Origin of the sequence: Enterococcus devriesei, from assembly GCF_001885905.1 — a bacterium.
Classification (GTDB): domain Bacteria; phylum Bacillota; class Bacilli; order Lactobacillales; family Enterococcaceae; genus Enterococcus_A; species Enterococcus_A devriesei.
Genome location: NZ_JXKM01000003.1, coordinates 230,687 through 346,029, shown reverse-complemented (window position 1 = coordinate 346,029; position 115,343 = coordinate 230,687). Strand labels below are relative to the sequence as shown.

The window sequence follows — 115,343 nt, the reverse complement described above, 5'->3', positions numbered from 1 at the left end:
CTGAATTAGTTTTTTCAAACATCCGCAAGCAAAAAAAGAGCTCGTCGGTGGGTGGCCGACGAGCAAAGGAGTTAAAAAATGAAAAAGTGTTAGGGTTGTTTGTTGGTATGCTTATATAATAGCAACTAGTTATGAATAATTTGTGAACTATGAATGTTCGAATATTAAAAAAACTGTAAAGAAATTGGGCTTTTCAATTCATGAGGATAAATAAATTATTTTTTATAAAAAAAGAGCTCGTCGGTGGGTGGCCGACGAGCAAAGGAGTTAAAAAATGAAAAAGTGTTAGGGTTGTTTGTTGGTCTGCATATATAGTAACAACTAGTTATGAAAAAAATGTGATGAAAGACTAGCAAATCCGTTAACTTTAAGAAAAATAAAGTCAATAAGTAATATTAGATTAGTTTTTGGTAAATAGAGTCAAACGTATTTTAGAAAAAAACCGTCCGACAAGAGGAAATAAAAACTCTTGTCGGGCGGTTCATTTTTTTATTCATAGACGCGATTTTTCTTATCGTAGATTCTACGTGATTCGATATACAATGGAACTAATTCATTTTTTGTATAAGGAAAATCTAGTTGATACAATGGAATATGTGGTTTTTCCTTTTTCAATAATGAAGAAGAACTAATGATTAAATCATAATCATCCTTCAATGAAACATCGTAAGGCTCGGCATTGATAAAACGTAAATCTTCTAAAAAGCGATACAGGTCGCGAACAAAGATTGCATTATGCTCCAAAGCAATACCGACACTCAAATTTTTTGCATAAGGGAATTGATTAAAGTACGGCAGCAGCAGTCGTTTGAATCCTCTTGTTAGCATCGGATGAACAGAGCTAATGAAGCTGTAAGAAGGATTGTCTTTAGCCATCTGCATAAAGTTTTGGATATTTTGGAACAGGATGTATTCGCCGCGTGTTTGTTTTTCGTTCGGATCCATCACTAATTCAATGATGCTTGGGAAAGGCTGGCGGAAAATAAAGTAGCCAAACGTGATGTTCAAAAGATTTGATACAACGAGCGGATCATCCATTACTTCAGGACGGTCAGGAAATAGTGCCTTTTTAGCGAACAATCGAAACTCCATCACAAAATCATTGACTGGATTTGGCCGCGCATCAAAATCGTGGATGGCTTGTTTCATACTTGGATCGTCGCGAATCGTGTAAAATGGTGAATAGTGAGCAAGGAAATAAATAAAACTGGATTCCCCTTTGACTTGGCGAGTCGTTAGTGGTTCTTCAATGAGCTCTCGCAATGAAGTGAAATCATAATAAGGATTGTCCTTCATTAAAAAGTTGTAACGAGGATCGTATTTAACGAACTTTTTATTTTTGATGCGGATCAAATTGATACAACTAAATAATTTAATTTCTTGCGTACCAAAATAAGTCCGAGCCAGTGGGTAATAATCTTTATAAGTATTCATGACTTGCTCAAGCTGGTGTTGATCCACGACTAGCGGACATTCAATTCCCCGCGTTCCTAACCATAAAAGATCAAACAACGCTAGACGAATCAAACGTTCATCACCAGACATGCCAGCTTCTGTATATGTAAAACGGATATTGAAACGCTTCAGATGTTTTTTTAATTTATCGATTTTGCGAGAAACGGTCGAGCGACTGACAAAATATTTTTCACAAAATTTTTCGATTGTTGGATTTTCTTCATTCATGAAGTATAAAATGAATTGGAACGGGACTGCTTGTTTCAATAGATGGTAGCGATAAATATCGATCGTCGCAGTGAGATTCTCCAAGTTAACCTTACCTGCACGCATCATGATTGTCTCGTGATTCGGACTGATCTCCGCTAGTTCTTGATCGATTTCGTTTAGCTCAATCACGCTTTGTTGATAATTTAGTTCTAAATCTTCTGATAATTGACTGATCGACAAGATTTGTTTTGTAGATTGGTTTAAATATTTAAAAATATTAAAACGTAAGAGGAGCGACGAATCAAACATAAGTTCCTCATATGACATCTGTTTTCCTCCTTTTATTAAATTACTCTATTAATATGAACTTTTTTAACCAGAATACCTCCTATAATTGTACTTTATTTACACAGAACTGTCAGTTATTAACAGACAAAAAGTGAGTAATTTTATATAGTTAAAAACAAATTTCATGCTATTCTAAGAAAGAAGGTGAAAAAATGACAAAATCCCGTTTAGAAGCATTTACAGATGGTGTAGTAGCGATAGTTTTAACCGTTTTGGTGTTGAATATCCAAATACCAGATGCACCCACGCTGGCTTCTTTGAAAGCTATTACGAATATTTTATTTGCTTACGTCGTCAGTTTTATTTTTGTCGCGGTCATTTGGGTGAACCATCATCGGATGATGCAGATGGCGGAAAAAATCAATTATCGAGTGATTTGGGCAAATATTTTTTGGTTATTTTGGCTAACGTTATGTCCGGCTGTGACAAGTTGGGTTGGTCGCGATCCTGGGGAATTTTGGCCTGAAATGTCCTATGTCATTATTTATACGATGTGGAGTTTTTCTTATGGTATATTGTCTGATCAATTAATCAAGGCGAATGATCCGAACAGCCATGTTGCAAAAGTGCTACGAAGAGATCGTCGCAGCAGAGTGTCAATGGTAATTAATTTCGCGGTGATGGCGGGCGTCTTTATTTTTCCACCAATCGGAATATTTGGCCGCTTTTTAGTTTCGGGTATTTGGGTGATTTCTTACCGTACGGCGAATAGGTACTATGAAAAAATCTTTCATCGAAAGAAAGCGTAGCAAAAAGACTCTGACAGAAGCAGTAATTGCTTTTCTGTCAGAGCCTTTTTTTTGTTTATGGTTCAGGATGCAAGACGCGGTGTAGGAATTCTTTGGTCCGAACCTCTTTTGGATTAACAAAGATATCCTCAGGTGTGCCTTGTTCAGCGATTACACCTTGATCCATGAAGATCACGCGATCGGAAACTTCTTTGGCAAAAGCCATCTCATGAGTGACGATCACCATCGTTAAGCCGCTTTCGGCTAATTTTTTCATGATCTGCAACACATCGCCGACCATTTCTGGATCGAGAGCGGAGGTTGGTTCGTCAAACAGCATCACTTCGGGGTCCATTGATAAGGCCCGAGCGATTGCGACCCGTTGTTTTTGCCCGCCGGAAAGCTGTGCCGGTTTCGCGTCAACGAAACGATCCATGCCAACTTTTTCCAAGTTCTCCAATGCGACTTTTTTCGCTTCCTCTTCTTTCCGGCCTAAGACGGTTACTTGGCCGCTCATACAGTTTTGCAAAACGTTCATATTGTTGAACAAGTTGAAGGATTGAAAAACCATTCCTAAGTGAGTACGGTATTTTGGCAAATTATATCCCGGCGCCAAAACATTTTCACCTTGATACAAAATTTTACCATCTGTTGGTGTTTCTAATAAATTGATGCAGCGGAGAAAGGTTGATTTACCAGAACCAGAGGCGCCGATAATGGTCACGACTTCTCCTTTGTTGACGTTCATACTGATATCTTTTAAGACGAGGTTGTCGCCGAAACTTTTTTTCAAATGCTCGATTGCAATGATATTACTCATAATGATCCTCCTTATTCGATTCAAATGTACTTATTTTTCCGAAGATCAGAAAAATAAGCTCGCTTCTCATGCTTTATATCATGGGATTAACTTGCTAAAGCAAGAGGTAACACCGGCATCCTTCATCAATCTCTGGTTTTCAGAGTTCCTGTTTGAGAAGGTGCTGTTCATTTATTTGTCTTCGCCAACGGCTACATCAACGTCATCTAAACGAACATAAGCGGATGGGCCGTCCATTTTTTTCTCGACTAAGCGTAAGATCCGCGTTGCGGTGAAGGTCAAGACAAAGTAAATCACACAAATAATGAAGTAAGTTTGGAAGAACATGTAGTTCGTTCCGGCTGCGGATTTCCCTTGGAAGAACAGTTCAGAAACTGAAATGATACTTAATACCGAGGTATCTTTGATATTGATGACTAGTTCATTCCCAGTTGCTGGCAAAATATTCCGTAGGACTTGCGGCAAGACGACCTTGCGCATTGTTTGTCCATGAGTCATTCCGATTGCATGAGCGGCTTCGAATTGTCCTTGGTCGACGGCGAAAATCCCACCACGAACGATTTCAGACATATAAGCTCCAGTATTAATCGAAACAATGAAGAGTGCCGCGGCTGTTCGATTCAAATCAATTCCGAAGGCCATCGCGATCCCGTAATAGATTACCGCAGATTGAACGATCATTGGTGTACCCCGGAAAATTTCGATGTAAGCATTTAACAACCAGCCAAACACTTTTTGTAGGCCGCGTTTTGCGCCGTTGTCTGATTCAGGCAAGGTACGGAAGACTCCGACGAGTAAACCAATCAAAGTTCCGACCGTGGTTCCGACGATCGCCAGCAGTAAAGTCACGCCGGTTCCGCGTAAGAACATCGAACCATTTTGTTTTAGGATACGAACAAATACATTTTCTTTTTTACCTGAGCTGCTAGTCGTTTCATCTGATGCGGGTTGGTCTTTAATAGCTTTGTCCATGATTTGTACTCGCTCGTCTTGCGAGATGCCTGCTAAGGTTTGATTGACTTGCGCCATATCAGGATCACCCTTACGCATTCCGACGGAAACTTGCACATCTTCAGGATTGGTTTGGAATCCATTGGCTTTGTCGAATTCCACCATTTTTAAATCAGGATTGACGCTTTCAGCAGTGACCCCTTCAGGTCGCTCACTGACATAACCATCGATGGTTCCGGATTCTAAAGCGACCCGCATCGCTGGGAAATTATCCATGGCTTCCTGTTTTTTAACGCCAGGGATTTGCGGAATCACACCATAGTGAAAGGTGCTTAATTGGGCGGTGATTTTCGCGCCAGAGAAATCTTTAATAGAGGTTGCTTTAGCGTATTTTGTATCTTTACGGGTGACGATAACCAGCTGTGATTCGTAATAAGGATCGGAGAAGTCGACTTCCTTGCGACGTTCAGCAGTTGGGGACATACCGGCGATGATGGCATCGATCTTACCTGACTGCAAAGCGGGTAAGAGCCCGTCCCATTCGGTTTTGACAACGACTAATTTGCGATTCATTTTATCCGCGATTTTTTTAGCCATCTGAACATCATAACCGCCAGCATAGGCTTGGTCTCCTTGAATTTGTACTGCACCATTGCGGTCGTCTTTTTGCGTCCAGTTGAAAGGGGCGTAGCCGGCTTCCATGCCGACCCGTAATTCTCCTTCGGGGGTTTTAGCATCCGCGTGAGTGAGTAGCGGCGCTCCTAAAAATGAAATAACTAATGCGATAAAGGCGATAACTGAAAATTTTCTTCTATTCATAACTTTCTCCCTTTCTTGAAATCACGAGATTGGGTAAGGGTGTCTTTGAAAAATCTACGCAAAAAAAAGCCGCCGATTTGTGTATAAGGCCGCTTGCAGATAATAAGAAGATGGTGTTCCCTCTCACAAAAACATAGCGCAACTTAGCATCACTGCTAAGACAGTCCGCAAGTTATTTGCTTGCGTCCCAACATACAAAACTTAGAGAATTTTGTACATTTCGGCGAAACTTCCTAGTCCTATTTCATCGTGTCTCTACACTCCATAGGGTTAATAAGGTTCGCGACCTCTACCTCATTGTACTGAGGCATCTCGTATTCAGTTATTATGTTTCACAGTCTAAAGGGTAGAAATGAAAAAGTCAATGGAAATCATTTGAAACGAACAAAAAAACGTGCGTATTTTTTAATTATTACCACTTTTTTGTCTGATTGGACAAAAAGAATCGAATAAAACCAGTTTTTATCGCGTAAATAGATTGAAGGATTTTTTTATTTTACCCTGCTTTTATACTATACTTAGTCTTGAGGTGACAGAAATGGAGATCACGATTGATCAAGGGGTACAAATGATTCAAGCGGCGCAAAAGATTACATTTTTGACAGGTGCAGGCGTTTCGACGCCATCTGGAGTGCCGGATTATCGCTCGTTACAAGGTGTTTATCAGGGACTTGAGGCGCCGGAATATTTATTGAGTAATGTTTGTTTGGTGAATGAGCCGCAGAAATTTTACGAATTTGTCAAACATCTGTATCATGAAGAGGCGAAGCCAAATGTGATCCATCAGAGGATGGCGAGATTGGAAGCGGAAAAGGAAGTCTGGACCGTTTCTCAAAATATTGATGGGCTGCACGCAGCAGCTGGTAGCCAGCACTTGGTGAACTTTCATGGCTCGCTGTACGACTGCTATTGCCGCAATTGCCAACAGCCAGTTGTTTGGCAAGATTATTTGCAAAGTGATCGCCATAAAGAGTGCGGTGGACAAATTCGACCAAATATCGTTTTGTATGGCGAAGGCTTTGAAGAATCGGTGATCCAACAGGCAATCCATGCCGTGGAAAAAGCCGAACTTATAGTAATCGTCGGGACAAGCTTTCAAGTCCACCCGTTTTGTGATTTAATTTATGAAAAAAGCAGTGAGGCAAACGTATTGGTGATTAATCAAACACCGATCCAATTAGCTGGTCCTTATGATTTCATCCAGACAAATGGGGTCGCGGTGTTTGAAAAATTGTAGCGTTTTACTTAGATAGAGGATCAAAGCTTCATACGAATGAGGAGGAATGTGCGTGGAGTTAACTGAAAAAGAAAAAATGATCGCGGGAAAATTATATTTTGCCGGCGATCCAGAATTATCGGCAGACCGTAGAGATGCCCGCGTAAAATTACGAGCAATCAATCAAGAGGCAGATAAAGATAAGCGGGAGATTTTTGTCAAAGCAGCCTTTGGTGGGACGAAGAAGCATGTCTACATTGAACCGTCGATTTCCTTTGATTATGGTTACAACATTTTTGTGGGAGAAAATTTTTATTGTAACTTCCACAATGTCTTTCTAGATATTTGTCCGATCACAATTGGGGACAATTGTATGTTTGGGCCGAACGTTCAATTATATACAGCTAGTCATCCGATCGAACCGGCGAAACGCAATAGTGGCTTAGAGCTAGGCAAGCCCATCACGATCGGTGACAATGTTTGGATCGGTGGTTCAGCAGTGATCGTTCCCGGCGTGACACTAGGAAATAATGTCGTCGTTGCAGCTGGAGCTGTGGTGACAAAATCATTTCCCGATAATGTCGTCGTTGGTGGCAATCCAGCACAGATCATCAAAACGATCGAGGAAGAATCAGAACAAGATGCACTCCTGCAAGCACGAGAAAAAATTGATCAGATCGATCAAAAGCTCGTGGCTTTGTTGGAAAAACGCATGTCAGCAGTCAGTGAAATTTCTGCTTATAAAGCACAAACGAATAAAGCAGTTTTAGATCCAAGCAGGGAAGATACGGTCTTGGCAAAAGTAGCTGATGCGGTGAAGGATGAAACGTATCGCGAGGCGATCGTTGCAACTTTTAAAGACATTATGAAACAATCACGAACGTATCAAGAAGGGCGGTTGAAGACGGATGATTGAAGGCGAGCAACGTAAAGCCCAAATTTTAGCCGCGTTGCAGCAAGCAGAAAAGCCCATCAGCGCTAGTAGCTTCGCTAAAAAATTTGGCGTTAGCCGACAGATCGTTGTTGGTGATGTTGCCTTGTTGCGGGCTTCCGGCGAAAATATCATCGCAACGGCACGAGGCTATTTATTAGAGCGGGAATCAGAAAAATTAATCAGTAAGATCGCGGTCCAACATGATCGCTCACAGGCAGAAACGGAGTTGCGCACAATCATTGATCAAGGTGGAGAAGTGATCGATGTGATCGTAGAACATCCCTTGTATGGTGAACTAGCCGGTGGGTTGCATTTGACGACCCAAAAGGATGTCGATCGCTTTTTGAATCAAGCGCAAAAAAATCAAGCGGCCTTCCTATCTGAATTAACTGATGGTATTCACTTGCATACGATCGCTTATGATTCTTTGGAAGATTTAGCCAAAATCAAACAAGCTCTTTCAGACAAAGGAATCTTATATGAAGAAAACCGTCACGCATAAACGTGACGGTTTTAAACTAGCTAGCTATGGGAATGATCATTAATCAATGACTAAGACGCCATCTTTTAATTTCAATGGATTCTTTTCATCGATGTGATCGTAGAACATGATGCCGTTGATATGATCGATCTCATGTTGAACGACGATAGCATTATAATTCTTCAAGCGAATCTTATGTTTTTCGCCTTCTGCGTCAAAATAAGAAACCGTGATTCGAGCTGCTCGTACGACGTAGCCAGGAACTTCGCGATCGACTGATAAACAGCCTTCACCTTCACCTAGGCAAGCTTCTTGAACAGAATGGCTCAAAATTTTTGGATTGTACATCACGGTGCTGATGCCGCTCTCTGGTTTTTCCGGATCGATGCTAGGCACATGAACGGCGATGATCCGTTTTGAAATATCTAATTGGGGCGCCGCTAAACCGACACCACCGCGTAAATGTAGTTCTTCTGCTTTCTCGGGATCTTGACTATTTTTAAGAAATTGCAGCATTTCTTTTCCAAGTTCCACGTCTTCAGCAACTGGAGGAATCGGGACTTCTTTGGCGACAGCCCGCAAGGTCGGATGGCCTTCCCGAATAATATCATCCATTGTGATCATTAAAAAATCTCCTCTCAAGACATGATTTCATCACGTAAGTTTAACACAAAAAGTAAATCAGGTAAAAAAACTGTTTTTTCCAAATTCATTCCTTAAAAAAATTGTAATGATTATAAAAGACCCGCTTAAATTGCTATACAGCTTGATTTTTTAGAACAAATCAAGTAAAGTGTTAGAGTGTGCAAAGCACACCACCTATCACTTGGTTGGGCGATTCACCAACGCTTTACTCAGTCATAGGAAAAAATCAGAAAGAGGTGAAAAACATGGCAATCTCAAAAGAACGTAAAAACGAAATCATCAATGATTTTGCACGCCATGAAGGAGATACTGGTTCTCCAGAAGTACAAATCGCTGTATTAACGGAAGACATCAATCAACTGAATGAGCATGCACGTATCCACAAAAAAGACCACCATTCATACCGTGGCCTTATGAAAAAAATTGGACATCGTCGTAACTTGTTAGCTTACTTACGTAATACTGACATCCAACGTTACCGTGAATTAATCCAACGTCTAGGACTACGTCGTTAATTCGTACAACTATGAAAGTGAGGTTCCTAGGAATCTCACTTTTTTTTGACAGTTGCGCTTTTTCCAGCTTGTCTGGTGAAGAAGAAAAACAAGAAAGTTATTATAAACTATTGTTTTAGCAGTATAGCGCAATGTTATGCGTACGAATATCAAACTTATTTTTCGTGGGTTTCGAAAAAGGATTACCGTAAAACGAGTTAGCTACGCTTCAAGATCCTCGCCATTTTAAGTTGAGAATCCGTGGCGAAAATTTATTTATTGTAATTATCTGAGTTCAACTCAGAAAAAATAAAAAACCTTTGATTGGCGTGTTGTTCACTCTACTAACCAAATGGAAGTGGCTAAATAATTCAGCAAAAATGTTCGCTGTTTCCATTTGTTTAGTAGCGTCGCACTGGTCAAAGGGCAAAGGAGAAGTTATGTCAGAAAAACAAGTTTTCAAAACCACTTGGGGCGGACGCCCTCTGCAAGTTGAAATCGGTCAACTTGCCAAACAAGCCAATGGTGCTGTTTTAGTACGTTATGGTGACACTGTTGTATTAAGTGCTGCAGTTGCTTCAAAAGAAGCGAAGGATTTCGACTTTTTCCCATTAACCATCAACTATGAAGAAAAAATGTACGCAGTAGGTAAAATTCCTGGCGGTTTCATTAAGCGTGAAGGTCGTCCAAGTACGGATGCAACGTTGACGGCTCGTTTGATCGACCGTCCAATCCGTCCGATGTTCGCAGATGGCTTCCGTAACGAAGTTCAAGTAACCAACGTGGTTATGAGTGTGGAACAAGATTGCTCGCCATCAATGGCAGCGATGTTTGGTTCTTCATTGGCGTTATCGATCTCTGATATCCCATTCGAAGGCCCGATCGCTGGTGTCGATGTTGGCCGCGTGAATGGGGAATACGTCTTGAACCCAACTGTGGAACAACATGCAGAGTCAGATATCGACTTGACGGTTGCCGGAACCAAACAAGCCATCAACATGGTGGAATCTGGCGCGAAAGAAGTTTCTGAAGAAGATATGTTAGGCGCCTTGCTATTCGGCTTTGACGCAATCAAAGAATTAGTGGCTTTCCAAGAAGAAATCGTTGCCGCTGTCGGCAAAGAAAAAATGGAAATCAAATTGTTGCAAGTTAATCCTGAACTTAAAAAAGAAATCTTCGACGGCTACTATCAAACAATGAAAACAGCTGTAATGACCATGGACAAATTGGCTCGTGAAGACGAGATCGAAAAAGTCAAAGAAACGGTCAAAGAAGTTTACGCAGAAAAATTTGCTAACATCGAGACAGAAGATTTAGTTCAAATTACGAAAGAAGTCAAACAAATCGCGGAAGATCTTGAAAAAGATGTGGTACGTGAATTGATCACGATTGATAAGATTCGTCCTGATGGCCGTAAATTGGATGAAATTCGTCCATTAGCCGCTGAAACGGGCTTATTGCCACGGGTTCACGGTTCAGGTTTATTCACGCGGGGACAAACGCAAGCTTTGTCTGCTTGTACGTTAGCTCCTTTAGGCGAACATCAAATCATTGATGGCCTTGGAACTGTTGAAAGCAAACGATTCATCCATCATTATAATTTCCCACAATTCTCTGTTGGTTCAACTGGACGCGCAGGTTCTCCTGGTCGTCGTGAAATTGGACACGGAGCATTAGGTGAACGTGCTTTGGCACAAATTATTCCAAGTGAAGAAGACTTCCCTTACACAATCCGTTTAGTAGCCGAAGTTTTAGAATCCAACGGTTCATCTTCGCAAGCAAGTATCTGTGCCGGAACTTTGGCATTGATGGACGCTGGTGTGCCAATTAAAGCACCCGTTGCAGGGATCGCAATGGGACTTGTCTCTGATGGCGAAAACTACACGATCTTGACTGATATTCAAGGTTTGGAAGATCACCTTGGCGACATGGACTTTAAAGTTGCCGGAACAAAAGACGGAATCACTGCTTTACAAATGGATATTAAAATTCAAGGGATCACAGAACAAATTCTTTCTGAAGCCCTAACACAAGCCAAACAAGCCCGGATGGAAATCCTTGAAGTCTTGACTGATACAATCGCAGCACCACGCGAAAAATTAAGCCCATACGCTCCGAAGATTGAAATGATTCAAATCGATCCAGATAAGATCAAAACAGTTATCGGTAAAGGCGGCGATACCATCAACGGTATCATCGAAGAAACTGGCGTGAAAATTGACATCGATCAAGACGGCAATGTCAGCATCGCTTCTTCTGATGCAGAGATGATCAAGAAAGCCATCAAGATCATTGAAGAATTAACCAAAGAAGTTAAAGTCGGCGAAGTTTACTTAGGTAAAGTCGTTCGGATCGAAAAATTCGGCGCATTTGTCAACTTGATTAAAGGAAAAGACGCATTAGTTCATATTTCTCAATTAGCGAACGAACGTGTGAATAAAGTTGAAGATGTGGTTAAATTAGGCGACGAAGTACTTGTAAAAGTTACAGAAATCGACCGTCAAGGCCGGGTCAACGCTTCTCGTAAAGCAATGTTAAAAGAAGAAGAAACCAAAAAAGACGAAAAATAATTCGCTCGATGACGTTTTTCTTTGACAAATGGCTCTCTAAACCGGATAATACCTTTAAGTTTTAGGGGAGTAGCAACATAGAGTCCGCTCTATGCTTTTAGATCAACATCAAGTGCTGTGCACTGGTCTATCAGATAATTTGCAAGACCTAAACAATAGTGAAAGCTGTTGTTTAGGTCTTGTTTTTGCGAGTTGAACTTTTGCAGTTTAAAAAAGTATGAGGAAAGTATAGTGATACATCCTTGTTAATGTAACAAGCACTTTAGTTCAATCGTATGCGTGGCAAGGCTAGGTTTATTTTTCCGGTTTTTGGGAAAATGAATTCCTTAAAACGAGCTAGCTGTCAGTTCTGCTTTTCGCAATTATCGGTAGACGTAAGCTTAGCGCTAAAACGACCAACATTTTTTTTTTAGCTTTAGCAATTATTCAACCAATTTTTTGAAGTTATTTTGATTATCGATCAGGAGCGTGTGTAATGGAAAAGAAAAAGAGTCATACAAAGAAATTATCAGCGGCAGGCTTGCTGATCGCGATGGGCGTGGTGTATGGCGACATCGGAACGAGTCCTTTGTATGTAATGAAGGCGATCTTGGAAGAAAACGGTGGAATCAGTACGGTCACCAATGATTTTGTTTTAGGAGCAGTATCGTTAGTTTTTTGGACAGTCATGCTGCTGACGACGGTCAAATATGTGTTGATCGCTTTACGGGCGGACAATCATGGTGAAGGCGGGATTTTCTCGTTGTATACTTTAGTCAGAAAAGGTGGCAAGTATTTGATTGTACCAGCCATGATCGGCGGTGCGGCATTACTTGCTGACGGCGTGTTGACCCCAGCTGTGACAGTAACCACTGCCATTGAAGGTCTGCGCGGCATTCCTGATTTTTATCAAGAGTTTGGTAATAATCAAAACATTATTGTGATCATCACGTTGGTCATCTTGCTCTTTTTGTTTTTGATTCAGCGTTTTGGGACAGATTTTGTCGGTAAGGCTTTCGGACCCATCATGTTCTTGTGGTTCACTTTTTTAGGCTTGATGGGACTGTTGAATATTCCCTATGACTTCAGTGTGATTAAAGCAATCAATCCTTATTATGCCGTGCATTTATTATTCAACCCAGATAATAAGATGGGAATCTTTATTTTAGGCAGTATTTTCCTAGCAACGACCGGTGCCGAGGCTTTGTATTCCGATCTAGGTCATGTCGGCAAAAAAAACATCCATTTCAGCTGGCCCTATGTTTTGATGTGTTTGATGTTGAATTACGCGGGGCAAGCCGCTTGGATCTTACATTCAAAAGGCAACGTATCGGTTGAAAGAATCGAAAATTTGAATCCCTTCTTCCAAATTTTACCCGATGGTTGGATGATCTTCGGTGTGGCGTTTGCGACCGTTGCCGCGGTGATTGCGTCACAGGCGTTGATTTCTGGTTCTTTTACGTTAGTTTCCGAAGCGATCAAATTGAAATTATTACCAAGAATGCGGATCATGTATCCGGGGAAAAGTATCGGTCAAATGTATATCCCGGCAATCAACCTGATCCTATGGGGCGCATGTTCATTGATCGTCTTGACCTTCCGCACGTCTAGCCATATGGAGGCGGCGTATGGTCTGTCGATTACAGTGACGATGCTGATGACGACTTTCTTGTTGTATCATTATTTATTACAAACAGGAACTCCGAGAGTTTTAGCGACGGTGATGTTAGTCTTTTTCGGTACATTAGAAGGCTTCTTCTTTATCTCAAGTATTACTAAATTTTTCCATGGCGGGTTTGTCGCTGTGGCGATGGCGCTGCTGATTCTTGCGGTGATGTATATTTGGCATCGTAGCAATCGGGTGCAGGAGAATGCCAGTCAAGATGTGCGCTTTAAAGACTATTTACCACAGCTGCAAGAACTTCATGATGATGATAAGATTCCTTATTATCAAACCAATGTCGTCTTTTTAGTTCCACGTTTGGAAGGGGACGAGATTCCGCAGCAATTTATTTATTCGATTTTAGACAAACGCTTGAAGCGAGCGAAGGCCTATTGGTTTGTCAATGTGGAAGTAACCGATGAGCCTTATACCGAAGAATACAGTGTGGATATGATGGGAACTGATTTTATCGTGAAGGTGAAATTGTATCTAGGATTCCGAATCGCGCAAGATGTAAATGTTTATTTGCGGCAAATCATCCATGATTTAATGAAAGAAGGTCGTTTGCCAAAACAGCCTCAGCATTATTCATTGACCCCGGGCCGCCAAGTCGGCGATTTCCGTTTCGTAATGATCCAAGAAGAACTTTCAAATATTACGAAACTGGCAAAATGGGATCGGCAAGTGATGCAGGCACGGTTGGCGATTAAACATCATACCGTTTCACCGGAACGCTGGTTCGGCATCGAATACAGTGAAGTAACTTATGAGACGGTACCATTGATCGTCGGCGAAACCCGCAAAACCTGGTTAAAAGAACGCAAATAAGAATCTATCAGGGAGCTGGGACATTCATTTGTCTCAGCTCCTATTCATATATAAAGGGTGTGACAGAAGTAGCTTCTTCGGAAATAAGCCGATCACTTGTGTCCCAACTTCTTTTTGTCAGTTCTTTTTTGCATGAGACTAAAGTTGGAAGAAATGACACACATTATAAGGTACACTAGATTAAAGGAATTAAACTAGATCGTATGTGTGAAGCAACTTTTGTTAAACGAACAAGCTAGGCAAAAAAGGAGGTAACAAGATGGCACTAATTGTTTATGGGACACAATATGGTACGAGTAAACAATACGCGGAGGAATTAGCAGCGATTACGGGTGACCCTGTGATCGATTGCCAGCAATTACCGAAGGAGCTGCCTGAAGCTCATGTGATTTTTGTTGGTTCGGTGTATGTTGGACGGATGACCGGACTGAAAAAAGTCTTGCAGGCTTTAGCTTCAGCGAAAAATGAACTGACGATCGTGACTGTTGGGATGACGGATTCGATTAGTGAAGAACTAGTAGCGGGGATTCATCAGCCGATTGCGGCAAAGGTGGCGGAGAAAAGAATTACCTTGCGAGGTTGCTATCATTTGCAAGGGAAAGTGAATTACGAGGGGTTGGCGCTGAAACATAAACTAGTCATCAAACCGATGGTAGCAGCTTTTAAGAAAAAGCCAGCCAATGAATTGGATGAGCAAGCGAAAATGTTGCTGCAGGCTTTTGATCAAACAAACGCAAATGAGCCAGCAATCGATTTTGCTGCTTTGGCGGAAAGAATGAAATAGCTATAAAAAAAGACGAAATTCCCATTCATTGGGAGTTTCGTCTTTTTGGTTAGTGCTCTAAACCAATTTCTGAAGTTTCGATCATTTGTTGCTGTTGATCTAATTGTTTTAATTGACGCATCGCTTTGAAGTAAGAAGCTAATAAAACAGCGACCGAACCGATCCAAGCTAAGGGTGAAGCAAAAGCTGCACCGGCAAAACCAAAGGAGTGAGTCAAAATAATCGCTGCGAAGGACCGCATAATCAATTCCATCATACCGGCGATCGTTGGGATCTTTGCTTGGCCTAAGCCTTGCAAGGTATAACGTAAAATGAAAAGACCGGCCAAGACCCAGTAAAGCGAGCCGTTGATGTTGAAATATGTTTGTGCTAATTCAAAGACATGTGTCTCACTTGGAGCAACGAACAAAGAAACAAAAGCTCGACCACAGGTAATCACTAACGTTCCGGCTAAAATGCTAAAGGCGCCACTCATTAATAAGCCTTGCTTCACCCCTTGGATGATCCGGCCATATTGTTTGGCACCAAGATTTTGTGCCGTGAAAGTTGCCATAGTGATCCCGAAGGACATCATAGGCAGGACCGCGAATTGATCGATCCGACTTGCAGCAGCTTGGGCAGCAACGACATCCGTTCCTAAGGTATTAAGGGCCGATTGTAAAACAACGGCGCCAATAGCGATGATGGAAGATTGGAAGCCCATAGGTAATGCAGCCTTCAAATGGATTTGGAAATCTTCTTTATCAAAAGAAAAATGTTTGCGGCTGATTTGCAGCAGCGGAATTTTCCGACGAATGAACCAAACACATAATAAACTAGCAAAAACTTGAGCAATGACGGTAGCATAACCAGCACCAGCAACCCCCATATGGAAGTGAATGATAAAAATCAAATCCAAAATGACGTTAACAACAACCGCGGAGGCTAAGAAAACTAGCGGTGTCCGACTATCACCTAACGCGCGTACCATATTAGATAAAAGATTGAAGCTCATGGAAGCGAAGATCCCAGCTAATAGAACAGAGATAAAATCTTGGGCGGGCTTCAACAATTCAGGGGGTGTTTGCATCAAAAGCAACAAGGGACGTAAGAAGATCAAGCTTAGGGTCGTCAGAATAACTGTGACACCTAGACTGATCACAATGGAGGTAGCAAAACTTTTCCGAACACCTTGTGCGTCTTTTGCGCCAAAGCGTTGAGCCGTAATGATGGACAATCCCGAAGTCAGACCTTGAGCAAACCCGATGATCAAGAAGCTGACGCTCCCTGTAGCACCGACAGCGGCCAGAGCATCTTTACCTAATGTCTGACCAACAACAAGCATATCCACCATACTGTAAAATTGCTGAAAAACATTTCCGACAAATAAGGGCAATGTAAACAATAAAATCAATTTCGCTGGATTTCCATGAGTCAATTCTTTCATTATTTTCCTGCTTTCTAAATAAATTTTCTGCTTGATATTACCACAAAATTTTCTGAAAGCAAGGGTCTGGCTCGAAAAAGTAAAAAAAAGAGACAACCCTTAAGAAAAGGTTGTCTTCTGGATTAGCGTTGACGAATCTCACTTGGTAATAAAATGGTTTGGCGACTGCCGTCATCGTATGCATAGACCTCTTGTGGGAATTCATTAGAAAAACCAAACGGCAGATCAATTCCCATTTCAACATCGTTGTCTTCTTGCGAGAATTGCATCGTGACCCGACCATTATTGTTGATTAAATCAAAACTTAACATATTGTCTAATGGGATCAAGCCCTTCAAGTCTAAGTCAATGATATACCAGATACTATCTATCAGCTCGCCTGGCAAGCTGGACACCACACCGACAGAGGCATACCGACTTTTTTTTGAATCAAAAGTTTCAAACATAGATTTTTCCTCCTTTAGTTGGAATCACTTACTTATAGTATAACTTAAAGTAAGCTTGTAGTGACTTATTGTAATTCTTTTTATTAAAAAAGACCACTCATAGTACTTGGAGTCTGAAAAACTAAAAAACTTTCTTAAGACAAAGAGGATTGAGAGAAAATAAAAAAGAGGCGTAGCAAATGATTGCCCGCCTCATTCATTACTTATTCTGCTGCGTCTTCACCAATTACTTCTGGTTCAGCACCTTCAGCTGCAGGTTCTTCTTCAGGAACTTCTTGTGCTTCTTGGATTGATGCGATTTGTTCTTCAGCATCTGTTACGATCGTGTAGTCCGCGTTTTTAGGAAGATCGCCGATTGAAATTGAATCGCCGATTTCTAAACCAGAGATATCTACGTCGATTCCTTCTGGTAATTTTTCTGGTGTTGCAGAAATCGTTACGGTGTAAAGTGTTTGTGTTAAGATACCGCCTGCTTTCACCCCAGCAGCGTCGCCAACTAAGTTTAGTTCTGTTTCAGCTTCTGTTTCTTCAGAAAGGTTAACGGATAATAACTCGATATGTGTTAAATGACGAGTAAAGGTATCCGTTTGGGCATCACGCAATAAGGCGTTGACTTTCTTGCCACCAAGTTCAAAAGCGAATACAGTGTTTGTTCCGTTTTCCCGAAGTAATTTTGAGAATTCACGTTCGTCGATAGCGATCGGTGTGCTTTCCACCTTGTAGCCATTTACGACTGCGGGAACTTTTCCTTCGTGACGCAATTTGTTGCGTAGGGAACGGGGACGTGTTGCTCTTTCTTCTACTTTCAATGATACTGCCATAACCAAATTCCTCCTTAAAATGTGACTGTCTGTGGTTGACTAGACAGGTTTTATTCAAGTGATGGGTTATTCTCAGCACGATGGCTTTACGTAAAAATACGCAAAAGGACAGCTGTTTACGCAGCTGTCCCAAAAAAGTCTAAGTTCAACTTTCTCTACCAGGTCATTACGCTGTGTATGAGAAACCTTTGACACGTAACGTGTCGATTCACTTAATTTTTAATGCAAATCTCTGACTTGCATAATTAAATTCTAGGACTTCTGTCATTAAAAAGCAAGCGGAAGGGGTTCGAAAAAAGTTTTGGGTTTCTTTTAAGCGAGTTGGAATATAGGATTGAGCCTTGTATTCAAGGGATTTGACTACGTATCTTTTAGTTGCGAAAGTTTTAAAAAAATGGTTCTAGCCTTGGCATCGTAAAAGAAAATCAGCCGCAGTTTTACTAATTTTGGAAAAATCATCCCTTTTAGCTGAGATAGCTGGAAAATTTCTGTATAATGAAGCCGATATGTTTGAAGGAGTTTAGCCATGCGTTTAGATAAATTAATCGAAGAACAATTACACACGAGTCGCAAAGAAATGAAACGACTCTTTTTAAGTAGAAAAGTTTTGATTGATGATCAGTTGGAAATGAATCCTCAGCTGAATGTGGATAGTCGGCTGCATAAGATTGAAGTCGCTGGACAACCGCTACAAACCAAGCATGTCTATTATTTGTTGAACAAACCGGCGGGGGTAGTCACTGCCAAAAAAGACGCACGGTTTCAGACAGCCACTGAATTAGTCACGAAACATGAACGGCCGGCTGATTTATATCCGGTGGGTCGACTCGATCGCGATACGACTGGTTTATTATTATTAACAGATAACGGCCAGTTAGGCTATGCTCTTTTACAGCCAGGCTCAAAGGTTGAAAAAACCTATCTTGCCACTGTGAATGAAAAAGTTACGGCTGAGGATGTTGCCGCTTTTGCACAAGGAATCGTTTTTCATGGTGGGATTGTTTGCCAACCCGCCAAGCTAGAGGTTCTGTCTGTAGGGGCGAATGAATCCCGCGTTCGTTTGACCATTCAAGAGGGCAAGTTCCACCAAGTCAAAAAAATGTTCTTAGCCTGTGGCAAAAAAGTCACGGCTTTATCACGCGTAGCAATGGGTCCCTTACGTTTGCCGCCGGAACTTTTGGCGGGGGAGTATCGCGGGTTAACAGAATCAGAATTACAACAATTAAAAAAATATTTTAGATAGAAGGTTTGTTTATGCGTTACGAAACAATTTTATTTGATATTGATGATACCTTATTAGATTTTAAAGCAGCCGAAGAGCAAGCGTTGAGCTGGCTATTCCAAGACATGGATGTGGAACCTTCGCTATCGGTCAAAAATGCTTATAAAAAAATGAACCAAGGTTTTTGGCGAGATCATGAGGCTGGATTACTTTCACGGCAGGATTTGTTAGACAATCGTTTTCGCTTGTTTTTTGAACAATATGATCGAGAAGTCGATGGCCCAAAAACAGAAGCGCGCTATCGTCATTACTTAAATCAAGGGCACCAGCTGATGGAGAACAGTTTGGAGGTCGTTCAGCAATTAAGCCAAAAAGAAGAGCTGTATGTTGTGACCAATGGCGTCTCTGCCACGCAGCATCAACGCCTGGAAAAATCTGGTTTGGCTCCCTATTTCAAAAAGTTTTTTATTTCTGAAGAGATGGGCGTGCATAAACCTATGAAGGAATTTTTCGATCAAGTCTTTGCTGAGATTCCTCAAATCAATAAAGAAAAGACCGTGATCATTGGCGACTCCTTAACGTCGGACATCAAAGGTGGACAGGTGGCAGGGATCGATACGATTTGGATGAATCCCGCGCAAAAAGCGGCGACGATCATTGAACCAACGTATCAGATTAGAGAATTAACCGACCTTTATCAGATTTTAGAAGATTTTTGATATTTTGATAGTAATTTGACCGTGTTTCGCTATAATAGGACTAATGAAAAACGAAAGAGGTTTTATTTACATGAAAAACAAGCCGATCATTATTGGTGTAACGGGCGGATCTGGAAGTGGAAAAACAAGTGTCAGCCGCGCGATTTACAATCGGTTTCCTAATCATTCGATCATGATGCTGGAGCACGATTCTTATTATAAAGACCAAAGCGATATCAGCTTTGAAGAACGTCTAACAACAAATTACGATCATCCTTTTGCTTTTGATACGGATTTGCTGATTGAACACTTAAAAGAATTAACCAATTATCAATCGGTAGAAGTGCCGATCTACGATTACGTAGCCCATACGCGCAGTAGTGAAGTGTATGTTCAAGAACCCAAAGAAGTGATTATTCTAGAAGGAATTTTGATTTTAGAAGATGAACGTCTGCGGGACATGATGGATATTAAAATTTACGTTGATACGGACGATGACATTCGGATCATTCGCCGGATTAAACGGGATATGAACGAACGCGGCCGGACATTAGAATCAGTTATCGAACAATATTTGACCGTTGTCAAACCGATGTACCACCAGTTCATCGAACCAACTAAACGCTACTCAGATATCATCGTGCCAGAAGGCGGCGAAAATCACGTAGCGATTGACTTGATCGCGACCAAAGTTGCCAGTTTTTTAAATCATGAATAAAAGAACGGGTTCGACAGCATTTGTCGGACCTTTCTTTTACACAAAAAGGGTATCTCGGAAATGATTTCCGAGATACCCTTTTGCCAGTTTTGTGAACTAGCTTTTTCGCTTACCGCTCAAAAACTGGGCGAGTTCGCAAAACTTTTATTGTGATGCGGCCGAGAAGACTCGAACTTCCACGGTATTGCTACCACTAGCGCCTGAAGCTAGCGCGTCTGCCAATTCCGCCACGACCGCAAATAAAGTACTTTTCTATTTTAGCACAAAAAAATATTCATGCCAGCTTTTGAATACGATCAAAAAAAATCCCGACTCACAAGCGAGCCGGGAAAAAATTTATATTTTATAAATAGTATTTTTTAGCAACAGTTAAGTCATCGTTCAAGTCATAAACCAATGGTTGACCTGTTGGGATTTCTAAGTCCATGATGTCTTCGTCAGAAATACCTTCAATGTGTTTAGCTAATGCACGTAGTGAGTTACCGTGAGCAGCAACTAAAACCGTTTTGCCGTCTTTCAAAGCAGGAGCGATTTCGTCTTGCCAGAAAGGTAATGCGCGTTCCAAAGTAACTTTCAAGTTTTCGCCACCAGGAATGTCGCGAGGGTCTAACATTGAATAACGACGGTCTTGAGCTGCTGAACCTTCGTCAGTTGCTTCCATCAATGGAGGCAATACGTCGTATGAACGGCGCCAGATGTGAACTTGTTCATCTCCGTATTTTTCAGCGGTTTCTTTTTTGTTCAATCCTTGTAATTTACCGTAGTGACGTTCGTTTAAGCGCCAAGATTTGATCGTTGGTACCCAAAGTTGGTTAGAGTATTCTAAAATGTAGTCACAAGTTTTGATCGCACGAGTTAAAACAGAGGTATAAGCTACATCAAATTCAATTCCTGCTTCTTTGATTTTACGGCCGCCTTCTTTTGCTTCTTCGACACCTTCTGGAGCCAAATCAACGTCTGCCCAGCCAGTAAATTGGTTCAATTTGTTCCATTCACTTAAGCCGTGACGAGAAAAAACTAATTTTGGCATATTATTCTCTCCTTTTGAAATTTCTGAAATTTTCAATTCCTGAATCATTGTACAATTTTTTTAGCGAGATTTCCATTAAATCGCGTGTCTTTTCGATTAATTAGGGAAGATTTACAAATTATCTGACAAAAAAATGTGAAAATACTCGAAAACTATTTTTCGGATTACCGAGTAGGGACTTCCAGTGTTTTTGGTCCTTCCGGTGTACCCACGATCACACGTGAAATCATATCAATAAATAGGCCATGCTCAACAACACCGACACATTTGTCTAATTCGTCTGCTAATGCACGAGGGTCTTCAATCACCTCTAAATGCAAATCAATAATATGATGGTCGCCGTCAGTTAATAAAATTTCTCCGGCATCCGTTTTGCGCCAAGTAGGATTGTAGCCTTTTGCTTCAAACAGGCGGAAAAGGTTATGACTACCGAAAGGCACGACCTCTACTGGTAATGGGAAATCGCCCAGCTTATTGACCATTTTACTTTCGTCTACGATCCAGATACATTCTTTAGAATATGTGGCCACTACTTTTTCAAACAGTAATGCTGCGCCGCCGCCTTTAATCCCTTGAAAATCATCGCTGATTTCGTCGGCACCATCGACGGTTAAGTCTACGGATTCAACTTCGTCGATGGTTTTTAATGGAATGCCCAGCTCTTTGGCTTGTTCTTCAGTTCGAATAGAAGTGACTACTCCTGTGATCTGCAAGTCTTCTTCTTTAACTCGTCGCCCTAGTTCTTTTACGAAATAGTACGCAGTCGAACCAGTTCCCAGCCCCACGATCATACCATCTTTGACATATGTTGCCGCTTCAATACCAACCAATTCTTTCAAATTCATTGAAATATCCCACCTTCTGATAAGTTTACGTTTATTGTAATCGCTGAAAAAGGAAAAAGATAGCCTTTTCAGTAGAAATAACTAAAAAGCGAATCCGCTTTATCGATTTGTCTGAAAGTATTTAGCTGGATAAAGTGAAGGGAATAAAATTTTTCTTATTTGATTAAAAGCAAAAGAGAAGACGGGACAAATCTATTTGTAAGAAAAAAGTCTTTAGAGTTTGTTGACAGCTAAAACTAACCGTGGTATGCTATCAAAGGTGCTTTGTGAACAGGTCTCTCAAATGAGACGTGCTGACTGTGTCGAAGTACGCTTGATAGAGAATGCAGGGATGCATTATTTTTTATCACTGAAAAAGAACCACCAGGATGTGTGGTACTAGACAGTGAATCGAGGAAGGAGGAAACAAGGAATGCCTACAATTAATCAATTAGTACGTAAACCTCGTAAATCAAAGGTGGAAAAATCAAATTCACCAGCATTGAACAAAGGATATAACAGCTTTAAAAAAGCTCAAACAAACGTGAACTCACCACAAAAACGTGGAGTTTGTACACGTGTGGGGACTATGACGCCTAAGAAACCTAACTCAGCGTTACGTAAATATGCTCGTGTTCGTTTGTCAAACTTAATCGAAGTAACAGCTTATATCCCAGGGATCGGTCATAACTTACAAGAACATAGTGTTGTTCTTTTACGTGGTGGTCGTGTAAAAGACTTACCAGGGGTACGTTACCATATCGTTCGTGGTGCACTAGATACTGCCGGTGTTAACGATCGTAAACAAAGCCGTTCTAAATACGGTACTAAAAAACCTAAAGCTTAAATCAAACGAATAGATAAAGACATATTTTCGGAAGGAGGAGTTACGTATGACTCGTAAAGGAATGATTGCAAAACGCGACGTTTTGCCAGATCCTATGTATAACTCTAAGCTAGTAACTCGTTTGATCAACCGTGTAATGGTTGACGGAAAACGTGGTACTGCTACAAATATCGTATACAGCGCTTTTAATACAATCAAAGAATCAACAGGGAATGATCCATTGGAAGTTTTCGAACAAGCAATGGAAAACATCATGCCTGTACTAGAAGTTAAAGCTCGCCGTGTTGGGGGTTCGAACTATCAAGTACCAGTTGAAGTACGTCCAGAACGTCGTACTACTTTAGGCTTACGTTGGGTTGTGAACTACGCTCGTTTACGCGGCGAACACACAATGGAAGAACGTTTAGCAAAAGAATTGATGGATGCTGCAAACAACACTGGAGCTTCTGTTAAAAAACGCGAAGATACACACAAAATGGCGGAAGCCAACCGTGCATTTGCTCATTATCGTTGGTAAGATTTTTTTGCCGGCTTCGATCGGCAAAAAAGACTCAACTGTACTACATTTAATTTAAGAGAGGAGCAAACTAAGAAATGGCAAGAGAATTTTCTCTAGACAATACACGTAATATCGGGATCATGGCCCACGTCGATGCAGGTAAAACGACAGCGACTGAGCGTATCTTGTACTACACTGGTAAAATCCATAAAATTGGTGAAACCCACGAAGGGGCTTCTCAAATGGACTGGATGGAACAAGAACAAGAACGTGGTATCACGATCACTTCTGCTGCGACAACTGCACAATGGAAGGGTCACCGCGTAAACATCATTGATACCCCAGGACACGTGGACTTCACAATCGAAGTTCAACGTTCATTACGTGTACTTGACGGTGCGGTAACTGTTTTGGACTCACAATCAGGTGTAGAACCACAAACAGAAACTGTTTGGCGTCAAGCAACAGAATACCAAGTTCCACGTATCGTATTCTGTAATAAAATGGACAAAATCGGTGCTGACTTCCTTTATTCAGTAAGCACTTTACATGATCGCCTACAAGCGAATGCTCATCCAATCCAATTACCAATTGGTGCTGAAGATGACTTCACTGGGATCATCGACTTAGTTAAAATGAAAGCTGAAATCTACACAAACGACTTAGGAACTGAAATCCAAGAGACTGAAATTCCTGAAGAGTATAAAGAACAAGCTGAAGAATGGCGTGAAAAATTAGTAGAAGCAGTTGCTGATACTGATGAAGACCTAATGATGAAATTCTTGGAAGGTGAAGAAATCACTGAAGAAGAATTAAAAGCAGGTATCCGTAACGCTACTCTATCTGTAGACTTTTACCCAGTTTTATGTGGATCAGCCTTCAAAAATAAAGGTGTTCAATTGATGTTGGATGCAGTCATCGACTATCTTCCAGCGCCAACTGACGTTAAAGCAATCCAAGGTTTCAATCCTAAAACAGACGAAGAAACTGAACGTCCAGCTGATGATTCAGCTCCATTCTCATCACTAGCGTTTAAAGTTATGACTGACCCATTCGTAGGTCGTCTAACATTCTTCCGTGTTTATTCAGGTGTCTTGAACTCTGGTTCATACGTGTTAAATGCTTCTAAAGGCAAACGCGAACGTATCGGACGTATCCTACAAATGCACGCGAACACTCGTAAAGAAATCGAAACGGTTTACTCTGGAGATATCGCAGCAGCTGTTGGTTTGAAAGATACAACAACTGGGGATACACTTTGTGATGAAAAAGCGCCAGTTATCTTAGAATCAATCGAATTCCCTGATCCAGTTATCGAAGTCGCTGTTGAACCTAAATCAAAAGCTGACCAAGATAAAATGGGTGTTGCTTTACAAAAACTTGCTGAAGAAGATCCTTCATTCCGCGTTGAAACAAACGTTGAAACTGGCGAAACTGTTATCGCTGGTATGGGTGAACTTCACTTAGACGTCTTAGTTGACCGTATGCGTCGTGAATTTAAAGTCGATGCTAATGTCGGCGCGCCGCAAGTATCTTATCGTGAAACATTCCGTGCTGCGACAAATGCAGAAGGTAAGTTTGTACGTCAGTCTGGTGGTAAAGGTCAATACGGTCACGTATGGGTCGAATTTACGCCAAACGAAGAAGGTGCTGGCTTCGAATTCGAAAACGCGATTGTCGGTGGTGTGGTTCCTCGTGAATACATCCCAGCAGTTGAAAAAGGATTAGAAGACGCAATGGCTAATGGTGTCTTAGCTGGCTATCCATTAGTTGATATTAAGGCAAAACTTTATGATGGTTCATACCATGATGTCGATTCAAATGAAACGGCCTTCCGTGTGGCTGCGTCTATGGCGCTACGTGCTGCTGCGAAGAAAGCGAAACCTGCAATCCTTGAACCAATGATGAAAGTTACGATTACTGTTCCAGAAGATTACTTAGGTGATGTTATGGGTCACGTAACTGCTCGTCGTGGACGTGTTGAAGGAATGGAAGCACATGGTAACTCACAAATCGTTAACGCTATTGTGCCGTTAGCTGAAATGTTTGGTTATGCAACAACGCTTCGTTCTTCTACTCAAGGACGCGGAACATTCATGATGGTCTTTGACCACTATGAAGATGTACCGAAATCAGTACAAGAAGAAATCATTAAGAAAAACGGCGGAAAAGCTGAATAATTCTTAAAAGGTAATTGAATTTTGATTGAATTTTCACTAAAGCATCTATATTTTTAGTGGGAATTCATGTAAAATTACTTACTGATGATATAGGGTCGTGTCGCTTTTGGCGGCACGGACTTATCAGATAAAAAACTAACTCAATTCAGGAGGAACATTTTAAATGGCTAAAGAAAAATTTGACCGTTCAAAACCCCATGTAAACATTGGTACTATCGGACACGTTGACCATGGTAAAACAACTTTAACTGCTGCAATTACAACTGTACTTGCTAAACAAGGCGGAGCGGAAGCAATGGACTACGCTCAAATCGACGGAGCACCTGAAGAACGCGAACGCGGAATCACTATCAACACTGCTCACGTGGAATACGAAACAGAAAACCGTCACTATGCTCACGTTGACTGCCCAGGACACGCGGACTACGTTAAAAACATGATCACTGGTGCCGCTCAAATGGACGGAGCTATCTTAGTAGTTTCTGCTGCTGATGGCCCTATGCCTCAAACACGTGAACACATCTTGTTATCTCGTAACGTTGGTGTTCCTTACATCGTTGTATTCTTAAACAAAATGGATATGGTTGATGACGAAGAATTACTAGAATTAGTTGAAATGGAAGTTCGTGACTTATTGTCAGAATACGACTTCCCAGGCGACGACACTCCAGTTATCGCTGGTTCAGCTTTGAAAGCCTTAGAAGGCGACGCTTCATACGAAGAAAAAATCTTAGAATTAATGGCTGCTGTTGACGAATACATCCCAACACCAGTTCGTGATACTGACAAACCATTCATGATGCCAGTCGAAGACGTATTCTCAATCACTGGTCGTGGTACTGTTGCAACTGGTCGTGTTGAACGTGGACAAGTTCGCGTCGGCGACGAAGTTGAAATCGTAGGTATTGCTGAAGCAACTGCTAAAACAACTGTAACAGGTGTTGAAATGTTCCGTAAATTGTTAGACTACGCTGAAGCAGGCGACAACATCGGTGCATTATTACGTGGTGTTGCACGTGAAGACATCCAACGTGGACAAGTATTAGCTAAACCAGCTTCAATCACTCCACATACAAAATTCTCTGCAGAAGTTTACGTTTTAACTAAAGAAGAAGGCGGACGTCACACTCCTTTCTTCACTAACTACCGTCCTCAGTTCTACTTCCGTACAACTGACGTAACTGGTGTAGTTGATCTACCAGAAGGTACTGAAATGGTAATGCCTGGTGATAACGTAACTATGGAAGTTGAATTAATCCACCCAATCGCGATCGAAGACGGAACTCGTTTCTCTATTCGTGAAGGCGGACGTACTGTTGGTTCAGGCGTTGTATCTACAATCCAAGCTTAATCAACCTTACAGTTAAATTGTGCTCATACGTAAAGAGTCATCGGCTTGCCGATGGCTCTTTTTTTGACTATCAAGGAAGTATAAATTTTTAAATGAATAAATCGCTTTACAGCAGGTCTAGCCGTGTCCGGCTTCGCGAAAGCCTTTCTCATTTTGCAAATAGAGAAAGGTTTTTAACGGGATGGCTCTGAAGTGGGATTCGTTTATAAATCGCGATTAATTTAGTAGGATAGGGAGAAGGTTTTTAAAGGAGATGAATGAAATGATTCTTATGCCATTGCCTCATTATGGCTTTGATCCGACGGAAGCGGCGGTACCGTGGAAATATTTAGCTGAACGAGGAGTGAAGATCGTTTTTGCTACGCCAGATGGGAAACCTGCGGCAACGGATGAACGATTGATTACCGGTAAAGGTTTCGGACCCTTCAAAAAATTTTTGATGGCAACACCGGAAGCAATCGCGGCATATCGAGAAATGTTTAGGAGCAGTGCTTTTCAGCAACCGATTCAATACGCGTCGATCGCTACGGAAAAGTATACGGCTATTTTATTACCCGGTGGTCATGATAAAGGGATGAAGACGTATTTGGAATCGAGCATTTTACAAACGAAGGTGGCCGAATTTTTTACGAGTCAAAAATTAGTTGGCGCGATTTGTCATGGGACTGTTTTGGCGGCACGGGCAACGGACCCGCAAACGAAGCATTCCGTCCTTTATGAGTATCAAACGACTGCGCTATTGAAGAATCAGGAAATGGAGGCGTATTATTTAACCGCTTTATGGCTGAAGGATTATTACCGAACCTATCCCGTGACGGTAGAAGCTGAAGTGAAATCTGTTTTAAAATCACCGGAGCAATTTCATACGGGCAGTTTTTCAGTGAAAAGAGATTCTGAGACTGATGAATCGCCGGCGTTAGTCGTAGAGGATCGGAATTATCTTTCTGCTCGCTGGCCAGGAGATGCTCATACTTTCGCGAAAAAATTTTTTCAGCGGTTGCAAGAGATGGAATGATTGGCCTCTTTATATAGAAGGAAAATAATTTTGTCTAGCATCATTTTCTGAAAACAATAGGAAAAATCAGATTTTGACTAGAAAATCCTTGCAATCACAGACCTCCTATTATATAATCATAAAGGTGCTGTTTACAGAAGTGTGAAACACACTGGGGGGTTCGTAAAAGAATCCGCCGGCTTTGAAACGAGAGGTTGCGACACGCCCGGACGCTTTGCCACGAACGAGCGTGACGGAGATTTTCGTGGAGCTATGTCTACTTTTAAAATAGGCGAAGGAGGGAACAAGATGGCAAAACAAAAAATTCGTATCCGTTTAAAAGCGTATGAACATGGTATTTTAGATCAATCAGCGGATAAAATCGTGGAAACTGCAAAAAGAACTGGAGCTAGTGTATCTGGTCCAATTCCATTACCAACTGAACGCAGTCTTTACACAGTTATTCGTGCGACTCATAAATACAAAGATTCACGCGAACAATTCGAAATGCGGACTCACAAACGTCTAATCGACATTGTGAACCCAACACCGAAGACAGTCGATGCTTTAATGAAGCTTGACTTACCATCAGGTGTGAATATTGAAATCAAACTATAATAAGAAGATGGAGGTGTAATCATGACCAAAGGAATCTTAGGGAAAAAAGTGGGAATGACACAAATCTTCACTGAATCTGGCGAACTTATTCCAGTTACTGTAATCGAAGCTACTCCAAACGTTGTTTTACAAGTGAAAACAATGGAAAACGATGGTTACGAAGCAGTTCAATTAGGTTACCAAGATATGCGTGAAGTTTTGTCTAACAAACCTGCGAAAGGTCATGTTGCAAAAGCAAACACGGCTCCTAAGCGCTTCATTCGAGAATTCAAAGATGTTGAGCTAGGAGACTATGAAGTAGGTAAAGAAGTGAAAGTTGATACTTTCCAAGCTGGAGACATCATTGATGTTACCGGAACGACTAAAGGTAAAGGATTCCAAGGCGTTATCAAACGTCACGGACAAAGCCGCGGCCCAATGGCTCACGGTTCTCGTTACCACCGTCGTCCTGGATCTATGGGTCCTGTTGCACCAAACCGTGTATTTAAAAATAAAAAATTAGCTGGCCGTATGGGTGGCGATCGCGTAACAATTCAAAACCTTGAAGTTGTTCGTGTTGACGCTGAACGTAACGTTATCTTAGTTAAGGGCAACGTACCAGGCGCTAAAAAATCTTTAATCACTATCAAATCAGCTGTAAAGGCTAAATAATTCGTTATAGGAAAGGAGGAACTAAGGAATGCCAACTGTAGCATTATTCAAACAAGATGGAACTCAAAACGGTGACATCACTTTAAATGAAGAAATCTTCGGAATCGAACCTAATGAAAGTGTTGTATACGATGCAATCGTGATGCAACGTGCTTCATTAAGACAAGGAACACACGCTGTGAAAAATCGTAGCGCAGTTCGTGGCGGTGGCCGCAAACCATGGCGTCAAAAAGGAACTGGACGTGCTCGTCAAGGTTCTATCCGTTCACCACAATGGCGTGGAGGTGGTATCGTCTTCGGACCTACACCACGTTCATACAGCTACAAACTTCCTAAAAAAGTTCGTCGCTTAGCAATCAAATCTGTTTTATCAGAAAAAGTTGCGGAAAATAACTTAGTTGCTGTTGAAGCGTTAAGCTTTGATGCTCCTAAAACAAAAGAATTCAAACAAGTTCTTACTGGCTTGTCAATTGATTCTAAAGTATTGGTTGTATTGGAAACAGAAAACGAAGTTGCAGGCTTAGCTGCTCGTAACTTGTCAAACGTAACTGTAACTACTTCAAACAACGTTACTGTATTAGATGTAGTCGCTAATGATAAAATCTTAGCAACGCAAACTGCTCTTACTCAAATTGAGGAGGTGCTTGCATAATGAACTTACTAGACGTAATCCAACGCCCAGTGATCACTGAAAAATCGATGTTAGACATGGATGAAAAGAAATATACTTTCGAAGTGGACACTCGCGCAAATAAAACTTTAGTTAAACAAGCGGTTGAAGCTGCGTTTGACGTAAAAGTTAAAAACGTAAACATTATGAATGCTAAACCAAAAGCAAAACGTATGGGTAAATACCAAGGCTTCACTAAAAAACGTCGCAAAGCTGTTGTGACTTTAACTGAAGACTCAAAAGAAATCCAGCTTTTCGACGCTGCTGAATAAGCACAAGATTAGCGATTAATACAGGAGGGAAACAGACGTGGCGATTAAGAAGTATAAACCAACCACAAATGGCCGTCGTAATATGACAAGTTCTGATTTCGCTGAAATCACAACTTCAACACCTGAAAAAACGTTGTTAGAGCCATTAAAAAACAATGCCGGTCGTAACAACAACGGTCGCATCACTGTACGTCATCAAGGTGGCGGACATAAACGTCAATACCGTGTTATCGACTTCAAACGTAACAAAGATAACGTGGTTGCTACAGTTAAAACGATCGAATACGATCCAAACCGTTCAGCAAACATTGCATTAGTTCATTATACAGACGGAGTGAAAGCTTATATCTTAGCCCCTAAAGGCTTAGAAGTTGGCATGACAGTCGTATCTGGAACAGATGCAGACATCAAAATCGGAAACACATTACCACTTGAAAACATTCCAGTTGGTACTGTTATCCACAACGTTGAAATGAAACCAGGCAAAGGCGGACAATTAATCCGTTCAGCTGGTACAAGTGCTCAAGTACTTGGTAAAGAAGGAAAATACGTATTAGTACGTTTAAACTCTGGCGAAGTTCGTATGATCTTAGCTACTTGCCGTGCAACTATCGGTTCTGTTGGTAACGAACAACACGAATTGATCAACATCGGTAAAGCTGGTCGTTCTCGTTGGATGCGCAAACGTCCAACTGTACGTGGTAGCGTAATGAACCCTAACGATCACCCACACGGTGGTGGTGAAGGTAAAGCTCCAGTCGGACGTAAAGCTCCGGTATCTCCATGGGGTCAACCTGCATTGGGTTACAAAACACGTAATAAGAAAGCTGCATCAGACAAGCTTATTATTCGTCGTAAGACTAAATAATCAAATTGACTATGTGTCGCATATTTTGAGAGGAGGTACACCATGGGTCGTAGTTTGAAAAAAGGACCTTTCGCTGATGATCATTTGATGAAAAAGATCGAAGCACAACAAGGTGTTGAAAAGAAAAAAGTTATTAAAACTTGGTCTCGTCGTTCAACAATTTTCCCTAACTTTGTAGGATTTACAATTGCTGTTTATGACGGACGCAAACATGTACCAGTTTACATCCAAGAAGACATGGTAGGACATAAATTAGGTGAATTTGCACCATCAAGAACATATCGTGGGCATGCTGCTGACGATAAGAAAACAAGACGTTAATACTGAGGGGAGGATATCAACATGGCAGAACAAATTACATCAGCTAAAGCAATTGCGAAGACAGTTCGCACTTCTCCTCGTAAAGCACGTTTAGTAATCGATCTTATCAGAGGAAAAAGCGTAGCAGAAGCAATTTCAATCTTGAAATTCACACCAAACAAATCTGCAGGAATCATTGAAAAAGTAATGATGTCAGCAGTTGCTAACGCAGAAAACAACTTTGACTTAGATGTTGAAAACTTGGTAGTTTCTGAAGCATTTGTTAACGAAGGACCGACAATGAAACGTTTCCGTCCACGTGCAAAAGGTTCAGCTTCACCAATCAACAAACGTACAAGTCATATTACCGTTGTGGTATCAGAAAAATAAGGAGGGATAATCAGTGGGACAAAAAGTAAATCCTATTGGAATGCGTGTAGGCATCATCCGTGAGTGGGATGCTAAATGGTATGCCGAAAAAGAGTATGCTGAATTTCTACACGAAGATTTGAGAATCCGTAAGTTCATCGCAACTAGACTTGCTGATGCCGCTGTGTCAACTGTTGAAATCGAACGCGCTGCAAACCGCGTAAACATTTCAGTTCACACTGCTAAACCTGGTATGGTTATCGGTAAGGGCGGTTCTGAAGTCGAAAGCCTAAGAAAAGAATTAAATAAATTAACTGGTAAACGAGTTCACATCAACATCGTTGAAATCAAAAAACCAGATCTAGATGCAAAATTAGTCGGCGAAGGTATTGCACGTCAATTAGAAAACCGTGTTGCTTTCCGTCGTGCGCAAAAACAAGCGATCCAACGCACAATGCGTTCAGGCGCTAAAGGAATCAAAACTCAAGTATCTGGTCGTTTGAATGGTGCGGATATCGCTCGTTCAGAAGGATACTCTGAAGGAACAGTTCCTCTTCATACATTGCGTGCCGACATCGACTACGCTTGGGAAGAAGCAAACACAACATACGGAAAACTAGGAGTTAAAGTGTGGATTTACCGTGGAGAAATTCTTCCTACAAAGAAAAACACTGAGAAAGGAGGGAAATAAGCATGTTAGTACCTAAACGTGTAAAACACCGTCGTGAATTCCGTGGAAAAATGCGCGGAGAAGCTAAAGGCGGTAAAGAGATTGCTTTTGGTGAATTCGGCTTACAAGCTGTAGAATCACATTGGATCACCAACCGTCAAATCGAAGCTTCACGTATCGCTATGACTCGTTACATGAAGCGTGGTGGGAAAGTATGGATCAAAATTTTCCCTCATAAATCATATACATCTAAAGCGATCGGCGTACGTATGGGTAAAGGTAAAGGTGCTCCTGAAGGATGGGTTTCACCAGTTAAACGCGGCAAGATCATGTTTGAAATCGCCGGTGTTCCTGAAGAAGTAGCTCGCGAAGCATTACGTCTTGCTTCTCACAAATTACCTATGAAAACGAAGATCGTAAAACGTGAGGAAATGGGTGGTGAATCGAATGAAGGTTAAAGAAATCAGAGAATTAACCACTGCCGAAATGCTAGATCAAGAAAAACAATTAAAAGAAGAATTGTTCAATCTTAGATTCCAATTAGCAACAGGTCAATTAGAAAACACTGCACGTATTAAAGAAGTACGTAAATCGATTGCACGCATTAAAACTGTGTTGCACGAACAAGCTGACAAATAGTGGAAGGAGGCCATTTCCAGTATGACTGAAGAAAGAAATCAACGTAAAGTTTATCAAGGACGCGTGGTATCTGACAAAATGGACAAAACGATCACTGTTGTCGTTGAAACCCAAAAGAATCACCCAATCTACGGTAAACGTATGAAGTATTCTAAAAAATACAAAGCTCACGATGAAAACAATGAAGCAAAAATTGGTGATATCGTGAAAATCATGGAAACTCGTCCATTATCAGCTACCAAACGTTTCCGTCTGGTTGAAATCGTTGAAAAAGCAGTGATTATCTAATCACACGAGATTTTCCTATATAGATGTTTTTTAAATCTGAAAGGAGGATACACAAGTGATCCAAGCAGAAAGCCGTTTAAAAATCGCGGACAACTCAGGCGCCCGTGAAATTTTAACTATTAAAGTTCTTGGCGGATCTGGTCGCAAAACTGCCAATATCGGTGATGTGATTGTTGCTACGGTTAAACAAGCAACGCCAGGTGGTGTTGTCAAAAAAGGTGAAGTTGTCAAAGCCGTTATCGTTCGGACTAAATCAGGCGCTCGCCGTACTGATGGTTCTTACATCAAATTTGATGAAAATGCAGCTGTTATCATTCGTGATGACAAGAGCCCAAGAGGAACACGTATCTTCGGACCTGTCGCTCGTGAACTACGCGAAGGCAATTTCATGAAGATCGTTTCATTGGCACCGGAAGTATTATAATCGAAAGATTCAACCAAAGGAGGTGCGCAACAGTAATGTTCGTTAAAAAAGGCGATAAAGTAAAAGTTATCTCTGGTAAAGACAGAAATAAAGAAGGCGTAGTTTTAGAAGCCCTTCCTAAAAAAGATAAAGTCGTTGTTGAAGGCGTTAATGTCGTTAAAAAACATCAGAAAGCCTCTCAAACTGCCCCTCAAGGCGGTATCGTTGAGGTCGAAGCGCCAATTCACGCTTCAAATGTTATGGTCATCGACCCTTCAAATGGAGAAGCGACACGCGTTGGCTACAAAGTGGTTGACGGTAAGAAAGTCCGCGTTTCTAAAAAAACCGGCGAAACTCTAGATAAATAATTAAACAAGGAAGGAGGATCTTATAGATGAACCGCCTAAAAGAAAAATTTGTAAGTGAAATTACACCATCTTTGATGGAAAAATTTAACTATGATTCAGTTATGGAAGTTCCTAAAGTTGAGAAAATCGTCATCAACATGGGTGTTGGTGATGCGGTATCAAACGCAAAAAACTTAGACAAAGCTGTTGAAGAATTAGCCTTGATCGCTGGTCAAAAACCAATCATCACTAAAGCTAAAAAATCAATCGCTGGTTTCCGTTTACGTGAAGGAATGCCTATCGGTGCGAAAGTAACACTACGCGGAGAAAGAATGTATGAATTCTTAGACAAATTAGTGACTGTGTCACTTCCACGTGTACGTGACTTCCACGGAGTAAGCAAAAAATCCTTTGATGGCCGCGGTAACTTTACTTTAGGTGTCAAAGAACAATTGATCTTCCCTGAAGTAGATTATGATTTAGTTGATAAAGTCCGTGGTATGGATATCGTTGTTGTTACAACTGCGAAAACCGATGAAGAATCACGCGAATTATTAACACAACTTGGAATGCCATTCCAAAAATAATCAAGGAGGCGAAAAAATTGGCTAAAAAATCAATGATTGCTAAAAACAAACGCCCTGCAAAACATTCAACGCAAGAATATACTCGCTGCGAACGTTGCGGACGTCCACATTCAGTTTATCGTAAATTTCATCTTTGCCGTATTTGCTTCCGCGAACTTGCCTACAAAGGTCAAATTCCCGGCGTGAAGAAAGCAAGCTGGTAAAATAAACTCGCATAAAGGAGGTAAACAGTTCAATGGTCATGACAGATCCAATTGCAGATTTTCTAACTCGTATTCGTAATGCCAACATGGTAAAACACGATACAGTTGAAGTACCTGCTTCAAAAATCAAACGTGACATCGCCGAAATCCTTAAACGTGAAGGTTTCGTACGTGATGTTGAATATATCGAAGATGACAAACAAGGCATGATCCGTGTGTTCCTTAAATACGGTAAAAATGACGAACGTGTTATCACGAACTTGAAACGTATTTCTAAACCAGGCTTACGTGCTTACGTCAAAGCTGACGAAGTACCAAAAGTATTAAACGGTTTAGGTATCGCAATCATCTCTACTTCTGAAGGTTTAGTAACTGATAAAGAAGCAAGAGGTAAAAACGTCGGCGGCGAAGTCTTAGCTTACGTTTGGTAATATCAAACAATCCATGAGGAGGTGTCTTTAAGTGAGCCGTATTGGTAATAAATTAGTCGTTTTACCTGCAGGAGTTGAAGTAACTCAAAACGGAAACGATGTAACTGTTAAAGGACCTAAAGGTGAATTAACGCGTACTTTTTCTTCTGATATCAAAATGAGCATTGAAGGAAACGAAGTAACGTTCACTCGTCCAAACGACAGCAAAGAAATGAAAACAATCCACGGAACAACTCGTGCAAACTTCAATAACATGGTTGTTGGTGTTTCGGAAGGATTCCAAAAAGCATTAGAATTAATCGGGGTTGGGTACCGTGCGCAATTACAAGGATCAAAACTTGTATTGAACGTTGGTTACTCTCACCCAGTTGAGATTGTAGCACCAGAAGGCGTTACAATCGAAGTTCCTGCGAATACGCAAGTAATCGTTAAAGGATCAAACAAAGAAGTAGTAGGCGAATTAGCTGCGAAAATCCGCGGAACTCGTCCTCCAGAACCTTATAAAGGCAAAGGTATTCGTTATGTTGGCGAATATGTACGTCGTAAAGAAGGTAAAACTGGTAAATAGTAGGTCAAACCTACTTGCGGCCTAGGCCAGCTTAAACAAAGAGGTGACAATTGTGATTTCAAAACCAGATAAAAATAAGACACGCCAAAAACGCCACATGCGCGTTCGCGGTAAGATCTCTGGTACTGCTGAGTGCCCACGCTTGAACGTTTTTCGTTCTAACAAAAACATCTACGCGCAAGTAATTGATGACGTAGCGGGTGTGACGCTTGCAAGTGCCTCTGCCTTGGATAAAGAAATTTCAGGTGGAACAAAAACTGAACAAGCACAAGCTGTTGGGAAACTAGTAGCAGAACGTGCTTCTGAAAAAGGTATTAAGAAAGTAGTCTTTGACCGTGGTGGATACCTTTACCATGGCCGTGTAGCAGCTTTAGCTGAAGCAGCACGCGAAAATGGACTAGAATTTTAGGAGAAGGAGGAACACCATTCATGGTTTATATCGATCCAAATCATTTGGAATTAGAAGACCGCGTAGTAGCGATCAACCGTGTTACTAAAGTTGTTAAAGGTGGACGTCGTCTACGTTTTGCGGCATTAGTTGTTGTCGGTGACAAAAACGGTCACGTAGGCTTTGGTACTGGTAAAGCACAAGAAGTACCTGAAGCGATTCGTAAAGCAATCGAAGATGCTAAGAAAAACCTAGTCGAAGTACCGATGGTAGGAACAACGCTTCCTCACGAAGTTATTGGTGTATTCGGCGGTGGACGTATCTTGATGAAACCTGCTGTAGAAGGTGCCGGAGTTGCTGCTGGTGGACCAGTTCGTGCCGTCTTGGAATTAGCTGGCGTTGCCGATGTAACTTCTAAATCTTTAGGTTCAAACACACCGATCAACGTTGTTCGCGCAACTGTTGAAGGATTGACTCAATTGAAAAAAGCAGAAGACGTTGCAGCATTACGCGGCATCTCTGTAGAAAACTTAGCTAATTAAGGAGGACGAATGTAATGGCTGAATTAAAAATTACTTTAAAACGCAGTATTATCGGACGTCCTCAAAACCAACGTGACACTGTTAAAGCGTTGGGTCTGAAAAAAATGAACAGCACTGTTGTTAAACCTGCTAATGATGCAATCAAAGGTATGGTTAACACAGTCTCTCATTTAGTGGACGTAGAAGAAGTTTAATCAAATAATGATGATTACAATCTAAGGAGGTGCCCTATATAATGAAACTTCATGAATTACAACCTGCCGAAGGTTCACGTAAAGTTCGCAATCGCGTTGGACGTGGTACTTCATCAGGTAACGGAAAAACATCTGGACGTGGTCAGAAAGGTCAAAAGGCTCGTTCAGGCGGTGGTGTGCGTTTAGGTTTTGAAGGTGGTCAAACGCCTTTATTCCGTCGTTTACCAAAACGCGGATTTACGAATGTGAACCGCAAAGAGTACGCTGTAATCAATTTAGATGTCTTAAATCGTTTTGAAGACGGAACTGAAGTAACTCCTGTTGCTCTAGTTGAAGCTGGAATCGTGAAAAACGAAAAAGCCGGAATCAAAGTTTTAGGAAACGGATCATTAGACAAAAAACTAACCGTTAAAGCAGCGAAATTCTCGAAACATGCTCAAGAAACAATTGAAGCTGCTGGTGGTTCAATCGAGGTGATTTAATGTTCAAACTTTTAAAGGATTCTTTCAAAGTTCAGAACATCCGATCGCGGATTTTGTTCACCGTTTTAATGCTTCTAGTTTTTAGGCTAGGTGCTCAGATCACTGTACCAGGAGTTGACGCACATGGGTTGCAAGGCCTGAGTGAAATGCCATTTTTCAGAATGTTGAATTTGGTCAGTGGCTCAGCTATGCAAAACTTTTCGATCTTCTCGATGGGAGTTTCTCCTTATATCACTGCTTCAATTGTCATTCAATTGTTGCAGATGGATATTGTTCCTAAGTTCGTTGAATGGTCAAAACAAGGGGAAGTTGGACGTAAGAAGTTGAATCAGGCAACACGCTATTTGACTTTAGTCTTGGCTTTTATTCAGTCTGTTAGTATTACAGCTGGATTTGATTATTTTGCACAATTTGGTTTTGTGCCAAATCGCAATGTTCAAACCTTCGTTACGATTGGGTTGATTCTAACAGCAGGTACCATGTTTGTAACTTGGCTGGGAGAACAAATCACTGAAAAAGGAATTGGAAATGGTGTTTCGATGATCATCTTTGCAGGGATTATTTCCCGCTTACCGCAAAGTATCAAAGATATCTTCGATGATTATTTCGTAAATATCGATCCTAGTGATATTTGGAAGTCAGTGATTTTCGTGGTGATTTTATTGATTGCTATTATCTTGATCGTCGTTTTTGTAACGTACTTTCAACAAGCAGAAAGAAAAATCCCTATTCAATATACTAAGCAAGTCGCAGGTGCGCCAACGAGCAGTTATCTACCATTAAAAGTAAATGCTGCCGGTGTTATCCCAGTTATCTTTGCCAGCTCGTTTATTGCTACGCCCAATGCGGTGTTGCAAGCATTAGCCAGCAGATATCAAGCGGAAGGCTGGTACGATGTGTTAACGAAGTTATTCAGTTATAACACAGTTCCAGGTGCTGCGATTTATACTGTTCTGATTGTTGCTTTCACCTTCTTCTATGCTTTTGTTCAGGTTAATCCTGAAAAATTAGCAGAGAACTTACAAAAGCAAGGAAGTTATATTCCTCGCGTAAGACCAGGTAAAGGAACGGAAGAATATGTTTCTGCAATTTTGATGCGTTTAAGTGTGGTAGGTGCTATCTTCTTAGGACTGATCGCCTTGATTCCAATTATCGCGCAAATGGTTTGGAACTTGCCTCAATCAATCGGTTTGGGTGGTACAAGTCTTTTGATCGTAGTCGGTGTCGCATTAGAAACTGCAAAACAACTAGAAGGACTCATGCTGAAACGACGCTATGTCGGCTTCATGGATGGAGAATAGATTCGTGTGTTGAGGGTTTTCCTCAACGCCGGTCTTTACCAGTTTTACTACTTGCTTTGGCAAGTGAGTAAAAAGGTATGCGTATCAAATGAAAAGATGATTTTCATTGTACGTATACAAATATTTAGGAGGGAAAACAATGAACCTGATCTTAATGGGACTGCCTGGAGCAGGCAAAGGAACACAAGCAGAAAGAATCGTTGCAACGTACAATATTCCACATATCAGCACGGGGGATATGTTCCGAGAAGCAATCAAAAACGAGACAACACTCGGATTGAAAGCAAAATCATATATGGATGCAGGGGATTTGGTTCCAGATGAAGTTACGAACGGTATCGTTAAGGAACGTTTAGCTCAACAAGACACTGAAAAAGGTTTCTTGCTGGATGGATTTCCTCGTACTTTAGATCAAGCCAAGGCATTAGCTGAAATGTTAACCGACTTGAACAAAAAGATTGATGCTGTAATTGACATTCAAGTAGCAGAAGACGTGTTAGTTGAACGTTTAGCAGGACGCTTCATGTGCCGCAATTGTGGCGCGACTTATCATAAAATCTTCAACCCTACGAAAGTAGAAGGAACTTGCGATCGCTGTGGCAGTCATGAGTTTTATCAACGTGAAGATGATAAGCCTGAAACAGTTAAAAATCGCTTAGCTGTCAATGTTAAAAACAGCGAACCAATTTTAGCTTATTACGATGAAGAAGGTTTGTTATATCCAGTTAATGGAGATCGTGAAATTGATGCCGTATTTGCGGATGTAGAAAAGATTATCAATAAATAATTTGCCTACCAACTTGAGATGCAGTTTATCTTGCCAAGTTCGATGTTTTATGATAGAATTTGTCAGTCCGACTTCTAGCTATTTTAGGAGTTAGCTTAAGAATTAAGGTGGGAACTGCAGTTTCCGCCATTTTATCGTGTGAAAATGCGAAACAACTACAAGGAGGTACTCTGCGTGGCAAAAGAAGATATGATTGAAATCGAAGGAACAGTCGTCGAAACTTTGCCGAATGCAATGTTTAAAGTCGAATTGGAAAACGGACACGAAGTTCTTGCACACGTATCTGGTAAAATCCGGATGTATTACATTCGAATCTTACCTGGAGATAAGGTTACAGTAGAACTTTCTCCCTATGATTTGAGCCGTGGTCGCATTACCTATCGCTTTAAGTAAGTTGTACTCCGTAAAACTTCAGGAGGTATAATCATGAAAGTAAGACCATCAGTAAAACCAATGTGTGAACATTGTAAAGTTATTCGTCGTAACGGACGAGTTATGGTGATTTGCCCAGCAAACCCAAAACATAAACAACGTCAAGGATAATTGGAGGTGTAATTAAGTATGGCTCGTATTGCAGGAGTAGATATTCCTCGTGATAAACGCGTAGTAATTTCCCTTACTTATATTTTCGGGATTGGTAATACTACAGCGAAACAAATTTTAGCCGATGCAGGTGTTTCTGAAGATGTTCGTGTACGTGACTTAACGAACGAACAAACAGACGCTATCCGTGCTGAAGTTGATAAATTAAAAGTTGAAGGCGATCTTCGTCGTGAAACTAACTTAAACATCAAGCGTTTGATGGAAATCGGTTCTTACCGTGGAATCCGTCATCGTCGTGGCTTGCCAACTCGTGGACAAAACACGAAGAACAACGCTCGTACTCGTAAAGGCCCAGCTCGCGCTATCGCCGGCAAGAAAAAATAATTAGTGAAGGAGGTATAAATCTTCATGGTAGCAAAGAAAGTTAATCGTAAACGTCGTGTGAAGAAGAATATTGAAACAGGTATTGCTCATATTCATTCGACTTTCAATAATACAATCGTCATGATTACTGATGCTAGCGGAAACGCATTGGCATGGTCATCTGCAGGTTCATTAGGCTTCAAAGGTAGTAAAAAATCTACACCTTTCGCTGCTCAAATGGCTGCTGAAACAGCAACAAAAGCTGCAATGGAACATGGATTGAAAAGTGTTGAAGTAACTGTTAAAGGACCTGGTTCTGGTCGTGAAGCAGCGATTCGTTCATTGCAAGCAACTGGTTTAGAAGTAACTGCAATTCGTGACGTGACTCCAGTACCTCATAATGGATGCCGCCCTCCAAAACGCCGTCGTGTTTAATGAGTGCCTCTTTTCTATGAGTTTTACAGGAACGTCATTGAACAAGACACTTTTCGTTTTGAAAGGGGTAAAAGACAAGAATGATTGAATTCGAAAAACCAAGAATCACAAAAATTGATGAAGACAGAGATTATGGCAAGTTCGTTGTTGAACCTTTGGAAAGAGGTTATGGAACTACTTTAGGTAATTCTCTACGTCGTATTCTACTTTCTTCTTTACCAGGCGCAGCCATTACTAATATTCAAATCGATGGGGTGTTACACGAATTCTCAACCATCAAAGGTGTACGTGAAGACGTGGTGCAAATCATCTTGAATATCAAAGGTTTGGCGTTGAAATTATTCGCCGAAGAAGAAAAAACCCTTGAGATCGATATTACTGGACCAGCTACGGTCACTGCCGGCGATATTATCGTTGACAGCGACGTTGAAATCTTGAATAAAGATATGTACATTTGTACTGTTGCTGAAGGTGCGACATTCCATGCTCGCCTAACAGTAAAACCTGGTCGAGGCTATGTTCAAGCAGACGAAAATAAAAAGGAAGATATGCCAATTGGTGTCCTTCCGGTCGATTCTATCTACACACCAGTTCGTAAAGTAAACTACCAAGTTGAAAATACTCGGGTTGGTCGTCGTGATGATTTCGATAAATTAACGATGGAAATTTGGACTGACGGATCGATCATTGCTCAAGAAGCATTGAGTCTTGCAGCGAAAATTTTAACTGAACATTTAGATATTTTTGTTAATCTGACTGATGAAGCTAAAAATGCTGAAATCATGGTAGAAAAAGAAGAGACGCAAAAAGAAAAAATGCTAGAAATGACCATCGAAGAACTAGACTTGTCTGTACGTTCGTATAATTGCTTGAAACGTGCCGGAATTAATACGGTTCAAGAATTAACGAATAAGTCTGAACCAGAAATGATCAAAGTACGTAATTTAGGCCGTAAATCACTTGAAGAAGTGAAAGCTAAATTGCATGATCTTGGCTTAGGACTACGTAAAGACGATTAATATTGTTGACAAAGGAGGGAAACCTACGTGAGTTACCGTAAATTAGGACGCACATCTAGCCAACGTAAAGCAATGTTGCGTGACTTAACAACTGACTTAATTATCAACGAACGTATCGTTACGACTGAAGCTCGTGCGAAAGAAGTTCGTTCAACTGCTGAAAAGATGATTACCTTAGGAAAACGCGGGGATCTTCATGCACGTCGTCAAGCTGCTAGCTTTGTACGTAATGAAATCGCTGATGTTCGCGAAGAAAACGAAGAAATCGTTGTTGAATCTGCATTACAAAAATTATTCAACGACATCGCTCCTCGTTACGCTGAACGTCAAGGAGGATACACTCGTATCTTAAAAACTGAACCTCGTCGCGGCGACAACGCCCCTATGGTTGTTTTAGAACTTGTATAATAATCACTCTTCACTTTATAGATGATTCTTTTAGAGTGTTATGATGTTGGAGATTTTTCTCCGAGTCTAGCTCAGCGCCGCTTCCCAGATTGTCTGGGAAGCCGGCACTCATCATAAAGTGTTTTTTTATACCCAAAATTGCTGTCATGACAGATCGGTATACAAAAGCATTTTATCGAGTATCAAGGATTGATAAAATGAAGCTTTTTTGCTAGGCTTAGAACAGATTTGCAAAGAAGTGGAAAGGTGTAACCATGGAGCCAATTATTGAAATCAATCAAATAGAATTTAGTTATCAAGAAGAAACGAATCCAGCGTTAAAAAATGTCAGCTTTTCCATTGAGCGTGGTGAATGGGTAGCTATCGTGGGTCATAATGGTTCAGGAAAATCGACCTTAGCCAAAGCTATTAATGGGTTGCATCTGCCACAAAAAGGCACGGTGCATGTTGGCGGCAAAGAATTGTCTGAAGAAACTGTCTGGGACATTCGTCGTCAAGTAGGGATGGTTTTTCAGAATCCAGACAATCAATTTGTCGGAGCGACAGTAGAAGATGATGTGGCCTTTGGTTTAGAGAACCAAGGAATCGAGCGAAGCGAAATGCAGCACCGCGTGCAAGATGCCTTAGAAAAAGTCAAAATGCAAGACTTTGCGACCCGTGAGCCTGCCCGTCTATCTGGTGGACAAAAGCAACGGGTAGCGATCGCTGGTGTGGTTGCGTTACGCCCAGATATTATTATTCTAGATGAAGCAACCAGTATGCTTGACCCTGAAGGTCGTGACGATGTCATCGCGACGATTCGTAAAATCAAGGAAGAAAGCGAATTGACGGTCATTTCAATTACTCATGATATTGACGAAGCCGCCAGTGCCAACCGCATTTTAGTCATGCGCGACGGAGAACTGTATCAAGAAGGCACGCCTGACGAGATTTTTTCTGAAGGGCCGAAGCTCGTGGCATTAGGATTGGATTTGCCATTTCCTGAAAAACTGAAAGCGGCGTTAAAAGCGCGTGGGGTTACTGTCCCGCAAAATTATTTAGATGAAGAAGGGATGGTGGATTGGTTATGGACATCCGTTTTGAAAAAGTAAGTTATGTTTATCAACCAAATACGCCCTTTGAACAACGTGCCTTGCATGAGATTGAACTAAATATCAAGGAAGGCTCTTACACCGCTTTAGTCGGGCATACCGGCAGTGGGAAGTCTACCTTGTTGCAACATTTAAATGCGCTATTAAAACCAACGGCTGGCGAGGTCACAATTGGTGACCGTATTATCACACCTACCACTGATAATAAAAACCTAAAGCCCGTTCGAAAAAAAGTTGGGATCGTTTTTCAATTTCCTGAAGCGCAGCTATTTGAAGAAACCGTCGCAAAGGATATTGCTTTTGGTCCGAAAAATTTTGGGATCAGTGAAGAAGATGCCTACGTCCTAGCGAGAGAAAATTTAAAATTAGTTGGGCTTGATGAAGAATATTTGGAACGTTCGCCTTTTGAGCTATCAGGAGGTCAAATGCGACGTGTTGCGATTGCCGGGGTTCTGGCAATGGAACCGGAAGTATTGGTCTTAGATGAGCCGACAGCGGGCCTAGATCCACTTGGTCGTAAAGAGATGATGGAAATGTTCTGGCGTTTGCATCAAGAAAAGAATATGACGATTGTTTTAGTTACTCATTTAATGGATGATGTGGCGAATTTTGCTGATTACGTTTACGTATTGGAAAAAGGTCAAGTAGTCAAACATGGCGAACCAAAAAAGGTATTTGAAGATGTTGCTTGGCTAAAGGAAAAACAATTAGGTGTTCCTCAAGCAACGGCATTTGCTGAAAAAATGCAGGCGCGAGGCGCTGAATTTGATCAACTGCCTTTAACAGAGGGCGAGTTGGCGGATTGGATCCTTCAACAAGGGGGCAACGCCCATGATGAATAAATTGATTTTTGGTCGTTATATTCCCGGTGATTCATTGATTCATCGTTTAGATCCAAGAGCCAAATTGGTTGCTAGTTTTTATTTCATTGGGATTATTTTCTTAGCAAATAATTGGCAAAGCTATTTATTTTTAGCCGTTTTTACACTATTTGCGGTCTTTTTGTCAAAAATTAGTCTAAGCTTCTTTTTACGGGGAGTTCGCCCGCTGATTTGGCTGATCATCTTCACGGTAGCTTTGCAAATGCTGTTTACTCGTGGTGGGACACTGTATTGGTCCTGGGGTGTCTTTAGCCTTTCGTCTTACGGCATCCAAAACGGATTATTTATTTTCTGCCGGTTTGTTTTGATTATTTTTATGTCTACTTTGTTGACGCTGACGACACCGCCATTATCGATGTCTGACGCGATCGAGTCTTTGTTGAATCCCTTGAAACGATTCCATTTACCGGTGCATGAAATCGCCTTGATGTTGTCAATCGCCTTGCGCTTTGTACCGACATTAATGGATGAAACCGAAAAAATCATGAACGCGCAACGAGCCCGGGGAGTAGATTTCAACGATGGCAATTTGATTCAAAAAGTCAAAGCGATCGTGCCTTTATTAATTCCGCTATTTGTCAGCAGTTTCAATCGGGCAGAGGATTTAGCGACAGCGATGGAAGCCCGCGGCTATCGCGGCGGTGAAGGCCGCAGCAAATACCGTAAATTAAAATGGGCTAATCGAGACACGTTTGTCTTAGTCGTTTTTGCAGCGGCGACGATTATTTTAATCTTTTTACGGAGTTAAAGCTTGGAGAAATCCAAGCTTTTTTTGTGAGTTATATTTTGTTCTTTAGCATGATTAACGACATATAAAAAAATTCTATAAAATGAACGAGCAATCAGATGAGCTTACTCTTTTTTTCGATATGCTAGTTAGTTATAAGGTAAATAAATATTGAATAAGCAGTTTAGTAGAATCACATGCTCAGAAAGCGATTATCCTATTTCTTTCGGCTTTGAAAAATTTCTTCTGCTGAAATCATAAGATTATGCGTTGTGAAAATTCTTCTTTCAGTTTAGACTATTATTAAAAGGGAAAGAGGGATCGCATGAAAAAATACTTTGTACTGTTACTTGTTTTACTGGCAGCGTCTGGTTGCGGCAAACAAACAACAACGGATGAAAAAAAGGATCAGTCGATGGTTTCGGATAGTTCTTCCGCTCAGTCTAGTTCTATTTCTAGTTCTAGTAACGTCGCACAAGAGGACACTAAGACGCTTTGGACAAATGAGCAGGCAAATCAATTGGCACTTTTGATGGAACGTTGGGGAGAAACGATGGGACAAAAGTATCAACGCTACAATGAAACCGATTCCTTAAACTTTCAAAATAGTGAGATAACTAAAGCGAATTTAACACAAGAGGGAATCAGCTTGGCTGGCCAGAATAGAGATGTCGCTGTGTTTCCACCGAATGAGAAAATTGGAAAAGTGAATATCGTTGGTATCTATTCAGACGAAAGTCGACTTTACTTATTTACTTTTGACCAAGGAGAACCGAAAGTTTTAGTGACGGATAGTGGAAAAAATGAGCAGGGTAAGTTAGCTTTTACTGAAACGCAAAATCAAGCGTTAAAACAGGGATATCAAGCGGTTGCCAATGGTCAGCCAATTCCTGAGGTTGAAAAAAAGGAAGCTGGTTTCAGTGAGCTGTCTCCGAATTTGCGAGCTATACTGGCTACCGAGATTTTGGATGATCGAATAAGTTTTGATCCATCATTGCAGGGGTTCTTCTTACGCTATTATCAAGAAGGAAATGATCTTTATGTGCAGCTTCATAGTGGTGCCGGTGTAGGACATCCAATCTATCATTTGGTTTATGAAACGAATCAAGTACGGCCGATAGAAGCTTTTGTACGTGTTTCGGCAAATCAATCTGAAAAGCTCGAAGTGCGCTCGCCGGTTTCAAATCAGATCTTATTCGATCGTTATCAAGGAAATAAAGCGGCATATGATAGCGGAGAAACGAAGGTCCAAATTGAACCGGAAATGAAAAATTATTTTAACGAAATTAAACGGATTGTTGAGGAACAAGGAGGGGTAGGCTAGAGCTGACAATAAAGCATTGGTGCATCCGATGAGTGTAGCTTAAAAGCAAAAGAGATTACTAGACAATTTGAGTAAAATACCTATGTTCTTAATTTTTTAAGGAGGATCAGTGTCGGTTATTTAATGAAGCGATTGCCTGCTGGGAACTATAAAAAGTGTTACTAGGAGATGATAAATATCATCCAACTGATCTGTGCGCGTTGGAATCGGCTTGAAAAGCTGTTATAATGACAAGGATTTTTATGGTTGAGGAGCGGGAAAATGGTAAGATATAAAGCAGTCATCGCTTATGATGGCACGCATTTTAATGGTTTTCAGAAGCAGCCGAATGGGCGGACGGTGCAGCAAGAAGTCGAAAAGACCTTGCAAAAAATGAACAATGGCGAACCTGTAACGATTTTCGGCTCAGGTCGAACAGATGCTGGGGTTCATGCGCTGGGGCAGGTGATTCATTTTGATTATCCGCAGGAACGGCCGTTGGAACGGATGCGTTTTGCCTTAGATACTCAGACGCCAGAGGATATCGCGGTGTCTTCAGTGGAAATTGCGGCGGATGATTTTCATGCTCGCTATCATGTAGTGGAGAAGACTTATCATTTTAAGGTTCAGATTGAAAAGCCCCGTAGTCCGTTTCGGCGCTTTTACGCGTCGTATTTTCCTTATCCCCTTGATTTGAATTTGATCAGACAGGCGTTGCCGGATTTATTGGGAACCCACGATTTTACGTCCTTTTGCGCGACGGGCGGCGCAATCGAAGATAAGGTGCGTACGATCTATCAGGCGGATCTAGTGGTAAATGAAGCGGGAACGGAATTGACCTTCATTTTTCGTGGCAATGGCTTCTTATATAAAATGATTCGGATTTTAGTCGGAACGTTATTAAAAATCGGCAATGGTCGAATTCCGGCAGATAGTATTCCGGAAATTCTTGCGGCAAAAGATCGAAATCTGGCAGGTCCGACTGCTCATCCAGAAGGACTGTATTTGGCAGAAGTAAAATATAAATAAAAAAATGAGCTGCGACTTGTCGCAGCTCATTTTTTATTTAATGCCGATAGGTCTTCCGAGGCTTTAGCGTCCGTAAGTAAAGTAGGAACAGTCCAATCGCGACAACGAAGGAGATGGCGCCTGCAATAAAGCCCTTTGGTAAATAGCTGAAGGTGACTTTGTGCTTGCCTTTAGGAACATGAATACTGACAAAAGCATTTTGGAAGGCTTTTGTCTGCACTTTTTTGCCGTCGATTTTGGCGGTCCAGCCTTCATCGTAGGGAATCGTAGTGATCAATGTCCGAGCTTCTTCACTGTCAACCGTTCCTTCGGCGCTGTGCTTGCCAACCGTCATAGCGATACCGTTGTCTTTGATTCTATCGACAGCCAATTTGTAGGCAACAGTATCTAACGCCAAGACTTGTGGATTTTGGAAGCTGATGGATTTGGTACCATAAAAGCTAGCGGTAAAAGTAACCATCGTCGCTTTTTGATAATAACCTAGATCATAATACTGTCCACTGATGCCGATTTGCGCTTGGCGCGTTTGTCCGTTGGCGGTGACTGTCGCGGTAGAGCTCTCTAATTCAGCGAAGTCATAAGGGTAGAGACTTAGATAAGATTGAGTATTAGCAGGAATCTGTACCCGCCATGAAACCTCTTTGGCGACGTTGCTTTGCTTTTCAGTGATCGTCGTGATATTGCCAGCGTTGGTGACATTGGCATTTTTTGTGCCGACTTGATTCATGGGCAAGAATTGGAAATATTGAAACTGTTCTTGTGATAAGCCGTTGAATAATTGGGTTTGGGTCCCTAAATTATCGTTCGGCAAAGCTTGCAGTTTATCAATACTCCGTGGCGCCGTAAAGGCTAAGGGCAACGCATTGTCGTTTTCGAATAGATTATATTCGCCGACGCTGTCGATTTTACTGAAACCGTATTTATTTAAATTTTTCGCCTTGGCGATATTGTATTTGATTCCAGTGAAGGCATCCGCCAGTAAAGTATTGTTTTGGTAACGGATATTCAAACTGGTTCCTCTTGAACGAAAGCCTAGCTGATCCATGTAACCGGAAGAATGGCGATTACGAATGGATGAGAACATGCTGATGCCGCTGTAACCGTAATTAAAGGTATCGTTGGAAGAAACCGGATCAAGATTTTCCATGCGGTAAAAGCTTTGATTGTCCTCTTTTGTTTTATCCACTAGCGCTTTAATGGATGGATAAGGTTCGGTATAAAGGCTGCGAGATGCGTAGTTCCAGTCCTTCAAGATGCCACGAGCCATAAAATCACTATTGATAAAGGCTTCAGAACCCATGATCAGCAATAAAATAACGGTCAAAGTTTTCAACGGAATCTTATTGAAATAATGTCCGGTAAAGAGCAGCGCGTAGACCGCCACAAAACCAACAGACAAATAAAGTGAAATCGGTTTGAGATAATTATAATCTTTGCCCTTCATTCCCCAGAAAATCGCGAATAAGGCAATCAAGATCAGACAAGCGGCCACCAATTGCAATGTGTTTTCGCGGTCTAATTTTTCCCAGCCCCAAGCTGCCAAAGTAATCACTAAGAAGGATAGCAAATAAGCATAGCGGAACAAGAACATGTTTGGTGCGTGCATACCATGCCAAAATAAATTCATTGGTTGGATATAGAAGCTGGCAATCAAAATTGCGGCGATTGCCCCATAAGCCAGTTTATTCTTCCAGGGAATCTTTTTACAGATAAAGAAAAACAAGCATAATGCCAAAGGCAACAAACCGATATAAATAAAAGGAATCGAGCCGTATTTGGTAGTGTCGTAAGAGCCGATCATATTCTTGGCAATAACATCCCACCAAGCAGTTGCTTCGGTCTTAAAGGTTGTGATCTTAGTCAATTCCTCGCCATTCGTCCGCAGATCAAGGATCGACGGCAGAATCATGATCATCGAGGCAAAACCGGCCAATAAGGAAGTAATTCCGTAAGGCAGAATCCTTTTTTTATAAACCTTCCAGTTGGTAAGAAGGCGGGCGATGAAATACAGGACAGAAAAAATACCGATCATAAAGCCCATATAAAAACTCGTTAAAAACAACATTAAATAGGAAACAAACAGTACCGTCGGCTTCTTCAAATCCATTACCCGATTAATACCCCAGATGATCAAGGGCAGATAAACAAAGGCATCTAGCCACATGATGATCTCAGAATGGGCGATGGTAAAGGACATCAAAGCGTAGCTGACGCTTAAAGCGACGCGGGACCAGTTGGGCAATTTGAAACTGCCTTTAGCATAAAACCAAAAGGCTAAACCGGCGGAGCCGATTTTCAACAAAGTCAAAAAATACAAGGCGTCCGGCATCAACTGATTGGGGAAAAAGATCACCAACGGCGTAAAGAAGCCGCCAAGATAATAAGAGACCAAGGACAAATAGTTCAAGCCTAGCGAAGCATTCCAATTATAAAAAAAGCCCTGCTTACCTAAAAGCATGTTACGAAAACTTGCGTGGAAATTCGAAAATTGGGAAAAGGCATCGCTGGCTAAAACACTCCGGCTTGACCCAGGATAGATCCCAATCGTTAAATAAACGATCACCATCAGCAAAACAGGCAGCAAAAAGCTCGCCAGCAAATACCAACGGTTTTCTTTAAGGTAGTTCTTCATATAAAATCACCAAACTTCTTTCAACAGACTATCCAAATTTTACCATAGAAGCGAAGGATTATTGTGAAGGAGCTATGAAACTGAAGCAAATTTTTGTAAAAAGAGAGCTGAAAAAGAACAACAAAAAAAGTGAGCCAGTTATTCTGGCTCACTTTCTATTAGACGATTATGTATATTTTTCTAAAAAATAAAAACCGCTCTATAAGAACGGTTTGATTGGATAGATTAAACTCGTTCAACTTTTCCTGATTTCAAAGCACGAGTTGAAACCCAAACTTTTTTAGGTTTTCCGTCGATTAATACACGAACTTTTTGTAAATTAGGTTTTACAGTACGTTTAGTAGCGTTCAAAGCGTGAGAACGGTTGTTTCCGCTACTTGTTTTACGACCAGTAAAATAGCAAACTTTTGCCATGTGTTGTTTCCTCCTTATACCTTGATTTCGGAGCGCTTCTTTGGCTCATACTAAAATAATTTAGCACATCTTGTCTAAATTAGCAAGTGAATTTTTTTAGAAAGATTGACAAGCGCAGTGTTTGCGGGTAAATTATACTCTGTTAGCGTAAAAAAACTTTGTATTTGAAGTAGTGCTTTAAAAGGCGGGACAAAACCTGCCTAGTATCAGCAAATCGCAATGGAACTTTCTTTTATTTGTCATAGGGCTATGATAAACTGTTATAGTAGAAAAAATGGGCAATTAGGCCTATTTAAGGAGGCTAACAACTATGGCTGTGAAAATTAATACACAGACTGGTATGATCGAAATTTCAAACGACGTCATCGCGACGGTTGTCGGCGGTGCAGTTACTGACGTGTTTGGTATCGTCGGTATGGCTAGTAAAAAACAAATCAAAGATAATATCACAGAAATTTTAAGAAAAGAAAATTATTCACGGGGCGTCGTTGTGCGTCAAGAAGAGAACGGAATCGCGGTTGATGTCTATACGATCATCAGCTACGGCACGAAGATCTCAGAAGTGTCACGAAATGTCCAAGAAAAAGTGAAATACAATTTGGAAACGATGCTTGGGGTCAAAGCCAATTCAGTGAATGTTTATGTTCAAGGTGTACGTGTTCTGCCGGACTAAAGGCAGCGTTCTTAAGGAGGACTAAGTAAGTGAAGGTAACAGAAATCAGCGCGAGTCAATTCCAAGAAATGGTAGAGGCTGGCGCTAAACGTCTGCAAGTCAATGCAGAGTATGTCAATTCATTAAATGTTTTTCCCGTACCGGATGGAGATACAGGGACTAACATGAATTTATCAATGACCAGCGGCGCGACTGCCGTTGTGAATTCTGCTTCAGAAAAAGTCGGCGAGTTAGCCAATGTATTAGCCAAAGGTTTGCTGATGGGTGCACGGGGAAATTCCGGTGTAATTTTATCGCAATTATTCCGCGGCTTTTCGAAGCAAATCTTAGATGTGGATACATTGAATGCCAAAGATTTAGCTGAAGCTCTTGTTCACGGTGTGGAAACTGCTTATAAAGCGGTTATGAAGCCCGTTGAAGGCACCATCTTGACTGTAGCGCGTGAATCTGCCAAAGCGGGTGAACGGAAAGCCAAGCAAACGGACGATGTGATCGAAGTGATGGCCTCGGTTGTGAAATACGGGAAAAAAGCGTTAGACAAGACACCAGAGATGCTGCCAGTCTTAAAAGAAGTTGGTGTCGTAGATAGCGGAGGTCAAGGACTATTGTTCATTTATGAAGGCTTTTTAAGTGCTCTAAATGGTGAATTCCAAGCCGATGATACGTATGAACCTAGTCCAGCTGAAATGGATGAAATGGTGAATGCCGAGCATCATCGCAGTGTACAAGGCCAATTAGCAACAGAAGTTATCAAATTTGGTTACTGTACAGAGATCATGGTGCGTCTTGGCGAAGGCCCAACTGTCGACAGCCAATTTGATTATGATAAATTCCGTAATTACTTAGATGGCATCGGTGATTCTTTATTAGTCGTGAACGATGATGAAATCGTCAAAGTCCATGTCCATACGGAACACCCAGGGGAAGTCATGAATTATGGTCAAAAATTCGGTGCTTTAATCAAAGTCAAAGTTGATAACATGCGTCAACAACATGAAACGATCTTGGAGCATGATGAAGAAGTCGCTGCCTTTGAAGCGACACCAGCGGAACGCAAACCTTATGGGATCATCGCGATCGCTGCCGGTGAAGGTGTCCAAGAATTATTCAAGAGCTTAGGGGCTGATTTTGTTATCAGTGGTGGTCAAACCATGAACCCAAGTACTGAAGACATTCTGAAAGCCATCGAAGAAGTCAATGCCGATCAAGTGATCGTCTTACCAAATAATAAAAATATCTTCATGGCCGCCGATCAAGCAGCAGAAGTTGCCGGTATCCCGGTAGCCGTTGTTCCAAGTAAAACGGTCTCTCAAGGAATGACAGCGATGTTAGCCTTCAACGGCGATCAAAGCTTGGAAGACAATAAAGTTGCAATGACAGAAATGCTTGAATCGGTCGTTAGCGGACAAATTACTAACGCAATTCGTGACACTGCCATCGACGGGGTGGAAATCCACGAAGGTGACTATCTAGGAATGATCGATGGTAAAATCGTTCTTTCTGAAGCGGACAAGTATCAAGCAGCTTTAGATACCTTGAACAAAATGATCAGTGAAGATATCGAGATCATCACGATCATTGTCGGTGAAGAAGGTACACAAGCAGAAGCCGAAAAATTAAGTTCAGCCATTGAAGCAAGCTATCCAGACTTAGAAGTTGAGATCCACGAAGGAAAACAACCCGTCTATCCATACTTGCTTTCAGCAGAATAAATCAAAGCAGTCGGAGGGAGTGAGCCAAGAATATCTGGCTCACTCCCTCAAGTATTTCTTGCTGCAAAAACGTATGTTAGATTAGAAAAATGGTATGCACACGAAGGTCGACTTATTTTTTCGGGTTTTGAAAAAAAGATTTCAAACCTATTGAGTTAGCTGGCAGTTTAACTAAACCAGGAAATAATTTTTAGCATTAAGTTAAGCAGAAGCCGAAGAAACTAGTGGAATGGTATGTCAGCTCGACAATCAACCAAATTTTTCGCTCTTTGAAAAATTTATTCATTAATAGGAGAAAGGAGTGTGAGCCCAATGATTCAAGAGGCGGTCTCGGTCTTGCCGGGTGTAGGTCCAAAGCGAGCCCAAACCTTAGCCGAGTTAGGGATTTTTACGATCGAGGATTTGTTAAGCTATTATCCTTTTCGTTATGAAGATATCCAAGAAAAAAATTTATTAGAGATCAACGATCAAGAAAAGGTGACGCTGAAGGGTGTGATCGTTTCGGCACCCGTCGTTAGTCGCTTTGGCTACAAAAAAAGCCGGCTGCAGTTTCGCATGATGCAGGATCACGCGGTCTTCATGGTCTCCTTTTTTAATCAGCCTTATTTAAAAGATAAAGTAGAAGTCGGAGAAGAATTAGCCGTCTATGGTAAATGGGATGCGAAGCGGAAGTCAATGACAGGTATGAAAATCTTAGGCGGTAAGCAGACGGAAGAATATGCGCCAATCTATCATGTCACTAAAGCGATCCGCCAAAGTACGCTGGTGGATTTGATCAAGGTCGCCTTTGAAAAATTTGGCGAGCAAGTCACAGAAAATCTACCAGCTTACTTGATTGAAAAATATCGCTTGATGCCCCGTAAACAAGCGATGCGGGCGATGCACTTTCCTAAGAGCCCAGCAGAAAGCCAGCAGGCCAAGCGGCGGGTTGTTTTTGAAGAATTTTTCTTGTTTCAAATGCGGATGCAAGGTTTGAAGCAAAGCGAACGCAGTGAGAAAAATGGGATCGCGATTCGTTACGATGTGGAGCGTTTGAAACAATTCACTCAGAAGCTGCCCTTTGAATTAACGGATGCCCAAAAGCGGGTGACGAATGAAATTTGCTATGACCTCCGAAGCAAAAAGCACATGCAGCGTTTACTGCAAGGGGACGTTGGGAGCGGGAAGACCGTCGTTGCGGCGATTGCGTTATATGCAACAATGACCGCAGGCTTTCAAGGTGCACTAATGGTGCCCACCGAAATTTTGGCTCAGCAGCATTTGGAGAGTTTGAATCAATTATTTGATCCGTTAGAAATGACGACGGCGCTATTAACTGGCTCGACGAAAACCAAAGAACGACGAGCGATCTTAGCAGGTTTGCAAAACGGTGAGATCGACGTGGTGATTGGGACGCATGCTCTGATCCAAGACGATGTGCAATTTGCCAAGCTGGGCTTAGTGATCACCGATGAACAGCATCGCTTCGGTGTCAACCAGCGGCGGGTTTTACGAGAAAAAGGCTTGCATCCGGATGTCCTCTTCATGACAGCGACGCCGATCCCCCGGACACTGGCGATTACAGCTTATGGCGAGATGGATGTTTCGATTATTGATCAAATGCCGGCTGGACGGATTCCGGTTAAAACTAGCTGGATCAAGCCGAAGCAATTGGAACATACATTGGATTGGGCAAAACAGGAATTGCAGCTGGGTCATCAGCTTTACGTCATCTGCCCTTTGATTGAAGAATCTGAAGCTTTAGACGTCAAAAATGCGACAGAGATTTATGAACACTTGAGCGAATATTACGCACCCGATTATCAGGTCAGCCTCTTGCACGGGAAAATGAAAAATACCGAGAAAGAGACGATCATGGAAGAATTTAAAGACAATCAAAGTCAAATCCTCGTTTCTACGACGGTGATTGAAGTTGGGGTCAATGTGCCCAACGCGACGGTGATGTTTATTATGGATGCTGATCGTTTTGGTTTAGCTCAGCTTCACCAGTTGCGGGGCCGGGTTGGCCGGGGGTCTGACGCGTCGTATTGTATCCTAGTCGCCAGTCCAAAAAATGACATGGGGAAAGAACGCATGAAAATCATGACTGAGACGAACAATGGTTTTGTCTTAAGTGAAAAAGACTTAGAATTACGTGGGCCAGGGGAAGTGTTCGGCTTCCGCCAATCTGGTTTGCCGCAATTTCTAATTGCTGACTTGGTCAACGATGCCACGGTGTTAGAAGTCGCTCGCGATGAGGCCAATCAAATTTGGCAAATCGAAAATTGGCGGCAGCAGCCAGCCTTTGCTCCCTTAGCTCAGGTACTGAAGCCAACTGAAACCGGTGAAACATACTTTGATTAGTGTGCTATACTGTAAAAAATATTATAGGTTAACAATGATATGAAGAAGGAGAACAATTTCATGAAAATTGCTGTAGATGCAATGGGCGGCGACTTTGCGCCAAAAGCCATTGTCGAAGGCGTGATGCTTGCCCAAAAAAAACACCCAGAAATCGAGTTCCAATTGTATGGAAAAGAAGACGCGATCCGCGAATATCTGACAAACGAAAAAAATATCACAATCATTCATACGGATGAAAAAATCAATAGTGATGATGAACCGGTTAAGGCGATCCGCCGTAAAAAAACCGCTTCGATGGTTTTAGCGGCACAAGCAGTTAAAGAAGGAAAAGCCGATGCGATCTTTTCTGCCGGGAATACCGGTGCGTTGTTAGCGGCGGGCCTATTTGTGGTAGGGCGGATCAAAGGGATTGAACGTCCCGGCTTGATGTCTACTTTACCCGTGTTAAACGGCGACCAAGGCTTCGATATGCTAGATCTAGGTGCCAATGCAGAAAATAAAGCAGAGCATCTTCATCAATACGCGATCTTAGGTTCTTTTTATGCGAAACACGTTCGTGGAATCGCAAAACCACGAGTTGGTCTGTTGAACAATGGAACAGAAGAAACGAAGGGCAGCGAATTGACCAAAGAAGCCTTTAAGCTGTTGCAAGCCGAAGAAAGTATCAATTTTGTCGGTAACGTTGAAGCGCGTGAACTATTAAATGGGGTAGCCGATGTCGTGGTGACGGACGGTTTTACCGGCAATGCGGTGTTAAAAACGATTGAAGGAACCGCGATGGGCTTAATGAGCCTGTTAAAAGGCAGTATCAATGATGCGGGTGTCAAAGGAAAAATGGGCGCCTTGATGTTGAAAGATACCTTATACGGCTTAAAAGATAAATTGGACTACTCTGCTCATGGCGGCGCAGTGCTCTTTGGTTTGAAAGCACCGGTGATTAAAACTCATGGTTCAACAGGTCCTGAAGCAGTCGCCAATACGATTGATCAGATCCATACGATGCTAGAAACCGATGTCGTAGGGCAATTGGTCCAATTTTTTGAGACACAAAAAGGCGAGTAGCCCCAAGTTTATTTTCCCGAAAAAGGTAGACAAAGTGGGTAAACATCAGTAAAATGAACTGTGACCTTCTAGTAAAACATAAACGCATAATAGTTGATCAAGTGGAGGTGAATGTTGTTGACTCGTGAAGAAGTATTTAGCAAAGTTGCTGAAATAATTTCAAATCATTTTGAAATCGACAAAGATAAAGTGACTCTTGGATTGAGTATCAAAGACGACTTGAATGCAGATTCAATTAGTATCATGGAATTTGTCTTAGAATTAGAAGATGAATTTGGAACTGAGATTTCAGATGAAGATGCTGAAAAAATTGAAACAGTTGGAGCTGCGGTTGATTACATTATGGAAACTAATCAAGCTTAAGCCAGACGGACGTGAAATCATTTTGATTTCACGTTTTTTTTGACTATAAAGGAAGTATAAATTTTTAAATGAATAAATCGCTTTACAGTAGGTCTAGCCATGTCCGGCTTCACGAGTTCTGCTGTTTGTTTTTAAGGGAATCATAGGCCTTCGAAGATAGAATTATTTTCCGATTTATGGAAAAATGGACACCTTTAGGATGAGTTAACTCTCCTTTAAAGGCAATGCTTGCTATAGAAAATAGAAATTTTGGGAGGGACAAATGCTGGTCTCTCTTTTTTTGTTTTTCCGAAACTTTCTGAAACAAAAGGATTGACAATGTGTCGAAAAGACCTATAATGAAAAAGCTATAGGTCGAAAAGACTGATGGGGGGAGTAATCGAAATGTATGATCTTTTGATTTTAGGCTCGTTATTGACGGGTGATAAGACGGGGTACAAGCTGCAGAAAATTATGAGTCTTGCGTTATCGCCAATGCGAAAAATTTCTAATGGCATTTTGTATCCAGTCTTGGATAAATTAGAGGAGCAAGGCTTGGTGACTTCTCAACTGCATGAGGATGGGCGCAAATCAAAACTGCTGCATTTGACAGACAAGGGTCGTGAACACTTTTTTGCCTTGATGCGAGAGCCAGTACCTCAAGATGCTAAGCGAGAAGATATCTTGCATTTCAAATTACGTTCCATTGATAGTGTTCCAGTGGCGGATCAAATCACGATCTTGATGCAGTACCGAGAATTCATGCAAAAGGATTTGGCAATTTACCAAGCAGCCCAAAAAGATATGTTGGATCATGCGGAACGTTTGCCTGACTATGCTCAGCGATTTCAAACGTTAGTGGCGGTTTATGATTTGGATATCAAAGTGGCGGAAACGAAAATTGCTTGGGTAGATCAACGCCTTGGGGAGATAAAGAGAAAGTAGGAAAAATCAGTGAGAGAGAATAATTATCGCAAATGGCTTTCGTTAGTAGCCATGTCTTTAGGAGTGTTTATGGGGCTGTTGGATGTCACCGTTGTAAATGTGGCACTACCAACGATGCAAAAAGCTTTCAATGAAAGTTTTAATTCATTACAGTGGGTCTTGAATGCCTATACCTTAGTCTTTGCTGTCACCTTATTAATCGTTTCAAAAATGGGGGATATGTACGGTCGTAAGAAAATATTTATCGCGAGCTTGATTTTATTCGTGATTGCTTCAGTCGTTAACGGAATGGCTAGTTCGTTATTGATTTTAGATATTGGCCGCGGAGTACAGGCGGTCGGCGGAGCCGGCATGATGTCGTTGTCAATGGCATTAGTCGCTTCGAATTTTGACGGCAAGCAACGAGGCGTCGCTTTGGGGATACTCGGTTCGGTGATTGGTTTATCATCAGCTTCTGGTCCGTTAGTCGGTGGCTTGTTAGTCGATGCCTTTGGTTGGCCTTCGATTTTTTATGTGAATTTACCAGTTGGGATCATTGCGGTGATTATGACGGCGGTCTTCGTCAAAGAAACACCAAGCTATGGACGAGACCAAAAGATTGATTTTCTAGGCATGCTTTTTTCGGCCGCGACATTATTCAGCGCTATTTATGGCCTGATCCAAAAAGAAACCAATACAAGCTGGGCTTGGACGGATATGCGAGTGGCTGGCTGGTTGATTTTGGCGGTCGTTCTATTAATTGCCTTCATTATTATTGAAAGCAAAGTAGAAGCACCGATGATGAATTTGAAGATGTTTAAGCACATCAATTTTGTCGGTTCAGTGATCGTAGCTTTCGCTTTAGGCTCAGGGATTTACGCCTTCAGCACGTATTTGACGGTTTTAATGCAAAACTATATCGGCTGGTCTGCTTTTGATACCGGCGTACATCAATTAGCGATGTCTGTCTGGTCATTGGTTTTAGGTCCAGTGGTAGGGATCTTAGGCAATCGTTTCTCTAAGAAATGGATGATTGTCGTGGGTATGATCTTAGGCGGCATCGGTTTTATTTTATTGATTAATAATTTATCCGTCGATATGGGCTTCAAACAATTATGGCTGACCTTAGTCTTTGTCGGGATCGCTAATGGGATCGTGAATCCGGTCTTGAATTCCGCTGGGATGGAGGGCGTTGCTCCTCATGAAATGGGCATGGCTTCGGGCTTATTGAACGTCTTCCGTCAATTCGGTACGTCCTTCGGGGTGGTTATTTTGGGAATGGTGGAAGCCAATCGTTATAATTCCTATTTTGAGGATCATCTTTCTGCTGTCAAAATGCCGGCACAAGCAGCGGCGGGACTCCACAAGGCGATCATTAACGACGGACCATTTTCCGGTCATCAGATCGCTTTTAGTGAACGTTTAAGTAAAGTGCCTTTTGCCCATGACTTCCAACAAGTCGTTATCAAAGCTTTCGACCACGGAATGGTAGGCGTAAGTCTAACAGCGGCAGTGATCGTGTTGATTGGTGCGGCAGGCGCAATCTTCTTTATGCGTGACGCTAAAACGACAATTTAAGGATAAAAAAGTAGCGCCCGATCTGGGTGCTACTTTTTTATTACAGTAATTGCAAGAATCGCTTATTCCAAATTTTTTCGTAAAAGGCGATGGTGTCCGCCGCGGAAAGAAAAGAATGATCATAAGTAGTCGAAAAATTTTTCTTCATCGTTAATGGATAGCCTAAGCCGTGAGCAAATTTGATGGTGGTGTCGATGCAATATTCGGTTTGAGCCCCGCAGACTTCTAAGGAGTGGCAATCTTTTTCAGTTAGCGTTGCTTGCAACTTCGTATGGTAAAAGGCATTGGCGTGGTTTTTTTGAATGATTGGATCGGTGGTTGCAATCGCTAGCTCAGTCAAGAGTTCCCAAGATTCGGTGTGAGGGATCAGTTCTTCGTCACAATGCTGGATAAAGACCACCGTTTTATTTGCCTGACGATAGTCAACGATACGCTGGTTGATGTTTGAGATCAACTCATCTAGGTGATGGATTGGCAGTTCCTTGAAGCATACCCCTTTTTGCAGATCAATGACTAATAGGGCATCAGAAAGTTTAGGCATGCGAACGTCCTCCGATCGTTTTTCTAACTGTAGCACTTTTTTATCGGTGAAAGCAAAGCCAAAGGTTGAAAATTTCTTACTATCATCACTTCTGATTTAAAATTCCGGTAAAAAACAGTATAATAAAGCGTGATGGAAATCTCAAAAAAAGGAATGAGCCCATGGATACACAGTTGGTCAATGAATTGAAAGAAAATTATAGCATCGTCTTTCACGATGTGAACTTATTAGAACAGGCGTTTACCCACTCTTCATACGTGAATGAACACCGTAACATGAACATTTCAGATAATGAACGGTTAGAATTTTTAGGGGACGCTGTCTTAGAAATTCAAGTATCGGACTATTTGTATCACCATTATCCCAACTTGCCAGAAGGTCGGTTGACTCGCTTGCGTTCGGCGATCGTGCGGGAAGAAAGCTTATCAAAATTTGCGAAGGAATGTCATTTTGATCAGTACATCCTATTAGGCAAGGGTGAGGAAAATTCTGGTGGCCGAAGTCGTGCAGCGCTTTTGTGTGATTTATTCGAATCTTTCTTAGGCGCTTTGTATTTAGATCAAGGCTATGAGGTAGCGTTGAACTTTATTAAAACGGTCGTCTTTCCGAAAATCGAAGCAGGTGTCTTTACGCGCGAGATGGATCATAAGACCCGCCTGCAAGAAGTCTTGCAAAAAAGTGGCGACGTGACCATCGAATATCGGTTAGCTGATGAAGAAGGCCCCGCTCACGAACGGATTTTTTCAATCGATGTCTATGCAGACGATCGCTTGATTGGCTCAGGGCAAGGGAAATCAAAAAAATTGGCGGAGCAAGATGCGGCTGAAAAAGCTTTGATTAAGCTGGCTAAAAAGTAGTGGGAATTTCCTAAGGGAATTTTAGGAGGAACATTTTGTATTTAAAACGAATTGAGATTGCGGGCTTCAAATCCTTTGCGGATCGTACGAAGATCGAATTTGAGCAAGGTGTGACTGCGGTAATCGGTCCAAACGGCAGCGGAAAAAGCAATATCACCGAAGCAATCCGCTGGGTCCTAGGAGAGCAGTCTGCCAAAAGTTTGCGAGGCGGCAAGATGCCGGATATTATTTTTGCCGGTTCAGAGTCTCGCAAGCAGCTGAATATCGCGGAAGTGACGGTGGTTTTAGACAATACAGACCATTATTTGCCGCTGGAATTTAGCGAAGTCAGTGTGACTCGTCGCTATCGCCGAACGGGCGAGAGCGATTTTTTCATTAATAAAAAAGCTTGCCGTTTAAAAGATATCCAGGATTTATTTATGGATTCAGGTTTAGGGAAGGAATCCTTTTCGATTATTTCCCAAGGAAAGGTCGAAGCGATCTTTGCTAGTAAGCCGGAAGACCGCCGGGGGATTTTTGAAGAAGCGGCTGGTGTACTGAAATATAAGCAGCGAAAACGTAAAGCGGAACAAAAGCTGTTTGAGACGGAGGACAATTTAAGCCGCGTCCAAGATATTATTTACGAATTAGAAGATCAGCTGACTCCTTTGGCTGCTCAAAGCGAAGCGGCGAAGGAGTTTTTGGCGCTAAAAAAAGAATTGACGATAACCGATGTCAGTTTAACGGTCGCTAAGATCAAACAAACTCGGGCGTCTTGGGAAGCAGCTAAAGTCGATTATGAAGATTTGTCGCAGACCGTAGCGGATAAAGGTCATTTTATTCAAGCAACGGAAGGACAATTAGGCGAACTGCGGGAAAAACGCGGCGCCCTCGATGAACAAATTGAAAATGGACAACAGCAGTTGCTGCATTTATCAGAAGCTTTAAAACAAGCGGAGGGCCAAAAGGAATTACTTAGTGAACGTTCTAAGAATACCCAAAAAACCAGTGCCGAATACCAAGGGACGTTGACGGATCAACGACAAAAAAAAGTCAGCTGCGAACAAGAGCTACAAGCCGTCAAAGCACAGTTGGTCAGCAAGCAAGCTGAAAAACTCGAGTTGGATGAAAAAATCCAACGATTAACTGAAGAAAGTGTCAAATACCAAAAATCGCCGAAAGAATTGTTGGAGGATTTGCGGGGGAATTACGTTGAATTGATGCAGGAATCGGCCAATGTCAGCAATGAGCTGAAGTATTTGGAACGACAATACAATCAAGAAACAGCCAAGAATCAGCAAAGTGTCACTCGTTTTGAAGCATTGCGGGAACAACTGCAAACATTGACAGCAGAACAAGCTGACGCGCAGCAGGCTGTTATCGAGCTGGAATCTCGCTTACAAACAGAGCAAGGGGCCTATCGTCAATTAGTCGAAGAAAAAAATGCGACGCAACAGCAATTGCAAAAAGAGCAGCAGCTGATGTACGATTTAATGAGTCAAGTCCAACAAGCACGGGCACGACAAAAAAGCCTGCAAGAGATCCAAGAAAATTACAGCGGCTTTTATCAAGGTGTCCGCAGCGTGTTACAACATAAAGAACAACTAAGCGGAATCGTCGGCGCCGTTGCTGAATTGATCCAAGTACCCGAGGAATACACCTTAGCGATCGAGACAGCCTTAGGGGCAGCGGCGCAGCATATCATTGTCGAAAATGAAAAGGATGCTCGTCAAGGAATTACCTTCTTAAAGCAGCAACGTAGTGGTCGAGGGACCTTTTTACCGTTAACGACGATTAAACCGCGGAGTTTGGCCCTCCATCATTTGCACGCGATCCAAGAGACGGATGGCTTTTTAGGGGTAGCTAGTGAGCTGGTTGCTTTTCCGGAAAGCGTCGCCCCCGTGATGCAGAATTTGCTAGGCGGGATCGTGATCGCTCGTGATTTGAACAGCGCCAACCAATTGGCTCGCCAAGTCCGTTATCAAGTGAGGGTCGTGTCTCTAGACGGGGATGTGATGAACGCCGGTGGTTCCATGACCGGCGGTGCTACGAAGCAAGGCAATCGCGGAAATTTATTTAATCAAAGTCATGAATTGGCGGAGTGGACCAAGCGCTCCGCGGAGATTGATCAGGCACTGCAGGCCAAAGAACAATTTGTTCGTCAGCTGCAGACCAAAGTGACCGAACAAAATGAAGAGCTAGAAACAATTCGGACACAAGGGGAGCAGACCCGCTTAGCGTATCAAGAAGCGCAAAGCGGTGAAAAACGAGTTGAGTCGGAACTAGCGCGACTGGAGAAGGAACAAGCGCTGTTTTCTTATGAAGCCAAAGAACTGGAAAGCTTTTTGACGGATTATCAAAAACAAAAAGCTGACTTAGAAATGCAGCAAACGGCATTGCAACAGCAGCAGGCAGACGTCAACCTGGAAATTCAGCAGTTGAATCAAGAAAGTGATCAGCTGGAAGAAAAACGCCAGCAAATCGCCCTTGAGCTGAGTCGCTTACAAGCGGACTATGCCGTGTTGGAAGAACGTTTGATGTATTTAGAGCGTCAAACTTTGAATCTTGAAAGTCAGCTGCAGGAGCTGGATAGTCAGATCCATAGTTTGGAGAATCAATTATTGGCCCTATCTAGCGATTCTTCGGATCATGAAGAGACGGAAGAAAGCTTGAATCAACGTTTAGTTGAACTAAGCGCTGCTCGCCAGCAGTTACAAGAAGAATTAGTTGACTGGAAGCAAGCGCGTCAAATCTTACAACAAAAAGTGGACCAAGCCGACGGTGCGTTAACTGCAGCCAATCGGGAACAGAAGAATTTGTTGGCACGTCAATCACAAGCCGACGTCCAGAAAAACCGCTATGAGTTGAAACTGGACAATGCGCTGGCTTACTTGCAAGAGGAATACAGCTTGACCTTTGAAGGAGCTGAGGCCCAAGCCGATGAGGGAATTGATCAACAAGCTGCTCAGCAAGAAGTGGCTCGCTTAAAACAAGCGATTGAAAAATTAGGGCCGGTGAACTTGAATGCCATCGAGCAATACAAGCAAGTCGAAGAACGCTACGATTTTCTAACGACGCAGCGAGATGATTTGCTGTCAGCGAAGGAACAATTATTTGAAACGATGGATGAAATGGATGACGAGGTCAAAAGTCGTTTTTATGAGACGTTCCAAGCGATTCGTGAGAAATTCAAAGTTGTCTTCCCGAATATGTTTGGCGGCGGCCGTGCGGAGTTAGTTTTGACGAATCCTGAAGATTTGTTAAATACCGGGATTGAGATCGAAGCCCAACCGCCGGGTAAAAAGCTGCAAAGCTTGTCATTACTTTCTGGAGGTGAACGAGCCTTAACGGCGATTGCGTTACTATTTTCAATCATCCAAGTCCGTCCCGTTCCTTTCTGTGTGTTGGATGAAGTGGAGGCAGCGTTGGATGAAGCCAATGTGGCCCGCTTTGGTCGCTATCTAAGCGCCTTTCAAGATGACACACAATTTATCGTGGTGACCCATCGAAAAGGCACGATGGAAGCGGCGGATGTATTGTACGGCGTCACGATGCAAGAATCGGGCGTTTCGAAAATTATTTCGGTACGGCTGGAAGAAGTCAAAGACGATGGAAAATTTCCAGTTAAGGAAGGAGAACTTCGATCATGATAAAATTAATTGCCATTGATTTAGATGGCACCCTATTGACGGATGCAAAAACAATATCCGATACGAATAAAGCTGCCTTGGCTCAAGCGAAGGCACAAGGAGTCAAGATCGTGATCTGTACGGGCCGTCCGTTGATCGCTATCAAAGATTATTTAGCAGAATTGAATCTGCTGGATGCGGATGACTATTCCATCACCTTCAATGGTGGCTTGATTCAAACCAATACGGGTGAAATTTTAGGCAAGACCGCGATGGATTTGGCTGATGTCAAACACATCTATCAATTATTTGTGGAACTGAATTTACCGACAGATGTGTTGTCGGATGCCTTGAGCTTCCAACTAGCTTCTTCAACTGATCGTCCCTCGCTTTATCCAACGATGAATAAAGCACTGACCTATGTTACAAAAACAGTCGAAGTCTTAGAGGAAAATGCATTATATAATAAAGTTGTTGCGGCGACAGAGGTGGACTACTTAGATCAGCAGATCGCTTTGATTCCGGCAGAGGAATACGAACGGTTTGAAATCTTTAAAACACGCCCTAATTTATTAGAATTTATGCCTAAGGGTGTGACGAAAGCATTTGGTCTTTCTGTTTTAGGTGAACGTTTAGGAATCGCGGCCAATGAAATGATGGCCTTAGGCGACGAAGCCAATGACCTTTCAATGATCACCTATGCAGGTGTTGGCGTGGCGATGGAAAATGCGACCGACGGGGTCAAATCAGCTGCTAACTTTGTGACTGGTACGAACCAAGCCGATGGTGTTGCACAAGCAATCCAAAAATTTGTATTTGATGAAGGAGGGTTTTAGATGGGATTATTCGACCGTATAAAGAAAGCTTTTACCGGAGAAACGACAGAAGAACCTGAAAAGAAAACGGATGAGCTAGACGATCAAGCCAGCCCTACTTCTGATGAGGTGCCAGACTCTAGTTCGATTGAAACAACTGAAGAAAAGCCGGCTGTCAAAGAGGAAATTTCAGAAGAAAGTGCGGAAGCCATCGAAGAAGCACTGGAAGAAGCCAGCGAAACGATCGATGTACCGGCACAAGAAATGCCAGCACCGGAAGTAACGGAGCCAGAGGAATCAGAATCAGTGGAATCACCCGTTACTGAGGAAGCGCCGAAGGAAGTCGCCGAAGTACCGATGGAAAGGCCTGAAGCAGAACCAGAGCAGACTGAAGTGGAAGTACCAACAGAAACGATCATTCCTGCTGAAACAGTCGAACCCACCGAATCAGCCGAGCCAGTTGAAGCAGAGTCGATTGAAACGGAATTGACTGAAGCAGAACCAGTTCAAGCAGAACCTATTCAAGAGGAAACCGTCCAAGCGAAATATGACAAAGGTTTGGAAAAAACCCGTAAGTCTTTTGGCGAGCGAATGAATGAATTGTTTGCCCGTTTCCGTCGAGTAGACGAAGACTTTTTTGAAGAGCTGGAAGAGACCTTGATTGGCGCCGATGTCGGTTTTGATACAGCGATCCAATTGACAGATTCTCTACGACAAGAAGTGAAATTGAAGAATGCGAAAAAACCCGCGCAGATTCAAAATGTCATTATTGAAAAATTAGTGGGCATTTATGAAGCAGAAGGTGTCAATGAAAACAATCAAATTAATCTGCAATCTGATGGTTTAAGTGTGATTTTATTTGTCGGCGTCAATGGTACTGGTAAAACTACTAGTATCGGAAAATTGGCGAATCAATATAAAAACGAAGGCAAGAAAGTCTTATTGGCAGCAGCCGATACTTTCCGAGCAGGGGCAATCGACCAGTTAGTCGTTTGGGGCCAACGTTCAGGAGTGGAAGTCGTTCGTGGCAATGCTGGCGGTGATCCCGCGGCAGTTGTGTTTGATGCAGTGGATAAAGCGAAAAATGAAAACTACGATATCTTATTGATTGATACTGCAGGTCGTTTGCAAAACAAAGTCAATTTGATGAACGAGTTGGAAAAAATCAAACGGGTCATTCAGCGGGAATTTCCTACGGCTCCTCATGAAGTCTTATTGGTAGTGGATGCCACTACCGGTCAAAACGCCTTGGTCCAAGCTCGTCAGTTTAAAGAAACAACAGACGTAACCGGCTTAGTGCTGACTAAGTTGGACGGCACAGCCAAAGGTGGGATCGTCTTAGCAATCCGCAATGAATTGCACTTGCCAGTGAAATTAGTCGGTCTAGGCGAAGGAATCAATGATCTAGAAGCCTTTAATCCCAATGATTTCGCAGAAGGTCTATTCAAAGGCTTATTGAAAGCAGAATAAAAAAACTGTTGAGCATTCTACCGCCTCCAAAGGTTCGAATCTTTGGAAAAGGCGCTACGAAGGCTCAACAGTTTTTATTTATTTTTTCTTGAAGCCGGGAGGGACATGTAAACTGACAGCAGTGTGGCGATCGTTGACGTTTATTTTACGATGGACGTCCTCACAGTGAAATTGTTGGTGACGGTGAGGCTGCAGCATGATAAATTCTTTTGGTGAGCTTTCCGTTGCGGGAACAGCTTCCACAACTTTTTCAATTTTTTTCATTCTTATGACCTCCTCTTCCATTAAATAATAAGAAAGCGCCTATTTTCTAGATAATTTAATTAATCTTTTTGTTATCTTTATTTAATCATATTTTCATAAATAAAGCGAATTTTTTTTCTAAGCATTTCCGTTCTGTTTCCGTATTTTTTTCTATATAATGTAGCGTGGGAGGGCTTTAGACAAATGAATATAAAAAAAATGATGGCACAAGAGAAGGTACAACCTTTCTTGCTGCAAGCACGTTATGGGATTGAAAAAGAAAGTCAGCGAGTTACTTTGGCTGGCGATTTAGTACATACCGACCACCCGCAAAATGTTGGGGATCGCAGTTTTCATCCTTATATCCAAACAGATTTTGCGGAGACTCAGTTAGAATTGATCACTCCAGTGACGGAATCGGTTGATGAAGTGTTGGCTTATTTAGAAGCTGTTCATGATGTGGCCCAGCGCAGTATGAATGAGGATGAAATGATGTGGCCATTCTCGATGCCACCAGCTTTACCCGAAAAAGAAGAAGATATTCAAATCGCTAAGCTCGAACGTCATGCGGATGTATTGTATCGTCGTTACTTAGCTCGTGAATACGGCAAGCGGAAGCAAATGGTCAGCGGGATTCATTTCAATTTTGAGTATGGCTTGGATTTAGTCCATCAATTATTTTTGGCTCAAGCAGAAGAAACATCGTTAGAAACATTCAAAACTCGTTTATATATGAAGATCGCACGGAATTTTTTACGTTATCGTTGGCTGCTGACGTATTTATTTGGGGCTAGCCCATTGAGTGAGGAGCGTTACTTTGATGAGGAAGATCGTCCTAAAGAACCGGTCCGCAGTATTCGGACAAGTCACTACGGCTATGTCAATAAGCCGGATGTGCAGGTTTCTTATGAATCCTTGACGCGCTATAGTGAGGATCTAGCAGAAAATGTCGCCCAAGGACGTTTGTCGGAGGAAAAAGAATTTTACGCGCCGATTCGAATGCGTGGCGGGAAAAAAGTCGCCGATCTATTCCATACCGGTATTCGTTATGTCGAACTGCGAAACATCGACTTGAATCCTTTTGATCGTGTGGGGATCGATGCCGACGAGATCGAATTCATTCATTTATTCATGCTGTACTTACTTTGGACAGAAGAAAAATTATCCGCCGATGAGTGGGTAGCAGAAGGCAATCGAATTAGCGATGCTGTTTCCTTAGAACATCCAGCAGAACCGACTGCTTATCTGGCAGAAGGCCAAGAGATTTTTGCTGAAATGCTAGAAATGATCGATGAGTTGGATCTAGCCGGAAAAGAGTTAGTGAAATCGTATCAGGCTTGGTTAGAACATCCGGAAGAAACGTTGGCTGCTAAGATTTTAGCGTTGGATGAAGCAGAGGGACAAGCAGTAGTGGCGACGAAATTGGGTCGTAAATTTTATGATCAAGCTCACGCTCATCCGTATCAACTAGCCGGTTTCCAAGAAATGGAACTGTCTACTCAAAACTTATTGTTCGACGCGATTCAAAAAGGGATCGAGACGGAGGTATTGGATCGTCAAGATCAATTCGTCAAGTTGCAACATGGTGCCCACCAAGAATTAGTCAAAAACGGCAACATGACCAGTAAAGATACCTACATCGCGCCATTGTTAATGGCGAATAAAACAGTTACAAAGACGGTCCTTGCCCGAGCTGGCTTCCGCGTACCTGAAGGGGAGACCTTTGGCTCAATCGAGACGGCCAAAAAGGCCTATCCACGCTTTGCTCAGAAGGCTTTCGTGATCAAACCAAAATCAACTAATTTCGGCTTAGGGATCACGATTTTTAAAGGCACGACCTCAATCAATGATTTTAATGCGGGTTTGACACTGGCTTTTGGTGAGGACAGCGAAGTGATCATTGAAGAATTTATGCCGGGAACGGAATATCGCTTCTTTGTGATTGATCAAAAGGTCCAAGCCGTTTTATTGCGGATTCCCGCTAATGTCATTGGGGATGGCCAACGGACGATCGAATCCTTAGTTGCTGAAAAAAATGCCGATCCGTTGCGAGGAAATAATCATCGCTCGCCATTGGAAAAAATCCAATTAGGTGAGATCGAGAAATTGATGCTGAAAGGCCAAGGCTTGCAAATCGATAGTGTCCCTGAAAAAGGCCAGCAAGTTTTCTTGCGAGAAAATTCCAATGTATCGACAGGAGGCGACTCGATCGACGTGACTGACGAGACCCACGAAAGCTATAAGCAATTAGCGATCGACGCGGTAGCCTCTCTAGGAGCCGCAATCAGTGGGATCGATTTGATTATTCCAGACATCCATAAGCCTTATGAAACAAAAGCAGATTATGGCATTATTGAAGCCAACTTCAATCCGATGATGCATATGCATATTTACCCTTATGCCGGCAAGAGTCGACGGCTAACCTTGGATGTACTGCGCTTTTTATATCCGGAGATGACCATCTAAGCATGAAAAAGGACCTATGACGAATTGCGTCACAGGTCCTTTTTTTATAAAACGATTTGTCACCAGCGTATGTCACTTAGCGTAATACTGTTGAATAAATAGTTCCATCTCTGTTAAGGAAGGGCTGAATAAAACTAATTGCCGGTCGGCTTCAGAAAGAAATTTTTGAGTGACCATCTGATCAAAAAAAGCTCGCAATAGCTGATAATAATCGTGGGCATCATAGAAGATACAGGGGCGATTATTTTGGCCAACACGGGCCCAGGAATAAGCTTCAATGATTTCTTCTAATGTGCCTATCCCACCTGGCAAAGCGATACACACATCAGCGTTTTCCATGATTGCTTTTTTTCGTTCATCTAAATCATTTACCGAGATCAACCTAGTCAAGTCGGTGTGGACCCGTTCTGGTTGGGCTAAAAACTCCGGCATGACACCGGTAACTTTTCCACCGGAGGCTAATACTTGATCCGCCACGACACCCATCAATCCAAGTTTTCCACCGCCATAAATTAATTCATGGTCTTGTTCAACGATCCATCGACCTAGTTTCTCGGCGGCTTCTTGATAGGCGGGATCGAGTCCTAAGTGTGCACCGCAATAAACCGCGATTCGCATAGACTTGCCTCCTGATTCGTTTATTCGTATGAAGCCACGGTTTAAAAATCTCTTACTTGTTCGATCGTCTGTTTGGTTTCTTCGACTACGAGACCCGTTTTGTCTTCCCACCAAGCTTTCATTTCTGCTTCGTACGTTTCCGGGAAGGCATTTACTTTTTCTAAAAGCGGTTCGTCTTGCCAGCGGGCGTAAGGAAAATTCATCGCTAAATTGAATTTTAATTCAGTTAATAAACTATAATATTGGAACATCATATAATACATTTCTTCGTCGTCATTGCTGGCCAAAACTAAAGGTGCTCGATCCAGCATGAAGCCTAAACTGCGCATCATAAAAAGAAAGGCCGGCAGCTGTTCCGTTTCGATATCCTCGACTTCCTTTAAAATATCAATGTGTAAATCAAGCGCTTGCAATAAATCGGTTTGAAGATTTTGATAAGTGACCATGTGCATGACCTCCCACTCTTTTTCTTTCATTATATCACGTGTAGCTTTTGATTCGCATTATTACAACGAGTTGCGTAAAATAGACGAGAAGGAGACGGTTAGATGGGGAAATTAGCAGTAATCACGGATTTACATGCCGATATCAATCACTTAGGAACTGGGGAATTTGCGCAGCTGTTCGATTTATTGCGGGAGCAAGCGGTGACCCGTCTGCATTTTGCGGGAGATAGCGCCAATAAAATCCAACAGACGCTAGCGGTCAATCACTATTTTAGAGATCAAGGTCTACCAACCACCTTTAATCTTGGTAACCATGAAATGGGGAATATCAAGGGGGAAGCCATGATCGAGCATTTTCCGGATAGCCATTTTTTGAATCTCCGGTATCTGCCTTTAAACGAGCAGATCGTTTTACTAGGCTTTAATGGCTGGTATGATTACGGTTTTTCCGAATTGAAGGACCCGCAAAAAATTCGTTCCATGAAAAATATCTATTGGTTTGATCGGATTATTGAACGGTTTGCTGATGATCAAACGGTGGATCAGTTTGTGTTAGGAGAATTAAAAATGATCTTAGACGACTTGGCGCGGAAAAAATATCAAGTCATCTTAGTGACCCATTTTGTTCCTAAAGCGGAGTTTATCGTCCAACTAAGTGGAAAATATCAAATATGGAATAAGCTGAATGCCTTTCTCGGTTCACAGGCATTAGGCGAATTATTAGATCAATATAGTAATGTAAAACAGGTCGTCTTTGGTCATACCCATCGCCGTTTTGGTGATCTAGAAATCAATGGCACACGCTATAGCTGCCGACCGTTAGGCTATTATTATGAATGGCAGATCACCCGGAATTTTGTGTTAGATAATCAATTAGCGGAAGTCTTCATACCCATGAAGATGCGCAGCTTATTAAATAAACATCAGGCGGAATTCGCGCAATACAAAGCAGAACATTTGATAGAGGAATTTCAACAAGCCATCACGTTGATCCCTTATTAGCGGAAGGAATTTTTATGGAAGCAATTAAGCAGTTTTTTCGTCAATTTACTCGCACCACCCCTTTTGTTTTAGCCAACATTATGATTGTGGTGCCTTATTTATTATTTATCCATTTGCTGGATTTTGGCAGCAGTATCTCGGCCTTGCCCTTTGTTTTATTTTATACTTTTCGCATGACCGGAATTTTTTTGATTCGCGGACTCCATCGCGCGATTGATCAATACACGTTGCTGATGGTGGCGCTATTGTTAGGCGGCGTTGGCTCTTTCTTGACTTTAGCCGGGGCAGTCCACACAAATTTCTATTTGTTAGGTAGTACCTTTTTAGGGCTCAGTGCCTCTTGGCTAACACCAGCCAATACAAGTGTCACTTATTTAGAAAGAGAAAAAGGCTATCAAACGATGACGACATCGCTGTATTTGATTGCGCTGATTGTTTTATTGCCGCTTTTTTTAGCGTTGACTTTAGCAGTACCAGTGCAAACGATTCTTGTACCGATCATTTTAGGCTTTTATTATATTTGTGCGTATCACACGGTCAAGCATTATCCTCACTATGAATTGGATTTTAAAGAGCTGACGAAGAATGTTTTTTCAGTACCGGAGTTGATGTGGTTTTTATTATTTTTTGCGGCGCTCTTTTTATTACGCAGCGGCCGTGCATTCGTGGATGAAACATTATTAAGTACCGGGATTTTCTTGTTCGCCGGGATTTTTATTTTGGCATTGCTGGTGATCCATCGCCAGAAGGATCATTGGAAGGTTCCGCTGTGGCAAAATGCACTGACTTTTTTAAACGGTATGTTTGGTAATTTCATCTTTTTATTTGGGACTTTTTATGTGGCCGTCTTTAAAGGGATTTCCGCTCAAGCTACTCTATTATTTTTACCCTATTTATTAGGTGTCATTGCCTCACTTCTATTTGCGGGAAGGTTACGAAAACAATTTAGCAATCCATTAGTTGTTCAATTAGTTGGCTTGGCAGCTGGGCTCGTGCTATTAAGCTTGCCACAGCTATTTCCCATCGCGATTTTTGTTCTAACTTTTTTCCAAAATGGGACTAGTAGCTGGTTAAGCCGGTTGTATTATCAAACGACTGAGATCGAGAAAAAGCAACGGATTACCGCAAAGTTTTCGACGTCAAATAAAGGCAGTATCACCCATCAATTTTTATTGATGATTTTTATGCTGATCGCCTTACAGCTGCAGGAACTGCCGGCAAAGGATTTATTATTGCTGAATACATTACATAATTCAGCCGTTTTTGCTATGATGAATGAAGTAAAATTCACCTCGATCGTCCTATTATTGCTGGGACTTTTAGTGGTGGGAAGGATGGGGAAAAATGCGTTTGGTGATTGATGGCGATGGTTCGCCAGTAAAAGATACGACGATCGAGATCGCGCAGAAATATTCCTTGCCAGTAGTGATTGTTACCAGTATCGATCACTACTCAAAAAAAGAATATCCGGCGTTTGTCGAATTTGTGTATGTCGATCGCGGTGCAGATTCCGCCGACTTTAAAATTGTTTCATTGATTCAGCCGCAAGATTTTTTGATCACGCAGGATTATGGCTTGGCTTCATTAGTTTTACCCAAGGCACAGCATGTGCTGCATCAAACGGGTATGGAATATACGCAGATGAATATCGATAGCTTGTTGACCCAACGATTTATCGGTAGTAAAATGCGGCAAGCAAAGCAGCGAACGAAAGGCCCAAAACCCTATACGAATGAGGATCGTCAGCATTTTATTACCACGCTCGAAGGCTTGATCCAGCAGTCACAACTGTCATCAAAATGATAAGCTTCGTAATACTTGTAAAATTTCTTTTTGGGGATTATGATTTTTGTGCTAAAATATGAGGGATCAGAAAGTAATGGAGGATACTCAGTTGAAAATTATTTTACTTTATGGTGGAAAAAGTCCGGAACACGATGTAGCGATTTTATCGGCTTTTTCAGTTATTTCTGCGGTTTATTTTGATTATTATCAAGTGCAACTTGTTTACATTGATAAAACCGGTCAATGGGTCAAAGGCCCCTTGTTAACGGAAGCACCAGAAACAGATGAAGTGTTGCGCCTGACTTGGGATACGACTGGAAACGTTGTTGAAGGGTTTAGCGGCAAAGTCATTGCTGCAGGAGATATTAAAGAAGATAATGCGATCGTTTTTCCGGTTTTACATGGACCAAACGGCGAAGATGGAACGATTCAAGGCTTTTTAGAAACTTTAGACATGCCTTATATCGGTGCTGGTGTAATGACGAGTGCTTGTGCGATGGACAAGATCATGACGAAATATATCTTGCAAGCCGCTGGCATCCCGCAAGTTCCTTTTGTGCCTGTCCTGAAGAACCAATGGAAAGAAAATCCAAAACAAATTTTTGATAAATGTGAAGGCACGTTGTTGTATCCAATGTTCATTAAACCAGCAAACATGGGATCAAGTGTCGGCATCACGCGCGCTGAAAACCGTGAAGAATTGCAAAATGCCTTACAAGAAGCCTATCGGTATGATTCCCGTGCTTTAGTTGAACAGGGCATCGACGCTCGTGAAATCGAGGTCGCTGTACTGGGGAATGACGATGTACGGACAACCTTGCCAGGTGAAGTCGTGAAAGAAGTCGCGTTTTATGATTACAACGCGAAATATATCGACAACACGATCCAAATGGCAATTCCAGCTGACGTACCAGAAGACGTGATGCAAAAAGCCCGAGATTACGCAAAATTAGCCTATACTATGTTAGGTGGCACTGGCCTTAGCCGTTGTGATTTCTTCTTGACCAACAAGAATGAATTGTTCTTGAATGAATTAAACACGATGCCAGGCTTTACAGAATTTAGTATGTATCCTTTATTATGGGAAAATATGGGCTTGAAATACGGTGACTTGATTGAAGAGTTGATTCAATTAGGGTTGAAACGCTACGAACAGCAAGCTGCTTTTGAATAATAAATAATTAAGCACCAATGATGTTAGATCAGAACTTGGGACCTGATTCTCTAAGAATTAGTCTCAAGTTCCTTTTAACTATGTCCGGCTTTCCAACAGAGCTTTTGAGAGTAAGCAAAAATAATTGCAAAATAAAGCAGGTTGGCAAAGTCTTTCTTAATAGTCTGAAACAAAAATTGGGGAGGAACACCATGAATTTTACAACGACAATCATCAAGAAAGCCGTTCAAGGTGAAGTATTGACGGAAAATGAGGTGACCGTTACTGGTGTCGAATTCGATTCACGAAAAATTTCCGCTGGCGATTTATTTGTTCCGTTGAAAGGAACCAACGATGGTCACGAGTTTGTGTCAAAAGCGATTGAAAATGGCGCAACTGCTACTTTATGGAGCAATGATCCAGCGACAGCACCGGAAGACATCGCAGTGATTTTAGTGAAAGATACACTGCAGGCATTCCAAGCTTTAGCCAGCTATTATTTACTGGAAGAAAATCCAGATGTGATTGCTATCACCGGTTCAAACGGGAAAACCACCACCAAAGACATGACCGAATCCGTTCTTAGCCAAAAGTTTCGGACGTATAAAACGCAAGGCAATTATAATAACGATATTGGCTTGCCCTATACTATTTTACATATGCCGGAAGGGACAGAAAAACTGATCCTTGAGATGGGCATGGACCACGCAGGTGAAATCAGTGTTTTATCTGAGTTGGCAGAACCAGATGTAGCGGCGATCACGATTATTGGAGAAGCCCACATTGAAAATCTAGGTTCAAGAGAAAAAATTGCGGATGCGAAAATGGAAATCACCACCGGCTTAGCTCCGGATGGACTTTTGGTTATTCCGGCGGATGAACATTTGCTGACGGAACGTGTACATTCTCTTTCGCAGACCATTGAAACATTTGGCATTCAGTCCGGCGAATTATCAGCGTCAATTTTAAACGAGACGAAAGGCGCGACCGTCTTTTCTGTCGATGACAACGGCTATCAAATTCCGCTGCCCGGTAGCTACAACGTGCAAAACGCCTTGATTGCGATGGCAATCGGTCGTTGGTTTGGACTAGGAACGGATGAAATTTTCCAAGGGCTGGCGTATGTCCAAGTGACACAAAATCGGACGCAATGGTTGAAAGCCGGAAACGGTGCGGATATCTTAAGTGATGTGTATAACGCGAATCCTACAGCGATGGGTCTTGTGTTAGATACCTTTGCAAAATTACCGACGGAAGGTCGCCGCTTGGCGGTTTTAGCGGATATGCTTGAATTAGGCGAAGAGTCGTATGCGCTCCACGCGAGTATGGTAGATCATATCAACGACCAAGACTTTCAAGAAATCTATTTATACGGGGAAGAGATCAAAGGTCTGAAAGTCGCTTTGGCCGATCGCTATCCAACATTAGCAGTTCATCACTTTAACAAAGAAGCGAAACAGCAAATGATCGCTACTATCAAGGCGAGTTTAAAAGCAGAGGACAGTATTGTTTTGAAGGGTAGTAATGGGATGGGTTTGATCGAAGTCGTGGAAGCTTTACAAGAATAGTGAAAACTTGCAGAAAACGCAAGAATATGTTAGAATGAGCCATTGCCGAGAAATGAAGTAATGATTGAATGAGTCATCCAATAAATTAAAGATTCGCCAGTAGCAGATAAAACTGGCTTACCAGTTATTTTGAGAAGGGTTGGAGCATTTTTCAGATGAAGGATGTTTCAGCCACTTTTTGTGAGAGATGATCCTTCCGCGTGACTTCGCGGAGCGGTTTTTCGGTAGTATCGTCAGGAACGTCAGCTTGTCTTTACAGCTGCAGACTACGAATGGATACCAAAACATACGCTCTAAATGATAAGGTCAACAGACATTAGGAGGATATCATTTGAAATTCAAAGAACTAAAATTAGCACCAGAACTATTAGTAGCGATCGAGCGCTCAGGTTTTGAAGAAGCGACACCGATCCAAGAGCAAACTATTCCTTTGGCATTAGCCGGAAAAGACGTGATTGGACAAGCACAAACGGGAACAGGGAAAACAGCCGCTTTTGGTTTGCCGATGTTAGATAAGATCGACACAACTAAAAATGTTTTACAAGGTCTTGTCATCTCACCAACTCGTGAACTTGCTATCCAAACGCAAGAAGAATTATTCCGTTTAGGCCGCGACAAAAAAATTCGTGTCCAAGCCGTTTATGGTGGCGCAGATATCGGCCGTCAAATTCGCGGATTGAAAGATCGTCCACATATCGTCGTAGGTACACCAGGACGGATGTTGGATCATATCAACCGCCACACCTTGAAATTAGAAACCGTTGAAACATTAGTCTTAGATGAAGCAGACGAAATGTTGAACATGGGCTTCTTAGAAGATATCGAAAAAATCATCAGCAAAGTCCCTGCTGAACGTCAAACATTATTGTTCTCAGCAACAATGCCCGACGCAATCAAAAAAATCGGCGTGAAATTCATGAAAGAACCTGAACACGTGAAAATCAAAGCGAAAGAAATGACAGCTGATTTGATCGATCAATATTATGTTCGGGCAAAAGATTACGAAAAATTCGACGTAATGACGCGCTTGTTTGATGTTCAAACACCAGACTTGGCGATCGTTTTCGGCCGTACAAAACGCCGTGTTGATGAATTAGCTCGTGGCTTAGAAGCGCGTGGCTATAAAGCTGAAGGTATCCATGGGGATCTTTCACAACAAAAACGGATGAGCGTATTGCGTTCATTCAAAAAAGGCGATCTTGATATTTTAGTAGCGACTGACGTGGCTGCACGTGGACTAGATATCTCAGGCGTGACACACGTTTACAACTACGATATTCCACAAGATCCAGAAAGCTATGTTCACCGTATCGGTCGTACTGGTCGTGCTGGTAAAGGCGGTATGTCAGTAACTTTCGTGACACCAAACGAAATGGGCTACTTGCATGTCATTGAAAACTTAACGAAAAAACGCATGAACCCAATGCGTCCACCAACCGAAAAAGAAGCCTTCAAAGGTCAACTAGGTGCGGCGATGGAAGAAATCCAACGTCAAATCGGCGAAAATTCTGATACGTTGGAAAAATACAATGAATCCGCTCAAGAATTATTAGCAGCTTATTCTCCAGAAGCATTAGCAGCATTATTATTGAAGACGATCGCCAAAGATCCTTCAGATGCGGTTCCGGTAAAAATCACACCAGAACGCCCATTGCCTTCAAATAAAAAAGGCGGCTTCAATCGCGGCGGTGGCGGTAAACGCAATAATAATAACCGTGGCGGCGGACGTGGTAAAGACAACTACCGTAAAGATCGTGACCGTAACAGCTCTAGCCAAAAAAATAAAAACTACGGCGGCAACAAGTCACGTAGCAATAGTAACAACAAAAACACGAACCGCAGCAACGATAAAAAACGCGGCTTTGTGATTCGGACAAGTTCGAACGATTAATAATTGAAAATAGTAAACAAGAAATTGTTTGATTGTAGATAAATCAGGTTTCCATCTCGATATAATTGAGATAGAAACCTGATTTTTTTGCCCTTGAATGACCGCGCTTACATTTTTGCAAAAAAAGATTGCAAGAATCTCCACTTATATACAAAATCAAAGGGCTATATACTCATTTTAGACGAGAGGAAGAGATCAATGAAAGATCGAACATTAAAAATATTGAGGATTCTTATAACGTCCGACTATCCTGTCACATTAGAAAAATTTGAAGAGGAGTTTCATACTAGCTCGCGTACGATCAGAAACGAGCTACGTGAAATCAATCATTTTTTGCTTGAAAAAGATTTTCCTGAAATTAAAAATCTGAGGAAAAAGGGATATCAGCTGTTACTAACTCCAGAACAGAAAAAAGCATTAATGAACCAAAATGAGTTAGTGGATGAGGAATATTTTTTGGATCGTGAAAATCGTATTTTTGATTTAATACTTTCGTTCTCGCTTGGAAAAAAAGCGACCTTTCTTTATCAGAAAGAAGAGGCTTACCAAATATCCAAAAGTACTTTAGATGAAGATATGCGGCGAGTAAGAAATATCTTATCGGATTATGGGCTCGAAGTTTTAAGTGTTCCAAAGCAAGGAATTGTTCTCCAAGGAGCTGAACGCTCAATTCGCACGATGATCTACGATGTTATCAATAATTCGGTAGGCATGGTCAATCCGGAAGGAGAAAATGAACCTTCCCTGAATTTGGCTATTCTAAATTTCTATCTTCCTTTAAAGCTGTTGAAGAAATTAGATCAGTTGTATGTCCAATCTATGACTTCAATGGAGGGGATCTACCGCAATCAGCTATTGATTTTTACCGCAGTATGGTTGAGCCGCTATTTGAGAGAGGACATCATCGCAAGTTCTGCTTGGGAAGCTGCGGACACCCCGCAAAGTGACATTCGTGATTTCGTCACTGCAATTTGTGAACATTTCCAAATCACACCTCCGGAGGTCGAGATCAAATATATTGTTTTCATGCTGAACACCTTCAACTCTCGGGACATGAATAATTCGATCGAGTGGGTACAAGCACAGCTGCTTTCAATTCAGTTGATGCAATTTATCGAAACAGAAACTAAGATTCCTTTTTCTAGGAAAGAAGAGTCGCTGCAAGAAGGTTTGTATAAACATATAGTAGGACTGCTTAATCGGGTAAAAAGTAATATTCAGATCGTCAACCCGTTAAAGGAAACGGTCAAAAAGAATTATGGTGATATTTATGTAGCGATTAAGCGTTTCGCACCAACGATTGAAGCGTTGATAGGCAACGAGTTAAGTGAAGATGAAATTGCTTTTTTAACCATTCATTTTTCCACTTCTGTCAGTGCGATAAATCAGGACCTACATTACGTTTATAAGGCTGTAGTGATCTGTAATCATGGGATCGCAACTGGGAAGTTGCTTTCAGAGAATCTCAAAGAACTATTTAATATCGAAGTTTTAGCGGTACTTAGTTCAAAAGAGCTACAAGTAATCGAAAAGCTGGATGTTGATTTAGTTTTTAGTACGGTAGCAATTGATTACCAAGAAAAGCCCGTTATCGAACTAGAACCGATCATCAAAGAAGAAAGCAAACGACGGATCGAGAGCTTTCTAACAAAAAATCAAGATTTGAAGCGTTTGATCAATAATTCGAGTGACTCTACGCAAATGTTTTATTCGTTAATCGAAATCATAGAGAAGAGCGAGGGAAAAGTTAACGGGACTATTTACAAAGAGTTGGAAGCGCTTTTTGATAAAAATCATTTAACGATGAATAAGAAGGAGATTCAGCCAATGCTAGAAGACGTATTGACAAGCAACAATATTTTATTAAATGAGGAGGTGGAAACTTGGGAAGAATCGATCGTACGAGTCTCTGAGCCCTTGCTGAAAAATCAAGTCATCGAGCCCAGTTATGTATCGGCAATGATCGATTCGGTCAAAGAGTTTGGTCCGTATATTGTGATCGGCAAGCACCTTGCTTTGGCGCATGCTAGACCAGAGGATGGCGTCAATAAATTGGGAATCAGTGTAGCAACGACAAAAAAACCAATAGCATTTGGAAATGAAGAGAACGACCCTGTAAAAATTATTTTTTGTTTAGCAGCAGTGGATTCGTATTCCCACTTAAATATTATGAAAAGCTTGATTGAATTGATTAATGACGCAGATAAAATCGAACGGTTAAGTCAAGAAACGGATGTTGAACGGTTTCAGGAAATTTTGTTTAGTTAGTTAAATAATTACTTATAGAATGGAGAGAATTGTAATGGGGAAAAAAGTGAATATCTTATTTGTATGTGGAGCAGGGTTGGGTAGTAGTTTTGCCGCACAGATGGCCGCCGAAGATGTATTGAATGCACGGGGAGTGGATGCCAAGTTGGATCATGTGGATATTTCTACTGCGGCATCTGTGCAACCAGATATTATTATTACGGCACAAAATTTCAAGTCGCAATTTGAAAAATTTTCAATTGATGAGACAAAGACGGCAATTGTCTATTTAAAAAATATTGTTTCGAAACCTGAAATCGAAGAAAAGTTACTTCCAATATTGGAAGCAAAGGGCGCTTTATAAAATTTAAAAATAGGAGCTGAAAAAATGGGCGTAGTAAATTTTATTATTGAGAATATTTTGACGCAGGCATCCATCACGATCGCACTAATTGCTATGTTAGGGCTTTGCTTACAGAAAAAATCCGCTGGTCAGGTGATCTCAGGAACCTTGAAGACGTTGTTAGGCTTCCAAGTTCTGAGTGCTGGTTCAAGTATTATTGTTGGTAGTTTGACCTATTTTGGAGAAATTTTTACTGCTGGATTTAACATGCAGGGAATCATTCCTTCAATTGAAGCAATCAACGGTCAAGCAATGAATGAGTTGGGATTAGGCCGTGATATTGCGCTGACGTTTTTAGGTATTTTTATCGTAAATATTATTATTGCACGATTCACTAAATGGAAATATATTTTCTTAACAGGCCAAGCGATCTTGTGGATGGCTACGATGACAACGGTCTTTGGTTATTTCTCTGGTTTACGAGGACTAGTATTGATTGTAGTTGGGAGTATCATCGGTGCGATTTTTGCAGTCGCAATGCCAGCGATTGCACAACCGATTATTCGCAAGATCACTGGATCAAATGATATCGCTTTAGGACATTTCTGTACAATTGGTTATATGTTTGAAGCGGGTGTCGCTTATATCTTCGGTGAACGTGGTGAAAATAAAAAATCAATTGAAGACATCAACATGCCGAAATCGTTTGAATTTTTACAAGATACGTACCTATCTGTAATGGTAGTAATGGTTCCTTTATACATCGTCACGGCAGCTTTTGCCGGCCCGGGAGTCGGTGATCATGGCGCACAACACTACTTGATGTTTGCCTTCTTACAAGCCATTCAATTTGTTGTCGGTGTCTATGTCTTACTAGCTGGAGTTCGTTTATTGCTGGGAGAAATTGTTCCAGCCTTCCGCGGAATCGCAATGAAACTTGTACCAAACGCTATTCCCGCATTAGATTGCCCGGTATTTTTCCCTTACTCACCAAACGCGGTTATTTTAGGATTTATCACGACGACGATAGGAACGATCATCGCGATGTTCCTACTACCGACTTTCGGCTTAGCAATGATTTTGCCAGGTATGCTGACCAATTTCTTTGCCGGCGGAACTGCGGGGATCTTCGGTAATGCGGTGGGAGGACGTCGAGGAGCGATTATTGGCGGGATTGCTCATGGATTCTTCATTACACTATTGCCGGCCTTACTTGTAACGATCTTTAATCAGATGGGCTTCGTCAATGCCACAGCTACGGATGTGGATACTGTTGCAGCAGCGTTACTATACGCTTGGATTCTTAGTCCTATCTTGAAAATGTTTTAATCGGCGCTTGATTTTCAACTAAAAGTAATATGAAAAGAAAAGCGATTAGAAAATTAGCTTGGAAATGAAAGGAGTGAAGACAGATGTTTGGTTTTTTGAAAAAGAAAAAAACTGAAACCAAAGCTGAACCTATAGCAGAATTAACAGCTGAAGAAAAAGAAGAACTACAAGAACAAGCGGAAAGATTTAGCATAACAATCAAAGAATTAGAAGCCATTGATCCGAAACAAGTAGCAGAATTAGCAAAGACTTATGAACAGCTAGGCCTTGTAAAAGCTCAGTTGGGACAAATGGATGAAGCAATCGGCTCGTTAGAACAGAGTCTTGATTATAAATTAACCATCGGTGATGGCTATAAAAAATTGATGAGTCTTTACAATGCGAAACGAGCAGAAGCGGCAAGAAATGGCGATGACGCTGGAATCGATAAATATATGGGTAAAATGGATGACATGCGTCAAATTGCTAAAAAAGTAACAATAACTGGATAAGCAGGAGGAAGGAACGAGCACATGTATAAAACACTGAAAGAGGTAACACAAACAGCGGAAGAAATGAATATGACGGTAGGTGCTTTTAATGCACATAATTTAGAAATGTTACCAGAAATGATTCGAGCGGCGAAGGAAATGGGTGCACCGATCATTATTCAAACAAGTATCGATACCGCTAAGTATATCGGTTATAAAACAATGGTCGCTGTAGCAAAGGAAATTGCTGAAGATGAGATGGTTGATGTCGCATTGCATCTCGATCATGCGCGTGACTTTAACGAAATAAAAGCAGCAATTGACGCTGGTTATTCAAGCGTTATGTATGATGGCTCCCACTTGCCTTTCAAAGAAAATATCGCAAAAACAAAAGCTGTCGTTGAGTATGCTCATGCAAAGGGTGTTTCAGTTGAAGGCGAACTGGGAACAATCGGCGGTACTGAAGAAGGTATCTCTGTGGCTGAAAATGATAAAGTCTATACGAAACCAGAAGATGCAGTTGAATTTGTTAAGCAAACTAACGTAGATGCTTTAGCAATCGCCATCGGAACAAATCATGGCCAATTCAAATCGAAAACGGAAGTAAATATTCCTTTATTAAAGGAAATCCATGCAGTCGTAGACATTCCTTTAGTCATTCATGGCGGTACAGGCGTAAAAGAAGAGGACTATCCAGAATTAATCAATAACGGGATTCGCAAATTCAATGTTGGAACAGAACTACTAGTCAATTGGACGCGAGTGGCAAAAGAAACATTCGGCGAGACAGAAGTAAACAAATCATTACGTCATAATGTTATCCCTGCGAATATGGCGGTTAAGGAAATTGTAAAACATAAAGTTGGTTTATTTATGAATGTTGATAGTCCGCTATCTGTTTAACAGATGAAAAAATATTTGATTTTGATTGCAGGGAGCCCGGCAACGGGAAAGACATATTTAATAAACCTATTAAAGGAAACATTAAAGGATATCTTTGTTCTAACACCAGATGAAGGCAAGGAAATCTTAGCTGACTCAGTTGGGTTTGATAATTTGAATGAAAAAGCGGAATTGGAGAAGCGTGTTTGGCAATTTTACTACGGCATCTTAGGACAATACATGGAAGTTGGCAAGCGAATCATCGTCTCTGAGTATCCCTTTAGCTATAAGCAGAAAGATAAGTTATCTGAACTAGCAGAAAAGCATGACTATCAAATAATTACGATTCGACTAGTCGCAGATTTTGAAATTTTATGGCAACGGCGAAAAGCTCGCGATGTCGAAGCAGATCGGCATTTAAGTCATATCATGAGTCATTATCATTTTGGCGATGAGTTGGTTGAGCGAGGCGAAGCTGACAACTTGATCACAAAAAATGAATTCAAAGCGATAATTAAAGCACGTCAATATCATGAGTTCGCTTTAGGAGATGTGTATGAATTTGATGTATCAGATTTTTCAACGGTGGACTACGAGCCTTTTTTAAAGCAATTGAAAAATCGAATCAGTCATAACCAATAATCATTACCATCAATCTTTTTGATTGATGGTTTTTTATTTGTTATAAAAGTTTTTGTAGAGATTCTTTGAAAAAAACCGTAGCATTTAAAACAGTCTTTGGTAAAATAAAGGTGTTACGTGAAAGGGTTGAGAGTATGATCAAAGGAATCGGGATTGATGCGACAGAGTTAGATCGAGTGGCAAAAATCATTGAACGACGTCCGCATTTTGTGGAACGGATACTAACTCCTGCTGAGCTGACCCTTTTTGCTAGTCATTCTTCGCATCGTCAGGTAGAATTTTTAGCAGGGCGTTATGCGTGCAAGGAAGCTTTTTCCAAAGCTTGGGGAACTGGGATTGGAAAAGTGAGTTTTCAAGAGTTAGAGATTTTACGAGATGATAACGGTGCACCCGCCTTTACAAAATCACCTCATCAAGGGAAGGTTTTTGTCAGCTTGACCCACACTGAGGAACTAGCGATCGCGCAAGTATTGCTAGAAGAATAGAAAGAGGGAAATTCAGTTTATGGTTGTAACGTATCATCGGCCTACCAGAGCTATTATACATAGAAGTGCAATGAGAGAAAATATTGAGAATGAGATCGCACGCCTGCCAAAAGGGAGTGAACTTTTTGCCGTTGTCAAAGCGGACGGTTATGGGCATGGGGCGATCGCTACGGCACAAACCGCCTTGGCTGCCGGAGCGACAGGTTTTTGTGTCGCAACATTGGATGAAGCAATCGAGCTGCGAGAAGCAGGAATCACCGAACCAATCTTAGTTTTAAGTGTAGTTTTTCCTAGTTATTTATCATTGGTCGTGGATTATGATCTATCTATTACAGTGGCAACGTATGAATGGCTGGAAGAAGCGCAAGAAGTATTAAAGGATTTATCAGAAACGACTGCACCAATCAAAATTCATATCAAAGCGGATACTGGTATGGGCCGGTTGGGTTTTCTGACGCCGCAGGAAGTTAAAGCAGCCGCTGCTTTTATTGAAGCTTCCCCTAATATGATTTGGGAAGGACTCTTTACGCATTTCGCTACGGCGGATGAAAAGGATGAAAGCTATTGGCATAAACAGGCGGCACGATTTAAAGCTGTTACTGACGTATTGGATCATTTACCGCGTTATGTTCATTCGAGTAATAGTGCAACGGCGCTATGGCATGATCAAGAGATGCCTGGCAATATGATTCGTTATGGCGTCGCAATGTATGGGTTGAATCCATCCGGACATGAATTAGTTGAGCCTTACGCTTTGAATCCAGCGATGGAACTCGTTTCAGAGCTGATTCAAGTCAAACAATTAACGGCTGGCGAAGGCGTTGGCTATGGCAAAACTTATGACACTCCGGAAGCTGAATGGATCGGGACCGTTCCTATCGGTTATGCGGACGGCTGGTTGCGAAAGATGCAAGGTTTTTCATTGTTAGTTGAAGGCGAGTTTTGTGAGATCATTGGTCGCGTTTGTATGGATCAGTTAATGATTCGTTTGCCGCGAGCGTATCCAGTAGGGACGAAGGTGACCTTGATCGGTAAGAATCATGGACAAGAAATTCCGATGCAAGCAGTAGCGGATCATTTAGGAACCATTCACTATGAAGTTTGCTGCATGCTGTCAGAACGGGTACCAAGGATTTATCAAGATTAGAATAAATAAGGGTAAAGCAATTATTTTAGGTTTTGGGAGGTAAAATATGGTTAAACGTGGTGATATCTATTTCGCAGATTTATCGCCAGTTATTGGTTCTGAACAAGGAGGCATTCGTCCAGTACTCGTGATCCAAAATAATCTAGGCAATCATTTCAGTCCAACGATTATTATTGCGGCGATCACAGCCAAAATGGCGAAGCCTAAATTACCTACACATATCGGAATCAAATCGAATGGCACTGGAATTGAACGAGATTCAGTGATTTTATTGGAACAAATACGAACGATTGATAAATCAAGATTGAAAGAGAAAGTCTGCCATTTGGATCATTGCTCAATGGCGGAAGTCGATAGGGCACTACGGATCAGCGTTGGGATTGAAACAATGTCAGCCGTTACTCCGAATTTTACATAAGATCAATCGTAAGCAACTTATGCTATGAATGTTTTACCGGGATCGTTCAGGTAAGATGTTCATGGTATCTTTTATTTGTTCAAAAATTTGTAAGATAATAAGCAACACAGTAAAACAGGCTGACAAAAATATTGATTGTCAGCCTGTTTTTATATGTAAAGTCCATTAAGCTTGTGCGAAAACAATGAGGTTATGGGTCTCACTGAGACAAGTTTGCAACGTGATGCGTTCACCACCGCTGGTAGAGGTGATTTGATCCCAGTAGTCTTGTCCTGAGTGAATATCTCTGCCGCTGTCATCGACTTGGATGATCCCTTGTACTATGTAGGTTGTTGCAATGTTGCCGCTGTCTGTGACGATGATAGAGTCACCGCCGCTAAGCGTTAATAAAGGAGCGAAGATTCCGGGATTATGTCCAATAAAATGCGTATTTTGATTATCATTGCCGGATTGTACAGGATTTCCGCCCCAAGTAGCGATCACGGCGCCGCTATCGATAAGTCCTTGTCCGCTTCCTTGTCCTGCATTTTGATAGGGCAGCGAGTGACCGTTGAAGGAAAGTTGATTTAGCTGAATTTTTTGCGTCGGGGCAGTTGTTTCAGTTGCCTCTGGTTCATTATGTATGACTTTATGATTGGGTGTTTCGTTATGTAGGGCTTCATTATGTTTGCGTTCATTAGGAACTGTTTCAACCGTCGCTTGTTCATCTTGAATCTGTAATTCCGAAGGCTTTTCTGTTGCTGGCTCTTCTTGTTGAACCGGCGGCGACTGTGTGGGTTTCTTAGAAGCCTCGGCAGTTTCGGATTTGGCTTCTTCCGTGTTCGGCGCTGGTTCTTTTTGGTTGGAAGATGCTTTATCTTTCTTCTGTTTGACGGTTATGAAGACGGTTCGTTCATCATAGTCTTTGCCATTTTTCGCAGATAAAACAAGCGCGTATCTGCCGGGTTTACTAGTATTGATTTTGGTGTAGTTTAATTTGAGCGGTTGGGATTTTTCGTCTACGGCTTTATAGTATTGTTGGGGATGGAAAGAGCTACAGGGACTGATAGTGAGCGTGTCAGCACCATAAATTTTAACGAACTGCTCAGCTTGGTCTTTTTTGCTAAGGACGTGTGCGTCGGAAATGGATGAGAAAAGTGTCGGGACAATTGCTAACAGGAGGCATACAATAACAACCAAAATAATTGGTTGCTTTTTTTTCGATACCTTCAAAAAAACACCCCTTCTTTCAATTTGTCTAGATAATAAAGCATAGATGAATATTCGAAAAGAAAAATAACAAAATTATTATTTGTATTCGTTATTTGCAAATTTAGATTAGATAAATATCAGGGTTTTTCCGTTTTTAAAAGGTTATTTTATGATATAATGACAAAAGATTGTTATAATCCAATGAAATAAAAAAAGTTAGTTGGTTTGAAGTATTGTGACGATTGTTTTAGGAGGGCTGTTTGTGCGAAGATTACTTAAAAATACCACACAACGACGGTTAGCGATCATTGGCATTTTGCGGGATCTATTAGATTGGCAAAATCCGGAATTGGTTGCTGATTTGTTAGATTGTTCAATGAAAACGATTTTATACGATGTCGATGCAATCAATAATGATTGGGGTGAACACGTCGGCATTGAGTATTCGCGTACGAAAGGAATCCGTTTAAACGATGCGTTGCATAATAAGACGCGGCAATTGGCGCGAAACTTGATGGAAGAATCAGAGGCGTTCCTTTTTCTGGAACAGATTTTTTTTAATCCAAATGAAGATGCAGAATATTGGATCAGTAAGTTATACATCAGCGAAGCGACTTTTTACCGGATGGTACGGCAAATTGACCAAGTTTTAGGTGAACGTGGACTAGTCTTGGAACGCCGGCCATTTCGGTTAGTGGCGAAGAATGAGCGCTGGGTCCGGGTTTTTTATGTTCAGTTATTCCTAGAAAAATATGGGTTGAATGAGTGGCCTTTCGATTTAGAAAGATGTAAAACGATTGAATTTATTCGGACGGCTAATGATTCTTTTGACATCGCCTATAATGATCGGGAGATCCTAGAAAGCAGCTATTTATTGGCAGTGATCATTTTAAGGAGTTCCCAAGGCTTTGTTTTGACAGAAGAAGAAAAGATGGATATGGATCAAGTCCTGATCGAAAATATTTTAGAGCTGCGTGTTGCGGCAGATCAAACAATCAAAGACTCCCCGTATAAGGTGACGGAGCACTGGTATTATGAGGTGGCTAATAGTTTGTTTTGTGCCTGTTTCATTAGTCGCTATGATGGAAATTGCCAAGAGATCTTAGTCGAACTGGAACATTTTGTAGATGAACTGATAGCAGTCTATGAACTGTCTTTATCTGCAGAAAATCGCAAGGACCTCTTACAAAAATTATTGCAGATTCATGCGGCTTATCAAGTCTTTCCGTTACCACGAGCGATTTTATTTGATTCTGCGGCCTATTTTGCCCGAAACGCCAAAATTCAGTATCCTCACTTTACGAAATATATTCAGCAGTTGCTTTTACAGATGGAGCGGACAGGTGGTGATCCTTGGTTCAGCCAATTCTATTTTTCGGTATTAACGGTTTTATTTAAGGAATGGAATGGACTGGCCCATTCCTTAGACGCGCAGTCTTCTAAAGTTAAGGTATTGGTGTTAAGCGACTCTGGTGAAAATCATGCTAAGATGCTGATGGAATTGATTCAAAATCGTTTTTATTATCGAGTGGTAGCGACGGCTTATCCAGGTTCTGCTCTCGATTTCCAACAGGATGAGAGTTTCAAGGATTATGATCTAGTGGTAGCAAATTATCAAATAAAAAATTATTCCTATAGCAATCTAAAAATAGTCGATGACTTTTTGACAGAGAGTGATTTTTCATATATTAGTTCGATCGTTAAAAGTATTCGTTAATGACAAAATAGAAAAAGGCAGGAAACAGACAAAAAGTCTGTTCTCTGTTTTTTTTTATGAAAAATTAGCTATTATATTAGAGTTTTTTGAAAAAACTCTCTATACTAAATAGGTAAAAGCTGTTAATGGAAGGACGTGAAAAAGATGCTAAAAAAATTACTGGCGAATGTCGGAGAGTATAAGAAACAAAGTTTTCAGACGCCGATCTTTACGATGGGAGAAGTCGTGATGGATGTAGTGATGCCCTTGATCATGGCAGGATTGATCGACCATGGGATCGAAAAAAGTGATAGCAACACGATTTTACGATATGGCGGTCTGTTATTTCTATGCGCGCTGTTTGCGTTGGCGATGGGAACCTTAGGCGGTCGAACGGCGGCGGTAGCTTCAGCGGGCTTCGCTAAAAATTTGCGTCACAATTTGTTTCAACAGATCCAAAGTTTTTCATTTTCTAATATTGATCGTTTTTCAAGTTCTAGTTTAATCACTCGATTGACGACCGACGTGACGAATGTACAGAACGCCTATCAAATGGTGATCCGAATTTTGGTCCGTTCACCTCTGATTTTGATTTTTTCATTAGTCATGACGTTTCAGATCAATCAGCAATTATCGATGATTTATTTAGTAATCGTGCCGATCATGATCGTCGGTCTAGGTTTGATCATTCGCTTTGCCCATCCATTATTCGAAAAAGTGTTTCGAACTTATGATCGTCTGAATAATGTGGTGCATGAGAATCTACAAGGGATTCGTGTAGTGAAATCCTATGTCCGCGAAGAGTATGAGGAAGAAAAATTCAGCCAAGTGTCTAAAATGGTCTTCGACAATTTCTCCAAAGCGCAACGAATCGTCGCCTTTAACATGCCGCTGCTGCAGGTAGCTGTCTATACGTGTATGCTGTTGCTTTCTTGGCTAGGGGCGGAGTTAATCGTGGACAAGGGCGCTTTGACCACCGGTGAGTTAGTCAGTATGTTCAACTACACGATGCAGATCTTAATGAGTCTGATGATGATGTCGATGACCTTTGTTCAATTAATGATCGCACAGACCTCGGCGGAACGGATCACGGAAGTTTTAAATGAAGAAAGCGATTTGAAAAATGGTGATCAGCCTTTAGTAGAAGTACCAGATGGTTCGGTGGAATTTCAAGATGTGTGCTTTAGCTATAAAGATGATATGGACAAGCTGGTGTTAGAAAATATCAATTTGAAAATCGCTTCTGGGGAAGTGATCGGGATCGTCGGTGGCACAGGTAGTTCGAAATCAAGCTTAGTCCAACTGATTCCTCGTTTGTACGATGTGACTCATGGTGCGATTAAAGTGGGAGGCAACGATGTCCGCCGGTATGATTTAGAGACGCTTCGTGATCAAGTCGGAATGGTCCTGCAAAACAATGTCCTATTTAGCGGTACGATCACGGAAAATCTACGTTGGGGTGATGCGGAGGCGACGGAAGCTGAAGTGATTCGTGCAGCGAAAATCGCCCAAGCCGATCCTTTTATTCAAGAATTTCCCAACAAGTATGACACCATGATCTCTGAAGGCGGAAATAATGTTTCCGGCGGACAGAAGCAGCGATTGACGATTGCGCGAGCGCTATTGAAAAAACCGAAAATTTTGATTTTAGATGATTCCACCAGTGCGGTAGATACGAAGACAGATCGAGCGATTCGTGAAGGCCTCGCGCAGGAAATTCCTGGAACGACGACCTTTATTATTTCCCAACGAGTCAGTTCGATCCAAGACGCGGATCGAATCATTGTCCTAGATGATGGGAAGATCAACGGTATCGGGACGCATGAAGAATTGTTGGCGGAGAATCAGATTTATCAAGAAGTCTTCGACTCGCAGCAGAAAGGATTTGGTGGCCAAAATGAAGAATAAAATGACGCCTCCAGCGAATCCGAAAAAAACCATCAAACGTCTGCTGACAATTATGGTTAAAGAATACAAAATCCAATTATTCATCGTCTTTTTCATGATCTTATTAAGCGCCTTTGCCAATGTACGGGGCTCCTTATTTTTACAAGTGGTGATTGATGATTACATCACGCCGTTAGTAGGTCAGAATAATCCGGATTTCAGCGGTTTGTTAAAAGCGATCATGACGATGGCGTTGATTTACGTCGTGGGGATCATTGGGACGCTTTCCTATAACTTGATCATGGTTAAAGTTTCTGAAGGCACCCAGAAAAAAATCCGCGACCAGATGTTTAATCATTTGGAAACCTTGCCGTTGCGTTATTTCGATTCCAATGCGGATGGCGATATCATGAGTCATTTTACGAATGATACCGACACCTTACGGCAAATGATTTCCCAAAGCATCCCGAATCTAATGATGGCTGCGGTTACTTTTGTGTCGGTCTTTATCGCAATGTTTTCATTAAGTGTGCCACTGACTTGTTTTGTGATCGTCTCAGTCTCTTTGATGTTTGTGATGTTGCGGTTCATTTCTAACCGTAGCGGCCGCTATTTTGGGGAACAGCAGCGTTCGATCGGGAAGGTCAATGGTTATATTGAAGAAATGATGCACGGACAAAAAGTCGTTAAAATCTTTAATCACGAGACGACCGCAATCAAAGATTTCGATGTCATTAATGAGCAATTGAAAGAGAGTGCCACCAAAGCCAACGGGACGGCAAATATGCTGATGCCGATCATGATGAACTTATTGAACATCCAATATGTCTTAGTCGCGATCATCGGTGGGTTGTTTGCTGTCTATGGCGTGTCTGCCTTAACGGTGGGGATGATTGCTTCTTTCTTACAGCTGAGCCGTTCCTTGAATGGACCAATCAGCCAAATTTCTCAGCAGATTAATTTCGTCATCATGGCCTTAGCCGGTGCCGAACGGATCTTCAATTTATTGGATGAGGCCTCCGAAGTTGATGATGGCTACGTGACCTTAGTCAATGTAAAGGTCGTGAATGACGAATTAATTGAAACCAATGAGCGTACAGGTATTTGGGCGTGGAAACATCCCCATGAGGATGGAACCATCTCCTATGTTCGTTTAACTGGTGATGTTCGCTTTGAAGATGTGGATTTTGGCTACAATGATGACCAATTAGTGCTTCACGACATTAATCTTTACGCAGAGCCGGGGCAGAAAGTCGCCTTTGTCGGGGCAACCGGTGCCGGAAAAACCACGATTACGAATTTGATCAATCGTTTTTACGATATCCAAGACGGCAAGATTCGTTACGACGGGGTCAATGTTAAAAAAATCAAAAAAAATTCCTTACGTTCATCTTTAGGGATCGTTTTACAGGATACCCATTTGTTTACCGGCACGGTCAAGGAAAATATTCGTTATGGTCGTTTAGGTGCGACAGATGAAGAAGTGTATCAAGCGGCTAAGTTATCTAATGCGGACACCTTTATCCAACACCTACCGGAAAAATATGAGACAGTTATCACGGGCGACGGTGAGGGTTTGTCACAAGGTCAGCGGCAATTATTGGCGATCGCTCGTGCCGCTATTGCTGATCCGCCAGTAATGATCATGGATGAAGCAACTTCTAGCATTGATACTCGAACCGAAAGTATTGTTCAGTCAGGGATGGATCGCCTAATGGAAGGACGAACAGTATTCGTGATCGCCCATCGCCTTTCAACGATCCAAAATTCTGATGTGATCATGGTCATGGACCATGGTCGCATCATCGAACGCGGGGACCACGAGAGCTTGCTAGCAGAAGGCGGAATGTATTATCAATTGTATACTGGCAAAGTCGAATTAGACTAACGCTCTAAAAGTATTTAAGAAACCAAATCAGGTGTTTTTCTCAACTGAGAGAGACACCTGATTTTTGCAAATTAGACTAATCACGCTAAACGAAATTAGTATAGTTGTGCGAAAAACGAAAATTAAACCAGTCTTTTTTGATTTTTGAAAGATTAGTTACTTTGACTAAGTTAATCGGAAAAACCTTGCTTGAAAGAGCTTGGACCATTTAATTGGAAGAAGTCAGAAAATATCGCTACAATGACTATAAAGCAATTAAAAGGAGGAGCTGACGTGGGTTAGAGATTTCAAATGGGTCTTTTACCGATTTCGCTGAGACTAAGGCCTTAATCAAAAAAGTCTTTATGCGCTTTGAAGCGCCGGATTATTCCGAGGAAGGCGTGGCTCATTTTATGAAGTATTTAGATGAGAAGCTGCCAAAAGAAATCGCCGCGGATCAAGTAAAGCTTTGGTGTGGAAAGAAGAATCAGAGGATTTGTGGCGTTTTAGCTGTACGTTTACCCGCACATATTGCTTTATTATTTGTCGACGAAGCCTACCACCGTCAAGGGATTGCCAAAAAGTTGTACCAAGCGATGCAATCAGAATTAGCTTTCGAACAATTAACAGTGAATTCTTCGCCCTATGCCGTACCGATTTATCACAAATTAGGCTTTCGCTTGAATGGTGAGGAAGCGACCACTTCAGGAATTCGTTATCAACCAATGATTTTTAATAGAGAGGATGCAGGAAGATGAAACGTTTTGCAATCAAAGATTATGGAGCAGCAAAAGATGTATTGACTGAAATTGAAGGAGAGCCTCGTTCGGTTGACGAGACCCATGTACGGGTAGAAATCGTCACCTTCGCGATCAACCCTTATGACGTAGCGTTACGCCAAGGGGCGATGCGAGAATTTCGAAAAGTAACATTTCCTTATGTCTTAGGCAATGACGGCGCAGGAATCGTAACGGAAGTCGGCAACGACATCACGCATGTGAAAGTCGGCGATGAGGTGATCGTCCATGCCATTAGCGGGACGTATGGCGAAGAGATCGTCGTTCCAGGCAAAAAGGTCGTAAAAAAACCAGCGGCTATGTCGTGGGAAGTGGCTGCTGGAGCAGTGACACCATGGTTGACAACTTATAATTTAGTCACGCATCTACTAGACGATAAGATTGGTGAAACAGTAATGGTGCAAGGCGCTTCCGGGGCCGTTGGTTCATTGCTGGTCCAATTTTTGAAGTCTCAAGGAAAAACCGTTTTAGCTTCGGCTGCTAAACGAAATGAAGCACTCGTTCGTCAAATTGGCGTGGATCAATTTGTGGCTTACGACGAAGCGGATGCGGGAAAAATGTTTGCAGATCAGGCTGATACCGTGATTGATGCAACGAAGGGCGGTCGTGCAGGCGAAGCCGGGATGCAAATCATGAAAACCGGCGGAAATTTTGTCGCGTTAAATGATTTGCCAGCGGAGCGAAGCAAGCAAGGGAATTATTTTTCTTTTGGTCCTTCGAAGGATTATTCTGATGCAGAGGCTTTGACTGCTTTAGCTGATTTTTCCGATCAGCTTCATTTAACGATCGCTGAAGTTTTGCCGTTTGAGCTGGCCAGTGTGGTCAATGCTCATGAGCGATTGGAAGGTCATCCGGCTGCTGGAAAAATCATCGTTAAGAAGGCGGCGGAATAATGAATCAAGAAAAATGGCGATTAGTCAAAGGAAACTTCGAAGGAACCGAGGATTTGACGGATGGGTATTATCGTCTGCGTCCCATTGAGGAAGGCTACGAGTTTGCCTATTTAGTTGCGGGACCTTGTGGCGATAAGATCCCTCATCCGGCGATCAAGTTACGTGAAGAAGGCAATTACATCCAGCCAATCGCTTTACGTGATCTAGAGGTAAGCCCAATCTTAAATTTGACTGCAGCTGCTGGGGATCAAGCACAAATCGAACAGCAAGCGGATCAGCTTTTGAATCGCTTTATCAAGATAAAGAAGCTTAGCATTTAAGCATTTCTTTAGTATTTACAAGGTGAAAAGGGATACAATTATGACAAATCGATAGGAATGTCAAAAAAGGTGATTTCAGATACCCATCAGAATTGAAATTAGCCGAAATTCCGTGCTACATTAGTTCAGCGAGAAAAAATAGTAGGTGAAATCAATGAAAGTTTTACAATCCCTTAAAAATACATGGACTCTGTATCGACTAGATTGGCGACGAATTTTCAAAAATCCGATCGCCATTTTTCTGATGGCTGCGTTAGTCATCATTCCCTCACTTTATGCTTGGTTTAATATCAAAGCATTATGGGACCCGTATTCAAATACGGGAGAACTGCCAATCGCGGTCTATAGTGCCGATGCGGGGGCGAAGTTCCAAGACAAAGACGTGGAAATCGGGAAAGAAGTCGTTAAAAATCTCCATGAAAACAAACAATTAGGCTGGCGTTTCGTTGACTCAAAGAAACAAGTCGTTGACGGCGTCCGCTCAGGAAAATATTATGCGGGAATTTATTTGCCTAAAGAATTTTCCAAAGATTTACTAAGCTTTACTTCCGGAGATATCAAGAAACCGAAGATCGAATATTATTTGAATCAAAAGATCAACGCGATCGCTCCGAAGATTACTGATAAAGGTGCCGGCTCGATCCAACAAGAGATCAGTCAAGAATTTATTAAGACGGCTAGCTCGACCTTGTTGAAAGTCTTCAACGAGATCGGTTACGACATTGACGCCAATCTAGTTAGTATCAACAAGGTCAAGAATTTGATTTTGACGACCAACGACAATTTAGGCGAAATCGATAAGTACACCCAAGAAGTCGTAGCAGTTCAAGGTAAGATGCCTGAGCTAAAGGAAAAACTAGCGAAGGCGAACGAGTTTGAAAAATACTTGCCGCAAGTTGATGAGATGGGTCAAAAGCTGATTACTTTAAATCAAAAAATGCCTGAGATCAAAAAGCAGGCCAGCGTCATTTTGACCTTGCAACAAAAGATCCCAGAGATCCAACAAGCCGGCGATCAGTTGGCTCAAGTCGATAGTGATTTCGCTTCGATTGAGAAGACGCTGAATGACGGGATCAACGAAGCCAAACAAGGGCTAAACATTATTCATCAAGTCCAAACGGTTTTGCCAGATATCCAAAAACTAGGCAGCCAAGCCAACGATTTGGCGGGTACTACCAAAGACGGCGCTGAAAAATTAAAAGCAGCCGTTCCAAGTATTTCAAGCAGTGTGCAAGTTACCTTGCAGTCGATTGGGCAGGTGGCAGAGACGACTGAATCATTAGCCGGTTCGATTGAAACAGCACTGGAAGATAATCAACTAAGTCAAGATGAAAAAGATAATCTTGGTAAATTGATTAATAGTTTTATTCAAGGAAACCAAGATCAACAAGCCGCGATTGATTCTCTTTCTGAAATGGTTCAGAACATGAAAGACTTAGCTGATAAAAATGGTGACACCGACGCGAGCCAAAAATTAAGCAATATTTTGACAATGTTAGCTAGCGCGAAACAAGCATTAAGCAATTTGAATGATCGTCTAAACGATTTGAACAATGCTATTCAAAGTGGCAATATCGATCAAGTTAAAAGCTTTTTGGCACAAGTTCGACAGGCTGCTGAAAATATCGCAAATGTTGTCAACGGCATCAATGCTGAACAAGTTGGCCAAACCGTCAGCACAATACTTGATAAATTAATCAACACGATCACAACAGCTCAAGGAGTGTTGAATCAAGCACAGCAAATTGATTTTGCCGCATTGCTGAATTCAACGGAAGGAACCGTCAGCAACGCCATTACTTTCTTAGAGAAGTACCAAAAACAAATGCCAGCGATCGGTCAAGAAGTTCATGACGCAAATACGTTGCTAAATGGTCATATGAATGAGATTGTGAATGGAATCAATACAGGGGTGGACCTTTACAACAATGAATTGCCAGTCGTTGAACAAAAATTGGGCTTAGCAGCGAACTTCATGCAAAATGATTGGCCTGGAGTCAAACAAGATTTAACTGGTGGCTTGAAGGTGGCTAATGATAAACTGCCGGAAGTTGAACAAGCCTTGAATCTTGCGACCGATTTAATTAAAAATGATTATCCAACTTTACGTAGTGGGATTCAAAAAGCGGCGAAAGCAATCGGAGAAGGTGACAAGACGATTGATTTCGGTCAAGTATTGAAATTATTGAAACTGGATGCTCAAAAGGAAAGTGATTTCTTTACCACTCCAGTGGAATTACAAACCAACACGATGTATCCGATCGCCAATAACGGATCTGCTAGCACACCGTTTTACACCGCCCTTTGTTTATGGGTAGGAGCAGTGTTGTTCTCTAGTGTCACGACGACGGAGTTTGTCTTAGATAAAAAAGACCGCGGCAAATATACCAAACGGGAACAATTTGGTGCGCGGATGTTGACTTACCTAACCGTCAGCGTTGGACAAGCGCTGATCGTAACTCTTGGGAATATGTTCTTATTAGGTGTCTACGTGAAGAATCCGGTCTATAGTGTGTTATTCGCTGTCTTAGTGGCCTTGGCCTTTATGATGATCGTCTACGCGCTAGTAGCGCTCTTTGGGACAGTCGGCAAAGGGATCGCAATCATTATCTTGGTTCTATCTATCTCAGGTGGTGGTGGGAATTATCCGATCCAAGTCTCTGGGAAATTCTTCCAAGCGGTCAATCCATGGCTGCCGTTTACCCATGCGGTGAATTTATTGCGTGAAAGTGCCGGTGGGATCTATTGGCCAAACGCCAGTCAAGATATCATCATCATGATCGTATTATTCATCGTCTTCGGTATCTTAGGCACGTGGGCTTATCCATTGCTACAACCGCATTTGACGAAGCTGACGAAAGTCGCTCATGAAAGTAAAATTTTCCATTAAAAATCAACAGGCAAAACAACAGCGTATTACTGTTGTTTTGCCTGTTTTCATGTTTTACTTAGGTTATGAAAAGACTTTGAAAAAACCATTGACATTTAGATTGAGGACGAGTAATATTTCGCTTGTTTGTATTTTTTTGAACGACTATTTATTCGCTTATGAAAAAGGATAAGCGCGAGTAGATCGTATTAGGATCGAACATAATTTTTGAATGAAATTACATTAGTTAGAATAAGGAGTGAGTCTTGTGGATTATCTTAAACGCTTGCTGGTCGGTCGGCCACTGAAGTCGTCGGAAAATGATGATCAAAATCTATCACGTTTTGCGGCTTTGGCGATGCTTTCATCAGACGCGTTGTCTTCAGTTGCTTATGGGACAGAACAGATCGTTGTCGTTCTAGTGACGTTGTCCGCGGCAGCTATTTGGTATTCATTGCCAATCGCAGTTGTCGTTTTAGTATTATTGACGTCATTGATTTTGTCTTATCGTCAAATTATTCATGCGTACCCTCATGGCGGCGGCGCTTATGTCGTTAGTAGTGAGAATTTAGGAAAGAACGCTGGTTTGATCGCCGGGGGCTCGCTCCTAGTCGATTATATGCTGACGGTGGCTGTATCGGTCTCAGCTGGTGCAGAAGCGATTGCTTCCGCCATCCCAGCCTTGTATCATCATCGCGTTTTGATTTCTGTCATTATTGTTTTATTATTGATGCTGATGAATTTACGAGGCTTACGTGAAAGCGCGGGACTGTTAATGACACCGGTCTACAGTTTTATTGCAGTCATCACGATTTTGATTGTAGTTGGCTTTGTAAAAATCTTAACCGGTGCAGCACCGATGCACGCAACAGCACAAGTAGGAGCTGTAGTACCGGGTGTGACGATCGCGTTACTGCTACGGGCCTTCTCATCTGGTTCTTCTTCATTAACCGGTGTAGAAGCAATCAGTAATGCCGTTCCGTTCTTTAAAAAACCGCGGGCTAAAAATGCGGCGGGAACTCTAGCCATGATGGGCTTAATTCTAGGTTTCTTCTTTAGTGGAATTACCTTTTTAAGCTATTGGGTCGGCGTTGTTCCCACAGCTAAAGTGACGGTCTTATCACAAGTTGGTGAAGCCGTGTTTGGCAAGGGGATCATGTATTATGTATTGCAATTCGTGACCGCATTGATTTTAGCCGTCGCTGCTAATACCGGCTTCTCGGCCTTTCCAGTCTTAGCTTATAACTTAGCCAAAGATAAATTTTTACCTCACCGTTACCAAGATCGCGGCGACCGGCTAGGTTATTCTAATGGGATCATTACCTTAGCCTTAGGTTCGATCATTTTGTTGCTGATCTTCCAAGGCTCGACGGAGCGTTTGATTCCATTGTATTCAGTCGGAGTGTTTATTCCCTTTACGTTATCGCAAACGGGAATGGTCTTAAAATGGCGTAAAGAAGGCCCTCATTGGTTTAGAAAATCGATTGCGAATATTATCGGCGCCTTGATTTCCTTTGCCATTGTGGTAATTCTATTTGCTTATCGTTTACTTGATATTTGGCCTTTCTTCATTATCATGCCGATTTTGATCTATGCTTTTTATAAAGTCCACGGTCATTACAAAAATGTGGCGGAGCAATTGCGTCTAGCTGATGAGGTAGAATTGCATGATTATGATGGAAATACCGTGATCGTTTTGGTCGGAAATGTGACCCAAGTAAATATCGGGGCTATCAATTATGCTCGCTCAATCGGAGATTATGTGATCGCGATGCACGTTTCTTTAGAAGAAAATGAAGAGAAGGAAAAAGAAATTCGCCGGGAGTTCCGCGAGAAGTTCCCCGATGTTCGTTTCTCTGTCGTTCGTTCACCTTATCGCTCGATTGTTAACCCTGTTAGTCGTTACGTCGACCGGGTAAGTAAGAACGCTCGTGAGCACAATTATACGACGACTGTTTTGATTCCAGAATTTGTTCCGAACAGAACTTGGAAACGATCGCTCCATAACCAGACTGCGTTGCGTTTGCGTTTCCGTCTGTCATATCGCGATGATATTATCATTAGTACCTATAACTACCATTTGAAGAAATAAAAAAAGGAGCTGGGACATCAATTTGTCTCAGCTCCTTTTTTCTTATTTACTGGTTTTTGTTGCGGGATCTAATTTCCGTTCCACGATACTTAAGATCCAATCGGTGACGATCGCCATTAAGGCGGTCGGTAACGCTCCGGCTAAAATGATTGCCGTCCCATCGGTAGCGTTGGTCCCTCGGATAATAATATCTCCCAATCCACCGGCACCGACGAAGGCACCAATAGCGGTAATTCCAATCGCAACGACTAACGCATTCCGAATCCCTGCCATAATGACGGAAACGGATAAGGGAAGTTCAATCATGTACAGCCGCTGCCAGTTTGTCATCCCCATACCGGTCCCAACATCTAATGCGTTTTTATCGACTTGGCGCATGCCTGTATAGGTGTTTTTGATGATTGGTAATAGGGAATACAAGAAGACGGTCAAGATTACAACGTTGACGCCGAGGCCCATACCGATCATCAAGACAGAAATCATGGCTAATGAAGGGATCGTTTGGATGATATTTGCTAAGCGGATCACCCAGTTGGCTAGTTTTGAATGGCGGGCGATGAAGGTCCCCACTGGAATCGCGACGATCGCCGCAAAGATTACACCATAGATCGAGATGAGAAAGTGGCGAATAAATTGTTGGAAAACGATACTGCCATTCGTTTGAAAATATTGAATAAATTGTTGAAAGGTGTTTAGATTTTCCACTTCGGTCACTTCCCTTCGAAATAGTTATGTTCTTTTAGAAAATCTTCTGCGACGATCTCAGGTTCAACGAGATCATTATCGGCTTTATAATTCAGTTTTTGCATTTGCTCGGTATCGATGGTTCCGGCTAAGCGGTCCAACGCGTCTTTGACTTTAGGGTCAGATTTCAACAGCTCATTGGAAACGATCGGTGCTGCGTCATAGGGTGGGAAGAAATGTAAATCATCTTCCAGCATCACAAGATCATAGCTGGCGATCCGTCCATCGGTTGAATAGCCTAAAACGATATCCATTTTACCAGCGGATAAAGCATCGTAAACGAGACTGATCTGCATCGGTAGAATAGAAGAAAATTCAAATCCGTAAGCTTCTTTGAATCCTTCATAGCCATCCCCTTTACGAGTGATCCATGAAGTATCTACGCCGGCCTTTAATTCGCCAGCTACTCGTTTTAAGTCACTGACTTTTTTCAAATTGTATTTTTCAGCGGTATCCTTACGAACTAAAAAGACATAAGTATTGTCAAAGCCATAAGAAGGGAACCACGTTTGATCGAAGCGTTTTTCAAATTGATCATGAACGATCTTGAAAGCTTTGTCTGGATCTTTTTCAGCAGGTAACTGCAAGATCGAGGACAAGTCGGTTCCTGTGTAACGAGCGGATGAGATCGAAGCATCTTTTTTCAACATTGCTTGATGATTGATCATATTGGTAGCTAGGTTATTGATCACGGTCGTGTTTTTATCCGTATAATGTTCTACCATACCCGCCACGATACTACCGAGAATCTGCATTTCTGAGGTGATCCCGCCAGTAACGGCGATGGTGTCTTCATCATCATTGGTAGCTAATCCTGGGAAGGAACAGCTACTTAGGAAAAGTAATGAGACGCCAAGCAGGATCAAGGTTTTCATTTTCTTACCCATAGCTTATTCCTCCTTCCGTAATGCCGCTGGTGTCATACGATCTTCCAGCAGACCTAATAAGAAATCGACGACTAAGGCGATGATGACTACCGGGATCGTTCCCGCAAAGATCAACGGCGGTTGGAAATTATTCAACCCACTGAAGATCATATCACCAAGTCCACCGGCTCCAATATAAGAAGCCAAGGTTGCCCAAGCGATTACGTAAACGGCCGCCAGTCGAATCCCTGCCATGATTGTTGGAATCGCAATCGGTAATTCAACCGAAAAAATTGATTGTAGATTGGTCATGCCCATCCCTTTAGCGACATCAACATAGTTGCGATCGACGCCTTTCATCCCAATATAGGTGTTTCGCAGAATTGGCAGTAGGGAATAGATGAACAAAGCGACAATCGCAGGGACTTTCCCGACTCCTAAAAGTGGGATCATCAAAGCTAGTAAGGCCAATGAGGGCACCGTTTGTAAAACGCTGGCAACGCCAATTACAAAACTAGCGATTTTTGGTAGCCGCGTCAGTAGGACACCCAAAGGTACAGCGACTAAAATCCCAAGGCCTAAAGCCACGGCAGAAATATACAAATGCTCCGTGCTTTTAGTAAGGATTTGTCCGCCGTATTGATTAATAAAAGCTTGCATACTTTACGCCTCCTCACTGGATACGATATTTTCAGCAGCATCGCCAAATGTCTCTTCTTCGCCCCACAGCACATCGTAAATAATGTCTACTAATGAGACCCGCGTCAAAATACCGACAAGATGTTTCTTGTCGTCTACGACGGGCACATATTTTACGCCCCGTTTCAAAATACGTTGCAAGCTATCGCGAACTAAGGCGGATTCTTTCACATAAAAAACATTTGGATTGATGATATCGCCAATGCTCGTCGCTTTGCCACGGCGGCGTTCACGATCAATCGTCTCGATATCTACAAAGCCTTTTAAGACATTGTCTTCATCTACGATCAGCAACGTATCAACCCGTTTTTCACGCATCAAACGAATCGCATTCTGTAAACTTTTTTCCGGTGTGATTGAGATCGCTGTGTTCATCATGATCTCACCTACGGTAGTAGTATCCGGTTTGGCTTGCAGTAAGCGATCCTCACCGAGTAATTCCTCAACAAATTCATTCGCCGGTTTTTGTAAAATATTTTCCGGTGTATCAAATTGAATGACTTTCCCATTGTCCATAATGGCGATCCGGTTGGCCAGTTTCAAAGCTTCATCCATATCATGGGTCACAAAGACAATCGTTTTGCCTAAACGTTCTTGTAAATCTTTTACTAAATCTTGCAACGAATCACGGGTGATTGGATCAAGTGCACCAAAAGGCTCATCCATCAAGATGACATCTTGATCGGCAGCGAGCGCACGAACAACACCGATCCGTTGTTGTTGTCCACCAGATAATTCATGCGGATAACGATCCAGCATGTCCCGCGGTAGTTCAACCAGGTCGATCATTTTTTCAGCCGTTTTATTTTGTTCTTCCTTATCGACTTTCAATAGCCGTTGAACCAAAGTGATGTTCTCACGAATTGTCATGTGCGGCATCAAGCCGATATTTTGGATGACGTAACCAATTTGGCGCCGTAATTCTACCGGATTTTTCTTTTGGATATCTTCTCCATTGATGGTGATCGTGCCTTTGGTTGGATCGATCATGCGGTTGATCATCCGCATCGTTGTTGTTTTTCCACTACCACTAGTACCAATCAAACAAATGAATTCTCCTTTATCAAAGGAGAGGTTAACATCCTCTACAGCTACTTTGTTTCCATTATAAATTTTAGAAACGTGGTCAAATTCAATCATTTTTTCACTCCTAAATGTAAAAAATTTAACAGACTTATAATTTTAGTATGCTACAAAGAATGATAAAAAAGCAAATGACAGGCTCATTGAAAGCGCAAATAAAGCGCTGTAAAAAGAATTGTTAAATTAAAAAAGAACAGGATTAGATTTGTTTTCGCTATCTTATTCCTAATAATTGATGTTTTTGAGGGAAGAAAAAAAACAGTTTTCCAAGCATGCTTGAAAAACTGTTAACATTCTGATCATTTTTCTGAATAGAGCTTTTCTTCAATCGAGGCACGTTGATCGGCCAGAAAAGGTGGCAAGGCCAGCTGTTCACCTAAATGTTCCAAAGGTTCATCAATCGTAAAGCCAGGGCTTTCTGTGGCGAACTCTACTCGATTTCCGCCAGGTTCGCGAATATAGAGACTTTTGAAGTAGCCACGAGAAATAATTTTTTCGATTTGCCACTTTTGTTGGCGGGCCTTTTTATAAAGTAAATCCAACGCTTCATCATCCTTCACCGCAAAGGCGACGTGATCAATACTGCCACGGCCCATCCGAGTCTTTTCGTTAGCAGCTGTTGCAGTAAGAGTGATTTTTTCATTTGAACTTAGTTGAATCGTTTGTTTTTCAGTCGACCAACCTAGCAGCTGTTTAAAAAAGTCCGCCGTTTTTTGCGGATCAGGGACATAGAAATTAATATCAGCTAAGCCCAAAATTTGTTTATCGGCCGGGATCTCATTGTTGACGATCAATTCTTTTGTCGGAGCTGCTTGGTCTGTCTCGTAAAAAGTCAGGCTGACTTGATCCGGATCTTGGACTTTAAGCACTGTCGGTTTTCTTTCTACAGCAATGCCTTGTGTTTCAAAACGCTGTTGCCAAAAGTCTAGACTATCTTTCGGGACATTCAACCCAATTTCTGCTAGATAGTGAGCTTCATCCCGTCGCTGACCAAGATGCGGCACGATAAAAAAAGTGATGACTGAGCCAGGGCTACCTTGATAGTCACCGTAATAATAATGAAGCATGCGGGTATTTTCTTGATTGACAGTATTTTTGACAAAACGCAGACCTAAAAGCTGCGTGTAAAAGGTAAGATTTTCTTGCCGGTTTTGTGTAAGTAAGGAAACATGATGAAAGTATGGCATCGTTTGTCCTCCTGAAGTTAACTTATTTTTAGTAAGTATACGCGTTTTTTTGTTTTGAGGCTACTACTTGGCTTTTCAAGAAATCTTCTGCATGGTAGAATAGCCGAGGAAAAGAGGAGAAGCTATGTTAACAACTGAAGATTTTGATTTTGATTTACCTGAAGAATTAATTGCTCAAACGCCTCTCGAAAAACGCGACAGCTCGCGTTTATTAGTTTTGGATCATCAAACGGGGAAAATAGAGGACAAGCATTTCGATGCGATCATTGATGAATTGAATGCCGGTGACGCCCTAGTTATGAACGATACGCGGGTACTACCTGCTCGATTGTATGGAGAAAAACCTGAGACTGGCGGTCACTTAGAAGTCTTGCTGTTAAACAATACGCAAGGGGACGAATGGGAGACATTAATCAAGCCTGCTCGTCGTGCTAAGGTTGGTACGCAAATTGTTTTTGGTGATGGTCGGTTAAAAGCGGAAGTCAAACAAGAATTAGAACACGGCGGTCGAATCGTAGAATTTTCTTACGAAGGAATCTTTTTAGAAAATCTAGAATCCTTAGGAGAAATGCCTTTACCGCCTTACATCAAAGAACGGCTGGAAGATCCGGAACGCTATCAAACCGTCTATGCTAAAGAAAACGGATCAGCCGCTGCACCAACGGCAGGGTTGCATTTTACGCCGGAACTGCTAGAAAAAATCGCGGCTAAAGGTGTGAAACTGGTTTATTTAACCTTACACGTCGGGCTAGGGACCTTCCGTCCAGTCAGTGTCGATAATATCGCTGAACATCAAATGCACAGTGAATTTTATCGTTTAACTGAAGAAGCCGCTGCTCAATTGAATGACGTCCGTAATAATGTCGGGAAAATCGTCGCAGTAGGAACGACATCGATCCGTACATTGGAAACCATCGGTACTAAATTCAATGGCGAGATCAAAGCCGATAGCGGTTGGACCGATATCTTTATTACCCCTGGGTATGAATTTAAAGTCGTTCAAGCTTTTTCAACCAATTTCCATTTGCCTAAATCAACCTTAGTAATGTTAGTTAGTGCATTTGCGGGTCGGGAAGAAACATTAGCCGCCTATCACCATGCAATCGAAGAACGTTATCGCTTCTTCAGCTTTGGCGATGCGATGTTTGTAAAATAATATCAGTAAAGCCAGCGAAGAAATTCGCTGGCTTTTTTATGTGGAGGTGTCATCCTAAAAAATACAAAATCTTCGTATGTCTATCATTTTTCTAACCAGCTAAAGCAGGAAGAAAAACTGCCAGCTACTCAAATTAATTAGAAGTATATTTTTAAAACCCAAAAAAATCCGAAATTTTCACACGCATACGATTCCACTAATCGCGTTAAAAANGCTAAAGCAGGAAGAAAAACTGCCAGCTACTCAAATTAATTAGAAGTATATTTTTAAAACCCAAAAAAATCCGAAATTTTCACACGCATACGATTCCACTAATCGCGTTAAAAACGCGAAGTGGAACTCGCAAAAAAAGCCAGGCTCTCGATAAGCCTGGCTCTTAGAATTTCGGAAGGATTAGTTCATTCGAATTTTATATTACTTTATGATACATGCAAAGTATTACATGAATTTCTTGACTATAAACATAAATGTTTGTTCTTATTACGTTTTCACTTTTATTCAGTTTTAAGAAACTTTTTTCTCAATTACGTATCTTTTTACTTGTGTGTTTGATAGTGTTACTCAACCTGTGATACGCATTCACTATTTATAAGGAAATACTTCACACGCATACTTTTGACAACTTTTCGGTGAATCTTGTATTACTAACAATTTTTAGTGTTTATTTTTTTCTACTTGCATCGAGAAATCCTTCGAATGATCTAAGTTCCTCCTTCCTTGTATCTATAATATAGCATAAACCATTACTTTATGGAAGCGATTACGCTTGGTTATTTTGATATATTTGATTTGTTTCTTTTTGACAAAAAACGAGTTGTATACTTTGAGTTAGCCGCCTTTTCTGTGTTATAGTAATAATATAGGTAGTTTTTTTATAACAAGAGGAGGAATAGGATGGAATCCTACAAAGAGACAGCAGATACTGTGATTAAGGAATATGAAGCTGATTTAGATAATGGTTTGACAGAAAAAAAAGTTGAAGAAAAATTAAAAAATAACGGCAAAAACAAATTTGAAGATGCACCGAAGGAATCGGTAGCGAAAAAATTCTTCCATAGTTTGACCGATTTCACGACAATTATTTTACTTGTTGCAGCAGTTATCTCACTTTACACGGCGATTGCTACGGACCACGGCGATTATTTTGAGAGTTTTTTGATTATTGCGATTGTAGTGATCAATTCAGTTTTAGCAATTGTACAAGAAGGTAACGCCGAAAAAGCATTATCTGCGTTACAGGACATGAACAAGCAATCAGCAACTGTCTTACGTGATGGCAAACAGCAAGAGATTGATGCTGAAGAATTAGTTCCAGGGGATACGTTGCTTTTGGAATCAGGTTCACTGATTACTGCTGATGCCCGTATCGTGGAAGCTTCACAAATGCGAGTGGAAGAATCTGCGTTGACAGGCGAGAGCGAGCCGGTCATGAAGGATGCCGATTATATTGGTGAAGAGGACGAAGCATTGGGCGATCGTCTGAATATGCTGTACAAAGGCTCCACAGTTGTAAACGGTCGTGGTAAGGCAATCGTTACGGAAACCGGTATGAAGACCGAGATGGGGAAAATTGCCGGGTTATTAAATAGTGATGAAACGCAAAAAACACCTCTGCAAAAACGATTAAATCATTTAGGCAAACGGATCAGTTTGATCGCTTTGGCAGCTGCGGCTTTTGTGTTTTTCATTGGTGAAATGCAAGGCGAACCGATGTTGGACATGTTTATCACTGCGATCTCATTAGCAGTAGCAGCAGTGCCGGAAACATTGACGGTCATCGTGACATTAACCTTGGCTTTTGGTGTGCAAAAAATGGCGAAGAAAAATGCTATTATTCGCAAGTTGCCAGCGGTTGAAACCCTTGGGTCAGCCAATGTCATTTGTTCCGATAAAACCGGAACCTTAACGCAAAACAAAATGCGGGTACGCCGTGTCTGGACTCATGGTGATTCTGTTGTTGATACAGAAGAAGGCATGACCGAAGAGGCGATGGAAGTTTTAAGTACGGCGGCTCTTTGTACCGATGTCGTTGTAGAAAATGATGATAATGAATTAGAAATCAAAGGAAATCCGACTGAAGCGGCGATTGTTCGAGCTGTGGAAGAAAACTATCATACTAAGTCAGAGCTTGAAGAAAAATATCCGCGAATCGGTGAGATTCCGTTTGACTCTGAACGAAAAATGATGACTACCGTACATAAACGCGGGAAAAAATTCATCTCAATTACTAAAGGGGCCTTTGATGTACTGTTGCCCAAATTTCATTATGGTGATGTTGACCAGGCGGCAATCGTAAATGATCGCTTCGGAAAAAAAGCGTTACGAGTAATCGCTGTTGGTTATGCGATTCATGATGAAGAACCAAAAGAAATTACGTCAGAAGCGTTAGAGAAAGATTTACGTCTGATGGGCTTGATCGGGATGATCGATCCGCCTCGTCCAGAATCAAAAGCTGCGATTGCCCGTGCCAAAAAAGCGGGAATTAAAACGGTGATGATCACTGGCGATCATGTCGTAACAGCTGGGGCTATCGCCAAAGAACTTGGAATTATGAAGAGTCGCAAAGAAGCACTTTCTGGCGCGCAGTTACAAAAAATGACCGATGAAGAGTTGGATGAAAAGGTGAAAGACCTTTCTGTTTATGCGCGAGTAACACCAGAAGACAAGATTCGAATTGTTAAATCATGGCAGCGGACAGGTGCCGTTGTGGCAATGACTGGAGATGGTGTCAATGATGCTCCTGCTTTGAAAGCCAGTGATGTTGGTTGTGCGATGGGAATTACGGGGACGGATGTTGCTAAAGGTGCAGCGGATATGATTTTGACCGATGATAACTTCGCGACGATCGTTGATGCGGTAGCTCGAGGACGTTCCGTTTATCAAGGGATTCGTAAGGCGATCAATTTCTTGTTGAGCTGTAACATTTCGGAGATTTTTATCGTAGTGATTGCGATGTTGTTAGGCTGGGGAGCACCGTTTACCGCTGTTCAATTGTTGTTTGTAAACGTTGTAGCAGATGGCTTACCAGGCTTCGCACTAGGTCGTGAACCGGCGGAAGCAGGAATTATGGATGAAAAACCAATTCCTCGAAATGAAGGGATCTTTGCTCGTGGTTTATGGCAAAAAATTGGATTGAATGCCGCGGTCTTTACCGTCGTCACTTTGATTGGATTTTATGTGGGAGCGTTCGTTGACCACGTCAGCTATTTCACCCCACCAAGTTTGGAAGTCGGTCAAACCGTCGCCTTCTTAGTTTTAGCGTATTCATCGATTCTACACGTTTTTAATGTGCGTAGTGCGAAATCGATTTTCAGAGTGGACTTGGCTACAAATAAATCGTTGGCTCAAATGGCCTGGTTAGCGATTGGAATCACGACAGTCATCGCGCTAGTTCCTCAGACACAAGAATTGTTCTATCTGGTACCTATTAGTATGAACCATTGGGTGATCTCAATCTTACTTTCGATTGTACCGATCATCGTCAATGAATTGATCAAATTCCACAAAGCACCAGAAATTGATCCAGAAAATATTTAAGCAGTTGAATCATATTTTATTGATTGCCACAAGTAGAGCTAAAAAAGCCTTCGATGATTGTTTTCATCGAAGGCTTTTTTGCAGTGAAGCGAACACTGCTTAGGAGTAAAACGGCTCTACCGTGTTACGCTTTATAATCGTAGCTAGTGATGATAATCTCTTTCAATTCGCTGATCAGCGGTTCTTTTGGATTCGCGGTGGTACATTGATCCTCATAAGCAAGCTCCGCCATCCGATCAACTGTGGAATCTAGTGTCTCTTGCGTTACGCCTTGCGCTTTGAGACTCATATCGATGCCGATCGACGTACCTAGCTCATAAATAGCTGAAGCTAAAGCTTCAACTAATTCTTCGATAGTCTTGCCCTTTAGCCCTAAAAACTTCGCAATGTCTGCGTAATCAGTATGTGCCCGGAAATAATCATATTTAGGGAACATCGCATGTTTTTGCGGATCTTTCGCATTGTAGCGAATGATATGAGGCAAGAGAATCGCATTTGTCCGACCATGAGGAATCCCATATTCGCCGCCGATCTTATGAGCGATCGAATGACAAATTCCCAAGAAGGCATTGGCGAAGGCCATCCCGGCCATCGCAGAAGCGTTATGCATCTTCTCCCGCGATTCTTCATCGCCGTTTTTAACCGATTTTTCCAAGTAGTCAAAGACGATCTGGATTGCCTGCAAGCTCAGGCCGCGAGTATAATCAGAGGCCATAACGGAGACATAAGATTCGATCGCGTGAGTCAAGACATCCATCCCGGTATCGGCTGCGATTGATTTTGGCAATGTTAAAACAAACTGCGGATCGATGATCGCGACATTTGGCGTCAGGGCATAGTCAGCTAATGGGTATTTCACGTGAGTTTCGCTATCTGTGATAACCGCAAATGGGGTTACTTCGGCACCGGTTCCTGAAGTTGTCGGGATACAGACCAGCTGAGTTTTTTCTGGTGCTTCGATCCCGTAAGTCCGCTTACGGATATCCAAGAATTTTTGTTTTGCGCCGAAGAAGGACGTGTCTGGGTGTTCAAAGAACATCCACATGCCTTTCGCCGCATCCATCGCTGATCCGCCGCCTAAGGCAATGATCGTGTCAGGTTGGAAGTTTACAAACATTTCCAATCCTTTATAGACCGTATTGGTGGATGGGTTTGGTTCCACATCTGAGAAGACTTCGATTTTGACATCGTTTTTCCGTCTGCTTAATGCTTCTCGCACGATATCCGCGTAGCCGAACTGTACCATCCCAGGATCACAAACTAGCATGACCCGTTCCACATTCTCCATTTGGGTCAAATACAACAAAGAGTTCTTTTCAAAATAGATCTTTGGTGGAAGTTTAAACCATTGCATGTTTTTTCTCCGTTTCGCTACCGTTTTAATGTTGATTAAGTCAAGGGCTGATACGTTGTGAGAAACTGAGTTTTTCCCGTAAGAACCGCAGCCAAGCGTTAATGATGGGATCAATTCGTTGTAAATATCGCCGATTCCGCCTTCCGAAGAAGGTGAATTGATTAAGATGCGACAAGCCTTCATGCGCAAACTGAATTCTAATTGTGCTTCTTCATCTTCTGAATGAATAACCGCCGTATGCCCTAAACCACCTAGCTCTAACATTGCCTCAGATAAGTCAAAACCATGCTCAGTCGAATTTGATTTGATCATTGCCAAGACTGGTGAAAGCTTTTCACGAGATAGCGGGTAGTCAGGTCCTACACCGTCTAATTCTGCTACTAACATTTTGGTCCCATTTGGAACACCGATCCCAGCTAGATCAGCAATTGCTTTTGCAGAGAAGCCAACGATCTTCGGATTAACAGCATATTTGCCTTCATTCATAACGACCGCTTCCAATTGTCTCAACTCATTTTTTTTAACGAAGTAAACTTGATGCGCTTGAAATTCTTTTTTGACCGTTTCATAAATCTCTTTGTCGACGATGACTGCTTGTTCGGAAGCGCAGATCATGCCGCTGTCGAAAGTTTTAGACACAAGTAGGTCATTGACTGCGCGTTTGATATTGGCGGTTTTTTCGATGTAGGCGGGAACATTCCCAGGGCCAACGCCGAGAGCTGGCTTTCCAGTTGAATAGGCAGCTTTCACCATTGCACCACCGCCAGTTGCTAAAACAATCGCTACACCAGGATGATTCATCAAGCCTTGGGTAGCTTCAAGGGAAGGTTGCTCGATCCATTGGATACAATTTTCTGGTGCACCGGCTGCAATCGCCGCGTCACGGATGATCCGCGCTGCTTCGGCAGAACATTTTTGCGCGCTTGGATGGAAGGCGAAAATGATTGGATTACGTGTTTTTAAAGCGATCAGAGCCTTGAAAATCGTTGTTGAGGTGGGATTGGTCGTAGGCGTCACACCACAGATCACACCCACTGGTTCAGCGATTTGAATCAGATGTTTTTGCTTGTCTTCATGAATTACGCCAGCGGTCTTATTGTCTTTGATATTGTTCCAAATATACTCAGAGGCATACATATTCTTGATTGCTTTGTCTTCAACGATTCCACGCCCGGTCTCTTCTACGGCCATTTTTGCTAATAACATGTGCTTGTCTAATGCGGCCATTGCCATTTCGTGAACAATCTGATCCACTTTTGCCTGATCGAATTTCGCTAACACCTTTAACGCGTCGTTTCCCTTCGTTGCCAGATCATTGATTACGCCGTCAACATCGATTGGTTCTGTTTTTTTCTCAGTCGCTTTAACCATTGTTTCCCTCCTAATATTTTTTTACTACTTCATCATAAATGTTAATATTGCTACTGTAAACGCTTTCTTTAGATAAGTATTTTCTTCACATTAAGCTCTTTTTAACGTGTTTTAAGTGATAATTCATCTAAAGTTTTTTTATTAGTTATGTATTTTCGAGCAAAAGCATGGGATTGCTTATTTTGTTCGTTCAAGCACTCTGGGAAAAAGAAAAATTTGTTCTTATTAAATAGGAAAATGTGGAAAATTAAATAAAAAAAATTTATTTTGTGTGGTTATGAACATGATTTCTATAAGAAGCGTTAAAGTCTGGAAGGAAAGTTGCAAAACGACTATAAAACCATTATTATGGTACAAGTTGCAGACTAATACATACACAATACATATAGAAGAAAGTAGGAAATTGAATGACTGAACCTGCCATTTCTTATCGTTTAATAAAGAAAGAAAAACATACAGGCGCACGTTTGGGAGAGATTATCACTCCTCATGGAACGTTTCCGACGCCAATGTTCATGCCAGTAGGCACATTGGCAACGGTTAAAACAATGTCACCAGAAGATTTAAAAGAGATGGGTGCCGGCATTATTTTAAGCAATACCTATCATTTATGGCTACGGCCTGGAGAAGATCTTGTTGCGGAAGCGGGCGGCTTGCACAAGTTCATGAACTGGGATCAACCGATTTTGACGGACTCCGGTGGCTTCCAAGTGTTCTCATTAGCAGATATGCGGAATATCGTTGAAGAGGGCGTTCATTTCAAAAACCATTTGAACGGTTCGAAGATGTTCTTATCTCCAGAAAAAGCGATCGATATCCAAAATAAATTAGGTTCTGACATCATGATGAGCTTTGATGAATGCCCGCCATTTGATGAAAGCTATGACTATGTGAAAAAATCAGTGGAACGGACCTCACGCTGGGCAGAACGTGGACTAAAAGCGCACGCTAACCCAACAACGCAAGGATTATTCGGGATCATTCAAGGTGCTGGTTTTGAGGACTTGCGTCGTCAAAGCGCCAAAGATCTTGTCAGCATGGATTTCCCTGGCTATTCTATCGGCGGACTTTCTGTCGGTGAACCAAAAGCAGAAATGAATCGGGTGCTAGAATTTACGACACCATTGATTCCAGAAAACAAGCCCCGCTATTTGATGGGTGTGGGCGCTGCAGATTCATTAATCGACGGCGTGATTCGTGGCGTGGATATGTTTGATTGCGTATTGCCGACGCGGATCGCTCGTAACGGTACATGTATGACGTCAGCAGGGCGCTTAGTTGTTAAGAACGCGAAATATGCTCATGATTTTCGTCCATTAGATGAAAAATGTGATTGCTACACGTGTCGTAATTATACTCGTGCTTACATTCGTCACTTGATCCATTGTGATGAAACCTTTGGTATTCGTCTAACTTCTTATCATAATCTATATTTCTTAATCAATTTGATGAAGCAAGTTCGTCAAGCAATCATGGATGATAATTTATTAGAATTCCGCCAAGCCTTCTTTGAAGAATATGGATTTAATAAACAAAACGCAAAAAGTTTCTAAAGTCTGAATAAAAAAGCTAGTGAAACTTTAGAAATTTTGTTACAGTTAGAAGTGGATTTACTAAGAATGCGAGGGGAAATATAAAATGGGAAGCTTTTCAATGATCATCTTGATCGTAGTAATGCTGGGAATGTTCTTCATGATGAACCGTTCTCAAAAGAAACAACAACAAGAACGCCAAAACGTCTTGGATGCGATGAAAGTTGGCGACGATGTCGTAACGATCGGTGGATTACACGGTGTGATCCATGAAATTAATACGAATGATAAGACTGTTACTTTAGACTGTGAAGGCATTTATCTAGTCTTTGATCGTGCATCAATCAGAACCGTAACAGCCAATGTTCGTCCGGCGACAACGCCAGTTGGACCAGAAGTGGTAGAACCTGAAGTAACTGAGCCGCAAGAAACAGTTGTTGAAGAAAAACCTGAAGATAAAGAATAAACGAAGTATCCGTTTGGAGAGTGGAGCATTTATTGTTCCACTCTTTTTTTGTGGATTGTTTTGTTAACCCTGAAGATAATTGTGAAAAAAGTTCTTTTATTAGAAACTCAATACTATAATCTCTAAAAAAAGCATATGTTATAGACGGGCTGTGTTCATCGCATTTGATAATAAAAAAAACTGGTGTGAAAAAAATCACAAAAACTATTTACAAACTCCCGAGGGTGTTGTATGATGTCTATGTGAAAAAGAACACAAAAATTTTTAGGAGGATACACATGGCTAAAGCGATTGAAAAGGAAAAAGACGCAGTCAGCGTTGAACAAGTGATTGATGAATTAGCAGCAAAAGCAAATGTTGCGTTGAAAGAAATGGAAGACTTCGATCAAGAAAAAGTTGACCATATCGTTCACGAAATGGCAATGGCAGCATTAGACAAACACATGATGTTAGCGAAAATGGCCGTTGAAGAAACCGGCCGCGGGATCGTCGAAGATAAAGCAATCAAAAATATGTACGCTTCAGAATACATCTGGAACAGCATTAAGAATGATAAAACTGTTGGCGTGATTGGCGAAGACAAACAAAAAGGCTTAATCGAAGTTGCTGGACCTGTCGGCGTTGTTTGTGGCGTAACACCTACAACAAACCCAACATCTACAACAATCTTCAAATCAATGATCGCCTTAAAAACAGGAAACCCAATTGTATTTGCTTTCCATCCAAGCGCTCAAAAATGTTCTGCTGAAGCTGCGCGTATCGTTCGTGACGCGGCAATCGCGGCAGGCGCTCCTGAAAATTGTATCCAATGGATCGAAAAACCATCGATCGACGCAACATCAATGTTAATGAATCACCCAGGTGTAGCCATCGTTCTTGCGACAGGCGGACCAGGCATGGTTAAATCAGCTTACTCTACTGGTAAACCAGCTTTAGGTGTTGGTGCGGGTAACGTTCCTTCATACATTGAAAAAACAGCGAAAATCAAACGTGCGGTCAACGACTTAATCGTTTCAAAATCGTTTGATAACGGTATGATCTGTGCTTCTGAACAAGCTGTTATTGTAGACAAAGAAGTCTACGAAGATGTAAAAGCAGAATTCCAAGCACATCAAGTTTATGTTGTGAAGAAAAATGAATTGAAAAAATTAGAAGACGCTGTCATGAACGAAGGTAAATATGCAGTAAATCCTGCAATCGTTGGTCATTCAGCTGAAGATATTGCGCAACGTGCAGGAATCAAAGTTCCCGCTGGCACAAAAATTCTAATCGCTGAATTAGATGGTGTCGGTGCAGATTATCCATTATCTCGTGAAAAACTTTCTCCAGTTTTAGCGATGATCAAAGCAAATGATCACCAACACGGTTTCGATCTTTGCCAAGGTATGCTTGAGTTAGGCGGATTAGGCCATACAGCAGTTATTCATACAGAAGATGAAGATTTACAAGTGAAATTTGGGTTGCGTATGAAAGCTTGCCGTATTTTAGTTAATTCACCATCTGCAGAAGGCGGTATCGGTGACATTTACAATGAAATGATCCCATCATTGACGCTTGGTTGTGGTTCATACGGGAAGAACTCTGTATCTAAAAACGTATCTGCTATTAACTTAATCAATGTTAAAACTATAGCGAAACGGAGAAATAATATGCAATGGTTTAAGCTACCATCAAAAATCTACTTCGAAAAGAACTCTCTATTGTATTTGACCCAAATGGAAAATGTTGAACGTGTCATGTTAGTTTGTGACCCTGGCATGGTTCAATTTGGCTATGCGGATATCGTTCGCGAAGTTCTTGGACGTCGGACAAATGATGTGAAAATCGAAGTTTTCTCTGATGTTGAGCCAAATCCTTCAACCAACACAGTTTATAAAGGTTTAGAAATATTCAATGATTTCCAACCAGATACAGTTATCGCTTTAGGTGGTGGTTCTGCGATGGATGCGGCGAAAGGCATGTGGATGTTCTTTGAACACCCAGACACTTCATTCTTCGGCGCAAAACAAAAATTCTTAGATATTCGTAAACGGACGTATAATATCGGCAAACCTGAAAAAACTCAGTTCGTATGTATCCCAACAACTTCTGGTACAGGTTCTGAAGTAACACCATTTGCCGTTATCACTGATAGCGAAACACACGTGAAATACCCATTAGCAGACTACGCGTTGACACCAGACGTAGCAATCGTTGACCCACAATTCGTTATGACCGTACCAGCTTCTGTAACTGCTGATACTGGGATGGACGTATTGACTCACGCGATTGA

The 115,343-nt window shown here is 41.7% G+C and carries 112 protein-coding genes, 1 tRNA gene and 1 riboswitch (1 of these 114 cut by a window edge); of the genes, 90 read left to right on the top strand and 23 right to left on the bottom strand.

Annotated elements, in window-relative coordinates:
* Positions 1-489 precede the first annotated feature (489 nt).
* The gene (locus RV00_RS06300; protein ID WP_071861753.1) at positions 490-1,992 is read right to left on the bottom strand and encodes a helix-turn-helix domain-containing protein; all 1,503 of its coding nucleotides are present in this window, start codon (positions 1,990-1,992) and stop codon (positions 490-492) included.
* A 173-nt stretch (positions 1,993-2,165) separates the two neighbouring features.
* On the opposite strand from RV00_RS06300, the gene RV00_RS06295 reads away from it, so the two are divergent.
* Entirely contained in the window at positions 2,166-2,762 is a 597-nt protein-coding gene (locus RV00_RS06295; protein WP_071861752.1) for a TMEM175 family protein, read from the top strand.
* A 55-nt stretch (positions 2,763-2,817) separates the two neighbouring features.
* On the opposite strand, the gene RV00_RS06290 is transcribed toward RV00_RS06295, so the two are convergent.
* Both RV00_RS06290 and RV00_RS06285 read right to left on the bottom strand, forming a co-directional pair.
* Complete coding sequence (locus tag RV00_RS06290; RefSeq protein WP_071861751.1) at positions 2,818-3,561, bottom strand: amino acid ABC transporter ATP-binding protein; 744 nt, start codon at positions 3,559-3,561, stop codon at positions 2,818-2,820.
* Positions 3,562-3,732: 171 nt separating this feature from the next.
* Positions 3,733-5,331 carry an ABC transporter permease subunit gene (locus RV00_RS06285; RefSeq protein WP_071861750.1) on the bottom strand — a complete coding sequence of 533 codons (1,599 nt, stop codon included), beginning with the start codon at positions 5,329-5,331 and terminating at the stop codon, positions 3,733-3,735.
* Positions 5,332-5,457: 126 nt separating this feature from the next.
* Positions 5,458-5,631, bottom strand: a riboswitch (Lysine riboswitch).
* 238 nt (positions 5,632-5,869) lie between these two features.
* Here RV00_RS06285 and RV00_RS06280 point away from each other — a divergent pair.
* From RV00_RS06280 to RV00_RS06270, 3 genes are read left to right on the top strand one after another with little or no spacing between them, the layout of a single operon-like run.
* Positions 5,870-6,568 (top strand): NAD-dependent protein deacylase, encoded by a 699-nt coding sequence (locus RV00_RS06280; protein WP_071861749.1) that lies wholly within the window; start codon positions 5,870-5,872, stop codon positions 6,566-6,568.
* Between the two features lie 52 nt (positions 6,569-6,620).
* Complete coding sequence (locus tag RV00_RS06275; protein WP_084133245.1) at positions 6,621-7,463, top strand: chorismate mutase; 843 nt, start codon at positions 6,621-6,623, stop codon at positions 7,461-7,463.
* Complete coding sequence (locus RV00_RS06270) at positions 7,456-7,983, top strand: transcription repressor NadR (protein WP_071861747.1); 528 nt, start codon at positions 7,456-7,458, stop codon at positions 7,981-7,983. The genes RV00_RS06275 and RV00_RS06270 overlap by 8 nt, the downstream gene beginning before the upstream one ends.
* 39 nt (positions 7,984-8,022) lie before the next feature.
* Here RV00_RS06270 and def read toward each other — a convergent pair whose 3' ends face one another.
* Positions 8,023-8,586, bottom strand: a complete 564-nt coding sequence (gene def / locus RV00_RS06265; protein ID WP_071861746.1) for a peptide deformylase — start codon at positions 8,584-8,586, stop codon at positions 8,023-8,025.
* Positions 8,587-8,852: 266 nt separating this feature from the next.
* On the opposite strand from def, the gene rpsO reads away from it, so the two are divergent.
* The 4 genes from rpsO (at position 8,853) to RV00_RS06245 (ending at position 14,925) form a co-directional block, all read left to right on the top strand.
* The gene (gene rpsO / locus RV00_RS06260; protein ID WP_071861745.1) at positions 8,853-9,122 is read left to right on the top strand and encodes a 30S ribosomal protein S15; all 270 of its coding nucleotides are present in this window, start codon (positions 8,853-8,855) and stop codon (positions 9,120-9,122) included.
* 419 nt (positions 9,123-9,541) lie between these two features.
* Positions 9,542-11,671 (top strand): polyribonucleotide nucleotidyltransferase, encoded by a 2,130-nt coding sequence (pnp, locus tag RV00_RS06255; RefSeq protein ID WP_071861744.1) that lies wholly within the window; start codon positions 9,542-9,544, stop codon positions 11,669-11,671.
* A gap of 475 nt (positions 11,672-12,146) precedes the next feature.
* Positions 12,147-14,141 carry a KUP/HAK/KT family potassium transporter gene (locus RV00_RS06250; protein WP_071861743.1) on the top strand — a complete coding sequence of 665 codons (1,995 nt, stop codon included), beginning with the start codon at positions 12,147-12,149 and terminating at the stop codon, positions 14,139-14,141.
* 259 nt (positions 14,142-14,400) lie between these two features.
* Positions 14,401-14,925 (top strand): flavodoxin domain-containing protein, encoded by a 525-nt coding sequence (locus tag RV00_RS06245; protein ID WP_071861742.1) that lies wholly within the window; start codon positions 14,401-14,403, stop codon positions 14,923-14,925.
* 49 nt (positions 14,926-14,974) lie between these two features.
* Here RV00_RS06245 and RV00_RS06240 read toward each other — a convergent pair whose 3' ends face one another.
* The 3 genes from RV00_RS06240 to RV00_RS06230 all read right to left on the bottom strand — a co-directional run bounded on the left by RV00_RS06240 (position 14,975) and on the right by RV00_RS06230 (position 17,618).
* Complete coding sequence (locus tag RV00_RS06240; RefSeq protein WP_071861741.1) at positions 14,975-16,351, bottom strand: MATE family efflux transporter; 1,377 nt, start codon at positions 16,349-16,351, stop codon at positions 14,975-14,977.
* Between the two features lie 122 nt (positions 16,352-16,473).
* Positions 16,474-16,797, bottom strand: a complete 324-nt coding sequence (locus RV00_RS06235; RefSeq protein ID WP_071861740.1) for a DUF960 domain-containing protein — start codon at positions 16,795-16,797, stop codon at positions 16,474-16,476.
* A gap of 203 nt (positions 16,798-17,000) precedes the next feature.
* Positions 17,001-17,618 (bottom strand): 50S ribosomal protein L25/general stress protein Ctc, encoded by a 618-nt coding sequence (locus RV00_RS06230; RefSeq protein ID WP_071861739.1) that lies wholly within the window; start codon positions 17,616-17,618, stop codon positions 17,001-17,003.
* Positions 17,619-18,144: 526 nt separating this feature from the next.
* Here RV00_RS06230 and RV00_RS06225 point away from each other — a divergent pair.
* The 3 genes from RV00_RS06225 to udk all read left to right on the top strand — a co-directional run bounded on the left by RV00_RS06225 (position 18,145) and on the right by udk (position 20,256).
* Positions 18,145-18,861, top strand: a complete 717-nt coding sequence (locus tag RV00_RS06225; protein WP_071861738.1) for a 16S rRNA pseudouridine(516) synthase — start codon at positions 18,145-18,147, stop codon at positions 18,859-18,861.
* An 11-nt stretch (positions 18,862-18,872) separates the two neighbouring features.
* Positions 18,873-19,559 (top strand): YjjG family noncanonical pyrimidine nucleotidase, encoded by a 687-nt coding sequence (locus RV00_RS06220; protein WP_071861737.1) that lies wholly within the window; start codon positions 18,873-18,875, stop codon positions 19,557-19,559.
* Positions 19,560-19,629: 70 nt separating this feature from the next.
* On the top strand, positions 19,630-20,256 hold the full coding sequence (gene udk, locus RV00_RS06215) for a uridine kinase (protein WP_071861736.1): 627 nt from the start codon (positions 19,630-19,632) through the stop codon (positions 20,254-20,256).
* 153 nt (positions 20,257-20,409) lie between these two features.
* On the opposite strand, the gene RV00_RS06210 is transcribed toward udk, so the two are convergent.
* The 3 genes from RV00_RS06210 to rpiA form a co-directional block, all read right to left on the bottom strand.
* Positions 20,410-20,493, bottom strand: a tRNA-Leu gene (locus RV00_RS06210).
* 106 nt (positions 20,494-20,599) lie between these two features.
* Positions 20,600-21,286 carry a 2,3-diphosphoglycerate-dependent phosphoglycerate mutase gene (gpmA, locus tag RV00_RS06205; protein WP_071861735.1) on the bottom strand — a complete coding sequence of 229 codons (687 nt, stop codon included), beginning with the start codon at positions 21,284-21,286 and terminating at the stop codon, positions 20,600-20,602.
* 164 nt (positions 21,287-21,450) lie between these two features.
* Positions 21,451-22,131, bottom strand: a complete 681-nt coding sequence (gene rpiA / locus RV00_RS06200; RefSeq protein WP_071861734.1) for a ribose-5-phosphate isomerase RpiA — start codon at positions 22,129-22,131, stop codon at positions 21,451-21,453.
* Between the two features lie 412 nt (positions 22,132-22,543).
* Here rpiA and rpsL point away from each other — a divergent pair, with 412 nt between their 5' ends.
* The 39 genes from rpsL (at position 22,544) to truA (ending at position 47,358) form a co-directional block, all read left to right on the top strand.
* Entirely contained in the window at positions 22,544-22,957 is a 414-nt protein-coding gene (gene rpsL / locus RV00_RS06195; RefSeq protein ID WP_010742744.1) for a 30S ribosomal protein S12, read from the top strand.
* 46 nt (positions 22,958-23,003) lie between these two features.
* Complete coding sequence (rpsG, locus tag RV00_RS06190) at positions 23,004-23,474, top strand: 30S ribosomal protein S7 (protein WP_071861733.1); 471 nt, start codon at positions 23,004-23,006, stop codon at positions 23,472-23,474.
* Positions 23,475-23,551: 77 nt separating this feature from the next.
* Positions 23,552-25,636, top strand: coding sequence for an elongation factor G (fusA, locus tag RV00_RS06185; protein ID WP_071861732.1), 2,085 nt, complete (start codon positions 23,552-23,554; stop codon positions 25,634-25,636).
* Between the two features lie 163 nt (positions 25,637-25,799).
* Complete coding sequence (gene tuf, locus RV00_RS06180) at positions 25,800-26,987, top strand: elongation factor Tu (RefSeq protein ID WP_071861731.1); 1,188 nt, start codon at positions 25,800-25,802, stop codon at positions 26,985-26,987.
* Between the two features lie 262 nt (positions 26,988-27,249).
* Complete coding sequence (locus RV00_RS06175; protein WP_249024068.1) at positions 27,250-28,002, top strand: type 1 glutamine amidotransferase domain-containing protein; 753 nt, start codon at positions 27,250-27,252, stop codon at positions 28,000-28,002.
* Between the two features lie 288 nt (positions 28,003-28,290).
* Positions 28,291-28,599, top strand: a complete 309-nt coding sequence (gene rpsJ / locus RV00_RS06170; RefSeq protein ID WP_010756438.1) for a 30S ribosomal protein S10 — start codon at positions 28,291-28,293, stop codon at positions 28,597-28,599.
* Between the two features lie 21 nt (positions 28,600-28,620).
* Positions 28,621-29,250: a 50S ribosomal protein L3 gene (gene rplC / locus RV00_RS06165; RefSeq protein ID WP_071861729.1), complete on the top strand. Its 630-nt coding sequence runs from the start codon at positions 28,621-28,623 to the stop codon at positions 29,248-29,250.
* Between the two features lie 28 nt (positions 29,251-29,278).
* Positions 29,279-29,902, top strand: a complete 624-nt coding sequence (gene rplD, locus RV00_RS06160) for a 50S ribosomal protein L4 (RefSeq protein ID WP_071861728.1) — start codon at positions 29,279-29,281, stop codon at positions 29,900-29,902.
* Positions 29,902-30,192, top strand: a complete 291-nt coding sequence (locus tag RV00_RS06155) for a 50S ribosomal protein L23 (RefSeq protein WP_071861727.1) — start codon at positions 29,902-29,904, stop codon at positions 30,190-30,192. The genes rplD and RV00_RS06155 overlap by 1 nt, the downstream gene beginning before the upstream one ends.
* Before the next feature lie 37 nt (positions 30,193-30,229).
* Positions 30,230-31,060 carry a 50S ribosomal protein L2 gene (gene rplB, locus RV00_RS06150; RefSeq protein WP_071861726.1) on the top strand — a complete coding sequence of 277 codons (831 nt, stop codon included), beginning with the start codon at positions 30,230-30,232 and terminating at the stop codon, positions 31,058-31,060.
* A gap of 42 nt (positions 31,061-31,102) precedes the next feature.
* Positions 31,103-31,381: a 30S ribosomal protein S19 gene (gene rpsS / locus RV00_RS06145; protein WP_016179475.1), complete on the top strand. Its 279-nt coding sequence runs from the start codon at positions 31,103-31,105 to the stop codon at positions 31,379-31,381.
* A gap of 21 nt (positions 31,382-31,402) precedes the next feature.
* On the top strand, positions 31,403-31,750 hold the full coding sequence (rplV, locus tag RV00_RS06140; RefSeq protein WP_071861725.1) for a 50S ribosomal protein L22: 348 nt from the start codon (positions 31,403-31,405) through the stop codon (positions 31,748-31,750).
* Between the two features lie 13 nt (positions 31,751-31,763).
* On the top strand, positions 31,764-32,420 hold the full coding sequence (rpsC, locus tag RV00_RS06135) for a 30S ribosomal protein S3 (protein ID WP_071861724.1): 657 nt from the start codon (positions 31,764-31,766) through the stop codon (positions 32,418-32,420).
* A 2-nt stretch (positions 32,421-32,422) separates the two neighbouring features.
* A complete protein-coding gene (rplP, locus tag RV00_RS06130; RefSeq protein WP_010742757.1) occupies positions 32,423-32,857 on the top strand; it encodes a 50S ribosomal protein L16 in 435 nt (144 codons plus the stop codon).
* Positions 32,847-33,038, top strand: coding sequence for a 50S ribosomal protein L29 (rpmC, locus tag RV00_RS16100; RefSeq protein WP_071857881.1), 192 nt, complete (start codon positions 32,847-32,849; stop codon positions 33,036-33,038). Before rplP ends, rpmC begins: the two co-directional genes overlap by 11 nt.
* A 21-nt stretch (positions 33,039-33,059) precedes the next feature.
* Positions 33,060-33,326 carry a 30S ribosomal protein S17 gene (gene rpsQ, locus RV00_RS16095; protein WP_010782055.1) on the top strand — a complete coding sequence of 89 codons (267 nt, stop codon included), beginning with the start codon at positions 33,060-33,062 and terminating at the stop codon, positions 33,324-33,326.
* Positions 33,327-33,381: 55 nt separating this feature from the next.
* Positions 33,382-33,750, top strand: coding sequence for a 50S ribosomal protein L14 (gene rplN, locus RV00_RS06120; protein WP_010782054.1), 369 nt, complete (start codon positions 33,382-33,384; stop codon positions 33,748-33,750).
* A gap of 35 nt (positions 33,751-33,785) precedes the next feature.
* On the top strand, positions 33,786-34,097 hold the full coding sequence (gene rplX / locus RV00_RS06115; RefSeq protein WP_071861723.1) for a 50S ribosomal protein L24: 312 nt from the start codon (positions 33,786-33,788) through the stop codon (positions 34,095-34,097).
* 26 nt (positions 34,098-34,123) lie between these two features.
* Positions 34,124-34,663 (top strand): 50S ribosomal protein L5, encoded by a 540-nt coding sequence (gene rplE / locus RV00_RS06110; protein ID WP_071861722.1) that lies wholly within the window; start codon positions 34,124-34,126, stop codon positions 34,661-34,663.
* 17 nt (positions 34,664-34,680) lie between these two features.
* Positions 34,681-34,866: a type Z 30S ribosomal protein S14 gene (locus tag RV00_RS06105; RefSeq protein WP_028020384.1), complete on the top strand. Its 186-nt coding sequence runs from the start codon at positions 34,681-34,683 to the stop codon at positions 34,864-34,866.
* Positions 34,867-34,898: 32 nt separating this feature from the next.
* Positions 34,899-35,297 carry a 30S ribosomal protein S8 gene (gene rpsH, locus RV00_RS06100; RefSeq protein WP_016179477.1) on the top strand — a complete coding sequence of 133 codons (399 nt, stop codon included), beginning with the start codon at positions 34,899-34,901 and terminating at the stop codon, positions 35,295-35,297.
* Between the two features lie 31 nt (positions 35,298-35,328).
* The gene (rplF, locus tag RV00_RS06095) at positions 35,329-35,865 is read left to right on the top strand and encodes a 50S ribosomal protein L6 (RefSeq protein ID WP_071861721.1); all 537 of its coding nucleotides are present in this window, start codon (positions 35,329-35,331) and stop codon (positions 35,863-35,865) included.
* Positions 35,866-35,917: 52 nt separating this feature from the next.
* Entirely contained in the window at positions 35,918-36,274 is a 357-nt protein-coding gene (gene rplR, locus RV00_RS06090; RefSeq protein WP_083507461.1) for a 50S ribosomal protein L18, read from the top strand.
* A gap of 20 nt (positions 36,275-36,294) precedes the next feature.
* Positions 36,295-36,795 carry a 30S ribosomal protein S5 gene (gene rpsE, locus RV00_RS06085; protein WP_071861720.1) on the top strand — a complete coding sequence of 167 codons (501 nt, stop codon included), beginning with the start codon at positions 36,295-36,297 and terminating at the stop codon, positions 36,793-36,795.
* Between the two features lie 14 nt (positions 36,796-36,809).
* Entirely contained in the window at positions 36,810-36,989 is a 180-nt protein-coding gene (gene rpmD / locus RV00_RS06080) for a 50S ribosomal protein L30 (protein ID WP_010747202.1), read from the top strand.
* A gap of 41 nt (positions 36,990-37,030) precedes the next feature.
* Positions 37,031-37,471 carry a 50S ribosomal protein L15 gene (gene rplO, locus RV00_RS06075; RefSeq protein WP_010742768.1) on the top strand — a complete coding sequence of 147 codons (441 nt, stop codon included), beginning with the start codon at positions 37,031-37,033 and terminating at the stop codon, positions 37,469-37,471.
* Positions 37,471-38,772 (top strand): preprotein translocase subunit SecY, encoded by a 1,302-nt coding sequence (gene secY, locus RV00_RS06070; protein ID WP_071861719.1) that lies wholly within the window; start codon positions 37,471-37,473, stop codon positions 38,770-38,772. Before rplO ends, secY begins: the two co-directional genes overlap by 1 nt.
* Positions 38,773-38,911: 139 nt before the next feature.
* On the top strand, positions 38,912-39,559 hold the full coding sequence (locus RV00_RS06065) for an adenylate kinase (protein WP_071861718.1): 648 nt from the start codon (positions 38,912-38,914) through the stop codon (positions 39,557-39,559).
* A gap of 174 nt (positions 39,560-39,733) precedes the next feature.
* Positions 39,734-39,952 (top strand): translation initiation factor IF-1, encoded by a 219-nt coding sequence (gene infA / locus RV00_RS06060; RefSeq protein ID WP_010742771.1) that lies wholly within the window; start codon positions 39,734-39,736, stop codon positions 39,950-39,952.
* Between the two features lie 33 nt (positions 39,953-39,985).
* Entirely contained in the window at positions 39,986-40,102 is a 117-nt protein-coding gene (gene rpmJ, locus RV00_RS16090; RefSeq protein ID WP_010742772.1) for a 50S ribosomal protein L36, read from the top strand.
* 18 nt (positions 40,103-40,120) lie between these two features.
* Positions 40,121-40,486, top strand: a complete 366-nt coding sequence (rpsM, locus tag RV00_RS06055) for a 30S ribosomal protein S13 (protein ID WP_084133244.1) — start codon at positions 40,121-40,123, stop codon at positions 40,484-40,486.
* A 24-nt stretch (positions 40,487-40,510) separates the two neighbouring features.
* Positions 40,511-40,900: a 30S ribosomal protein S11 gene (gene rpsK / locus RV00_RS06050; protein WP_071861716.1), complete on the top strand. Its 390-nt coding sequence runs from the start codon at positions 40,511-40,513 to the stop codon at positions 40,898-40,900.
* A gap of 80 nt (positions 40,901-40,980) precedes the next feature.
* Positions 40,981-41,919: a DNA-directed RNA polymerase subunit alpha gene (locus tag RV00_RS06045; RefSeq protein ID WP_010747196.1), complete on the top strand. Its 939-nt coding sequence runs from the start codon at positions 40,981-40,983 to the stop codon at positions 41,917-41,919.
* A 27-nt stretch (positions 41,920-41,946) separates the two neighbouring features.
* Complete coding sequence (gene rplQ / locus RV00_RS06040; RefSeq protein ID WP_071861715.1) at positions 41,947-42,327, top strand: 50S ribosomal protein L17; 381 nt, start codon at positions 41,947-41,949, stop codon at positions 42,325-42,327.
* 254 nt (positions 42,328-42,581) lie between these two features.
* Positions 42,582-43,418, top strand: a complete 837-nt coding sequence (locus RV00_RS06035) for an energy-coupling factor ABC transporter ATP-binding protein (protein WP_071861714.1) — start codon at positions 42,582-42,584, stop codon at positions 43,416-43,418.
* Complete coding sequence (locus RV00_RS06030) at positions 43,394-44,260, top strand: energy-coupling factor ABC transporter ATP-binding protein (protein WP_071861713.1); 867 nt, start codon at positions 43,394-43,396, stop codon at positions 44,258-44,260. Before RV00_RS06035 ends, RV00_RS06030 begins: the two co-directional genes overlap by 25 nt.
* On the top strand, positions 44,250-45,047 hold the full coding sequence (locus RV00_RS06025; protein ID WP_071861712.1) for an energy-coupling factor transporter transmembrane component T family protein: 798 nt from the start codon (positions 44,250-44,252) through the stop codon (positions 45,045-45,047). Before RV00_RS06030 ends, RV00_RS06025 begins: the two co-directional genes overlap by 11 nt.
* A 304-nt stretch (positions 45,048-45,351) precedes the next feature.
* Positions 45,352-46,350 carry a DUF4767 domain-containing protein gene (locus RV00_RS06020; RefSeq protein ID WP_071861711.1) on the top strand — a complete coding sequence of 333 codons (999 nt, stop codon included), beginning with the start codon at positions 45,352-45,354 and terminating at the stop codon, positions 46,348-46,350.
* 261 nt (positions 46,351-46,611) lie between these two features.
* Positions 46,612-47,358 carry a tRNA pseudouridine(38-40) synthase TruA gene (gene truA / locus RV00_RS06015; protein WP_071861710.1) on the top strand — a complete coding sequence of 249 codons (747 nt, stop codon included), beginning with the start codon at positions 46,612-46,614 and terminating at the stop codon, positions 47,356-47,358.
* A gap of 37 nt (positions 47,359-47,395) precedes the next feature.
* Here the strand turns inward: truA and RV00_RS06010 are convergent, their stop codons facing one another.
* On the bottom strand, positions 47,396-49,990 hold the full coding sequence (locus RV00_RS06010; RefSeq protein WP_071861709.1) for a YfhO family protein: 2,595 nt from the start codon (positions 49,988-49,990) through the stop codon (positions 47,396-47,398).
* A gap of 225 nt (positions 49,991-50,215) precedes the next feature.
* Positions 50,216-50,404: a 50S ribosomal protein L28 gene (gene rpmB / locus RV00_RS06005; protein ID WP_071861708.1), complete on the bottom strand. Its 189-nt coding sequence runs from the start codon at positions 50,402-50,404 to the stop codon at positions 50,216-50,218.
* Positions 50,405-50,714: 310 nt separating this feature from the next.
* On the opposite strand from rpmB, the gene RV00_RS06000 reads away from it, so the two are divergent.
* The 7 genes from RV00_RS06000 to RV00_RS05970 all read left to right on the top strand — a co-directional run bounded on the left by RV00_RS06000 (position 50,715) and on the right by RV00_RS05970 (position 59,038).
* The gene (locus RV00_RS06000; protein ID WP_071861707.1) at positions 50,715-51,077 is read left to right on the top strand and encodes an Asp23/Gls24 family envelope stress response protein; all 363 of its coding nucleotides are present in this window, start codon (positions 50,715-50,717) and stop codon (positions 51,075-51,077) included.
* 29 nt (positions 51,078-51,106) lie between these two features.
* Entirely contained in the window at positions 51,107-52,789 is a 1,683-nt protein-coding gene (locus RV00_RS05995) for a DAK2 domain-containing protein (RefSeq protein ID WP_071861706.1), read from the top strand.
* A gap of 312 nt (positions 52,790-53,101) precedes the next feature.
* Entirely contained in the window at positions 53,102-55,132 is a 2,031-nt protein-coding gene (gene recG, locus RV00_RS05990) for an ATP-dependent DNA helicase RecG (RefSeq protein WP_071861705.1), read from the top strand.
* Positions 55,133-55,192: 60 nt separating this feature from the next.
* Complete coding sequence (plsX, locus tag RV00_RS05985) at positions 55,193-56,194, top strand: phosphate acyltransferase PlsX (protein ID WP_071861704.1); 1,002 nt, start codon at positions 55,193-55,195, stop codon at positions 56,192-56,194.
* A gap of 117 nt (positions 56,195-56,311) precedes the next feature.
* Positions 56,312-56,557: an acyl carrier protein gene (gene acpP, locus RV00_RS05980; RefSeq protein ID WP_071861816.1), complete on the top strand. Its 246-nt coding sequence runs from the start codon at positions 56,312-56,314 to the stop codon at positions 56,555-56,557.
* Positions 56,558-56,941: 384 nt separating this feature from the next.
* Positions 56,942-57,481, top strand: coding sequence for a PadR family transcriptional regulator (locus RV00_RS05975; RefSeq protein WP_071861703.1), 540 nt, complete (start codon positions 56,942-56,944; stop codon positions 57,479-57,481).
* Between the two features lie 51 nt (positions 57,482-57,532).
* The gene (locus RV00_RS05970; protein WP_071861815.1) at positions 57,533-59,038 is read left to right on the top strand and encodes an MFS transporter; all 1,506 of its coding nucleotides are present in this window, start codon (positions 57,533-57,535) and stop codon (positions 59,036-59,038) included.
* Positions 59,039-59,078: 40 nt separating this feature from the next.
* Here RV00_RS05970 and RV00_RS05965 read toward each other — a convergent pair whose 3' ends face one another.
* Positions 59,079-59,579 (bottom strand): cysteine hydrolase family protein, encoded by a 501-nt coding sequence (locus RV00_RS05965; protein WP_071861702.1) that lies wholly within the window; start codon positions 59,577-59,579, stop codon positions 59,079-59,081.
* Positions 59,580-59,740: 161 nt separating this feature from the next.
* Here RV00_RS05965 and rnc point away from each other — a divergent pair, with 161 nt between their 5' ends.
* Genes rnc through ftsY form a run of 4 tightly spaced genes read left to right on the top strand, consistent with a single transcriptional unit; the run spans position 59,741 to position 66,329 of the window.
* A complete protein-coding gene (gene rnc, locus RV00_RS05960; protein WP_071861701.1) occupies positions 59,741-60,436 on the top strand; it encodes a ribonuclease III in 696 nt (231 codons plus the stop codon).
* A 35-nt stretch (positions 60,437-60,471) separates the two neighbouring features.
* Entirely contained in the window at positions 60,472-64,065 is a 3,594-nt protein-coding gene (gene smc / locus RV00_RS05955) for a chromosome segregation protein SMC (RefSeq protein WP_071861700.1), read from the top strand.
* Positions 64,062-64,880, top strand: coding sequence for a Cof-type HAD-IIB family hydrolase (locus RV00_RS05950; RefSeq protein WP_071861699.1), 819 nt, complete (start codon positions 64,062-64,064; stop codon positions 64,878-64,880). Before smc ends, RV00_RS05950 begins: the two co-directional genes overlap by 4 nt.
* Positions 64,881-66,329, top strand: coding sequence for a signal recognition particle-docking protein FtsY (gene ftsY, locus RV00_RS05945; RefSeq protein WP_071861698.1), 1,449 nt, complete (start codon positions 64,881-64,883; stop codon positions 66,327-66,329).
* A gap of 78 nt (positions 66,330-66,407) precedes the next feature.
* Here ftsY and RV00_RS05940 read toward each other — a convergent pair whose 3' ends face one another.
* Positions 66,408-66,593, bottom strand: coding sequence for a hypothetical protein (locus RV00_RS05940; RefSeq protein WP_071861697.1), 186 nt, complete (start codon positions 66,591-66,593; stop codon positions 66,408-66,410).
* 183 nt (positions 66,594-66,776) lie between these two features.
* Between RV00_RS05940 and gshAB the strand changes: the two genes are divergently transcribed.
* The gene (gene gshAB, locus RV00_RS05935) at positions 66,777-69,038 is read left to right on the top strand and encodes a bifunctional glutamate--cysteine ligase GshA/glutathione synthetase GshB (protein WP_071861696.1); all 2,262 of its coding nucleotides are present in this window, start codon (positions 66,777-66,779) and stop codon (positions 69,036-69,038) included.
* Between the two features lie 72 nt (positions 69,039-69,110).
* Here the strand turns inward: gshAB and RV00_RS05930 are convergent, their stop codons facing one another.
* On the bottom strand, positions 69,111-69,656 hold the full coding sequence (locus tag RV00_RS05930) for an LOG family protein (protein ID WP_071861695.1): 546 nt from the start codon (positions 69,654-69,656) through the stop codon (positions 69,111-69,113).
* Positions 69,657-69,697: 41 nt separating this feature from the next.
* Complete coding sequence (locus RV00_RS05925; protein ID WP_084133243.1) at positions 69,698-70,102, bottom strand: hypothetical protein; 405 nt, start codon at positions 70,100-70,102, stop codon at positions 69,698-69,700.
* A 102-nt stretch (positions 70,103-70,204) separates the two neighbouring features.
* Between RV00_RS05925 and RV00_RS05920 the strand changes: the two genes are divergently transcribed.
* From RV00_RS05920 to RV00_RS05850, 15 genes are all read left to right on the top strand, one after another.
* A complete protein-coding gene (locus RV00_RS05920; RefSeq protein WP_071861693.1) occupies positions 70,205-71,104 on the top strand; it encodes a metallophosphoesterase in 900 nt (299 codons plus the stop codon).
* Between the two features lie 14 nt (positions 71,105-71,118).
* Positions 71,119-72,465: a hypothetical protein gene (locus tag RV00_RS05915; protein WP_071861692.1), complete on the top strand. Its 1,347-nt coding sequence runs from the start codon at positions 71,119-71,121 to the stop codon at positions 72,463-72,465.
* Positions 72,449-72,907, top strand: coding sequence for a YaiI/YqxD family protein (locus RV00_RS05910; RefSeq protein ID WP_071861691.1), 459 nt, complete (start codon positions 72,449-72,451; stop codon positions 72,905-72,907). The genes RV00_RS05915 and RV00_RS05910 overlap by 17 nt, the downstream gene beginning before the upstream one ends.
* A 91-nt stretch (positions 72,908-72,998) precedes the next feature.
* Positions 72,999-74,063 (top strand): D-alanine--D-alanine ligase, encoded by a 1,065-nt coding sequence (locus RV00_RS05905; RefSeq protein WP_071861690.1) that lies wholly within the window; start codon positions 72,999-73,001, stop codon positions 74,061-74,063.
* Between the two features lie 191 nt (positions 74,064-74,254).
* Complete coding sequence (locus RV00_RS05900) at positions 74,255-75,610, top strand: UDP-N-acetylmuramoyl-tripeptide--D-alanyl-D-alanine ligase (protein WP_071861689.1); 1,356 nt, start codon at positions 74,255-74,257, stop codon at positions 75,608-75,610.
* Positions 75,611-75,941: 331 nt separating this feature from the next.
* Positions 75,942-77,501, top strand: a complete 1,560-nt coding sequence (gene cshA, locus RV00_RS05895) for a degradosome RNA helicase CshA (protein WP_071861688.1) — start codon at positions 75,942-75,944, stop codon at positions 77,499-77,501.
* A gap of 198 nt (positions 77,502-77,699) precedes the next feature.
* A complete protein-coding gene (locus RV00_RS05890) occupies positions 77,700-79,769 on the top strand; it encodes a BglG family transcription antiterminator (RefSeq protein WP_071861687.1) in 2,070 nt (689 codons plus the stop codon).
* Positions 79,770-79,803: 34 nt separating this feature from the next.
* On the top strand, positions 79,804-80,112 hold the full coding sequence (locus RV00_RS05885) for a PTS sugar transporter subunit IIB (RefSeq protein ID WP_071861686.1): 309 nt from the start codon (positions 79,804-79,806) through the stop codon (positions 80,110-80,112).
* Between the two features lie 24 nt (positions 80,113-80,136).
* Positions 80,137-81,420 carry a PTS sugar transporter subunit IIC gene (locus RV00_RS05880; protein WP_071861685.1) on the top strand — a complete coding sequence of 428 codons (1,284 nt, stop codon included), beginning with the start codon at positions 80,137-80,139 and terminating at the stop codon, positions 81,418-81,420.
* Between the two features lie 83 nt (positions 81,421-81,503).
* A complete protein-coding gene (locus tag RV00_RS05875) occupies positions 81,504-81,911 on the top strand; it encodes a hypothetical protein (RefSeq protein ID WP_071861684.1) in 408 nt (135 codons plus the stop codon).
* Positions 81,912-81,932: 21 nt separating this feature from the next.
* A complete protein-coding gene (locus RV00_RS05870; RefSeq protein ID WP_071861683.1) occupies positions 81,933-82,793 on the top strand; it encodes a class II fructose-bisphosphate aldolase in 861 nt (286 codons plus the stop codon).
* A gap of 3 nt (positions 82,794-82,796) precedes the next feature.
* The gene (locus tag RV00_RS05865) at positions 82,797-83,414 is read left to right on the top strand and encodes a zeta toxin family protein (protein ID WP_071861682.1); all 618 of its coding nucleotides are present in this window, start codon (positions 82,797-82,799) and stop codon (positions 83,412-83,414) included.
* A 134-nt stretch (positions 83,415-83,548) separates the two neighbouring features.
* Positions 83,549-83,899 (top strand): holo-ACP synthase, encoded by a 351-nt coding sequence (gene acpS / locus RV00_RS05860; protein ID WP_071861681.1) that lies wholly within the window; start codon positions 83,549-83,551, stop codon positions 83,897-83,899.
* 19 nt (positions 83,900-83,918) lie between these two features.
* Positions 83,919-85,046, top strand: coding sequence for an alanine racemase (gene alr, locus RV00_RS05855; protein WP_071861680.1), 1,128 nt, complete (start codon positions 83,919-83,921; stop codon positions 85,044-85,046).
* Between the two features lie 46 nt (positions 85,047-85,092).
* The gene (locus RV00_RS05850; RefSeq protein ID WP_071861679.1) at positions 85,093-85,464 is read left to right on the top strand and encodes a type II toxin-antitoxin system PemK/MazF family toxin; all 372 of its coding nucleotides are present in this window, start codon (positions 85,093-85,095) and stop codon (positions 85,462-85,464) included.
* Between the two features lie 165 nt (positions 85,465-85,629).
* Here RV00_RS05850 and RV00_RS05845 read toward each other — a convergent pair whose 3' ends face one another.
* Complete coding sequence (locus RV00_RS05845) at positions 85,630-86,676, bottom strand: class F sortase (RefSeq protein WP_071861678.1); 1,047 nt, start codon at positions 86,674-86,676, stop codon at positions 85,630-85,632.
* A 241-nt stretch (positions 86,677-86,917) separates the two neighbouring features.
* Here RV00_RS05845 and RV00_RS05840 point away from each other — a divergent pair, with 241 nt between their 5' ends.
* From RV00_RS05840 to RV00_RS05800, 8 genes are all read left to right on the top strand, one after another.
* Entirely contained in the window at positions 86,918-88,372 is a 1,455-nt protein-coding gene (locus RV00_RS05840) for an AcpB/EbpR/MafR family transcriptional regulator (protein ID WP_071861677.1), read from the top strand.
* 144 nt (positions 88,373-88,516) lie between these two features.
* The gene (locus RV00_RS05835) at positions 88,517-90,259 is read left to right on the top strand and encodes an ABC transporter ATP-binding protein (RefSeq protein ID WP_071861676.1); all 1,743 of its coding nucleotides are present in this window, start codon (positions 88,517-88,519) and stop codon (positions 90,257-90,259) included.
* Entirely contained in the window at positions 90,249-92,126 is a 1,878-nt protein-coding gene (locus RV00_RS05830; protein ID WP_071861675.1) for an ABC transporter ATP-binding protein, read from the top strand. Before RV00_RS05835 ends, RV00_RS05830 begins: the two co-directional genes overlap by 11 nt.
* A 344-nt stretch (positions 92,127-92,470) precedes the next feature.
* Complete coding sequence (locus RV00_RS05825; protein ID WP_084133242.1) at positions 92,471-92,863, top strand: GNAT family N-acetyltransferase; 393 nt, start codon at positions 92,471-92,473, stop codon at positions 92,861-92,863.
* Entirely contained in the window at positions 92,860-93,795 is a 936-nt protein-coding gene (locus tag RV00_RS05820; RefSeq protein ID WP_071861673.1) for an NADP-dependent oxidoreductase, read from the top strand. Before RV00_RS05825 ends, RV00_RS05820 begins: the two co-directional genes overlap by 4 nt.
* Entirely contained in the window at positions 93,795-94,115 is a 321-nt protein-coding gene (locus tag RV00_RS05815; protein ID WP_071861672.1) for a hypothetical protein, read from the top strand. Before RV00_RS05820 ends, RV00_RS05815 begins: the two co-directional genes overlap by 1 nt.
* Positions 94,116-94,269: 154 nt before the next feature.
* Positions 94,270-97,005 (top strand): YhgE/Pip domain-containing protein, encoded by a 2,736-nt coding sequence (locus RV00_RS05810; RefSeq protein WP_071861671.1) that lies wholly within the window; start codon positions 94,270-94,272, stop codon positions 97,003-97,005.
* Between the two features lie 247 nt (positions 97,006-97,252).
* The gene (locus RV00_RS05800; RefSeq protein ID WP_071861669.1) at positions 97,253-99,076 is read left to right on the top strand and encodes an APC family permease; all 1,824 of its coding nucleotides are present in this window, start codon (positions 97,253-97,255) and stop codon (positions 99,074-99,076) included.
* A gap of 42 nt (positions 99,077-99,118) precedes the next feature.
* On the opposite strand, the gene RV00_RS05795 is transcribed toward RV00_RS05800, so the two are convergent.
* The 5 genes from RV00_RS05795 to RV00_RS05775 form a co-directional block, all read right to left on the bottom strand.
* Positions 99,119-99,781: an ABC transporter permease gene (locus tag RV00_RS05795; protein WP_071861668.1), complete on the bottom strand. Its 663-nt coding sequence runs from the start codon at positions 99,779-99,781 to the stop codon at positions 99,119-99,121.
* A 5-nt stretch (positions 99,782-99,786) separates the two neighbouring features.
* Positions 99,787-100,707 (bottom strand): osmoprotectant ABC transporter substrate-binding protein, encoded by a 921-nt coding sequence (locus tag RV00_RS05790; RefSeq protein ID WP_071861667.1) that lies wholly within the window; start codon positions 100,705-100,707, stop codon positions 99,787-99,789.
* Positions 100,708-100,710: 3 nt separating this feature from the next.
* Positions 100,711-101,346: an ABC transporter permease gene (locus RV00_RS05785; protein WP_071861666.1), complete on the bottom strand. Its 636-nt coding sequence runs from the start codon at positions 101,344-101,346 to the stop codon at positions 100,711-100,713.
* Between the two features lie 3 nt (positions 101,347-101,349).
* A complete protein-coding gene (locus RV00_RS05780; RefSeq protein WP_071861665.1) occupies positions 101,350-102,525 on the bottom strand; it encodes a betaine/proline/choline family ABC transporter ATP-binding protein in 1,176 nt (391 codons plus the stop codon).
* 242 nt (positions 102,526-102,767) lie between these two features.
* Positions 102,768-103,655 carry a VOC family protein gene (locus tag RV00_RS05775; RefSeq protein WP_071861664.1) on the bottom strand — a complete coding sequence of 296 codons (888 nt, stop codon included), beginning with the start codon at positions 103,653-103,655 and terminating at the stop codon, positions 102,768-102,770.
* A 124-nt stretch (positions 103,656-103,779) separates the two neighbouring features.
* Here RV00_RS05775 and queA point away from each other — a divergent pair, with 124 nt between their 5' ends.
* Both queA and RV00_RS05765 read left to right on the top strand, forming a co-directional pair.
* Positions 103,780-104,811: a tRNA preQ1(34) S-adenosylmethionine ribosyltransferase-isomerase QueA gene (queA, locus tag RV00_RS05770; protein ID WP_071861663.1), complete on the top strand. Its 1,032-nt coding sequence runs from the start codon at positions 103,780-103,782 to the stop codon at positions 104,809-104,811.
* Between the two features lie 894 nt (positions 104,812-105,705).
* On the top strand, positions 105,706-108,348 hold the full coding sequence (locus RV00_RS05765) for a cation-translocating P-type ATPase (protein WP_071861662.1): 2,643 nt from the start codon (positions 105,706-105,708) through the stop codon (positions 108,346-108,348).
* Positions 108,349-108,472: 124 nt separating this feature from the next.
* Here RV00_RS05765 and adhE (RV00_RS05760) read toward each other — a convergent pair whose 3' ends face one another.
* Positions 108,473-111,073, bottom strand: a complete 2,601-nt coding sequence (gene adhE / locus RV00_RS05760; RefSeq protein ID WP_071861661.1) for a bifunctional acetaldehyde-CoA/alcohol dehydrogenase — start codon at positions 111,071-111,073, stop codon at positions 108,473-108,475.
* A 407-nt stretch (positions 111,074-111,480) separates the two neighbouring features.
* Between adhE (RV00_RS05760) and tgt the strand changes: the two genes are divergently transcribed.
* The 3 genes from tgt to adhE (RV00_RS05745) all read left to right on the top strand — a co-directional run.
* Positions 111,481-112,626, top strand: a complete 1,146-nt coding sequence (gene tgt, locus RV00_RS05755; RefSeq protein WP_071861660.1) for a tRNA guanosine(34) transglycosylase Tgt — start codon at positions 111,481-111,483, stop codon at positions 112,624-112,626.
* Positions 112,627-112,711: 85 nt separating this feature from the next.
* Positions 112,712-113,071: a preprotein translocase subunit YajC gene (yajC, locus tag RV00_RS05750; protein WP_071861659.1), complete on the top strand. Its 360-nt coding sequence runs from the start codon at positions 112,712-112,714 to the stop codon at positions 113,069-113,071.
* Positions 113,072-113,349: 278 nt separating this feature from the next.
* Positions 113,350-115,343 carry the 5' portion of a bifunctional acetaldehyde-CoA/alcohol dehydrogenase gene (gene adhE / locus RV00_RS05745; RefSeq protein WP_071861658.1) on the top strand. Its footprint extends 607 nt past the window's final position, so the window shows 1,994 of its 2,601 coding nt (coding positions 1-1,994); the start codon lies at positions 113,350-113,352; its stop codon lies beyond the right edge, outside the window.

Bases quoted from the DNA above. Each gene is read 5' to 3' on its own strand.
- RV00_RS06300 (WP_071861753.1), bottom strand. From the start codon at position 1,992: ATGTCATATGAGGAACTTATGTTTGATTCGTCGCTCCTCTTACGTTTT.
- RV00_RS06295 (WP_071861752.1), top strand. From the start codon at position 2,166: ATGACAAAATCCCGTTTAGAAGCATTTACAGATGGTGTAGTAGCGATA.
- RV00_RS06290 (WP_071861751.1), bottom strand. From the start codon at position 3,561: ATGAGTAATATCATTGCAATCGAGCATTTGAAAAAAAGTTTCGGCGAC.
- RV00_RS06285 (WP_071861750.1), bottom strand. From the start codon at position 5,331: ATGAATAGAAGAAAATTTTCAGTTATCGCCTTTATCGCATTAGTTATT.
- RV00_RS06280 (WP_071861749.1), top strand. From the start codon at position 5,870: ATGGAGATCACGATTGATCAAGGGGTACAAATGATTCAAGCGGCGCAA.
- RV00_RS06270 (WP_071861747.1), top strand. From the start codon at position 7,456: ATGATTGAAGGCGAGCAACGTAAAGCCCAAATTTTAGCCGCGTTGCAG.
- def (WP_071861746.1), bottom strand. From the start codon at position 8,586: ATGATCACAATGGATGATATTATTCGGGAAGGCCATCCGACCTTGCGG.
- rpsO (WP_071861745.1), top strand. From the start codon at position 8,853: ATGGCAATCTCAAAAGAACGTAAAAACGAAATCATCAATGATTTTGCA.
- pnp (WP_071861744.1), top strand. From the start codon at position 9,542: ATGTCAGAAAAACAAGTTTTCAAAACCACTTGGGGCGGACGCCCTCTG.
- RV00_RS06250 (WP_071861743.1), top strand. From the start codon at position 12,147: ATGGAAAAGAAAAAGAGTCATACAAAGAAATTATCAGCGGCAGGCTTG.
- RV00_RS06245 (WP_071861742.1), top strand. From the start codon at position 14,401: ATGGCACTAATTGTTTATGGGACACAATATGGTACGAGTAAACAATAC.
- RV00_RS06240 (WP_071861741.1), bottom strand. From the start codon at position 16,351: ATGAAAGAATTGACTCATGGAAATCCAGCGAAATTGATTTTATTGTTT.
- RV00_RS06235 (WP_071861740.1), bottom strand. From the start codon at position 16,797: ATGTTTGAAACTTTTGATTCAAAAAAAAGTCGGTATGCCTCTGTCGGT.
- RV00_RS06230 (WP_071861739.1), bottom strand. From the start codon at position 17,618: ATGGCAGTATCATTGAAAGTAGAAGAAAGAGCAACACGTCCCCGTTCC.
- RV00_RS06225 (WP_071861738.1), top strand. From the start codon at position 18,145: ATGCGTTTAGATAAATTAATCGAAGAACAATTACACACGAGTCGCAAA.
- RV00_RS06220 (WP_071861737.1), top strand. From the start codon at position 18,873: ATGCGTTACGAAACAATTTTATTTGATATTGATGATACCTTATTAGAT.
- udk (WP_071861736.1), top strand. From the start codon at position 19,630: ATGAAAAACAAGCCGATCATTATTGGTGTAACGGGCGGATCTGGAAGT.
- gpmA (WP_071861735.1), bottom strand. From the start codon at position 21,286: ATGCCAAAATTAGTTTTTTCTCGTCACGGCTTAAGTGAATGGAACAAA.
- rpiA (WP_071861734.1), bottom strand. From the start codon at position 22,131: ATGAATTTGAAAGAATTGGTTGGTATTGAAGCGGCAACATATGTCAAA.
- rpsL (WP_010742744.1), top strand. From the start codon at position 22,544: ATGCCTACAATTAATCAATTAGTACGTAAACCTCGTAAATCAAAGGTG.
- rpsG (WP_071861733.1), top strand. From the start codon at position 23,004: ATGACTCGTAAAGGAATGATTGCAAAACGCGACGTTTTGCCAGATCCT.
- fusA (WP_071861732.1), top strand. From the start codon at position 23,552: ATGGCAAGAGAATTTTCTCTAGACAATACACGTAATATCGGGATCATG.
- tuf (WP_071861731.1), top strand. From the start codon at position 25,800: ATGGCTAAAGAAAAATTTGACCGTTCAAAACCCCATGTAAACATTGGT.
- RV00_RS06175 (WP_249024068.1), top strand. From the start codon at position 27,250: ATGATTCTTATGCCATTGCCTCATTATGGCTTTGATCCGACGGAAGCG.
- rpsJ (WP_010756438.1), top strand. From the start codon at position 28,291: ATGGCAAAACAAAAAATTCGTATCCGTTTAAAAGCGTATGAACATGGT.
- rplC (WP_071861729.1), top strand. From the start codon at position 28,621: ATGACCAAAGGAATCTTAGGGAAAAAAGTGGGAATGACACAAATCTTC.
- rplD (WP_071861728.1), top strand. From the start codon at position 29,279: ATGCCAACTGTAGCATTATTCAAACAAGATGGAACTCAAAACGGTGAC.
- RV00_RS06155 (WP_071861727.1), top strand. From the start codon at position 29,902: ATGAACTTACTAGACGTAATCCAACGCCCAGTGATCACTGAAAAATCG.
- rpsS (WP_016179475.1), top strand. From the start codon at position 31,103: ATGGGTCGTAGTTTGAAAAAAGGACCTTTCGCTGATGATCATTTGATG.
- rplV (WP_071861725.1), top strand. From the start codon at position 31,403: ATGGCAGAACAAATTACATCAGCTAAAGCAATTGCGAAGACAGTTCGC.
- rplP (WP_010742757.1), top strand. From the start codon at position 32,423: ATGTTAGTACCTAAACGTGTAAAACACCGTCGTGAATTCCGTGGAAAA.
- rpmC (WP_071857881.1), top strand. From the start codon at position 32,847: ATGAAGGTTAAAGAAATCAGAGAATTAACCACTGCCGAAATGCTAGAT.
- rpsQ (WP_010782055.1), top strand. From the start codon at position 33,060: ATGACTGAAGAAAGAAATCAACGTAAAGTTTATCAAGGACGCGTGGTA.
- rplX (WP_071861723.1), top strand. From the start codon at position 33,786: ATGTTCGTTAAAAAAGGCGATAAAGTAAAAGTTATCTCTGGTAAAGAC.
- rplE (WP_071861722.1), top strand. From the start codon at position 34,124: ATGAACCGCCTAAAAGAAAAATTTGTAAGTGAAATTACACCATCTTTG.
- rpsH (WP_016179477.1), top strand. From the start codon at position 34,899: ATGGTCATGACAGATCCAATTGCAGATTTTCTAACTCGTATTCGTAAT.
- rpsE (WP_071861720.1), top strand. From the start codon at position 36,295: ATGGTTTATATCGATCCAAATCATTTGGAATTAGAAGACCGCGTAGTA.
- rpmD (WP_010747202.1), top strand. From the start codon at position 36,810: ATGGCTGAATTAAAAATTACTTTAAAACGCAGTATTATCGGACGTCCT.
- rplO (WP_010742768.1), top strand. From the start codon at position 37,031: ATGAAACTTCATGAATTACAACCTGCCGAAGGTTCACGTAAAGTTCGC.
- secY (WP_071861719.1), top strand. From the start codon at position 37,471: ATGTTCAAACTTTTAAAGGATTCTTTCAAAGTTCAGAACATCCGATCG.
- RV00_RS06065 (WP_071861718.1), top strand. From the start codon at position 38,912: ATGAACCTGATCTTAATGGGACTGCCTGGAGCAGGCAAAGGAACACAA.
- rpmJ (WP_010742772.1), top strand. From the start codon at position 39,986: ATGAAAGTAAGACCATCAGTAAAACCAATGTGTGAACATTGTAAAGTT.
- rpsM (WP_084133244.1), top strand. From the start codon at position 40,121: ATGGCTCGTATTGCAGGAGTAGATATTCCTCGTGATAAACGCGTAGTA.
- rpsK (WP_071861716.1), top strand. From the start codon at position 40,511: ATGGTAGCAAAGAAAGTTAATCGTAAACGTCGTGTGAAGAAGAATATT.
- RV00_RS06045 (WP_010747196.1), top strand. From the start codon at position 40,981: ATGATTGAATTCGAAAAACCAAGAATCACAAAAATTGATGAAGACAGA.
- RV00_RS06035 (WP_071861714.1), top strand. From the start codon at position 42,582: ATGGAGCCAATTATTGAAATCAATCAAATAGAATTTAGTTATCAAGAA.
- RV00_RS06030 (WP_071861713.1), top strand. From the start codon at position 43,394: ATGGACATCCGTTTTGAAAAAGTAAGTTATGTTTATCAACCAAATACG.
- RV00_RS06025 (WP_071861712.1), top strand. From the start codon at position 44,250: ATGATGAATAAATTGATTTTTGGTCGTTATATTCCCGGTGATTCATTG.
- RV00_RS06020 (WP_071861711.1), top strand. From the start codon at position 45,352: ATGAAAAAATACTTTGTACTGTTACTTGTTTTACTGGCAGCGTCTGGT.
- truA (WP_071861710.1), top strand. From the start codon at position 46,612: ATGGTAAGATATAAAGCAGTCATCGCTTATGATGGCACGCATTTTAAT.
- RV00_RS06010 (WP_071861709.1), bottom strand. From the start codon at position 49,990: ATGAAGAACTACCTTAAAGAAAACCGTTGGTATTTGCTGGCGAGCTTT.
- rpmB (WP_071861708.1), bottom strand. From the start codon at position 50,404: ATGGCAAAAGTTTGCTATTTTACTGGTCGTAAAACAAGTAGCGGAAAC.
- RV00_RS06000 (WP_071861707.1), top strand. From the start codon at position 50,715: ATGGCTGTGAAAATTAATACACAGACTGGTATGATCGAAATTTCAAAC.
- recG (WP_071861705.1), top strand. From the start codon at position 53,102: ATGATTCAAGAGGCGGTCTCGGTCTTGCCGGGTGTAGGTCCAAAGCGA.
- plsX (WP_071861704.1), top strand. From the start codon at position 55,193: ATGAAAATTGCTGTAGATGCAATGGGCGGCGACTTTGCGCCAAAAGCC.
- RV00_RS05975 (WP_071861703.1), top strand. From the start codon at position 56,942: ATGTATGATCTTTTGATTTTAGGCTCGTTATTGACGGGTGATAAGACG.
- RV00_RS05970 (WP_071861815.1), top strand. From the start codon at position 57,533: ATGTCTTTAGGAGTGTTTATGGGGCTGTTGGATGTCACCGTTGTAAAT.
- RV00_RS05965 (WP_071861702.1), bottom strand. From the start codon at position 59,579: ATGCCTAAACTTTCTGATGCCCTATTAGTCATTGATCTGCAAAAAGGG.
- rnc (WP_071861701.1), top strand. From the start codon at position 59,741: ATGGATACACAGTTGGTCAATGAATTGAAAGAAAATTATAGCATCGTC.
- RV00_RS05950 (WP_071861699.1), top strand. From the start codon at position 64,062: ATGATAAAATTAATTGCCATTGATTTAGATGGCACCCTATTGACGGAT.
- ftsY (WP_071861698.1), top strand. From the start codon at position 64,881: ATGGGATTATTCGACCGTATAAAGAAAGCTTTTACCGGAGAAACGACA.
- RV00_RS05940 (WP_071861697.1), bottom strand. From the start codon at position 66,593: ATGAAAAAAATTGAAAAAGTTGTGGAAGCTGTTCCCGCAACGGAAAGC.
- gshAB (WP_071861696.1), top strand. From the start codon at position 66,777: ATGAATATAAAAAAAATGATGGCACAAGAGAAGGTACAACCTTTCTTG.
- RV00_RS05930 (WP_071861695.1), bottom strand. From the start codon at position 69,656: ATGCGAATCGCGGTTTATTGCGGTGCACACTTAGGACTCGATCCCGCC.
- RV00_RS05925 (WP_084133243.1), bottom strand. From the start codon at position 70,102: ATGGTCACTTATCAAAATCTTCAAACCGATTTATTGCAAGCGCTTGAT.
- RV00_RS05920 (WP_071861693.1), top strand. From the start codon at position 70,205: ATGGGGAAATTAGCAGTAATCACGGATTTACATGCCGATATCAATCAC.
- RV00_RS05915 (WP_071861692.1), top strand. From the start codon at position 71,119: ATGGAAGCAATTAAGCAGTTTTTTCGTCAATTTACTCGCACCACCCCT.
- RV00_RS05910 (WP_071861691.1), top strand. From the start codon at position 72,449: ATGCGTTTGGTGATTGATGGCGATGGTTCGCCAGTAAAAGATACGACG.
- RV00_RS05900 (WP_071861689.1), top strand. From the start codon at position 74,255: ATGAATTTTACAACGACAATCATCAAGAAAGCCGTTCAAGGTGAAGTA.
- RV00_RS05890 (WP_071861687.1), top strand. From the start codon at position 77,700: ATGAAAGATCGAACATTAAAAATATTGAGGATTCTTATAACGTCCGAC.
- RV00_RS05885 (WP_071861686.1), top strand. From the start codon at position 79,804: ATGGGGAAAAAAGTGAATATCTTATTTGTATGTGGAGCAGGGTTGGGT.
- RV00_RS05880 (WP_071861685.1), top strand. From the start codon at position 80,137: ATGGGCGTAGTAAATTTTATTATTGAGAATATTTTGACGCAGGCATCC.
- RV00_RS05875 (WP_071861684.1), top strand. From the start codon at position 81,504: ATGTTTGGTTTTTTGAAAAAGAAAAAAACTGAAACCAAAGCTGAACCT.
- RV00_RS05870 (WP_071861683.1), top strand. From the start codon at position 81,933: ATGTATAAAACACTGAAAGAGGTAACACAAACAGCGGAAGAAATGAAT.
- RV00_RS05865 (WP_071861682.1), top strand. From the start codon at position 82,797: ATGAAAAAATATTTGATTTTGATTGCAGGGAGCCCGGCAACGGGAAAG.
- acpS (WP_071861681.1), top strand. From the start codon at position 83,549: ATGATCAAAGGAATCGGGATTGATGCGACAGAGTTAGATCGAGTGGCA.
- alr (WP_071861680.1), top strand. From the start codon at position 83,919: ATGGTTGTAACGTATCATCGGCCTACCAGAGCTATTATACATAGAAGT.
- RV00_RS05850 (WP_071861679.1), top strand. From the start codon at position 85,093: ATGGTTAAACGTGGTGATATCTATTTCGCAGATTTATCGCCAGTTATT.
- RV00_RS05835 (WP_071861676.1), top strand. From the start codon at position 88,517: ATGCTAAAAAAATTACTGGCGAATGTCGGAGAGTATAAGAAACAAAGT.
- RV00_RS05830 (WP_071861675.1), top strand. From the start codon at position 90,249: ATGAAGAATAAAATGACGCCTCCAGCGAATCCGAAAAAAACCATCAAA.
- RV00_RS05825 (WP_084133242.1), top strand. From the start codon at position 92,471: ATGCGCTTTGAAGCGCCGGATTATTCCGAGGAAGGCGTGGCTCATTTT.
- RV00_RS05820 (WP_071861673.1), top strand. From the start codon at position 92,860: ATGAAACGTTTTGCAATCAAAGATTATGGAGCAGCAAAAGATGTATTG.
- RV00_RS05815 (WP_071861672.1), top strand. From the start codon at position 93,795: ATGAATCAAGAAAAATGGCGATTAGTCAAAGGAAACTTCGAAGGAACC.
- RV00_RS05810 (WP_071861671.1), top strand. From the start codon at position 94,270: ATGAAAGTTTTACAATCCCTTAAAAATACATGGACTCTGTATCGACTA.
- RV00_RS05790 (WP_071861667.1), bottom strand. From the start codon at position 100,707: ATGGGTAAGAAAATGAAAACCTTGATCCTGCTTGGCGTCTCATTACTT.
- RV00_RS05785 (WP_071861666.1), bottom strand. From the start codon at position 101,346: ATGCAAGCTTTTATTAATCAATACGGCGGACAAATCCTTACTAAAAGC.
- RV00_RS05780 (WP_071861665.1), bottom strand. From the start codon at position 102,525: ATGATTGAATTTGACCACGTTTCTAAAATTTATAATGGAAACAAAGTA.
- RV00_RS05775 (WP_071861664.1), bottom strand. From the start codon at position 103,655: ATGCCATACTTTCATCATGTTTCCTTACTTACACAAAACCGGCAAGAA.
- queA (WP_071861663.1), top strand. From the start codon at position 103,780: ATGTTAACAACTGAAGATTTTGATTTTGATTTACCTGAAGAATTAATT.
- RV00_RS05765 (WP_071861662.1), top strand. From the start codon at position 105,706: ATGGAATCCTACAAAGAGACAGCAGATACTGTGATTAAGGAATATGAA.
- adhE (WP_071861661.1), bottom strand. From the start codon at position 111,073: ATGGTTAAAGCGACTGAGAAAAAAACAGAACCAATCGATGTTGACGGC.
- tgt (WP_071861660.1), top strand. From the start codon at position 111,481: ATGACTGAACCTGCCATTTCTTATCGTTTAATAAAGAAAGAAAAACAT.
- yajC (WP_071861659.1), top strand. From the start codon at position 112,712: ATGGGAAGCTTTTCAATGATCATCTTGATCGTAGTAATGCTGGGAATG.